Annotated in this window: 94 protein-coding genes, 2 pseudogenes and 1 riboswitch (1 of these 97 running past the window's edge); of the genes and pseudogenes, 56 read left to right on the top strand and 40 right to left on the bottom strand. The window is 67.0% G+C overall.

The window, feature by feature from the left end; genetic code table 11:
- The 4 genes in view from AC5P60_RS09170 to AC5P60_RS09155 are tightly spaced (at most 30 nt apart) and all read right to left on the bottom strand, a layout consistent with a single transcriptional unit that may run on beyond the window.
- On the bottom strand, positions 1-17 hold the 5' portion of the coding sequence (locus AC5P60_RS09170) for a DUF4159 domain-containing protein (protein WP_033834596.1). 691 nt of this gene lie to the left of the window's left edge; the window shows 17 of its 708 coding nt (coding positions 1-17); the start codon lies at positions 15-17; its stop codon lies beyond the left edge, outside the window.
- Positions 17-1,351 carry a TldD/PmbA family protein gene (locus AC5P60_RS09165; protein ID WP_005407529.1) on the bottom strand — a complete coding sequence of 445 codons (1,335 nt, stop codon included), beginning with the start codon at positions 1,349-1,351 and terminating at the stop codon, positions 17-19. Before AC5P60_RS09165 ends, AC5P60_RS09170 begins: the two co-directional genes overlap by 1 nt.
- 21 nt (positions 1,352-1,372) lie before the next feature.
- On the bottom strand, positions 1,373-3,007 hold the full coding sequence (locus tag AC5P60_RS09160) for a TldD/PmbA family protein (RefSeq protein ID WP_033834597.1): 1,635 nt from the start codon (positions 3,005-3,007) through the stop codon (positions 1,373-1,375).
- 30 nt (positions 3,008-3,037) lie between these two features.
- The gene (locus AC5P60_RS09155) at positions 3,038-4,669 is read right to left on the bottom strand and encodes a TldD/PmbA family protein (RefSeq protein WP_231522466.1); all 1,632 of its coding nucleotides are present in this window, start codon (positions 4,667-4,669) and stop codon (positions 3,038-3,040) included.
- A 695-nt stretch (positions 4,670-5,364) separates the two neighbouring features.
- Here AC5P60_RS09155 and AC5P60_RS09150 point away from each other — a divergent pair.
- The gene (locus AC5P60_RS09150) at positions 5,365-5,979 is read left to right on the top strand and encodes a DUF938 domain-containing protein (protein WP_231522465.1); all 615 of its coding nucleotides are present in this window, start codon (positions 5,365-5,367) and stop codon (positions 5,977-5,979) included.
- A 73-nt stretch (positions 5,980-6,052) separates the two neighbouring features.
- Here the strand turns inward: AC5P60_RS09150 and AC5P60_RS09145 are convergent, their stop codons facing one another.
- Complete coding sequence (locus AC5P60_RS09145; RefSeq protein ID WP_483693579.1) at positions 6,053-9,739, bottom strand: indolepyruvate ferredoxin oxidoreductase family protein; 3,687 nt, start codon at positions 9,737-9,739, stop codon at positions 6,053-6,055.
- A gap of 171 nt (positions 9,740-9,910) precedes the next feature.
- Between AC5P60_RS09145 and AC5P60_RS09140 the strand changes: the two genes are divergently transcribed.
- Positions 9,911-10,546 (top strand): tetratricopeptide repeat protein, encoded by a 636-nt coding sequence (locus AC5P60_RS09140; protein WP_005407536.1) that lies wholly within the window; start codon positions 9,911-9,913, stop codon positions 10,544-10,546.
- A gap of 122 nt (positions 10,547-10,668) precedes the next feature.
- On the opposite strand, the gene AC5P60_RS09135 is transcribed toward AC5P60_RS09140, so the two are convergent.
- The gene (locus AC5P60_RS09135) at positions 10,669-12,153 is read right to left on the bottom strand and encodes an AAA family ATPase (RefSeq protein WP_033834601.1); all 1,485 of its coding nucleotides are present in this window, start codon (positions 12,151-12,153) and stop codon (positions 10,669-10,671) included.
- A gap of 122 nt (positions 12,154-12,275) precedes the next feature.
- Between AC5P60_RS09135 and AC5P60_RS09130 the strand changes: the two genes are divergently transcribed.
- The 9 genes from AC5P60_RS09130 (at position 12,276) to AC5P60_RS09090 (ending at position 21,245) form a co-directional block, all read left to right on the top strand.
- Positions 12,276-12,905, top strand: a complete 630-nt coding sequence (locus tag AC5P60_RS09130; protein WP_005407538.1) for a nucleotide-binding protein — start codon at positions 12,276-12,278, stop codon at positions 12,903-12,905.
- A gap of 49 nt (positions 12,906-12,954) precedes the next feature.
- A complete protein-coding gene (locus AC5P60_RS09125) occupies positions 12,955-13,431 on the top strand; it encodes a SixA phosphatase family protein (protein ID WP_005407539.1) in 477 nt (158 codons plus the stop codon).
- A gap of 4 nt (positions 13,432-13,435) precedes the next feature.
- On the top strand, positions 13,436-14,053 hold the full coding sequence (locus AC5P60_RS09120; protein ID WP_005407540.1) for a YceI family protein: 618 nt from the start codon (positions 13,436-13,438) through the stop codon (positions 14,051-14,053).
- Entirely contained in the window at positions 14,050-16,098 is a 2,049-nt protein-coding gene (locus AC5P60_RS09115; RefSeq protein ID WP_005407541.1) for a phospholipase D family protein, read from the top strand. The genes AC5P60_RS09120 and AC5P60_RS09115 overlap by 4 nt, the downstream gene beginning before the upstream one ends.
- 10 nt (positions 16,099-16,108) lie before the next feature.
- The gene (locus AC5P60_RS09110; protein WP_005407542.1) at positions 16,109-16,543 is read left to right on the top strand and encodes a hotdog fold thioesterase; all 435 of its coding nucleotides are present in this window, start codon (positions 16,109-16,111) and stop codon (positions 16,541-16,543) included.
- A gap of 120 nt (positions 16,544-16,663) precedes the next feature.
- Positions 16,664-17,455, top strand: coding sequence for a lysophospholipid acyltransferase family protein (locus AC5P60_RS09105; protein WP_024956258.1), 792 nt, complete (start codon positions 16,664-16,666; stop codon positions 17,453-17,455).
- Between the two features lie 52 nt (positions 17,456-17,507).
- On the top strand, positions 17,508-18,497 hold the full coding sequence (locus AC5P60_RS09100) for a YheT family hydrolase (protein ID WP_032965474.1): 990 nt from the start codon (positions 17,508-17,510) through the stop codon (positions 18,495-18,497).
- Between the two features lie 56 nt (positions 18,498-18,553).
- Positions 18,554-20,623 carry a tetratricopeptide repeat protein gene (locus AC5P60_RS09095; RefSeq protein WP_049402862.1) on the top strand — a complete coding sequence of 690 codons (2,070 nt, stop codon included), beginning with the start codon at positions 18,554-18,556 and terminating at the stop codon, positions 20,621-20,623.
- A 10-nt stretch (positions 20,624-20,633) separates the two neighbouring features.
- On the top strand, positions 20,634-21,245 hold the full coding sequence (locus tag AC5P60_RS09090) for a YbhB/YbcL family Raf kinase inhibitor-like protein (RefSeq protein ID WP_005407546.1): 612 nt from the start codon (positions 20,634-20,636) through the stop codon (positions 21,243-21,245).
- 84 nt (positions 21,246-21,329) lie between these two features.
- Here the strand turns inward: AC5P60_RS09090 and AC5P60_RS09085 are convergent, their stop codons facing one another.
- From AC5P60_RS09085 to AC5P60_RS09075, 3 genes are all read right to left on the bottom strand, one after another.
- Positions 21,330-21,797 (bottom strand): META domain-containing protein, encoded by a 468-nt coding sequence (locus tag AC5P60_RS09085; protein ID WP_414497746.1) that lies wholly within the window; start codon positions 21,795-21,797, stop codon positions 21,330-21,332.
- Positions 21,798-21,939: 142 nt separating this feature from the next.
- Positions 21,940-22,767 (bottom strand): META domain-containing protein, encoded by an 828-nt coding sequence (locus AC5P60_RS09080; protein ID WP_483693580.1) that lies wholly within the window; start codon positions 22,765-22,767, stop codon positions 21,940-21,942.
- A gap of 73 nt (positions 22,768-22,840) precedes the next feature.
- Complete coding sequence (locus AC5P60_RS09075; RefSeq protein ID WP_024956253.1) at positions 22,841-23,635, bottom strand: undecaprenyl-diphosphate phosphatase; 795 nt, start codon at positions 23,633-23,635, stop codon at positions 22,841-22,843.
- 223 nt (positions 23,636-23,858) lie between these two features.
- On the opposite strand from AC5P60_RS09075, the gene glnA reads away from it, so the two are divergent.
- The 14 genes from glnA to AC5P60_RS09005 all read left to right on the top strand — a co-directional run bounded on the left by glnA (position 23,859) and on the right by AC5P60_RS09005 (position 54,094).
- Positions 23,859-25,268 carry a type I glutamate--ammonia ligase gene (gene glnA / locus AC5P60_RS09070; RefSeq protein ID WP_005407550.1) on the top strand — a complete coding sequence of 470 codons (1,410 nt, stop codon included), beginning with the start codon at positions 23,859-23,861 and terminating at the stop codon, positions 25,266-25,268.
- Positions 25,269-25,591: 323 nt separating this feature from the next.
- The gene (locus tag AC5P60_RS09065; protein WP_004134334.1) at positions 25,592-25,930 is read left to right on the top strand and encodes a P-II family nitrogen regulator; all 339 of its coding nucleotides are present in this window, start codon (positions 25,592-25,594) and stop codon (positions 25,928-25,930) included.
- Positions 25,931-25,951: 21 nt separating this feature from the next.
- Positions 25,952-27,382, top strand: coding sequence for an ammonium transporter (gene amt / locus AC5P60_RS09060; RefSeq protein ID WP_483693581.1), 1,431 nt, complete (start codon positions 25,952-25,954; stop codon positions 27,380-27,382).
- Positions 27,383-27,686: 304 nt separating this feature from the next.
- Positions 27,687-29,411, top strand: a complete 1,725-nt coding sequence (locus tag AC5P60_RS09055) for a ShlB/FhaC/HecB family hemolysin secretion/activation protein (protein ID WP_033834606.1) — start codon at positions 27,687-27,689, stop codon at positions 29,409-29,411.
- A 106-nt stretch (positions 29,412-29,517) separates the two neighbouring features.
- A complete protein-coding gene (locus AC5P60_RS09050; RefSeq protein ID WP_483693582.1) occupies positions 29,518-44,982 on the top strand; it encodes a hemagglutinin repeat-containing protein in 15,465 nt (5,154 codons plus the stop codon).
- Positions 44,983-44,992: 10 nt separating this feature from the next.
- Positions 44,993-45,340 carry a hypothetical protein gene (locus AC5P60_RS09045; RefSeq protein WP_141097922.1) on the top strand — a complete coding sequence of 116 codons (348 nt, stop codon included), beginning with the start codon at positions 44,993-44,995 and terminating at the stop codon, positions 45,338-45,340.
- Between the two features lie 258 nt (positions 45,341-45,598).
- Positions 45,599-46,345 carry an N-acetylmuramoyl-L-alanine amidase gene (locus AC5P60_RS09040; RefSeq protein WP_049449259.1) on the top strand — a complete coding sequence of 249 codons (747 nt, stop codon included), beginning with the start codon at positions 45,599-45,601 and terminating at the stop codon, positions 46,343-46,345.
- Between the two features lie 67 nt (positions 46,346-46,412).
- Positions 46,413-47,579 (top strand): murein transglycosylase A, encoded by a 1,167-nt coding sequence (mltA, locus tag AC5P60_RS09035; protein WP_483693583.1) that lies wholly within the window; start codon positions 46,413-46,415, stop codon positions 47,577-47,579.
- A 109-nt stretch (positions 47,580-47,688) separates the two neighbouring features.
- On the top strand, positions 47,689-48,003 hold the full coding sequence (locus tag AC5P60_RS09030) for a hypothetical protein (protein ID WP_049423150.1): 315 nt from the start codon (positions 47,689-47,691) through the stop codon (positions 48,001-48,003).
- 107 nt (positions 48,004-48,110) lie between these two features.
- Positions 48,111-50,156, top strand: a complete 2,046-nt coding sequence (locus tag AC5P60_RS09025; RefSeq protein ID WP_483693584.1) for a TonB-dependent receptor — start codon at positions 48,111-48,113, stop codon at positions 50,154-50,156.
- A gap of 114 nt (positions 50,157-50,270) precedes the next feature.
- Entirely contained in the window at positions 50,271-51,332 is a 1,062-nt protein-coding gene (locus AC5P60_RS09020; RefSeq protein WP_099523406.1) for a two-component system sensor histidine kinase NtrB, read from the top strand.
- Positions 51,325-52,773, top strand: a complete 1,449-nt coding sequence (ntrC, locus tag AC5P60_RS09015) for a nitrogen regulation protein NR(I) (protein ID WP_062606390.1) — start codon at positions 51,325-51,327, stop codon at positions 52,771-52,773. Before AC5P60_RS09020 ends, ntrC begins: the two co-directional genes overlap by 8 nt.
- A gap of 93 nt (positions 52,774-52,866) precedes the next feature.
- Positions 52,867-53,436 (top strand): superoxide dismutase family protein, encoded by a 570-nt coding sequence (locus AC5P60_RS09010; protein ID WP_231522457.1) that lies wholly within the window; start codon positions 52,867-52,869, stop codon positions 53,434-53,436.
- A gap of 31 nt (positions 53,437-53,467) precedes the next feature.
- Complete coding sequence (locus AC5P60_RS09005) at positions 53,468-54,094, top strand: superoxide dismutase family protein (protein WP_005411864.1); 627 nt, start codon at positions 53,468-53,470, stop codon at positions 54,092-54,094.
- A 100-nt stretch (positions 54,095-54,194) separates the two neighbouring features.
- Here AC5P60_RS09005 and AC5P60_RS09000 read toward each other — a convergent pair whose 3' ends face one another.
- The 3 genes from AC5P60_RS09000 to AC5P60_RS08990 all read right to left on the bottom strand — a co-directional run bounded on the left by AC5P60_RS09000 (position 54,195) and on the right by AC5P60_RS08990 (position 56,169).
- Positions 54,195-54,923: an energy transducer TonB gene (locus tag AC5P60_RS09000; RefSeq protein ID WP_483693585.1), complete on the bottom strand. Its 729-nt coding sequence runs from the start codon at positions 54,921-54,923 to the stop codon at positions 54,195-54,197.
- A complete protein-coding gene (locus AC5P60_RS08995) occupies positions 54,884-55,183 on the bottom strand; it encodes a hypothetical protein (protein ID WP_483693586.1) in 300 nt (99 codons plus the stop codon). Before AC5P60_RS08995 ends, AC5P60_RS09000 begins: the two co-directional genes overlap by 40 nt.
- Before the next feature lie 98 nt (positions 55,184-55,281).
- On the bottom strand, positions 55,282-56,169 hold the full coding sequence (locus tag AC5P60_RS08990; protein ID WP_231522455.1) for a hypothetical protein: 888 nt from the start codon (positions 56,167-56,169) through the stop codon (positions 55,282-55,284).
- A 93-nt stretch (positions 56,170-56,262) separates the two neighbouring features.
- On the opposite strand from AC5P60_RS08990, the gene AC5P60_RS08985 reads away from it, so the two are divergent.
- Positions 56,263-57,558, top strand: a complete 1,296-nt coding sequence (locus AC5P60_RS08985) for an acetyl-CoA C-acetyltransferase (protein WP_242899163.1) — start codon at positions 56,263-56,265, stop codon at positions 57,556-57,558.
- A gap of 110 nt (positions 57,559-57,668) precedes the next feature.
- On the opposite strand, the gene AC5P60_RS08980 is transcribed toward AC5P60_RS08985, so the two are convergent.
- The 3 genes from AC5P60_RS08980 to AC5P60_RS08970 form a co-directional block, all read right to left on the bottom strand.
- Positions 57,669-58,964 carry a heme biosynthesis HemY N-terminal domain-containing protein gene (locus AC5P60_RS08980; RefSeq protein WP_012478739.1) on the bottom strand — a complete coding sequence of 432 codons (1,296 nt, stop codon included), beginning with the start codon at positions 58,962-58,964 and terminating at the stop codon, positions 57,669-57,671.
- 6 nt (positions 58,965-58,970) lie between these two features.
- Entirely contained in the window at positions 58,971-59,948 is a 978-nt protein-coding gene (locus AC5P60_RS08975) for a uroporphyrinogen-III C-methyltransferase (RefSeq protein WP_012478740.1), read from the bottom strand.
- 104 nt (positions 59,949-60,052) lie between these two features.
- Positions 60,053-60,862, bottom strand: a complete 810-nt coding sequence (locus AC5P60_RS08970) for a uroporphyrinogen-III synthase (RefSeq protein WP_049452643.1) — start codon at positions 60,860-60,862, stop codon at positions 60,053-60,055.
- Positions 60,863-60,897: 35 nt separating this feature from the next.
- Here AC5P60_RS08970 and AC5P60_RS08965 point away from each other — a divergent pair, with 35 nt between their 5' ends.
- From AC5P60_RS08965 to AC5P60_RS08945, 5 genes are all read left to right on the top strand, one after another.
- Positions 60,898-61,365, top strand: a complete 468-nt coding sequence (locus AC5P60_RS08965; protein ID WP_005407593.1) for a YiiD C-terminal domain-containing protein — start codon at positions 60,898-60,900, stop codon at positions 61,363-61,365.
- A gap of 32 nt (positions 61,366-61,397) precedes the next feature.
- A complete protein-coding gene (locus AC5P60_RS08960) occupies positions 61,398-61,823 on the top strand; it encodes a hypothetical protein (protein WP_005407594.1) in 426 nt (141 codons plus the stop codon).
- 57 nt (positions 61,824-61,880) lie between these two features.
- A complete protein-coding gene (locus AC5P60_RS08955) occupies positions 61,881-62,318 on the top strand; it encodes a rhodanese-like domain-containing protein (RefSeq protein ID WP_004153552.1) in 438 nt (145 codons plus the stop codon).
- A gap of 99 nt (positions 62,319-62,417) precedes the next feature.
- The gene (gene secB / locus AC5P60_RS08950) at positions 62,418-62,936 is read left to right on the top strand and encodes a protein-export chaperone SecB (RefSeq protein WP_005407596.1); all 519 of its coding nucleotides are present in this window, start codon (positions 62,418-62,420) and stop codon (positions 62,934-62,936) included.
- Positions 62,937-62,956: 20 nt separating this feature from the next.
- Positions 62,957-63,982, top strand: a complete 1,026-nt coding sequence (locus AC5P60_RS08945) for an NAD(P)H-dependent glycerol-3-phosphate dehydrogenase (protein WP_242899164.1) — start codon at positions 62,957-62,959, stop codon at positions 63,980-63,982.
- Positions 63,983-64,106: 124 nt separating this feature from the next.
- Here the strand turns inward: AC5P60_RS08945 and AC5P60_RS08940 are convergent, their stop codons facing one another.
- The gene (locus AC5P60_RS08940; RefSeq protein WP_049402854.1) at positions 64,107-64,562 is read right to left on the bottom strand and encodes a YybH family protein; all 456 of its coding nucleotides are present in this window, start codon (positions 64,560-64,562) and stop codon (positions 64,107-64,109) included.
- Between the two features lie 136 nt (positions 64,563-64,698).
- On the opposite strand from AC5P60_RS08940, the gene AC5P60_RS08935 reads away from it, so the two are divergent.
- The gene (locus tag AC5P60_RS08935) at positions 64,699-65,373 is read left to right on the top strand and encodes an Ivy family c-type lysozyme inhibitor (RefSeq protein ID WP_033834620.1); all 675 of its coding nucleotides are present in this window, start codon (positions 64,699-64,701) and stop codon (positions 65,371-65,373) included.
- A gap of 60 nt (positions 65,374-65,433) precedes the next feature.
- Here the strand turns inward: AC5P60_RS08935 and AC5P60_RS08930 are convergent.
- The 5 genes and pseudogenes from AC5P60_RS08930 to AC5P60_RS08910 form a co-directional block, all read right to left on the bottom strand.
- A pseudogene (locus tag AC5P60_RS08930) lies at positions 65,434-65,808 on the bottom strand (hypothetical protein).
- Positions 65,809-66,288: 480 nt separating this feature from the next.
- Entirely contained in the window at positions 66,289-67,320 is a 1,032-nt protein-coding gene (gene arsB, locus AC5P60_RS08925; protein WP_033834622.1) for an ACR3 family arsenite efflux transporter, read from the bottom strand.
- A gap of 8 nt (positions 67,321-67,328) precedes the next feature.
- Positions 67,329-67,832, bottom strand: a complete 504-nt coding sequence (locus AC5P60_RS08920) for an arsenate reductase ArsC (RefSeq protein WP_483693596.1) — start codon at positions 67,830-67,832, stop codon at positions 67,329-67,331.
- Between the two features lie 36 nt (positions 67,833-67,868).
- A pseudogene (gene arsN2 / locus AC5P60_RS08915) lies at positions 67,869-68,273 on the bottom strand (arsenic resistance N-acetyltransferase ArsN2); the annotation flags it as partial.
- Between the two features lie 16 nt (positions 68,274-68,289).
- Positions 68,290-68,619, bottom strand: a complete 330-nt coding sequence (locus AC5P60_RS08910) for an ArsR/SmtB family transcription factor (RefSeq protein WP_065178712.1) — start codon at positions 68,617-68,619, stop codon at positions 68,290-68,292.
- 17 nt (positions 68,620-68,636) lie between these two features.
- Here AC5P60_RS08910 and arsH point away from each other — a divergent pair, with 17 nt between their 5' ends.
- A complete protein-coding gene (gene arsH, locus AC5P60_RS08905) occupies positions 68,637-69,365 on the top strand; it encodes an arsenical resistance protein ArsH (RefSeq protein ID WP_065185559.1) in 729 nt (242 codons plus the stop codon).
- A gap of 15 nt (positions 69,366-69,380) precedes the next feature.
- On the opposite strand, the gene AC5P60_RS08900 is transcribed toward arsH, so the two are convergent.
- From AC5P60_RS08900 to AC5P60_RS08890, 3 genes are all read right to left on the bottom strand, one after another.
- On the bottom strand, positions 69,381-70,073 hold the full coding sequence (locus AC5P60_RS08900; RefSeq protein ID WP_483693588.1) for a hypothetical protein: 693 nt from the start codon (positions 70,071-70,073) through the stop codon (positions 69,381-69,383).
- Between the two features lie 157 nt (positions 70,074-70,230).
- On the bottom strand, positions 70,231-70,503 hold the full coding sequence (locus tag AC5P60_RS08895; RefSeq protein ID WP_005407606.1) for a hypothetical protein: 273 nt from the start codon (positions 70,501-70,503) through the stop codon (positions 70,231-70,233).
- Positions 70,504-70,717: 214 nt separating this feature from the next.
- Positions 70,718-71,668 (bottom strand): DUF2268 domain-containing putative Zn-dependent protease, encoded by a 951-nt coding sequence (locus AC5P60_RS08890; RefSeq protein ID WP_483693589.1) that lies wholly within the window; start codon positions 71,666-71,668, stop codon positions 70,718-70,720.
- Positions 71,669-71,874: 206 nt separating this feature from the next.
- On the opposite strand from AC5P60_RS08890, the gene AC5P60_RS08885 reads away from it, so the two are divergent.
- The 5 genes from AC5P60_RS08885 (at position 71,875) to AC5P60_RS08865 (ending at position 75,435) form a co-directional block, all read left to right on the top strand.
- Complete coding sequence (locus AC5P60_RS08885; RefSeq protein ID WP_005411880.1) at positions 71,875-72,450, top strand: OmpO family porin; 576 nt, start codon at positions 71,875-71,877, stop codon at positions 72,448-72,450.
- A gap of 121 nt (positions 72,451-72,571) precedes the next feature.
- Entirely contained in the window at positions 72,572-73,339 is a 768-nt protein-coding gene (locus tag AC5P60_RS08880; RefSeq protein ID WP_033835098.1) for a helix-turn-helix transcriptional regulator, read from the top strand.
- Positions 73,340-73,406: 67 nt separating this feature from the next.
- Entirely contained in the window at positions 73,407-73,775 is a 369-nt protein-coding gene (locus AC5P60_RS08875; RefSeq protein WP_483693590.1) for a VOC family protein, read from the top strand.
- Positions 73,776-73,898: 123 nt separating this feature from the next.
- Positions 73,899-74,873: a Dyp-type peroxidase gene (locus tag AC5P60_RS08870; protein ID WP_012478755.1), complete on the top strand. Its 975-nt coding sequence runs from the start codon at positions 73,899-73,901 to the stop codon at positions 74,871-74,873.
- 145 nt (positions 74,874-75,018) lie between these two features.
- Positions 75,019-75,435, top strand: coding sequence for a hypothetical protein (locus AC5P60_RS08865; protein WP_033835100.1), 417 nt, complete (start codon positions 75,019-75,021; stop codon positions 75,433-75,435).
- A gap of 104 nt (positions 75,436-75,539) precedes the next feature.
- On the opposite strand, the gene pnuC is transcribed toward AC5P60_RS08865, so the two are convergent.
- The 7 genes from pnuC to AC5P60_RS08830 all read right to left on the bottom strand — a co-directional run bounded on the left by pnuC (position 75,540) and on the right by AC5P60_RS08830 (position 84,311).
- Complete coding sequence (gene pnuC, locus AC5P60_RS08860) at positions 75,540-76,109, bottom strand: nicotinamide riboside transporter PnuC (protein WP_005407614.1); 570 nt, start codon at positions 76,107-76,109, stop codon at positions 75,540-75,542.
- Between the two features lie 8 nt (positions 76,110-76,117).
- Positions 76,118-78,307 carry a TonB-dependent receptor gene (locus AC5P60_RS08855; protein WP_033835101.1) on the bottom strand — a complete coding sequence of 730 codons (2,190 nt, stop codon included), beginning with the start codon at positions 78,305-78,307 and terminating at the stop codon, positions 76,118-76,120.
- Between the two features lie 70 nt (positions 78,308-78,377).
- Positions 78,378-78,473, bottom strand: a riboswitch (TPP riboswitch).
- A 43-nt stretch (positions 78,474-78,516) separates the two neighbouring features.
- Positions 78,517-79,641 carry a phosphotransferase enzyme family protein gene (locus AC5P60_RS08850; protein WP_033835102.1) on the bottom strand — a complete coding sequence of 375 codons (1,125 nt, stop codon included), beginning with the start codon at positions 79,639-79,641 and terminating at the stop codon, positions 78,517-78,519.
- A 155-nt stretch (positions 79,642-79,796) separates the two neighbouring features.
- Entirely contained in the window at positions 79,797-80,174 is a 378-nt protein-coding gene (locus AC5P60_RS08845) for a glycine zipper 2TM domain-containing protein (protein WP_495201727.1), read from the bottom strand.
- A 245-nt stretch (positions 80,175-80,419) separates the two neighbouring features.
- On the bottom strand, positions 80,420-82,411 hold the full coding sequence (locus AC5P60_RS08840; RefSeq protein ID WP_033835107.1) for a peptidoglycan-binding protein: 1,992 nt from the start codon (positions 82,409-82,411) through the stop codon (positions 80,420-80,422).
- 112 nt (positions 82,412-82,523) lie between these two features.
- Entirely contained in the window at positions 82,524-83,294 is a 771-nt protein-coding gene (locus AC5P60_RS08835; protein WP_049432616.1) for a hypothetical protein, read from the bottom strand.
- A 378-nt stretch (positions 83,295-83,672) separates the two neighbouring features.
- On the bottom strand, positions 83,673-84,311 hold the full coding sequence (locus AC5P60_RS08830) for a response regulator (RefSeq protein ID WP_005407620.1): 639 nt from the start codon (positions 84,309-84,311) through the stop codon (positions 83,673-83,675).
- A gap of 75 nt (positions 84,312-84,386) precedes the next feature.
- Between AC5P60_RS08830 and AC5P60_RS08825 the strand changes: the two genes are divergently transcribed.
- A complete protein-coding gene (locus tag AC5P60_RS08825; protein WP_483693591.1) occupies positions 84,387-87,986 on the top strand; it encodes an ATP-binding protein in 3,600 nt (1,199 codons plus the stop codon).
- Here the strand turns inward: AC5P60_RS08825 and AC5P60_RS08820 are convergent.
- Positions 87,980-88,381 (bottom strand): c-type cytochrome, encoded by a 402-nt coding sequence (locus tag AC5P60_RS08820; protein ID WP_483693592.1) that lies wholly within the window; start codon positions 88,379-88,381, stop codon positions 87,980-87,982. The two genes, AC5P60_RS08825 and AC5P60_RS08820, sit on opposite strands and share 7 nt — an antisense overlap.
- A 65-nt stretch (positions 88,382-88,446) precedes the next feature.
- Positions 88,447-90,123 (bottom strand): electron transfer flavoprotein-ubiquinone oxidoreductase, encoded by a 1,677-nt coding sequence (locus AC5P60_RS08815; RefSeq protein WP_049455009.1) that lies wholly within the window; start codon positions 90,121-90,123, stop codon positions 88,447-88,449.
- Between the two features lie 315 nt (positions 90,124-90,438).
- Here AC5P60_RS08815 and AC5P60_RS08810 point away from each other — a divergent pair, with 315 nt between their 5' ends.
- Positions 90,439-91,602 carry an acyl-CoA dehydrogenase family protein gene (locus tag AC5P60_RS08810; protein WP_033835514.1) on the top strand — a complete coding sequence of 388 codons (1,164 nt, stop codon included), beginning with the start codon at positions 90,439-90,441 and terminating at the stop codon, positions 91,600-91,602.
- Between the two features lie 329 nt (positions 91,603-91,931).
- Here AC5P60_RS08810 and AC5P60_RS08805 read toward each other — a convergent pair whose 3' ends face one another.
- Positions 91,932-92,411: a tRNA (cytidine(34)-2'-O)-methyltransferase gene (locus AC5P60_RS08805; protein ID WP_005407625.1), complete on the bottom strand. Its 480-nt coding sequence runs from the start codon at positions 92,409-92,411 to the stop codon at positions 91,932-91,934.
- Between the two features lie 69 nt (positions 92,412-92,480).
- A complete protein-coding gene (locus tag AC5P60_RS08800; protein ID WP_005407626.1) occupies positions 92,481-92,957 on the bottom strand; it encodes an XAC0231 family protein in 477 nt (158 codons plus the stop codon).
- 415 nt (positions 92,958-93,372) lie between these two features.
- On the opposite strand from AC5P60_RS08800, the gene AC5P60_RS08795 reads away from it, so the two are divergent.
- The 4 genes from AC5P60_RS08795 to AC5P60_RS08780 all read left to right on the top strand — a co-directional run bounded on the left by AC5P60_RS08795 (position 93,373) and on the right by AC5P60_RS08780 (position 98,857).
- A complete protein-coding gene (locus tag AC5P60_RS08795; protein WP_032966333.1) occupies positions 93,373-96,222 on the top strand; it encodes a M16 family metallopeptidase in 2,850 nt (949 codons plus the stop codon).
- Between the two features lie 212 nt (positions 96,223-96,434).
- Entirely contained in the window at positions 96,435-96,752 is a 318-nt protein-coding gene (locus AC5P60_RS08790; RefSeq protein WP_005407628.1) for a DUF4156 domain-containing protein, read from the top strand.
- Between the two features lie 103 nt (positions 96,753-96,855).
- Positions 96,856-97,872 (top strand): 3-oxoacyl-ACP synthase III, encoded by a 1,017-nt coding sequence (locus tag AC5P60_RS08785; protein ID WP_004135358.1) that lies wholly within the window; start codon positions 96,856-96,858, stop codon positions 97,870-97,872.
- A gap of 94 nt (positions 97,873-97,966) precedes the next feature.
- Entirely contained in the window at positions 97,967-98,857 is an 891-nt protein-coding gene (locus AC5P60_RS08780; RefSeq protein ID WP_033835519.1) for an alpha/beta fold hydrolase, read from the top strand.
- Between the two features lie 114 nt (positions 98,858-98,971).
- Here the strand turns inward: AC5P60_RS08780 and AC5P60_RS08775 are convergent, their stop codons facing one another.
- Positions 98,972-99,403, bottom strand: coding sequence for a YkgJ family cysteine cluster protein (locus AC5P60_RS08775; protein ID WP_005407630.1), 432 nt, complete (start codon positions 99,401-99,403; stop codon positions 98,972-98,974).
- 104 nt (positions 99,404-99,507) lie between these two features.
- Here AC5P60_RS08775 and oleC point away from each other — a divergent pair, with 104 nt between their 5' ends.
- The 3 genes from oleC to AC5P60_RS08760 all read left to right on the top strand — a co-directional run bounded on the left by oleC (position 99,508) and on the right by AC5P60_RS08760 (position 102,392).
- Entirely contained in the window at positions 99,508-101,166 is a 1,659-nt protein-coding gene (oleC, locus tag AC5P60_RS08770; RefSeq protein ID WP_049432631.1) for an olefin beta-lactone synthetase, read from the top strand.
- Positions 101,163-102,155, top strand: a complete 993-nt coding sequence (gene oleD, locus AC5P60_RS08765) for a 2-alkyl-3-oxoalkanoate reductase (RefSeq protein ID WP_005407632.1) — start codon at positions 101,163-101,165, stop codon at positions 102,153-102,155. The genes oleC and oleD overlap by 4 nt, the downstream gene beginning before the upstream one ends.
- 81 nt (positions 102,156-102,236) lie before the next feature.
- Positions 102,237-102,392 (top strand): DUF1328 domain-containing protein, encoded by a 156-nt coding sequence (locus AC5P60_RS08760; RefSeq protein WP_005407633.1) that lies wholly within the window; start codon positions 102,237-102,239, stop codon positions 102,390-102,392.
- Between the two features lie 76 nt (positions 102,393-102,468).
- On the opposite strand, the gene ddlA is transcribed toward AC5P60_RS08760, so the two are convergent.
- Positions 102,469-103,563: a D-alanine--D-alanine ligase gene (ddlA, locus tag AC5P60_RS08755; RefSeq protein WP_495201726.1), complete on the bottom strand. Its 1,095-nt coding sequence runs from the start codon at positions 103,561-103,563 to the stop codon at positions 102,469-102,471.
- Between the two features lie 377 nt (positions 103,564-103,940).
- On the opposite strand from ddlA, the gene AC5P60_RS08750 reads away from it, so the two are divergent.
- From AC5P60_RS08750 to AC5P60_RS08735, 4 genes are read left to right on the top strand one after another with little or no spacing between them, the layout of a single operon-like run.
- The gene (locus AC5P60_RS08750; protein WP_005411902.1) at positions 103,941-104,576 is read left to right on the top strand and encodes a ubiquinone biosynthesis accessory factor UbiJ; all 636 of its coding nucleotides are present in this window, start codon (positions 103,941-103,943) and stop codon (positions 104,574-104,576) included.
- Complete coding sequence (gene ubiB, locus AC5P60_RS08745; RefSeq protein ID WP_049404805.1) at positions 104,573-106,228, top strand: ubiquinone biosynthesis regulatory protein kinase UbiB; 1,656 nt, start codon at positions 104,573-104,575, stop codon at positions 106,226-106,228. The genes AC5P60_RS08750 and ubiB overlap by 4 nt, the downstream gene beginning before the upstream one ends.
- Positions 106,229-106,233: 5 nt before the next feature.
- The gene (locus AC5P60_RS08740) at positions 106,234-106,812 is read left to right on the top strand and encodes an O-methyltransferase (RefSeq protein ID WP_033835524.1); all 579 of its coding nucleotides are present in this window, start codon (positions 106,234-106,236) and stop codon (positions 106,810-106,812) included.
- 28 nt (positions 106,813-106,840) lie between these two features.
- On the top strand, positions 106,841-107,683 hold the full coding sequence (locus tag AC5P60_RS08735; RefSeq protein ID WP_370487260.1) for a pseudouridine synthase: 843 nt from the start codon (positions 106,841-106,843) through the stop codon (positions 107,681-107,683).
- Between the two features lie 76 nt (positions 107,684-107,759).
- On the opposite strand, the gene AC5P60_RS08730 is transcribed toward AC5P60_RS08735, so the two are convergent.
- Positions 107,760-108,287 carry a DUF2059 domain-containing protein gene (locus tag AC5P60_RS08730; RefSeq protein ID WP_483693594.1) on the bottom strand — a complete coding sequence of 176 codons (528 nt, stop codon included), beginning with the start codon at positions 108,285-108,287 and terminating at the stop codon, positions 107,760-107,762.
- Between the two features lie 133 nt (positions 108,288-108,420).
- On the opposite strand from AC5P60_RS08730, the gene arfB reads away from it, so the two are divergent.
- The 3 genes from arfB (at position 108,421) to dcp (ending at position 111,727) form a co-directional block, all read left to right on the top strand.
- Entirely contained in the window at positions 108,421-108,852 is a 432-nt protein-coding gene (gene arfB, locus AC5P60_RS08725) for an alternative ribosome rescue aminoacyl-tRNA hydrolase ArfB (RefSeq protein WP_005407644.1), read from the top strand.
- Positions 108,853-108,856: 4 nt separating this feature from the next.
- Positions 108,857-109,459: a lysophospholipid acyltransferase family protein gene (locus AC5P60_RS08720; RefSeq protein WP_033835525.1), complete on the top strand. Its 603-nt coding sequence runs from the start codon at positions 108,857-108,859 to the stop codon at positions 109,457-109,459.
- A gap of 111 nt (positions 109,460-109,570) precedes the next feature.
- A complete protein-coding gene (gene dcp / locus AC5P60_RS08715) occupies positions 109,571-111,727 on the top strand; it encodes a peptidyl-dipeptidase Dcp (RefSeq protein WP_483693595.1) in 2,157 nt (718 codons plus the stop codon).
- Positions 111,728-112,108: 381 nt separating this feature from the next.
- Here dcp and AC5P60_RS08710 read toward each other — a convergent pair whose 3' ends face one another.
- Together AC5P60_RS08710 and AC5P60_RS08705 are read right to left on the bottom strand one after the other, a co-directional pair.
- Positions 112,109-112,555 carry a 3-dehydroquinate dehydratase gene (locus AC5P60_RS08710; RefSeq protein ID WP_004153636.1) on the bottom strand — a complete coding sequence of 149 codons (447 nt, stop codon included), beginning with the start codon at positions 112,553-112,555 and terminating at the stop codon, positions 112,109-112,111.
- 3 nt (positions 112,556-112,558) lie between these two features.
- Positions 112,559-112,960 (bottom strand): hypothetical protein, encoded by a 402-nt coding sequence (locus tag AC5P60_RS08705; RefSeq protein ID WP_033835527.1) that lies wholly within the window; start codon positions 112,958-112,960, stop codon positions 112,559-112,561.
- Between the two features lie 175 nt (positions 112,961-113,135).
- On the opposite strand from AC5P60_RS08705, the gene lepB reads away from it, so the two are divergent.
- Together lepB and AC5P60_RS08695 are read left to right on the top strand one after the other, a co-directional pair.
- Entirely contained in the window at positions 113,136-113,762 is a 627-nt protein-coding gene (gene lepB / locus AC5P60_RS08700) for a signal peptidase I (protein WP_005407648.1), read from the top strand.
- A gap of 125 nt (positions 113,763-113,887) precedes the next feature.
- Positions 113,888-115,144: an MFS transporter gene (locus AC5P60_RS08695; RefSeq protein ID WP_049454208.1), complete on the top strand. Its 1,257-nt coding sequence runs from the start codon at positions 113,888-113,890 to the stop codon at positions 115,142-115,144.
- Positions 115,145-115,343: the final 199 nt, after the last annotated feature.

Below are 115,343 nucleotides of genomic sequence, written 5' to 3'. Positions count from 1 at the left end.
CAGGCCCGGCGATCCATCAGACCGCGTCGGACAGCGAAGTGAAGGTGAAATCGCGCAGCTTCATCGGCGGGATCATCATCACGTAGCTGGATTCATCACCGGCCACGCGCACCGGCTTGCCCAGCTCTTCGATGTTGTTGAGCATGATCACCGGCGATTCGTTGAAGCGGAAGTTCTTCACCGGATGCTTGATCTGGCCGTTCTCGATGTAGAAGGTGCCGTCGCGGGTCAGGCCGGTCAGCAGCACGGTCTGCGGATCGACCATGCGGATGTACCAGGTGCGGGTGACCAGGATGCCCTTCTGGGTGCCGCGAACCAGTTCGGCGGTGCTCTTGTCGCCACCGCTCATCAGCAAGTTGCCCGGCGACGCCTTGGCGGTCTTGCCCTGCTTCTGCGCCCAGAAGCGCGAGTAGTCCAGGTTGGCGATCCTGCCGTTCTCGATGATGGCCATGCGCTCGCGGGGCAGGCCCTCGTTGTCCCACGGCAGCACCGGTGCGTCCGGGTGCCATGGGTCGGCGATCATGGTCACGCGCGGGTCGTAGACCTGCTCGCCCAGCTTGTTGCCGCCGCCCTTCTTGGACAGGAAGCTGCGGCCTTCATCGGCCGAGCGTGCGCTGAAGAAGTTCATCATGAAGCTGATCAGGCCGGCCGCCGCAGCCGGCTCCAGGATCACCGTGTACTTGCCCGGTTCCAGCGCTTTGGCTTCGGCCGATTCGGTGGCCTTGCGCATGGCGATGCGGATGTCCTGGTCCGCCTTGAAGTCAGCCGCATCCTTCAGGTTGCGGCCGACCCAGCCCGAACCACGGCCATCCTCGGTGCGCACGGTGCAGGTGTAATTGAAGTTGGTGGTGCGCTGGTAGGCGAAGTTGCCGTTGCTGTTGGCAGTGGCCTGGAAGCCCTGGCCGTCTTCGAGGAAGCCGGCGGCGATCAGGCCATGGCCACGGCAGGGCGCGATTGAATCTGCGGCAACCTTGGCACGGAACGCCGGATCGATCGCGGCAGTGGATTCGCTGAAGGTGGGGCTGGCGCGGTAGGTCTGCTTGCCGATGGCCGGCATGAACTCCGGGTTTTCCGGGGCCAGGCGGGCCAGGTCTTCGGCACGGCGCACCACGCGTTCCAGCGCGGCATCGTCGAACTCGTTGATCGAGGCCGTGCCGACGCGCTTGCCGAAGGCAACGGTGACCGCCAGTTCGGTGTTGTCGACGATGCCGCTGGTGGAGACATTGTTCAGTGCGAAACGGATGTTGCCGTCGATCGCGCCGGCCAGCACGGCGGTGCATTCGTCGGCCTTGGACAGGGCGATGACCTTGTCGAGGATGGCCTTGGCCTGGGCTTCGGTGAAGATACTCATGGTGTAAGGGCTCCTGACCGATCAGCCGAGGCTGCGTGCGGTGTTGATGACGTTGATGCCGTTGAAGCGCGCGGTGGACGAACCGTGCGAGACCGCCGAGACCTGGCCCGGCTGGCCCTTGCCGTCGAAGAACGAACCGCCCAGGCGGTAGTCACGCTCGTCGGCCACGGCGGTGCAGGCGTTCCAGAACTCCGGCGTGCGGATCTGGTAGGCCACGTCTTCCAGCATGCGGGTGATCTGGCCGTTCTTGATCTCGTAGAACAGCTGGCCGCCGAACTGCGCGTTGTAGCGCTGCTGGTCGATCGAGAACGAACCATCACCGATGATGTAGATGCCGTTCTCCACGTCCTTGATCAGGTCCGGCACGCTCAATGGCTTCTTGCCCGGTGCCATCGACACGTTGGCCATGCGCTGGAACTGCACGCTGGACCACGAGTCGGCATAGCAGCAGCCGTCGGACTCGGTCTTGCCGAGGATGTGGGCCTGGTCGCGGATGGTCTGGTAGTCCACCAGCTTGCCGTTGCTGATCAGGTCCCAGCGCTTGCACTTCACGCCTTCATCGTCGTACGCCACTGCGCCGAGGCTGCCCGGCTGGGTCTTGTCGGCGAAGATGTTGACCAGTTCGCTGCCGTACTGGAAATGCTGTTCGCGCTTGTCCAGGGTGGCGAAGCTGGTGCCGGCGTAGTTGGCCTCGTAGCCAAGCACGCGGTCCAGCTCCAGCGGATGGCCGATCGACTCGTGGATGGTCAGCCAGGTGTGCGACGGGTCGAGCACCAGGTCGTACTTGCCCGGCTTCACCGACGGTGCCTTCAGCTTTTCCTGCGCCTGCCTGGCAGCGGCGATGGCGTCTTCCTTCATGTCGTAGGAAGAACTGTAGTTGACCACGCCATTGGGGCCGACCACCTTGCCCGCGGCGGCGCCATCCAGGTACTCGTAGCCCAGGCCCATCGGCGAGGACAGGCCCGAACGGGTGCGGAACTTGCCGCTGGACTTGTCGATGGCGGTGACCGTCATCGGCGCCCAGATACGGTGCACGTCCTGGTCGATGTAGGAGCCGTCGGTGGAGGCGAAGTACTTCTGCTCGTTGACCAGGAACAGCATCGAGTTGACGAAGCTGGCACCGGCGCCCATTGCGGCGGCGTTGACGTCCAGCAGCAGGCCGACCTTGTCCTTGATCGGCACGTCCATCGCATTCTTGCGGATCGGCGTGCGCCAGCTCACCTCACCGACGCCCGGCGCCTTGGCCAGCTGCACCGGCGCGGTCTGCACGCCGGCATTGGCCTTGGCGATCGCCGCCGCCTGCTGCGCGGCCTTGGCCACATCGGCCGTACCCAGCGCATTGGTGGCGGCAAAGCCCCAGGCACCGTTGACGATCACGCGGATGCCCACGCCGGTGGACTCGGTGTTCACCACGTTCTGCACCTTGTCCTCGCGGGTGATCACGAACTGCCGCAGGTAGCGGCCGATGCGCACGTCGCAGTAGGTGGCGCCGGCCTGGCGGGCGGCGGCCAGCGCCGCATCGGCCAGGCGCTTCTTCAGCCCCAGGTCCAGCGAGCTCTGCAGCTGTTCGGCGGCGATCACCTTGCCGAAGAAGGAGGGCACGATCAGCCCGCCCGCGGTAAGCCCGGTCAGGGCCAGGAAGTCACGTCTTTGCAAGGCTGCTCTCCATGTCGAAGGATGGGTGGCTCAAGCGCCGAGACTGCGCGCGGTGTTGATGATGTTGATGCCGTTGAAGCGGGTGGTGGACGAACCGTGCGAGACCGCCGAGACCTGGCCGGGCTGGCCCTTGCCGTCGAAGAACGAACCGCCCAGGCGGAAGTCGCGTTCATCGCAGATGGCGGTGCAGGCATTCCAGAACTCCGGCGTTCGGATCTGGTAGGCCGCATCCTCGACCATGCCGGCGATCTTTCCGTCCTTGATCTGGTAGTACAGCTGGCCGCCGAACTGCGCGTTGTAGCGCTGCTGGTCGATCGAATACGAACCGCGGCCGTGGATCCAGATGCCGTTCTCCACGTCCTTGATCATGTCCTCGACGCTGAGCGGCTGCTTGCCCGGCGCCAGGGAGACATTGGCCATGCGCTGGAACTGCACGCTGGACCAGGAATCGGCATAGCTGCAGCCATGCGATGCATCGCGGCCGAGGATATGGGCCTCGTCGCGGGTGGCCTGGTAGTCAACCAGGATGCCGTCGCGCACCAGGTCCCAACGCTGCGTCTTCACCCCTTCATCGTCGTAGCCGACGGCGCCGAGGCTACCCGGCTGGGTCTTGTCGGCGAAGAAGGTGACGATGTCGCTGCCCCAGCGGAAACCCGCATCGCGCTTGTCCAGGGTGGCGAAGCTGGTGCCGGCGTAGTTGGCTTCGTAGCCGAGCACGCGGTCCAGCTCCAGCGGGTGGCCGACGTTCTCGTGGATGGTCAGGAACAGGTTGGACGGGTCCAGCACCAGGTCGTACTTGCCGGGCTTTACCGACGGCGCCTTCAGCTTCTCGCGGGCGTGGCGGGCGGCCGCGATGGCGTCCTCGACCGGGTCGTAGGAATCGCGGTAGGCGGTGATGCCGCCGGGCAGCTGCACCTTGCCACTCGCATCGCCATCGAGGAACTCGTAGCCCATGCCCATCGGCGAGGACAGGCCAGCGCGGGTACGGAACCTGCCGCTGGCCTTGTCGATGGCGGTGGCGGTGAACGGCAGCCAGATGCGGTGGATGTCCTGGTCGATGAACGAGCCGTCGCTGGAGGCGAAGTACTTCTGTTCGTTGACCAGGAACAGGGTGGAATTGATGTAGTCGGCACCCGCATTCAGCGCGGCGGCGTTGAGCGCCAGAAGCAGTTCGACCTTGTCCTGGATCGGCACCGCCATTGCGTTCCTGCGGACGGGCGTCTGCCAGCGCACCTCACCGACCGAGGGTGTCGGCGCCAGCTGCACCGGCCGGGTCTGGATGCTGGCGTTGGCACGGGCGATCGCCGCAGCCTGCTCGACCGCAGCGCGTACGGCGGCCTCGGTCTGCTGATGGGTCGCGGCGAAGCCCCAGGCGCCGTTGACGATCACGCGCACGCCCACGCCGGACGACTCGCGGTTGGTCACATTGCCGACCTGGTGTTCGCGGGTGATGACCGACTGGTTGAGATAGCGGCCGATGCGGACATCGCAGTAGCTGGCCTTGGCGGTGCGTGCGGCGGCCAGCGCCACGTCCGCCAGGCGCCTGCGCTGGGCGGTATCGACCGGGGCAAGCAGCTGCTCGGCGGCGATGGCACGGGAATGCGGCAGCAGCAGGCCCGCCAGGCCCAGACCGGAAAAAGCCAGGAACTCACGTCGTTGCACAGCGTTTCTCTCTCTCGCTTGCGTGCGGTTGGCAATGGGCCGGACCGATCACGTCAACTCCTCGACTTTCGCCAGCGCGGGGCGTGGGGACAAGTGACTGCAGTCATGGTTGGGAGGGTTTCGGCAGGGCTTGCAGCCCTGCACCTGCTCAATGCAACGGCCAGAGCCAGAGCCAGAGCCAGAGCCAGAGCGGCATTCCGTGGGATGGCGGGGCGATGTCGGATTGCGGGGACGCCGCAAGTACGTCCGTGTAGGCTTGGCAGCCGCATCCATGCGGCTGACACCCCGCAATCCGACACCGCCCCACCTTCGACAGGTTCACTCGGCTGTTGGTAGGTGTCGACCTTGGTCGACACGTCTGTCAGATATCGAAATGTATCCGGGGTCAGATCCGTTTTCCTGCGGAAAACGGATCTGAACCCAGGAGCCGTTCCAACAGATCGCAGAAAACTGTCGAAGGAGGGGTGGGTCCGGTTGCGGGGGTGACCGCGGCATGGATGCCGCGGCCAAGCCCCCACGGACGGGTTTACGGCGTCCCCCGCAACCGGACCCACCCCGCCATCCCACAGGAAGCCCGCTGTTGCTGTTGCTTTGGCTGTTGCCGTTGTTCCGGCTTCTGCGGGTGCAGGGCGCAGCCCTGCCGAGCAACACCCCCTCGTGCACAATGGAGCCGACCCCGCCTGGACCCCGTCCTGATGTCGAGCAAGCCGTATTCAGAAGCCTGCGAGCGCAACCGCGAACCCATCGCCACCGCACTCGACCCGTGGATGGGCGACCGCCGTCGGGTGCTGGAGATCGGCAGTGGCACCGGCCAGCATGCGGCCTTCTTCGCCGAGCGCTGGCCGTGGCTGCGCTGGCAGCCCAGTGATCATCCGGACCATCTGCCCGGCATCGAGGCCTGGCGTGCGGAGACCGCGCTGCTGAACCTGTTGCCGCCGCTGGCGTTGCAGGTGGAACTGCCACCGGCGCCTGGGCTCAGCCTGCCACAGGGCAGCACGTTCGACGCCGCATTCAGCGCCAACACGCTGCACATCATGAGCTGGGAACACGTGCAGGCACTGTTCGTCGCGCTGCCACCGGCGCTGCGTCATGGTGCGCTGCTGGCGGTGTATGGCCCGCTCAACTACGGCGGCCGCTACACCAGCGACAGCAACGCGCAGTTCGATGCCTGGCTGAAGGCACGTGATCCGCGCAGCGGCATCCGCGATAGCGAAGCGGTGCAGGCGCTGGCCGCCGACCACGGATTCACCCGACTGGGGGATGTGGCGATGCCGGCCAACAACCGCCTGCTGCTGTGGCGGCTGGGCTGAACCGCCGGTAGTACCGGCCGCTGGCCGGCAACCGATTGCCAGGAGGGATGCCGGCCAGCAGCCGGCACGACCATCAGGCCACCTGCACGATGTGCAGTGCCTTCGGATTCCGCCACTGCGCCAGCAGCGTGGCTTCCCGCGCCTTGGCCTGCGCGAAGTGGGCTTCCTTGACGTGGCCGAAGCCGCGGATGTGTTCGGGGATGCTGGCAATCTCCACCGCCAGCGCCAGGCGGTCGTCATCCAGGCCATCCAGCAGCACCTGCACGGTCGCCTCGTAGTCACCGATCAGCTTGCGCTCCATGCGACGTTCCTCGGTGCGGCCGAACACGTCGAGTCGGCCGCCACGCAGGAACTTCAGTTTCGCCAGCAGGCCGAACGCCTTGAACATCCACGGGCCGTATTCCTTCTTCAGCAACCGGCCCTGCTCGTCCTTCTTCGCGAACAGCGGCGGCGCCAGGTGGAAGCGCAGCTGGTAATCGCCCTCGAACTGCTGCTGCAGGCGGCGCTGGAAGTCACCGCTGGTGTACAGGCGGGCCACTTCGTACTCGTCCTTGTAGGCCATCAGCTTGAACAGGTAGCGGGCTACCGTCTCGGTCAACGCAGTGGAACCGCCGATGCGCTCGGCTTCGGCGGCGCGCACGCGCTCGACCAGGCTGCGGTAGCGGTTGGCATAGGCAGCATCCTGGTAATCGACCAGGAAGGCGGCGCGACGCTCGATCATTTCGTCCAGCGAACGCGACAGGCGTGCGTCGTCCAGCGGCAGGAATGCCACGTCGCCACCGTGCGAGGGCAGGCCACGCAGCTCGCGTTCGTCGCCGGTGTTGCGCGGTGCCGCGGTCGCACCCCATTCATTGCCTTCCCACTCGCCCGGCGGCAGCGGGTGCAACGGGCCGGGGGTGGACTCGGTATCGGTGTGGCGGTTGCGCACCAGGCCGGCGGCCTGCTGCACGGCCTGCGGGTCGACCACCGCCAGGCGGCCCCAGGCAAAGGTCTGCTGGTTCATCGCCACGGCGGCGCCATTGAGTTCGATGGCGCGCATCAGCGACTCGAACGACAGCGGCACCAGGCCCTGCTGCCAGGCGTAGCCGAGGATGAACAGGTTGGCGGCGATGGCATCGCCCAGCAGCGCGGTGGCCAGCTGGGTGGCATCGAGCAGCAGCGGCTCCTGGCCGCCCAGGGCTACGCGCACACCGGCGATGATGTCGGCGGCGGGGAACTGCATGTCCGGACGGGTGGTGAACGTGCCCGGCATCGCTTCGTAGGTGTTCAGCACCACCTGCGAACGGCCGGCGCGCACCTTCGAAAGCGCCCAGTAGTCGTTGACCACCACCATGTCGCAGCCCAGCACCAGGTCGGCTTCACCGGCGGCGATGCGCACGGCGTGGATGTCATCCGGGCGGCGTGCGATGCGGATGTGCGTGGTCACCGCGCCACCCTTCTGCGCCAGGCCGGTCTGGTCGAGCACGGTCGCGCCCTTGCCTTCCAGGTGGCCGGCCATGCCCAGCAGTGCACCGATGGTCACCACGCCGGTACCGCCGACGCCGGTGATCAGGATGTTCCAGGGTTGTTCCAGCGTGCCGCGGATGGTTGGTGCCGGCAGATTGTCCAGCAGCGTGGAGGCATCGCGCTTGCTGCCCTTGCGCGGCTGGCCACCGTGTACGGTGACGAAGCTCGGGCAGAAGCCGTTCACGCACGAATAGTCCTTGTTGCAGTTGGACTGGTCGATCTCGCGCTTGCGCCCGAACTCGGTTTCCTTCGGCAGCACCGACACGCAGAAACTCTTCTTGCCGCAGTCGCCGCAACCTTCGCAGACCAGCGAATTGATCAGCACCCGCTTCTGCGGATCTTCCAGCTTGCCGCGCTTGCGGCGGCGACGCTTCTCGGTGGCGCAGGTCTGTTCGTAGATCAGGATCGAAACACCCTTCACTTCGCGCAGGCGCTTCTGCACCTCCTCCAGTTCGCTGCGGTCGTGGAACTCCACGTCGCTGGGGAAGTGCTCGCGCTGGCCGGTCCACTTGCCGATGTTGTCCGACAGCACCACGATGGTGTGGATGCCTTCGGCGCGCATCTGCCGTGCGATGTCGGGCACGCTCAGCGGGCCGTCCACCGGCTGGCCGCCGGTCATCGCCACCGCGTCGTTGTAGAGGATCTTGTAGGTGATGTTGACGCCGGCCGCGACCGCCTGGCGGATCGCCAGCGAGCCGCTGTGGAAATAGGTGCCGTCGCCCAGGTTCTGGAACACGTGCGGGGTATCGGTGAACGGCGCCTGCCCGGCCCAGGTCACGCCTTCGCCGCCCATGTGGGTGAAGGTGTCGGTGCTGCGGTCCATCCAGGTCACCATGTAATGGCAACCGATGCCGGCCAGTGCCCGCGAGCCTTCCGGCACCTGGGTGGAGGTGTTGTGTGGGCAACCGGAGCAGTAGTGCGGCACGCGCGGGAAGCTGGCGCGCGGCAACGCAAGCTCGGCTTCCTTCTGCTGCATCCACTGCAGGCGTTGTTCAATGGATTCGTTGTTGAAGAACTTCTGGATGCGGCGGCCGATCACGCCGGCGATGGTGGCCGGGGTCAGTTCGCCGGTGGACGGCAGGATCCATTCGCCACTCTCGTCGTACTTGCCGACGATGGACGGGCGCTGGCCCCAGCTGGCCGGCCAGTTGAAGAACTGTTCCTTCATCTGGCGCTCGATGAAGGCACGCTTCTCCTCCACCACGATGATGTCTTCCAGCCCCTGCGCGAAGCGCGCGATGCCCTGCGGTTCCAGCGGCCAGGTCATGCCGACCTTGTACACGCGGATGCCGATGTCGGCGCACGCGGCTTCGTCCAGGCCCAGGTACTCCAGCGCCTGCAGCACGTCCAGGTAGCTCTTGCCGGTGGTGACGATGCCCAGCCGCGCGCGCGGCGCATCCATCACCACCTTGTCGATGCCGTTGGCGCGGGCAAAGGCCTGCGCGGCCTTCACCGCATAGCGGTGCAGGCGCATTTCCTGGTCCAGCGGCGGGTCCGGCCAGCGGATGTTGAGGCCACCCGACGGCATCTCGAAGTCTTCCGGCAGCACGATGCGGCGCGCCATCGGATCGACCTGCACCGACGCCGACGATTCCACCGTCTCGGCGATCGTCTTGAAGCCGACCCAGCGGCCGGTATAGCGGCTCATCGCCCAGCCCAGCAGGCCCATGTCGAGGATGTCCTGCACGCCGGCCGGGTTCAGCACCGGCATCATCGCGCTGACGAACTCGTCCTCGCTGCCATGCGGCAGGGTCGAACTGCGGCAGGCATGGTCATCGGCGGCCAGTGCCAGCACGCCACCATAGCGCGAGGTGCCGGCCGCATTGGCATGCTTGAACACGTCGCCGCAGCGGTCCACGCCCGGTCCCTTGCCGTACCACATGCCGAACACGCCCTGCACGTTGGCGCCGGGGAACAGGTTGGTCTGCTGGGTGCCCCATACCATGGTGGCGCCCAGGTCCTCGTTCAGGCCGGGGGTGAACTTCACCTTGGCCGCTTCCAGATGCTTGCGCGCGCGCCAAAGTTCCAGGTCGAAGCCACCCAGCGGGCTGCCACGGTAGCCACTGACGAAGCCGGCGCTGTCGATGCCTTCGGCGGCATCGCGCAGGCGCTGCATCAGCGGCAGCCGCACCAGCGCCTGCACGCCACTCAGGTAGATCCGCCCCTCGTTGCGGGTGTACTTGTGGTCGAGCGTGTAATCACGGTCGAGCAGGTCGGCGGAGGAGGGCGAAGTGAGTTGCGCGGTACTGGTCATGGCTGGCCCGGTAGGATCGGCTGGCACCGGCCGCGTGCGGGCACGCGGCGGGAAAGGCGCGAATTGTAGCAGCGGGGCCGTGGTGGGCCCGGCACTCGCGCCCGCGCCGCTGCTGGGGTTAGGATCGGGGCGAGAGAGGGAGGCTGCGGTTGTGCAGCCTGGGGAGAAGGGATGTCAGTTCCAGGAAAGATCCTGGCCAGCGTGCTGCTGGCCTCGGGAGCGGCCACGGCGTGGGCCGCGCCGGCCATGCCGGCACCACAGGAGTTCTACTTCGACAGCGACCTGGCGGCGGCACCGATGGTGGCGATGCAGGGCGAAGGCGATGAGCTGGTCACCCAGCTGGTGAGGTTGCGCGAGCGCGGCCGGCGCGCGGTGGAAGCCACCGTGCAGCTGGCTTCGGTGGCCAGCACCCAGGGCCGTGCCGAGCTGGCCGACCAGCTGTATGGCGAGGCCCTGAAGGAGGCGCCCGCACAGAGCAGCGCGGGCCGTAGCGTGCGTTGGAACTATGGCTGGGACCTGCTGCGCCAGGGCAAGCCGGAGGCGGCGCTGGAGCAATGGTTGTCGTCGGCCGGCAATGCGCGCAGCAAGCCCAGCTGGGTGCCACCCACGTACGCGCTGGCCCTATGGCGGATGGGGCAGAAGCAGGAGGCCGTGCAGTGGTATGCCGCAGCAGTGCGTACCGAGCCGTCGCAATGGAGCACCAGTGCCAATTACGCGCAGCTGCTGCCGCAGTGGCGCGAGGATGAGCGCGCGTCGTTGGCCGAAGTGCAGCAGGCCTGGGCGGCGGCCCCGCCTGCGTGGCCCTGAGGGAGGGGTTCGGCCGGGTTCACGGCGTCCCCCGCGAATCCACCCCGCCCGGCCAAGCGTGGCTTTTGATGTTCACAGCCAACCAGCCGCCACGAGGGGCTGCGCCGTTCGCTGGAAACCCCTCAATCGTCCGCGGAAACCGTCCGCCCCGATGCCCACGCCCGCAGCGCCTCGACCTGCTCGGCCATCAGTACCGACAGCGGCCGCGTCGCACGGATCTCGTTCATCAGCAGCTCGGTATCCAGTGGCCGGCCTTCGGCGTGCGCCGCATACAGCCCGGCCACGATCGCCTGCTCGATCTCCGCACCTGAGAAACCATTCGCCGCGGCCGCCAGCGCTGGCAGCGCGAAGTCGTCGGCATTGAGCTGGCGCCGACCCAGATGCAGCCGCAGCAGTTCCACGCGCACCTCCGGCGAAGGCAGGTCAACGAAGAAGATCTCGTCGAAGCGGCCCTTGCGCAGCAGCTCGGCGGGCAGCTCGTGCACCTGGTTGGCGGTGGCCACGATGAACACCGGTGCCTTGCGCTCGGCCATCCAGGTCAGCAGGTAGCCCAGCACGCGGCGTGACACGCCACCGTCCTCGCCACCGCTGGCCAGGCCCTTCTCGATTTCATCCATCCACAGCACGCAGGGCGCCAGCTGCTCGGCCGAGGCCAAGGCCTGGCGCAGGTTGGCCTCGGTCTCGCCGTGGTACTTGTTGTACAGCGCGCCCACGTCCAGGCGCAGCAGCGGTACGCCGAAACCGGCGGCGGTGGCCTTGGCCAGCATCGACTTGCCGCAACCCTGCACGCCCAGCAGCAGCATGCCGCGCGGTGGGTCCAGCCCGGCCGGTGCGGAGCCAGCGATGAACGCCACACGCCGCTGGTTGATCCAGCGCTTGAGCCGGTTGGCGCCGGCCACGTCGCCGAACCGCGCGCTGTCATGCTCGAAGAACAGGTGGCCGCTGCGGTTGAGCAGCTCGAACTTCAGCCGTGCCAGCTGCGGCAGGTCGTCGTCGCGCAGCGCGCCGTCGGCGTAGATCAGCTGCCGGGCGATGCGCCGGGCATCGACCAGGCTCAGGCCCTGCAGGTTCTTCAGGATCTTCTTCACCGCCTCGCTGTCGACTTCGACGCGGCGGCCGCCGTGTTCGCGGGCGTAGGCATCGGCCTCCTCGCGCAGCATCTTCAGCAGGGCGTTGGCATCGGGCAGGCGCGGGTTGAAGCGGACCGCCAGCGCTTCCAGCTCGGCCGGCAGTTCGACCTTGGCGCCGATCAGCACCAGCACGTGCGGTTCGCTGTGACGGCGCTGGATCAGGTCGCGCAGGGCGCGCTGGTGGCTGGCATAGCCCAGGTAGGGGTGGAAATCGAGCAGCAGGTAGACCCCGCGCTGCCCGGCCTGGCGGATCATCTGCAGGGCCGCGCTGGCGTCGGGTGGCCCAGCTGGCGGATCTTCGCTGTCCAGGTCGATGCGGCGCAGGCCCTCGGTGATCGACCACCGGTGCAGCGCCCGCCAGACGTGCATCAGCGTCTGCCGGAACAGGTCGACGATGCGACCCTCGTCCTGGGTCTCGATCACGATCAGGGGGGTGTTGGCGCGGATCAGTGCGCTCAGGTCCTGCAGCTCGCTCATGCCGGTTCGATCCTTCGGGGGCGCCACGATAGCAAAGGGATGGCCGCAGGTTCAGCGCGGTGCTACCTCCCGTCACCACCGCCGGTGTACGCTCGGGGCACGTACCCGGAAGCGAGGCTGGCATGAAGACGATCCTGGTGGCCGGTTCCAAGGGCGGGGTGGGCAAGACCACCGTCGCCACCCACCTGGCCGCGTACGCGGCATTGCAGGGCAGGGCCACGGTGATCGCCGACGCCGACCCTCAGGGCTCCAGCACCCGCTGGGCGCAACGGCGGGCCGGGCTGGAAAGCGCGGTGCTCCCCATTGATGTGTATCGGAAGAAGCAGTGGGCGCAGAAGCTGCCCGATGGCACCGAAACCGTCATCATCGACGCACCCGCGGGCGCGTTGGCCGACGATATCCCCCATTTCCTTGACGCTGCCGACGCGGTGGTGGTGCCGGTGCTGCCCTCGGCGCTCGACATCGAAGCCATCGTCGGCTTCCTCAACAGCCTGGCCCAGAACCCGCGGGTGCACAGCCGCAAGCTGCCGGTGGGGCTGGTCCTCAACCGCACCAAGCCCTGGACCCAGACCTCGCAGCAGGCGTTGCAGATGCTGGCCGAATGGCCGTACCCGGTGGTCGCGCAGCTGCGTGACAGCCAGAGCTACGTGGTCATGACCGGCCTCGGCCGCAGCCTGTTCGACTACCGCTCGGCCCAGGTGCGGGAGCATCAGGCCGACTGGGAGCCACTGCTGTCCTGGCTCAAGCTTTGATGCCTGCGTCACTCTTTCTGCTGCATCCTCTTCTTCATGGAAACCCGCGATGCGTGAACTGATCCTGCTGCGCCATGCCCATGCCGAACCGGCTACCCCCGGCCAGGCCGACCTCGACCGGCCGTTGTCGCCGGTGGGGCTCGCCGAAGCCGAAGCCGCCGGCAAGTGGCTGAAGGAGAACAACCTGCTGCCGGACTGCGTGCTGTGCTCACCGGCGCGGCGTACCCGCGAAACCCTGGAAGCCGTGCTCGGCACCATCGGTTACGTGGAAAAGCGCCTGGAAGACCGCATCTACGAAGCCACCCCCGGCACCCTGGCGGCATTGGTGGACGACCGCCGTGATCTCGACCGGGTGCTGATCGTCGGCCACAACCCGGGCCTGGAGCGGCTGGTGGCGTTGATGACCGAGGGCACCAGCAGCGACTACCGCGGCATGCCGCCGGCCGGCATCGCCGTGCTCGGCTTCCCGCGCGAGGCCTCGATCGAGCCAGGCGTGGCCAGCCTGAACGCATTCTGGTGGCCGTGATCAGATGAGCCTGGCGCGGCGCAGCCGCTATCTGCTGCCCGCGCTGCTGGCACTTGGCCCGGCCTGGGCGGCCGTGCCCACGCCGACCACCCTGCCACCGGTGGTCGCCGAAGCGCACCGGGTAATGCGCCTGGATACCCAGCGTTCGCAGATCGGCTTCGAGGTGCGCACCCGTTTCGGGCAGCGTATCGAAGGCCTGTTCCCGCACTTCGAAGGGCGCATCGAGATCCTCTCCGACGGCCGCCACCAGGTGCATCTGAAGATGTTCACGCGCTCGGTCGAGATCCCCGGCAAGGCGCGCTATACCGGATGGATGCGCGGCGAGGAGTTCTTCGATGCCGGCCGCCATCCGGTGGTCGAGTTCGACTCGCTGCCGTACTGGCCGGAAACCGTGGAGAGCGGTGGCGACATCAACGGCCGGCTGACCCTGCGCGGGATCAGCCACCCCGAGACACTGAAGGTCGAGAAGGCGGAGTGCGCCCGACCCGGCTATGATTGCGACGTCGTCAGCCGCGGTACCGTGCAGCGAGGCCGGTATGGCATGGACAGCTGGCAGCTTGCCTTGAGTGACCGAGTGACTTTCGTATTGCGTGCGCGCCTGAGCGAGGCGCCGAAACCGTGAACCTCCTGCTGCGTGTACTAGCGCTGGCAACTGTGTTGCTGGGCAGCGGTTGTGCATCGCTGTCGAATGCCGAGCGCGACCGCGCCGAGGCAATCGCCGTGCAGGCACGTTCGACCGTGGTCGACTGCCAGCGTGCAGACCGCTGTGCACAGGATTCGCCGCTGCGGGCGCTGGCCGGCCGGGCGTTCACCGAATCCACCCCGGAACGACCGCGCCACTACGCCACCCTGCTCGATGAGGGCGAGGGCGCCCTGGTCGCACGCCTGAACCTGCTGCGCAGCGCCACCCGCAGCATCGACCTGCAGACCTACATCTTCGACAAGGACGACAGCGCCCGTCTGGTCATCGACGAACTGCTGGCCGCATCGCGGCGCGGGGTGAAGGTGCGGCTGCTGATCGACCAGCTCTCGGCGATCTCCGACCTGCAGATCCTCGGCGCCCTGTCCGGCGCCCACCAGAACTTCCAGCTGCGGGTCTACAACCCGACCTTCGGCAAGGCCCGGCTGAACTACTTCGACTATGCCGGCAGCGTCCTGTGCTGCTTCCGCCGGTTCAACCAGCGCATGCACAACAAGCTGCTGGTGATCGACGATGCGATCGGCGTGGTCGGTGGCCGCAACTACCAGGACGACTATTACGATTGGGACCGCGAGTACAACTTCCGCGACCGCGATGTACTGATCGCCGGCCCGGAAGCACGTGCGATGGCGGCCAACTTCGACGCGTTCTGGCGCGCACACCGCAGCGTGCCGGCCGAGCGCCTCAACGACGTGGGCCGCACGTTGCTGCGCGAGGGCGTGCCAACGCTGCCGCCGGCCAGCTTCCGCCGCCCGGAACGGGTACAGCGGGTCAGTGCCGAAGCCAACGACACCGAGTTCGTCACCCGTTCCTTCGTGGATACCGCGCTACCGGTGGCTTCGGTGCGCTACGTGGCCGACCTGCCACGCAAGCATCGCCGCGAGAAGGCCGATGCACCGCTGGCCGGCCAGCATGTGACCGAGCCCCAGCTGGATGCGCTGATCGCCAGTGCGCAGAAGGAAGTGATCCTGCAGACGCCGTACCTGGTGCTCTCCAAGCCGGCGCAGAAGCTGTTCCGTGAACTGCGCAAGCGCCCGCAGCCACCGCGCGTGGTGGTGTCCAGCAACAGCCTGGCGGCGACTGACAACCCGATCGTGTATGCGTTGTCGTACAAGTACAAGCGGCGCAACATGCGCGAACTGGGCTTCAACATCTTCGAATACAAGCCGTTCCCGCTGGACGCGCCGGTTGACTACCGCAACCTGCTGCCCGACCCGATCGCTGCGCCCGGGGGGGAAGACGAAGGCGGTCGCAATCCGCTGATCGGTGGCAGTGCTGCCGGCAGCAACGCACGCGGTGGCAGCAGCAGTGGTTCGGATGCCGGCAGCAGGCAGGGCCCGTTGAATCGCCACAGCGATGGTGCCTACGACAACGCACGCGCACGCCGTCGCGCCGCCGGCAGCGAGGTGGAAACGCGCCTGCTGCGCACCGAGACGCGGCCGTCGTTCCTGGGCAGCAAGGCGGTCAACAAGCCGTTGCCGGTCACCCGCAAGGGCGCGCGCATGGGCCTGCACGCCAAGTCGCTGGTGGTCGACCGCCGCATCGGCGTGGTCGGCACCCACAACTTCGATCCGCGCAGCGAGAACTACAACACCGAAGGCGCGGTGATCATCGACGACCCGGTTTTTGCCGAGGAACTGGCGCAGAGCATCCTGCGTGACACCCACCCACAGAACTCCTGGACGGTGGCGCCACGGGCGAAGCCACCGGTGCTGTCGGGGCTGAATTACAGCGTCGGCAAGGCCTCCGAAGCGCTGCCCATCCTTGATTTCTGGCCCTGGCGCTACGCCACCGACTACGAGTTCAAGCCCGGCCCGGAGTGCCCGCAGCCGCTGCCGCGGCAGGATCCTGATTTCCATCGCTGCTACGTCGCCGTCGGCGACTTCCCCGAAGTCAACGTCGGCCCGAAGTGGCTGCTGGTGCGCATGCTGACCGCATTCGGCGCCGGTCTCGTTCCCATCCTCTGAAGGTACCCGCATGGCCCAGGTGTTCCGCGAAGCCGTTTCCATCGAGCAGCTCAACGCGCTCAGCCGCAACACGGCGATTGAATCCCTGGGCATCGTCTTCAGTGCCGCCGGCGAGGACTGGCTGCAGGCCACCATGCCGGTGGATGAGCGCACCCGCCAGCCCTACGGCATCCTGCACGGCGGTGCCTCGGTGGTGCTGGCCGAGACCCTGGGCAGCAGCGCCGGCAACCTGTGCGTGGATACCGGCAAGCAGGTCTGCGTGGGCCTGGAGATCAATGCCAACCACGTGCGTGCCGTGCGCTCGGGCACGGTCACCGGCACCGCCCGCGCGCTGCACGTCGGCCGCAGCACCCAGCTGTGGGAGATCCGCATCGAGGACGAGCAGGGCCGCCTGGTATGCATCTCGCGGCTGACCCTGGCGGTGGTGGCTGCCGGTCACGGCTGAGCCCCCCTGGGGCTCGTTGACGGCAGCGGAACCCAGCGTTCCCCGCCGATTGCCCCGGTCGATGGCGGTTATGGCCTAAATCGGCTGGCAGCGATGACGGCCCTCCGGTATCGTGCGCGGATGACTTCCCCCACTCCGGCCCCCCGTGGCGGCGTGGCGCGTGTGTGCCGTTACCTGTACCGCGTACCGCTGCTGTTGGTCCACATCATCGTGTTCCTGCCGCTCATCCTGATCGGCATGCTTCCGCCGTGGGGCGAACTGCGCGTGGGCGAGGCGACCTTCGGCGCCAAGGTGGTCAACTGGTGGCAGGGCGGGCTGATGTGGATCTTCGGCTTCCGCCTGGTGCAGGTCGGCGCGCCGCTGCCCGGTGCCGTGCTGTTCGTGGCCAACCATGTCAGCTGGGTCGATATCTGCATCCTGCACAGCCAGCGCATGATGGGCTTCGTCGCCAAGCGCGAGATCGCCAGCTGGCCGCTGGTGGGTTGGCTGGCCGCGCGCGGCCAGACCATCTTCCACCAGCGTGGCAACACCGAATCGCTCGGTGGCGTGATGCAGGTGATGGCCGACCGCCTGCGCGAGGGCAAGGCCGTGGGCGTGTTCCCGGAAGGGCGGACCCGCGGCGGTCACGAAGTGGGCCCGTTCCACGCCCGCATCTTCCAGGCCGCGGTCGAGACCGGCGTGCCGGTGCAGCCGGTGGCCCTGGTGTACGGGGCGAAGGGCGACGCGCAGACCATCGTCGCGTTCGGCCCGAACGAGAGCTTCTTTGCCAATTTCCTGCGCCTGCTCGGCGAGCCGGCGCGACGTGCCGAAGTGCACTTCCTGGCGCCGATCGGTGCACAGGACCTGGAAGGCCGTCGGCGCATCGCGGAAACCTCGCGCGCGCGCATCGTGGCGGCCATGAGCGCCGGGTGAGGCTACGGTGGCCCTGATCCCGCCACCTGTCCTGGACGCCGGTACGCCGACGCTGCATGCGGCTGACTATCAGCCGCCGCGCTGGCTGCGCAATCCGCACCTGCAGTCGATGCTCAGCTCCAGCCGCATGCGCCTGCAGCGCGGCCTGCTGCTGCTGGCGGCTACCGGTGCGGTCAGCGAAGAGCTGATCCTCGATGGTGGTGATGGCGTGCGCCTGCAGGGCTGGCACAGCCATGTCGAAGGCCGCGAGCCCAAGGGCATCGCGCTGCTGCTGCATGGCTGGGAAGGCAGTGCCGAATCCAGCTACATGCGCATGGCCGCCGCGCGCATGATCGAGCAGGGCTTCGACGTGGTGCGGCTGAACTTCCGCGACCACGGCAACACCCATCACCTGAACCCCGGCATCTTCCACTCCAATCTCATCGATGAAGTGGTGCACGCCGCGGGCGATATCGCCCAGCGCTGGCCGCAGCTGCCGCTGGTGGCCGCCGGTTATTCGCTGGGTGGCAACTTCGTGCTGCGCCTGGCCCTGCGCGCACCGGCTGCCGGCGTGCCGCTGCTGCGCGTCGCCTCGGTGTGCCCGGTGCTGGACCCGGCGCTGACGATGGAGAGCATCGAGAACGGCCCGGCGATGTACGACTGGTACTTCCGCCGCAAGTGGGCCGGCTCGCTGCGCCGCAAGCGCGATCTGTTCCCCGAGCTGAGCGACTGCGACGACCGCGTGCTGAAGCTGGACATCCGCGCGCTGACCGCCTGGCTGGTCGAGCGCCACACCAGCTTCGGTTCGCTGCAGGCCTATTTCGACGGCTACTCGATCGCCGGCGACCGCCTGTCGACCCTGCAGGTACCGGCCGACATCCTGATGGCGCAGGATGACCCGGTGATTCCGTACGCGACCTTCAGCAACTGGCAGCTGCCGGGCCAGGCGCGCCTGGAAACCGCCTGCTGGGGCGGCCACTGCGGGTTCATCGAAAACTGGCGCGGCGACGGCTTCTCCGAGCGCTGGGTCGCCCAGCGCCTGCAGCGGGTCCTGCAGGCCTGAACCGGCGACAGCGCGCAGCCCGCTACAATGCGGCTTTGCACTTGAACCGGACTGCCATGCAAGACCAGATCATCCAAGCGTTGCGCCAGAACCAGGCCGACCAGGCCGTGCAGCTGGCCCAGGCGTGGACCCGTGACGAACCCGGCCAGGCCAACGCCCACCGCTGGCTGGCGCTTGCGCTGCAGCAGCAGGGCAACGCCGAGGAGGCGATGGAGGCCCTGCAGCAGGCGCTGCGGCTGGCCCCGGACGACGCCCAGCTGCACCTGCAGCATGCCGGCCTGCTGCTGGCACTGCGCCAGTTCGAGGGTGCCGACGAAGCACTGGTGCGCACCACCGGCCTCGATCCGAACTCGTTCTCCGCCTATCTGATGCAGGCGCACCTGGCGATCGGCCGCAATGACTTCGACGAAGCGCAGCGCATCTCCACCCTGGCCGCGCGCGTGGAGCCGGACCATCCGGAACTGCTGACCATCGACGGCATGGTTGCACTGCGCCGCGGTGACGCCGACCGTGCACTGGCGCTGCTGTCGGCTGCCAGCAAGGCACTGCCGGACGATACCCGCGTGCTGTACGCGCTGGGCTTTGCCTACCTGGGCAAGGACATGCTGGCGTTTGCAGAGCAGTCGTTCCGCCGCGTGCTGGAACTCAATCCGTCACTGTCCTCGCTGCATGGGCTGGTGGTGCAGCTGGCACTGCGCCAGGGCAACGTACCGGCCGCCGCCGAAGCGATGCAGGTGGCCCTGCAGCAGCCGGAGATGGACGTACCGTCGATGCGACGCCTGGCGGGTGAACTGTCGCTGCGCAATGGCCAGCCGCTGCAGGCCCTGGACTACCTGCTGCCGCTGCTGGAGACGCAGCCGGAAGACCGCCAGGTGCTGCAGCTGCTGCTGATGTCATGGCAGCGCCTGGGGCGCGAGGATGAAGCGCGTGCACGCCTGGATGCGGTACTGGATACCAATGACCAGCTGCACGATGTGTGGCTGGCACGGCTGGCCATCGAGCAGGTGGGCAGCGAAAGCGCCGTGACCGTGGTCGAGCGCTGGATGGCGGCGATGCCCGCGCATCTGCCGGCCCTGGAGGCGCGCCTGCGCCTGCATGACATGGCCGGCGAACATGCTCAGGCCGAAGCGATCGCCGAACGCATCGTCAGCCTGGAACCGGGCCGCGTCAGCGGCGAGACCCGGCTGGTCGAAGGCCTGCTGCAGCGCGATCCCGCCGCCGCCGTGGCCCGCGTGCAGGCGCTGATCGAGCTGGCGCCGGAAGAGCATCGCGCCGACCTGCGGACGTGGATGGGCGAGATCCAGGACCGCGCCGGGCAGCCGCAGGACGCCCTGCGCACCTGGCTGTCGCTGCAGGCTGACCAGGCGCCGCGGCGCTTGCCACTGCCGCCACAGGCCAAGTCCCCGCCGAGCTGGCCGGACAAGGGCAGCATCGACGGCGATGCCAGCTCCGCGCCGATCTTCCTCTGGGGCCCGCCGGGTTCGGGCGTTGAGCGGGTGGCGACCGGCCTGGCTGCTGCCAGCCCGGTGCTGCGCAGCGACCGCTACACCAACACGCCGCCCGATGATGCGTTCCAGAACTACAACACATTGCAGGACCTGGCCTCAGGCGTGCTGACGCCGGAGCGGCTGGTGCAGCGCTGGCGTGAACAGCTGCCGGCACGTGGCCTGCAGAGCGACACCGTGATCGACTGGCTGCTGTGGTGGGACAACGCCCTGCTGTGGGCGCTGCGCCCGCAGCTGCCGCAGGGCCGCCTGGTGCTGGTGCTGCGCGACCCGCGCGACATGCTGCTGGACTGGGTGGCCTACGGTGCCGCCGCGCCGCTGGCGATGACGTCGCTGGCCGAAGCCAGTGAATGGCTGACCCGCGCGCTGACCCAGATCGCCACGCTGCATGAGGACGACCTGTACCCGCACGTGCTGCTGCGCATCGACCAGATCGGCAACGATCCGCAGGCGATGGCCGAACTGCTGGGCCGCCTGTTCGAGCGGCCGATGCCGCCGGCGGCACAGCTGGGAGCCCCGCGCCTGCCGGCCGGCCACTGGCGCAACTACCGCGACGTGATGAGCGCCGCCTTCGCCCAGCTCACCCCGGTTGCGGTGCGCCTGGGTTACCCGGAAGAGTGAGGAGAGTCCGATGCAGTTGACCAGCCACAGCCTGACCAACGGCGCACCGATCGATCGTGAGTTCGCCGCGGGCGACGCCAATGGTTTCGCCCCGGACCGCAACCCGCACCTGGCCTGGAGCGGGGCGCCGGCCGGCACCCGTTCGTTCCTGCTGGTATGCGTGGACCCGGACGTACCGACCGTGCCGGAGACGGTTGGCCGCAGCGACATGAGCGTGCCGCGCGACCAGCCGCGCTGCGATTTCGTGCACTGGGTGATGGCCGATATCCCGGCCACGGTGCAGGAGATCGCCGCCGGCAGCTGCAGCGACGGCTTCGTGGTGAAGGGCAAGCCCGCACCCGCCGGCCCGGCCGGCAGCCGCCAGGGCCTGAACGACTTCACCGGCTGGTTCGCGGGCAACCCGGACATGGCCGGTGATTACCTGGGCTATGACGGCCCGTATCCGCCGTTCAACGACGAGCGCATGCACCGCTATTTCTTCCGGGTATTCGCGCTGGACGTGGCGTCGCTGGACCTGCCGCAGCGCTTCACCGCCGCCGACGCGTACCGCGCCATGCACGGCCACGTGCTGGCCGAAGCCGCACTGCACGGCACCTACACGTTGAACCCGGCGCTGGGCTGAGCAGCACACAGGGTAGAGCCGGCCGCGGGCCGGCTGCTGCAGGCAACGGCGGCAACACAGGAAGATGCCGGCCAGCGGCCGGCTTTACCTTCCATCCGCTTGCAGCGCCGCCGGTTCGAACATTGCGGTGTCGCCCCTCGCGTTGCGCAGCACCAGCGCGCCGCGGTCGTCAAGCGCAAGCGTCGGTGCCGAGCCTTCGCCGTGCATCAGCTTTCCGGCGAGCTTCTGCTGCGTGGGCAGTCTCTGATCGACGCATAGCGCTGTGGTCTGCACGCCGTTGCGCAGGATCAGCAGGTTGCCCTGCAGCCGGTACTCGTTGCTGACGTGGTTGCACAGGTTCAACTCGCTCATGAAACCGGACTGGAAGCGCAGTGTGTAGGGCGCGCGACCGCGGACGAACAACGCGTCGATGCGCTTTCCTTGCGCGTTGGTGGCACGCACCAGTTGCCACAGGTGTGCTTCAAGCTGATCGGTGCTGGGCGTGCTGGCAGCGGCCACATTCGCGGACATGAGGAGCAGCGCAGCAATGATGAGGACGGGGACGTGCTTCATGCCGATCTCCCGATGCATCCGGGTAGTGCCGGCCGCTGGCCGGCAGCATCCGTGTGTTGGCAGTGCCGCGCAGGGCAGCCGGCCAGCGGCCGGCCCTACCGACCATGAAGAAGGGCGGCCTCGCGGCCGCCCTTCCATCGTTTTATTTCTTCTCGATGGCCGACTCGACCACCATGTCCAGCACGTACGCCTGCGACGGCGCATCGGCCGGCGGGTTCTTCACCTCGTAGCGCTTCACGCGCACCACGTTGCGCACGCCGTCTTCGTGGGTGTAACCCTCGATGTTGCCGTAGAAGTTCTCGAACTTGCCCGGCTCGCCCTGCTTCAGGCCCTTGTCGTCGAACTTCACTTCGCGCACCTGCAGGCACTGGTAGTCCGGGATCAGCGGGTGCGAGCACTTCTCGGTCTTCGCAGCCACTTCCAGGAACACGGTTTCGCCGGCGCCGCCGTAGCGGGTTTCAGCGGTCGGTTCCGGGTTGAACACCAGCACGTCGCCCTTGGCGGTGGTCAGGGTCAGCTTGCCATCGGCATCCTGCTCGGCCTTCAGCTCGCCCTGCAGGCGGCTCGACACGGCCTCGTCCAGCGCCATCAGCGCCTTGTCGGTGCAGGCCATCATGGTCGAGGCCATCGCACTGACCGTCAGCTTGCCGTCGGCCAGGGTGTAGCCGCCACCCATGTGGTTGCAGGCGTTGCTGACCGACAGGCGGCCATCAGCGAAGTCCAGGGTGACCGGCTTGTCTTCGCGGGCGAACAGCACGTCGATGCGCTTGCCGTCGGCGCCGGTGGCCTGCTGCAGCAGCCAGTGCTGGCTCTGCAGGCGCTGCGCATCCAGGTGCGCCAGCGTCTGCTGGTCTGCTGCCTTGGCCGCGGCCGGGGCCACGTCGTCGCCGCCTGTGCCGGCCGGTGCCGGGGTCTGGCTGCAGGCGGCCATCAGGGCCAGCGGGAGGAGCAGGGTGAGCTTGCGGTTCATGGTGATTCTCCTTGGGGAACCGTGGGGGAAACGGGGTAGGGCCGGCAACGGGGTTGCCGTGCCCCGGTGCTGTTCAGCTGCCGGACGGCAGCCACAGCAGCAGCGCCGCGCCCAGCGCGATGCGGTAGATGGCGAAGGCGGTGAACCTGTGCGACTTGATGTAGCCCATCAGCCACTTCACTACGACGAAGCCGGTGACGGCCGCGGCAAGGAAGGCCACGCCCACGTCGGTCCAGTTCTCGCTGCCCAGCTGCCCAGCCTTGGCCATTTCCAGGAAGGTGTAGGCGCTGGCGGCGAACATGGTGGGAATGCCGACCAGGAACACGAACTCGGCGGCGGCCGCGCGGCGGCTCAGGCCCAGCAGCATGGCCAGGAAGATGGCCGAGGCCGAGCGCGAGGTGCCGGGGAACACGCCGGCCACGACCTGCGCCAGGCCGACACCGATCGCCACCGTCCAGGTCACCTGGTCGCGGTCGGGCAGGCGCGCAGTGTAGGCCTCCACCAGCAGCATCCAGACGCCACCGATGATCAGCGCCCAGGCCACCGGGCTGACCGTTTCCGGCAGCGACCAGCCGGCCTTGCGTACCACCAGGCCGACCACCGCGGTGACTAGGAACGCCGCGCCCAGCTTGAACACGTACTCGCGGTTCCCGCGCTGGTTGAAGCCGGTGGCCAGCTGCAGCAGGCGCTGGCGGAACACCAGTACCACGGCCACGATGGCGCCGGCTTGGATGACGATGTTGAAGAAGTCCGAACGGGCACCCAGCCAGTGCTGGGCGATGAGCAGGTGGCCGGTGCTGGAGATCGGCAGGAACTCGGTCAAGCCTTCGAGGATGCCCAGCAGCAGGGCGGAGAGCAGGTCGGACATGGACGGTGCGTGCACGCGCGGCGGAAGGAGGAAGGGCGAGAGGATAGACGATCCGCGCTGCACCAAACGGGTGCGTCTGGTGGTCGGTGCACTCGTTTGGTGCGCCGCGTTCTGCACCCGCACGGGGCGGCCCTCATGAAATCAATGACTTGCGGCATCTGAAAAGTTGGCACGGTCGTTGCTCTACCTCAGCAGGCATTCATCCCCATCCGAGGTCGTACCGATGTCCGTGGAAAACGTTGAGAAGCTGATCAAGGACAACCAGATCGAATTCGTCGATCTGCGCTTTGTCGACATGCGTGGTGTCGAGCAGCACGTGACCTTCCCGGTCAGCATCGTCGAACCGTCGCTGTTCGAAGAAGGCAAGATGTTCGATGGCAGCTCGATCGCCGGCTGGAAGGGCATCAACGAGTCGGACATGGTGCTGCTGCCGGATACCGCCAGCGCCTACGTCGACCCGTTCTACGCCGATCCGACCATCGTGATCAGCTGCGACATCCTCGACCCGGCCACCATGCAGCCGTATGGCCGTTGCCCGCGCGGCATCGCCAAGCGCGCCGAGGCCTACCTGAAGTCCTCCGGCATTGCCGAAACCGCGTTCTTCGGCCCGGAGCCGGAATTCTTCATCTTCGACTCGGTCCGTTTCGCCAATGAAATGGGCAACACTTTCTTCAAGGTCGATTCCGAAGAAGCTGCCTGGAACAGCGGCGCCAAGTACGACGGCGCCAACAGCGGTTACCGTCCAGGCGTGAAGGGTGGCTATTTCCCCGTTCCGCCGACCGACACCCTGCACGACCTGCGCGCCGAGATGTGCAAGACCCTGGAACAGGTCGGCATCGAAGTGGAAGTGCAGCACCACGAAGTGGCCACCGCCGGCCAGTGCGAGATCGGCACCAAATTCAGCACCCTGGTGCAGAAGGCCGACGAACTGCTGCGCATGAAGTACGTGATCAAGAACGTCGCGCACCGCAACGGCAAGACCGTCACCTTCATGCCCAAGCCGATCGTCGGCGACAACGGCAGCGGCATGCACGTGCACCAGTCGCTGTCCAAGGGCGGCACCAACCTGTTCTCCGGTGACGGCTACGGCGGCCTGAGCCAGCTGGCGCTGTGGTACATCGGCGGCATCTTCAAGCACGCCAAGGCCATCAATGCCTTCGCCAACTCGGGCACCAACAGCTACAAGCGCCTGGTGCCGGGCTTCGAAGCGCCGGTGATGCTGGCCTATTCGGCCCGCAACCGTTCTGCATCGTGCCGCATTCCGTGGGTGTCCAACCCGAAGGCGCGCCGTATCGAAATGCGCTTCCCGGACCCGATCCAGTCCGGCTACCTCACCTTCACCGCGCTGATGATGGCTGGCCTGGACGGCATCAAGAACCAGATCGACCCGGGCGCACCGAGCGACAAGGACCTGTACGACCTGCCGCCGGAAGAAGAGAAGCTGATCCCGCAGGTCTGCTCCTCGCTGGACCAGGCGCTGGAAGCGCTGGACAAGGACCGCGAGTTCCTGAAGGCCGGTGGCGTGATGAGCGATGACTTCATCGACGGCTACATCGCGCTGAAGATGCAGGAAGTGACCAAGTTCCGCGCGGCCACCCACCCGCTGGAATACCAGCTGTACTACGCCAGCTGACCGGATGCGATGGCGGTGGGTTTCCCCCTCCCACCCGCCGCCATCGCTTCCGTTTTCGCGGCTGGGGAGCCGCGGTCAGGTCGGGGTCGGATCCCGTTCGTTTACGAATGGGCTCTGACCCCTGATCCAGGGGCAAGAGAGAGACCGGATACGCGACCAAGGCCGCCCTCCCTCCCGCGTCGGTCGTGCAAGGAGAGAGGCACGGCCGTCCCGGCCCTGTACGTGTCCGGTGCAACAGCCACGGTCATCATCCTGATGACCCGTGGTTGCCTGATGCCAACGCGCGCTGGCGCGCTGGCCCCATCCACCATCGGGACATGCGCATGAAACTGATCTCCGCCATCATCCGGCCGTTCAAGCTCGACGAGGTCCGCGAGGCCTTGTCCGACGCAGGCGTGTCGGGCATTACCGTGACCGAAGTGAAAGGCTTCGGCCGCCAGAAGGGCCACACCGAGCTGTATCGCGGCGCCGAGTACGTCGTCGATTTCCTGCCCAAGATCAAGATCGAAACCGTAGTCACCGACGAGCGTGCCGATGCGGTGATCGAAGCGATCCAATCGTCGGCAGGCACCGGCAAGATCGGTGACGGCAAGATCTTCGTCACCGCCGTTGAACAGGTCATCCGCATCCGCACCGGCGAAATCGGTGCCGACGCGCTGTAACCCCTTTCCGGAGACTCCCCCATGAAGATGCGCCTTCTCACCGGGTGGCAAGCCCGGTTCCATGTCGTGTGGCTGTTGATGCTGCTGAATGCGCTGGCTGCGGGTGCTTGGCCGGGCAATGCCCACGCCCAGGCGCAGGTGTCGCCGCTGCCGAGCGAAAGCGTGGCCGTTGAACCGCTGCAGGACCCTGCAGCTGCAGCCGCTGCGCCGGCCGTGGCCGAAGTGGCCGCCGCCTATGATCATGGCGACGTGGCCTGGATGCTCACCTCCACCCTGCTGGTGCTGCTGATGGTCGTGCCGGGCCTGGCCCTGTTCTACGGTGGCCTGGTGCGTTCGAAGAACGTGCTGTCGGTACTCAGCCAGATCCTGGTGGTGTTCTCGCTGGTGCTGCTGCTGTGGGTGGCCTACGGCTACAGCGCGGTGTTCAGCGCGGGCAATCCCTTCTTCGGGTCGTTCACCGAGTTCGCCTTCCTCAAGGGCTTCACCCCCGAGTCGGTCGGCAACACACCGATCAAGGGCCTGCCGGACTATCTGTTCGTCGCGTTCCAGTCGACCTTTGCCGGCATCACCACCGCGCTGATCGTCGGTGCCTTCGCCGAGCGCATCAAGTTCCGCGCGGTGCTGATGTTCTCGGCGCTGTGGTTCACCCTCAGCTACATCCCGATGGCACATATCGTCTGGGGTGGCGGCTACCTGGGTGAGCTGGGTGCCATCGACTTCGCCGGCGGTACCGTGGTCCACATCAACGCGGGCGTCGCCGGCCTGGTCGCCGCGTGGTTCGTCGGCAAGCGCCTGGGCTACGGCCAGACCGCGCTGAAGCCGCACAACGTGCCGTTCACCTACATCGGCGCGATGCTGCTGTGGGTGGGCTGGTTCGGCTTCAACGCAGGCTCGGCGGCAGCGGCCGATACCGTGGCCTCGCTGGCCTTCCTCAATACCGTGCTGGCTACTGCCGCAGCGGTGCTGGGCTGGACGCTGGTGGAGGCAATCAGCAAGGGCAAGCCGTCGGCACTGGGCGCTGCCTCGGGTGCGGTGGCCGGCCTGGTCGGCATCACCCCGGCCTGCGGCACCGTCGGCCCGCTCGGCGCGATCATCATCGGCTTTGTCGCCGGCGTGGTCTGCGTCTGGGGGGTGACCGGCCTCAAGCGCCTGCTGAAGGTGGACGACACGGCGGACGTGTTCGGTGTGCATGGTGTCGGCGGCATCGTCGGCGCGATTCTCACCGGCGTGTTCAGTGCACAGTCGCTGGGTGGTACCAAGGCGGATCTGGATATCGCCCATCAGGTCTGGGTGCAGGTGGTCAGCGTCGGCCTCACCGTAGTGTGGTCGGCGGTGGTGACCGCGGTCATCTTGCTGGTGGTCAAGGTCGTGGTCGGCCTGCGCGTGACCGAGGAGGCCGAACGCACCGGCCTGGATGTGACCTCGCATGGTGAATCGGCCTACGAGGCCTGACCGGTTTCACGGTTTCAAGGGCGTCCCGCCACTGCTGCGCTGCACGCAGTGGCGGGCGTCAGGTACAGGTTTTCCTTGTGCCACCGGCATCAGTGGACGCAATGACGGAGCTCTGCTGGTTCCAGTGTAGATCCAGGACTCTGCCCGCTGGCGGAATGCCCTCCGTCAGACATCACACTTTGCCTTGAAGGCTTGCGCCAGCGTGGTTCGCTGGTGCTTTTTCCTGCCACACGATTCCCTTACAGTGCTGCCTCTTCCAACCGCATCTTCGTCGGTCTGGCAGTCATCAGCAGGGAAAAGCATCGTGGAACAGGGACGTAAAGTACGCAGCCGGGTGTTGCAGTGGCGGTTGTCCGTGGGCGTGGCATTGGCCATCACTGGCCTCCAGGCGCCGGCATGGGCACAGACGGTGTCACCGGAGCAGGAACTGCTCCGGCAGCAGGAGCGCGAGCGCGTGCTGCGTGAACAGCAGGAATCCACACCGGATGTGCGCCTGCAGCCAGCCACCGAAGACCTCGGCCGCCTGCCGGTTGATGAGTCGCCCTGTTTCACCATCACCACCATCGCGCTGCAGGGCGAGCTTGCCGACCGCTTCCGCTGGGCGCTGGCGGCAGCCGATCCCCGCAGCAACCCCGCCACCGGGCGCTGCCTGGGTACGGCGGGCGTGGACATCGTGATGAAGCGCGTGCAGAACGCGATCATCGAGCGCGGCTACGTCACCACCCGCATCCTTGCCGCACCGCAGGACCTGAAGGCCGGCGTGCTGACGCTCACGGTCGTGCCAGGGCGCGTCAACGCCATCCGCTTCGCTGACGGAGAAGGCCGTACCCCCGCCCTCTGGAATGCGATGCCGGTGAAGCGTGGCGAGGTGCTGAACCTGCGTGACATCGAGCAGGCGCTGGAGAACCTGCAGCGCGTGCCGACCGCCTCAGTGGACATACAGATCGCGCCACCGGCCGATGGCGCGGCCGCCAAACCCGGCGAAAGCGACCTGGTGATCAGCTGGAAGCAGGCGCGTCCGGTACGCGTCAACCTGACCCTGGACGATGCCGGCAGCCAGAGCACGGGCAAGATGCAGGCCGGTGCCACGGTGTCGGTGGACAACCCTGCGGGCCTGAGCGATCTGTTCTACGTCAACGTGGGCAGATCGGTGTTCAACGGCAGCGAACGTGGCACCGACAGCTGGGCGGCGCACTACAGCGTACCGCTGGGCGGTTGGCTGCTGGGTGCCAACGCCAGCAAGTACGACTATGAGCAGACCGTTGCCGGTGCGTTCGAGAACTACGTCTACAGCGGCTCCAGCCGCAATGCGGAACTGCGGCTGACCCGCATGCTGTTCCGCAACGCGCATGCCAAGACCAGCATGTACGCGCGTGGCTGGTACCGCGAATCGGACAACTTCATCAACGATACCGAGATTGAAGTGCAGCGCCGGCGCATGGCTGGCTGGGAGCTGGGCCTGGGCCACCGTCACTTCATCGGCAAGGCGACACTGGATGTGAACCTGGCTTACCGCAAGGGTACCGGTGCCTTCAACGCGTTGCGTGCGCCGGAAGAGGCGTTCGGCGAAGGCACGGCGCATGGCCGCATCTATACCGCGGACGCGCAGCTGGTCCTGCCGCTGCAGTGGGGCAAGCAGAGCCTGCGCTACATCGGCAGCTGGCGTGCGCAGTGGAACCGCTCGCCATTGGTGCCGCAGGACCGGTTCTCCATTGGTGGCCGCTACACCGTGCGTGGCTTTGATGGCGAAATGTCGCTGACCGGTGAGCGTGGCTGGTTGCTGCGCAATGAAGTGGGCGTGCCCCTAGGCGGCGGTGTGGAGGCCTACGTCGCCGTTGATCACGGGCGTGTCGCCGGCCCGTCCACGGCCCGATTGCTGGGCGACCGGCTCACCGGTACGGCCCTCGGGCTTCGCGGTGGCACCCGCCACATCAACTGGGATGCGTTCGTCGGCAGCCCGCTTTCCAAGCCGCGTGGCTTCCAGACCGCCTACACCACCTTCGGAATGAACCTGGGCGTCTCGTTCTGACGCCTGCACATGACCGGCCTGCGCAGTCCCCTGCGCGGCCAACACGATGCGGTACCGCGCAGCCTGCTGCGCATACAACCCAACAGCACCGAAAGGAATCAGCGCCGTGAACAAAGTCTACCGTCTGGTCTTCAACCGTACGCTCGGCGTCATGCAGGTCGCCTCCGAGCTGGTCAACGCTGCGCACGGCGGGATAGACCACCGCGGCGGCAATACCGTCGGCACCCTGCGGCCGATCAGTTTCGCGCTCTGGCTGGTGCTGGGCTGGGTGGGATTGGTGCAGCCGCTGTCCGCGCAGCAGGCGCCGGCTGATCGCGGCCGTATTGCCGCCGACCCCGGCGCACCGGCAAACCAGCGCCCGACGGTGATCACCTCGGCCAACGGCACGCCGCAGGTGAACATCACCACGCCCAGCGCCGGCGGTGTGTCGCGCAACACCTACCAGCAGTTCGACGTCGGCCAGCAGGGTGTCATCCTCAACAACTCGCGCGGCGACGTGCAGACCCAGCTGGGTGGCTGGGTGCAGGGCAATCCGTGGCTGGCCACCGGTACCGCGCGTGTCATCCTCAACGAGGTCAACAGCAGCAACCCCAGCCACCTCAATGGCTACGTGGAGGTCGCGGGTGCGCGGGCGCAGGTGGTCATCGCCAACCCGGCCGGCATCCAGGTCAATGGCGCAGGCTTCCTCAACGCCAGCCGGGTGACCCTCACCACCGGCACGCCGATCGTCACCAATGGCGTGCTGGACGGGTATCGCGTGGAAGGCGGCAGCATCGGAGTCGGTGGTGCAGGCCTGGATACCAGTCGCGCCGACTACACCGACATCATCACCCGTTCGTTGCAGGTCAACGCCGGCATCTGGGCCAACCAGCTGCAGGCCAGCCTGGGAAGCAACGTGGTCAGTGCCGATCACAGCAGTGTCCAGGCGCAGAAGCCAGCTTCGGCGGCGCCCGTCTTCGCGCTGGACGTGGGCGCACTGGGCGGCATGTACGCCAATCGGATCTGGCTGGTCGGCAACGAACACGGCGTGGGCGTGCGCAACGCCGGCAAGATCGGCGCGCAGGCCGGTGAACTGGTAGTCACCGCCGATGGCCGGCTGGAGAATGTCGGCGCGATGCATGCGCAGCAGGACACCCGCATCGACGCCAGCGGCGGGATTGCCAATGCCGGCACGCTCAGTGCCGAGCGTGAGCTGCGCGTGCAGACCCCGGTAGACGTCGACAATAGTGGTGGCACGCTCAATGCGCGCCGCATCGAAGTGAACGCCGATGCGCTGCGCAATCGTGGCGGCAGCATTGAACAGCTCGGAACGCAGGCGCTGCAGCTGCAGGCGGCCGATGTCAGCAATCTGCAGGGCCGCATCGGCAACGTGGCCAGCGTCTCGCCGGGTACCGGCACCGGTACCCCGCCTGGCACCGGTACGCCCGGTACGGGCAATCCGGGCACCGGCACGCCCGGCACGGGTACCCCAGGCAGCGGCTCTCCGGGCACCGGCACCCCGCCGGTCACGCCGCTCCCGCCCCTGGCAACCGGCATGCTCAACATCGCCGGAACCCTGAGCAACGACGGTGGCCGCATTGAAGCCAGCGGTGACCTGCAGCTCAGCGCCCGCAACAGCCTCGACAACAGCGACGGTACGCTGGGCGCCAGTACCCTGCAGGTACAGGGACAGGCGCTGCGCAACATGCGCGGCACCCTGCAGGTCCAGGGTGCGGCCAGCGCGCAGGTGCAGCAGCTGGACAACAGCGCCGGCCGCATGACCTTCGCCCGTGGCTTCGAGTTGAAGGCGCAGTCGGCGATCAATCGTGGCGGCAGCCTTGCCCACGGTGGCAGCGCGGCGACGACCTGGACGATCGGTCAGCTCGACAACGGCGAGGGCAGCATCTCCAGCAATGCCACGCGCCTGGGTCTGGACATCGGCACCCTGGTCAACACGAAGGGCAACATCAACCACGCCGGCAGCGAAGGGCTACTGCTGCGAGCGGAGGTACTGGAGGGTGTACAGGGCAGCATCGCTACCGCAGGCGCGGCAGACCTGCTGCTGGGCCGTGCCGACCACCGCGGCGCGCAGCTGGTCGCCCGCCAGCTCGAGCTGACGGCACAGGACTTCGACAACCGTGGCGGCCGCGTGCTGTCCACCGGCCAGCAGGCCAGTACGCTCAGCGTGCGCAATCATCTGGACAACAGCGACGGTGGCCTGCTGGCCAGCAATGCCGACCTGCAGATCGACGCAGCATCCTTTGGTAATGCCGCAGGTACCGTGCAGCAGGCGGGTACCGGCAACCTGCGCATCACCACCAACCTGCAGGGCCAGGGCGGCACCGTCCTCAGCAACGGTATCCTGCAGCTGCACGGCGATACCCTCAACCTGCGCAATGGCACCACCGCTGCACAGCGCATCGATGTACGTGCCGGCGACCTGACCACCGCGGGCGGCACGCTGACCTCGACGGGTAGTGATGCATTGCGCCTGCAGGTCGCGCGCACCCTGGACAACAGCGGCGGCACCGTGGGTGCCAATGGTGCGCTGGACATCAACGGCGGCACCGTCATCAACGATGGCGGCAAGCTGATCGCCGCAGGCACCGGCACCAGCCGCATCCATGCCAGCCAGCGGCTGCAGAACCAGCGCGGCCTGCTGTCCGGCAATGGCGACCTGGACATCACGGCCGATGGCCTGCTGAACGAGGGCGGCAGCATCGACCACGCCGGCACCGGCACGCTGAAGATCGACGCGACCTCGGTGAAGGGGACCGGTGGCAGCATTGCCAGCAACGGTCAGCTGCAGTTGAGTGGGCAGCAGCTGGACCTGCAGAAGGGCAGCACCCGCGCCCGTGACGTGAAGATCGACGCTGCCGGGCTGGACACCAGTGGCGGCAGCCTGCTGTCACTGGGCGAAAATGCGATGCAGCTGCAGGTGCAGGGCCTGCTGCGCAACGACGGCGGCAGCATCAGTGCCAACGGCGCCCAGCAGATCCACGCGGGCGCGCTGTCCAACCGCGGCGGCGCGCTCAACTCGGCCGGTACCGCGGCGTCGCAGATCCGGGTCGACGGCACCCTCGACAACAGCGGCGGCAGCATTGCCAGCAATGCGGGCAACCTGAAGTTGCAGAGCGGCGCCCTGATGAACGCAGGTGGCACGCTCAGCCATGCAGGTACCGCCGGTCTGGTCATCGACACCGGGCGCCTGGACGGCGCGAAGGGACAGATCGCCACCGCCGGCGCACTGCAGCTCAACGCGGCCGAAGTCGATCACCAGGGCGCGTCGCTGACCGCCACGCAACTGGACATCACGGCAGCCGGGTGGAACAACCGGGGCGGACGCATCGTCGCCACTGGCACCGGCAGCAATACGCTGCGCGTGCAGGGCACCCTGGACAACGGCAATGGTGGCACCCTCGCCAGCAACGGCAATCTGGATATCCACGCGCGCACCTTCGGCAATGCCGGGGGAACCGTGCAGCAGGCCGGTTCCGGCAGCCTGGCCATCACCACGCAGGACCTGACCGGTGCCGGTGGCACCCTGCTCAGCAATGGTTCGCTGGACCTGCAGGGCGACAGCCTCGATCTGCGCGACGGCACCACGACGGCGCAACGCATCAGCATCGATGGTGACAGCGTGATCACGGCAGGTGGTCAGTTGAGCGCGCTGGGCGCCCAGCCCCTTCAGCTGCAGGCCCGCAGCCTGCTCGACAATACCGGCGGAACGCTGGGCAGCAATGGCGCCATCGACGTACGCGCAGGGCGCTTCGTCAACGACCATGGCAAGCTGATTGCGGCCGGTGAAGCGGCCTCTGCGATCCGGGCTGCACAGCTGGAGAACCGCAGCGGATCGATCTCTGCCAACGGCAACCTGCACATCGAGGCGGAAACACTGTCGGGCCAGGGCGGCAGTATCGGTACTGCCCGCGCGCTGGATCTGCAGGGCGGGTCGCTGGACCTCCGCGGCGGTACCGTGGCGGCCGAGCAGCTCGACATCGTGGCCGACAGCCTGGACAACAGTGCGGGTGCGCTGCGCGCTACGGGCAGTGGAACGCTGGCGATGCAGATCAGCGGTCGCTTGGCCAACGACGCCGGCACCATTGCCAGCAACGGTGCCCAGCACATCGAAGCCAGTGAGCTCTCCAACCGTGGCGGCACGCTCAGTTCGGCCGGCAGCGCGTCCACTGAGCTCCGCATCGACGGCCTGTTCGACAACAGCAACGGCATGCTGGCCAGCAATGGCGCGGCGCTGAAGATCGACGCCGGCAGCATGGCCAGCGTCAAGGGCACGCTCAGCCATGCCGGCAGCCAGGGCCTGCTGCTGCGCACCAGGCAACTGGATGGCCAGGGCGGCACCATCGCCAGCGCGGGCGCCATCACCCTGCAGGCGGGCAGCGTGGACCATCGCGGCGCTACCCTGCAGGCCGAGCGCATCGCGCTGGACGCACAGTCATTCGACAACCGCGCCGGCAAGGTCATGGCGACTGGCGCGGAGGGCAGCCGGATCGACGTGGTCGGCAGCCTGGACAACGGTGAGGGAGGCCTGCTGGCCAGCAATGGCGACCTGGGCATCCAGGCGGCGGTGTTCGGCAATGCCGGCGGTACCGTGCAGCACGCTGGCGAAGGCGTGCTTTCGATCAATACTGGAACGCTCAACGGTACGGGCGGCACGCTGGTCAGCAATGGCAGCCTGCTGCTCAAGGGCACCACCACCGACCTGCGGGCGGGTGTCACCTCGGCCAAGCGGATCGAGATGGATACCGGCACCCTGATCACCGCCGGCGGCACGCTCACCGCGACCGGCGGCGACATGCTGCGGCTGAGCGCGCGCGAACGCATCGACAACAGCGGCGGCACCGTATCCAGCAACGGTGGGCTGGACCTGCGCAGCGCCGAGCTGGTCAATGCTGGCGGTACGCTGCAGTCCGCCGGTACAGCGGCCAGCCAGCTGAACATCGGCCAGAACCTCAACAACCGTGGCGGTCGCATCCTGGCCAACGGCGAGCTCGGCATCACCGCCGGCAGCATCGACAACCAGGGCGGCACGCTGCACAGCGCTGCACGCCTGGTGGCAAAGGCCGATGGCCTGCTCGACAACAGCAACAAGGGTGTCATCGCCAGCGGTGCGGGCATGCGCGTGTCAGCGGCTTCGCTGGACAACCGCACCGGCAGCATCGAGCAGGCGGGCGACAGCCTGTTGCAGATCGATGCCGACACGCTGCAGGGTCATGCCGGCCGCATCGTCAGCAATGGCGAGCTGCAACTGAAGGGCGAGACCATCGATCTCAGTGCGGGCACCACGGCCGCGCAGCAGGTCAGCGTCGAGGCCGGCCAGCTGGACAACACGGCGGGCACGCTGACCGCTACCGGCAACCAGGCGATGTCGCTGCAGGTACGCGGCGCGCTGGGCAATGACGGCGGCACCATCGCTGCCAACGGTGCGCAGCAGATCAGCGCCGGTTCGCTGTCGAATGCGGGCGGTACCTTAAGTTCGGCAGGTACGTCCGACAGCCGGATCACCGTCACCGGCCGTTTCAACAACGGCGGCGGCACCCTCGCCAGCAATGCCGGCAACCTGCGTGTCGATGCCGGGCAACTGGTCAATGCCGCGGGCAGCATCGTCCATGCAGGGAAGGGCGTATTGACCGTACAGGCCACCCAGCTGGACGGCGCCGGCGGCAGCATCGCCACGGCAGGCGGATTGCAGCTGGATGCAGTGACCGTGGACCATCGCGGCGCCACCCTCACTGCCGATCACTTCGCCCTCAACGTCGACCGCTTCGACAACCAGAACGGCAAGCTGCTGGCGACGGGCGCGCAGGCCAGTACCGTGCAGGCCACCACGTCACTGGACAACGGTGGCAACGGCCTGATCGCCAGCAATGGCGACCTGACACTGACCAGTGCAGTGTTCGGCAATGCCGGCGGCACCGTGCAGCAAGCTGGCACCGGCATGCTGGCCATCAACACACACACCTTGAATGGCCAGGGCGGCAAGCTGCTCAGCAATGGCGCCCTGCAGTTGACCGGCGAAACCACCGACCTGCGTGACGGCACGCTGTCGGCTACCCGCATCGCCGTGGATACAGGCACGCTGCTCAACGCGGGCGGTTCGATCATCGCCTCTGGCAGCGATGCATTGAAGGTGTCCGCGCGCGACAGGCTGGACAACAGCGGTGGCACGCTTGCCGGCAATGGCACGCTGGATCTGCGCAGCGCGCAGCTGCTCAACAACCGGGGCACGATCCAGGCTGCCGGCGGCGGTATCACCACCCTGGCGATCACCCACGCGCTGGAGAATCGCGGTGGCCGCATCGTGACCACAGGAGACGCCACCCTCACCGCAGGCGCGTTCGACAATCGCGGCGGCATCGTGCACAGCGATGGCAGCAGCGCATTGACTGTGCGCGTCGACGGCATGCTCGACAACAGCGACAAGGGCACCCTGTCTGCCGGTGGCGCACTGCTGGCCGAGGCACAGTCCATCAACAACGATGGTGGTACCGTGGCTGCTGGTCAGGACATGCAGCTGACCAGCGCCGATGCGCTGCGCAACCAGGGCGGCCTGGTCCAGGCCGGCAAGCACCTGCAGGTCTCGGCCAGCGGCCTGAACAACAACAGTGGCCGGATCATCGCCAACGACCTGCAGCTGGATACCCGCGGCCAGGCGCTGGACAACCGCAGCGGCATCATTGCCAGCCTTTCCGGAAACGCAGAGCTGCGCAGCGGTGCCCTGGACAACACCGGCGGCCTGCTGCAGTCGGCGGCAGCCCTCAGCATCAACACCGCCGGACAGCGGCTGACCAATGCCGGTTCCAACGGCAACGGCATCGTCAGCAATGGCACGCTGCAGATCCGCAGCGGCGATCTGGACAACCGTGGTGGCGCGGTGTCCGCCAAGGCCGGCGCCGACGTGCAGGCCACCAACATCGACAACAGTGGCGGCGGCTCGCTGGTGAGCGCGGCCGACCTGCTGCTGCGCGCGCAGCAGCTGGCCAACACCGGTGGCAGCGTGACCGCCGGTGGCAATGCCGACATCAGCTTGCAGGGCGCGCTGCTCAACAGTGGCGGCCTGGTGGCCGCGACCGGCCGCCTCGACCTGCAGGCCGGCCGTGTCGACAACCGCAATACGCTCAGCCCGGGCAATGGTCCTGCACTGGGGTTGCAGGGCAAGACCCTGCAGGTGACCACGAGCAACCTGGACAACCAGAACGGCCAGGTGATTGCCGACAACCTCGTGCTGCAGGTGAACCAGCGCCTGGACAACAGCGGTGGCCTGGTGTCGGCGGCGCTGGGCTCCGATGTCCGCGCCGATACCCTGGTCAACAGCGGCGGCACCCTGGTGGCCGGCAGGCAGCAGACCCTCCGCACCCGCGAGATCATCGGTGATGGCCGGTTGATGTCGCAGGGTGACATGACTCTGGAGCTGGGCCAAAGCCACACCAACCGTGGCGAGATGGTGGCCAACGGCACGCTGAGCCTGTCCATCCAGGGCAACCTGGACAACACCGGCAAACTGGCCGGCGCCAACGTCAACATCAATGCGGGCAACATCACCAACGCCTCCACCGGCGAGATCAGCAGCATCGGCCTGACCCGCCTTGCAGCGGGCGGCGCGCTGGTCAACTACGGCCTGCTGGACGGCAACGTCACCCATATCACCGCTGCGACCGTCGACAACATCGGCAGCGGCCGCATCTACGGTGACCGCGTCGCCATCCAGGCGAGCTCGCTCAACAACGTGGCAGCCAACATCGGTGGTGTGGACCGTGCAGGTACCATCGCTGCGCGCCAGCGCCTGGACCTCGGCGTCGGCACGCTGACCAACAGCGGCAAGAGCCTGATCTTCAGCGATGGCGACGCCGCCATCGGCGGTGCCCTGAACGGTCTGGGCGCGGTAGGCAGCGCGCAGAAGGTCGACAACATCGGCTCCACCATCGAGGTCAGCGGCAACCTGGACCTGTCCGCGCTAGCGGTGAACAACATCCGCGAGAACGTGGTCGTGGAGAAGGTCACCACCGTGCATGCACCGGTGCGGCTGGAACAACCCGGCTGGTTCAAGAACGCCAACAACAACAACCGGGATTTCCGCGCTACCTCGAATTACCAGCCGTATGAGATCTACTACCTCAACCCGGCGGACATCCTCGAAGACACCCCCTATGTCACTCCGGATGGCCAGCAGATCCGCAAGGCGGTGATCCGGCTGTCCAGCAACACCAGCGCCTATGCGTTCGCCCGCGGTGGCGTGCATGGCGCACGCGCGTCACGTGAGCGCCTGAGCGTGCAGGACGGCACGGTCACGATCTACTACGTCAGCCGCGCCGACAACCGCAACAATCCCGATCAGCTCGGCGCAGGCGCGGAAGATCCCTTCCGCGATCTGTCCACCCGTGGTCCGGGGTCGCCGCCGATCGAGTACGTGACCGATACCCTCCGGTACAACAACGCCTATGGCACCTGCACCACGACCTGCGTGCAGATCATCACCTATCCGGACTATGACAATCCGGACGCGACGCTGATCAACATGCAGCGTCACCCGCAGGAGACCAGCGGCAACGAGAAGACCCGCATTGCCACCCGCACCACCGTGGAAGACGTGGTGGTTTCGGCAGGCAACAACGCCGTGATCAACGCGGGCGGCAACATGCGGATCAGCACCGATCGGCTGGAGAACCGTTTCGCCAACATCGCCGCGGGTCGCGACCTGGCCATCGTCGGCCTGAACCGCGATCAGTCCGAGGTGATCAATGCTGCCGAGCAGCTGACCCGTACCAGCACTTTCGACAACCAGTCCATCACCTACGGTGGCTCCTCCAGCCGCTGGAAGGCGGCACCGATCACCGAGAAGACCGGCGCGCTGGGTTCGTCGATAACCGCCGGTGGCAAGCTCACCATCGATGTCGGCAACCTGCGCAACGACAACAACGGGGGCAGCAACCCCAACGCCGGTGGTGGCAAGGGCACCGCGCAGCTGGATACCAACGGCCGCGGTGCAGGTGCGGTCGGCCCCGGCGCGGGCAGCGTGCAGGGGCCCGGCCAGAGCACAGGACAGGGTGCCGGCAGCGTGGACGCACAGGGGCCGGGCACCGCTGGCGCGGCGCAGGGCGCCAACGGTGGCCATCAGCAGGCGGTCGCCCAGACCGACGGCGTGCGCGCGGACGCGGCGGGTGCCCAGGGCCCCGGCCAGGCCGGCAACGCCGGGGCGGGTGCTGGCACGGCGCAGGGCATCAGTGCCGCCCAGGCCGGGCAGGCCAATGCCAACGGCCCGGCGGCAGTGCGCGCCGGAGAGCATGCCGGCAGCGGTGGCAATGCCGCAGTGGATGGCAAGCAGGCCACGACGACAACCGGTGCTGATCCGCGCGTGGTGGTCACCACCAGCCCGAATGCCAGTGCACCCACCGCCAGCCTGTTCAATGTAGATGCCAACCGTGGCAACCACATCGTGGAAACCGACCCGCGCTTTGCCAGCTATCGCGATTGGCTCAGCTCGGATTACCTGCTGCAGCGCGCAGGCTTCGAGCCCTCGCAGACGCAGAAACGCCTGGGCGACGGCTTCTACGAGCAGAAGCTGGTGCGCGAGCAGATCGGCGAACTCACCGGCCGCCGCTTCCTTACCGGTCATGCCAGCGACGAGGAGCAGTACCGCGCACTGCTGGAGGCCGGTGCCACGGTCGCCAGCGAATGGGGCCTGCGCCCCGGCGTGGCGCTGACCGCCGAGCAGATGGCACGCCTGACCAGCGACATCGTCTGGCTGGTGGAAAAGGACGTCACCCTGGCCGATGGCTCGGTGGTGCGCGCGCTGGTGCCGCAGGTCTACCTGCGGGTGATGCCGGGCGACCTCGGCAACGACGGCGCCCTGCTGGCCGGTGCGGAGGTGGACGTCAAGCTGCGCGGCGACCTGGTCAACAGCGGCACGGTTGCCGGCCGGCAGCTGGTCAGCATCGATGCCGGCAACATCCGCAACCTGTCCGGCGGCCAGATCAGCGGTGCGCAGGTGGGCCTGTCGGCGCGCCAGGACATCGACATCATCGGCAGTACCGTCAAGGCCACCGATGCCATTGCATTGAAGGCCGGTGGCAACATCACCGTGGCCTCGACCACCTCGGAATGGAAGGACCAGGGCGACCGCCTGTCGCAGCAGAAGACCACGCTGGATCGCGTGGCCGGCCTGTATGTCACCAACCCCGGTGGCGATGGCGTGCTGTCGGTGGTGGCCGGCGGTGATATCGGCCTCAAGGCAGCGGAGATCCGCAATGCTGGTACCCACGGCATCACCCAGCTGGTTGCCGGTGGCAACCTGGAACTGGTTGCGCAGACGCTGGGCCAGAGCAGTGCGCTGAACCACGACAGCCGCAACCACACCAGCAACAGCCAGACCACGCATGCGGTGACGTCGATTGAGGGCGCTGGCGATGTGGTGCTGGCGGCGGGCAAGGACATCAACCTGGCCGCAACCCGCATCAAGACCGATGGCGGCATGGCCCTGCAGGCCGGTGGTGACATCAACAGCCAGGTGCTGATAGACAGCCGCAGCAGTGATTTCAGTGCCGGTGGCAAGCGCAGTTCGCTGCAGATCAGCCAGAGTGACGAGACCGCGCGTGGCAGCCAGTTGCAGGCTGGCGACAATGTAGTGCTGAGAGCGAACCGCGATATCAACCTGACTGCCACCCAGGTTGCCAGCTCGGATGGCACGCTGAGTGTGGCGGCCGGTCGCGACGTCAACCTGCTTTCGGCCAACGAAACGCATGACTTCAGCCTGGACAGCTACGACAAGAAAAAGAAGACCCTGTCGAGCACCACCACCACCCGCCACGCCGAGAGCAGCGACAGCTACGCCATTGGCACCGGCCTGATGGGCGAGAGCGTGAGCGTCACCGCCGGCCGCGATCTGACCGCCGTAGGCGCGGTGGTTGATGCCACCGGCACAGTGGTCCTCGGTGCGGGCAACAATGTGCTGATCACTTCTGCGGAAGACCATCACAGCAGTGAGTCCAGCGAGAGCAGGAAGAAGTCCGGCTTCACCGGTGGCTTCTCCAATGGAACTGCTTCGATCGGCTACGGCAGCTCGAAGAACAGCAGCAGTTCTGCCGAGAAGTCGACCACTCAGGTCGGCTCCGCCATCGCCTCGCGCGAAGGCAGCGTGCTGATCAACGCCGGCAACCAGCTGACGATCGCCGCGTCCGACGTGGCCGCAGGCAAGGACCTGACCCTGGTCGGCAAGGACATCAACCTGCTCGCCCGCCAGGATACGGTGGATACGCAGGCCAGCCAGTCGAGCAAGTCCAGCGGGTTCTCGGTGGGCGTCACCTACGACCCGGCCAAGGCGTACCGCACTGCACGCGACAACGCCACCGAAGGCATGGCCGACAGTGGCACGATGATGGGCCGGATCACGCGTACCGCTGAAGGCGTAGCGGCCGGCGTGTCGGCGGCCGTGCTGCCGGCGATCACGGCCGGCAGCCAGCGCTCGAACAGCAACCAGAGCCACTCCACCAGTGACGCCCGGGTCAGCAACCTCAATGCTGGCGGCAATCTCTCGCTGATCGCCAATGGCGGCTCGATCACCAGCCAGGGTGCGCAGATGACGGCCGAGGGCAATGCTGTCCTGCTGGCCACCAAGGACATCGTGTTCGATGTCGCGCACAACACCGAGCGCAGTGACAGCGACAGCCGGGGCAAGGGTTGGGGTATCGCCACCAACTCCGCCGGTCTGCCGTTTGGCACCAACAATTCGCGCAGCGAGGGCGCCGGCCAGAGCGATACCATCACCGGCACACAGCTGTCGGTGGGTGGTGGTGTACGCATGGCCACCACCGAGGGCGATATCAGCCTGACCGCCGCCAGCATCGCGGCGGAAAAGGACGTCAGCATCCGCGCTGCGGGCGACCTGACGATCCGTAGTGGGCAGGACACGGTCAGCAATGCCAACCGCTCGGACAGCAAGGCGATCGGCACTGTGCAGATCTCCGATACCGAGAAGTTCTCCGGCTGGCATCGCGAGAATCATCGCGATGACAACGCGCAGGTCTCACAGGTGGCCAGCACCGTCGGCAGCCTCGGCGGCAACGTCAACCTCACCGCAGGTGGCAAGTACACGCAGAGCGCCAGCAATGTGGTGGCAGCGAAGGACGTGGACATCACCGCTGCCGAGATCGAGCTGCTGACCGCTGACGAAAGTGGTCACTACTCGCAGAGCGACAAGGACCTGAAGATCGGTGCCTTCGCGCGGGTGAAGTCGCCATTGATCGATTTGCTCAACAATGTCGACGCCGCCCGCAAGTCCGACGACCGCCTGCAGAAGATGCAGGGCCTTGCCGCTGGTGCCAATGCCTATCAGGCCGCCAGTGCCATCTCCAGCATGGCCGGCAAAGGCGGAGGCGGGGCATTGCTCAGTGCCGAGGCCGGCGTCGGGTTCAAGACCTCCAGCAGCAATGCCGACGGCAACAGCCAAGTCTCGCGCGGCTCCACCATCCAGGGGGGTGGCAACGTCAACCTGACCAGCACCCAGGGCGACATCCACGTGGTGCAGGGCAATCTGAGCGCGGGCAACACGCTCAGCCTGGATTCGGCTGGTGACATCCTGCTGGAAGCAGGCAAGGCGCATGTAGCCGACCGCAGCAAGAGCAGCAACGCCGGCGCCGAGGTCGGCGTGGGCGTTGCAGTGGGCGCGCAGACCGGCGTGTACGTTTACGCCGAAGCCAGCGTCGGCAGCAGCAAGTCCAACGCCGAGAGCAGCACCTGGCAGAACACCACGCTGACCGGCAAGAACATCTCGATGAAGGCCGAGGGCGATACCACTCTCCGTGGCGCGACCGGCACCGCCGACCGCATCGACGTGAAGACCGGTGGCACGCTGACCATCGAATCGCTGCAGGACATCGCCGAGAGCATGTCCAAGAACAGCCAAGTGGGCGGTCGCGTGCAGGTGTCGTTCGGTACCGCATGGAATGCTGACGGGTATGCCAGTGCGGGCAAGGCCAACGGCAGCTATCAGGGTGTTGGCCAGCAGAGCGGCCTGTTTGCCGGCAATGGCGGGTACCACGTCGATGCAGGTCACGTGAACCTGTTGGGCGGCGCGATTGCCAGCACCAATGCGGGCAACAGTGAACTGACTGCGGGCTCGTTGACGTTCACCGACCTGCAGAACCACATGGACTACAAGGCCACGTCGGGCAGCATCAGTGGTGGCTTCGGCAGCAGCGGCAAGGGCCCGACGGACAAGGGTGTGGGAGCGGTTGAGCAGCTGCAGGGTATCGGCAGCAACATCAAATCCGGAACGTTCGGCAGCGTGGATGGTGTCGCGTTCGGCGGTGGACTGCCGATGCATGAAAGTGGCAGCGACAGCTCAAGCACGCGTGCAACACTGACCGAGGGCAATATCACCATTGGCGGCAGGAAGACCACGGCGGCCGAACTTGGTGTCAATACCGATGCTGCAGCGGCACACCGTGCGCTGGAGGCGATGCCGGATGCCAACAAGATGCTGGCCGACCAGCAGGCGCTGGCGAACGCAGCAAGCACGGTTCTTGCCACCAGTAAGCAGATCGCATCGGACATTGGCAGCTACGGGATCAACAAGATCACCGATGCCTACCTGGAGGGTAAGAGCGCCGCAGAGAAGGAGACCTTTGCCAACCTCAGTCCCAAGGACCAGTACACCGCCCTTGCAGGCTTTGACAGCTCTTACCCTGATGCGCTGGTCACGCAGCAGAAGTGGGCACCCGACGGTACCTATGGCCGTGCGCTCAACGCGGTCTCCAACGCGCTGGTCGGCGGCGTGGCAGGGCAGGCAGGTGGTCAGGTCATCTCGAACACACTCGCGCCCTACGCCGCTGAGCTGATTGGAAAGACATTCGATCCCAACAAGCAGAGCGCCGTCCCCAGTGAGGCGATGCAGATGCTCTCGCATGCGCTTCTGGGCGCGCTGCTTGCGGAGGCGAATGGGGGTTCCGCGGGTGCCGGAGCCGCTGCTGCCGGAGGGGGTGAACTGGCAGCCAAATTCCTGGGTGACTACTACGCGCGGCAGAATGGCGGGCAGCTGACTCCGGAGCAGGAACAGCAGATCAAGGCATTGGGCCAGGCGGTCGGCGCGATGGCAGGGGGGATTGGTGGAGACGGAGCCATGGGTGCGGCGTTGGGAGCCACCATCGCCAGGAACTCCGTCGAGAACAACTACCTGAATCATGCCGAGCGCATGCAATTCCTCGACGCCATGCTGAGCTGCATGAAGAGCGGGGAGCGTTGCGGCGAACAGAAGGAGCTGGCAGCACTGTCGGACGCGCGCAATGCGGCACTGATTGCTGCATGTACCGCGGCTCCCGATTCGCCTGCCTGCCGCGCAGAGCAGACGAAGCTGGGTGACGCCTATTGGTCACTTACCCAGAATGACTCCACCTATCTGCGATGGATCAAGGACAATGGCCTTGATCTGGCCCAGGCGGCACTGACGAAGGGCAATGGTGGCCAGGTCGCCTCCGATCTGCTGACGCATACGTCCTCGCTGGATGCACGTTACAAGATCACCTGTGCAGCGGCAGGGCGCTGCGATCCATTCACCGCCGGCATGCTCGCGTTGAATGGGAAGACACAGGAGGCGGCAGCCAACGCGGCACTGAATCTGCTGTTCGACAAGGTGGGCTCGGGAGCTGGCGTGGTGACCAACGCGGGTGGAATGGTCATGGACATGGCGAAGATGAATGCCATCTACATGTCCATTGAAAGCACCAAGCAGGCCTTGAACGACTTCCAGCGCATCGGCGAAATTGGCGGCTGGGGTGTCGTGAAGGAAAAGGGTGCCGGCGCCTGGTCGTCCATTTCAGGCTACTTCGGGAACGGCTGGGATGCGGCGACCTACGAGCTGGGCCTGAACCAGAAATGGAACCTGGCCGATGTGGCCGCAAACGGCTTCACCAAGGGTGACATGGGGCTGGACGTCGCATTGGCCGTGGTCAGCTTGGGTGATGTCACCGCGATGCGTGCGGCCGCGAAGGCCAGGAAGCTGGCGGCGTTGGAGAGGGAGGTCGCAACGAATGGCGTGGAAGGTGCGAAGCCAGCAGTCGGCGTCAAAGATGGAACGCCTCATTCAGATGCACCATCAGGCGATGTCATCGGCAAACTTGAGCCGGGCAACCCAAGTAGTTCAAGTCTCCCGCGTTTCGGGGATAGGCTGCTTATTGACCAGGGACAGCTTCCCACCTGTGGGCCGACTTCTTGTGCAATGGTGCTGGATACCGCCGGTAAAAAGGTGGACCTGGGCGCCATTATCATACAGTCCAATGTAAGAGCTGAAGGGACCACTATGCCTGCCTTGGCCCAAGTCCTAAGAAACAACGGACTTTCTTCAACCAGAAGGGCGTCGGTCACTATTGAAGAGCTCGCGAAAGCAACAGCGAAGGGTGATCCTGCAATCGTTAGAATGAGCTTGGATCGAGGAGGTCATGCTGTTGTCGTGGACGGTGTTACGATGAGGAACGGGCAATATGTAGTTGCCATACGTGACCCTGCAATGGGCAGGCAGTATTTCACGCCCATTGATGAGTTTAAAAGAAAATTCTCTGGCGAAGCAATTATTACTAGTAAATAGGTGATATTTAATGTCTGATGGTTTCAAAAAATTCTCTTGTATTGATTTTCCGGCTCTGTATGGAAGCGTTGTATCGTTGAGGGCTTTTCTGGTTGTTCGTGGTAGGGAATGCTTTCTGGTAGATAGTCGTGATCATCAATTTTCTGATCTTAGGGTGGAGGTGAGTTCACCTGGTCTCGAAAGATTGCTTGATGAGGCCGTGGGAGGATGGGTTGGTGGTGTTGCCTCATACTTTGATGAGATCCTCATTTCGGGAGTAGTTCGCGAAGGGACGACCCGGAGAGACCTTGCGTCCATTGCGGAAATTTCAAGGCTTACGCTTTTTAGGGATGAATTGGTATTTGAAGTGATAGTTTAATGTCAGCTGTTTGCGGGTACTAATTGGTACTTTAGGGTCTGATTGAAATTATGGATTTTTTATTATTTTGGTTGTTATTGGGGGCGGGGCTGTGGCTGGTGTCGGGCAGGCTTTTCTGCGTGCAATTGTTCCTCTGGACTCGTGCAGGTCATTAGGCGAATTTTGACTGTCGAATATCCGGTTTCAGGGCCAAGGGGTGTCTGGACGATCGGCGCGCTGCGCCGAACCACGGCTGCGGTCCATGGTTACAATCTGCCCATGATCAGCCCCCGCCTTCTGGCTTCCACACTGCTGGCACTGGCCCTGGCGGCCTGCACCGCCACCGCGCCCGTGCAGCACAACCCGCTCGCCACCTGGGTGCCATCACCCAACCAGAACGCGCGCACGCCGGTCATCATCGTCATCCACCACACCGAGCAGAAGTCGGTGCAGCAGAGCCTGCATACGCTGCGCACGGCCAACAGCGGTGGACCGGTCAGTGCACATTACCTGGTCGGCGCCGATGGCCATCGCTACCAGCTGGTCGCCGATGAGCGCCGCGCCTGGCACGCGGGCGCGGGGCGCTGGGGCACCATCACCGATCTCAACTCGGCCTCGATCGGCATCGAGCTCGACAACGATGGCCGCAGCCCGTTCAGTGCGGCGCAGATCGAATCGCTGATCGTGCTGCTGCGCGATCTCACCACGCGTCTGAACATTCCGCCGCGACAGGTGATCGGCCATGCCGACCTGGCGCCGACGCGCAAGCAGGATCCGAGCCGCTTCTTCCCTTGGCAACAGCTGGCCGAGGCTGGCTTCGGGGTATGGCCGCGCGCCGCCGACGGCGCGGCACCGGAAGGCTTCGACGCGTGGAATGCGCTGGCCCGCTTCGGCTATCCACTGGACAACCGCGAAGCCACCGTCGCCGCCTTCCACCGCCGTTTCCGTGGCCGCGACGACCTGCCGAAGACGCTGGATGCCGAAGACGCGCGCATCCTGTACTCGCTGCTGCTGCAGACGCCGTGACCCCGCGCATGAACGCTTGACCCCGCGCCGGGTTGCCGCCCAGCGGCCGGCCCGCCACCATGGCGGCATGATCGATTCCGCCACCTTCTTCAAGCGCAGGCACTGCATCCTGCTGGCAGCGGCCGTGCTCGCCGGTTGCGCCACCACCGCCCCCCGCACCGGATCTGAAGTGCCGACGCCGGTCACGCCGCCCGCGGCCACCTATGCCAAGGCTGCATGGAGCGCATTGCCCCCGGTCTCCGATACCGATCTGCAGGCCGGCTTCGTTGCCTGGCGCAGCAGCTGCACCCGCCTGAAGAACGATGCGGTCTGGGCCAAACCCTGCGCCACCGCCGTAGCGGTGTCAGACAAGGACCCGGCCGCGATCCGCCAGTTCCTGCAGCGCGACCTTGATGTCTATGCGCTGCGTGCCGGTGGCCACCAGGCCGACGGACTGATTACCGGCTACTACGAGCCGATCTATGCCGGCAGCCTGACCCGCACCGACAAGGCGACGGTGCCGGTCTACGGCACTCCCGATGATCTGGTGGTGGTGCAGCTGGAGAGCCTCTACCCGGAACTGAAGGGCAAGCGCCTGCGCGGTCGCGTCGAAGGCAAGGTGCTCAAGCCCTATGACGACGCCGGCACCATCGCGTCCAAGGGCGCCAACGCCCCGGTGCTGGCCTGGCTGACCGACCCGATGGACCTGCAGCTGCTGCAGATCCAGGGATCCGGCCGCGTGCGCCTGGCCGATGGCAAGCAGGTGCGTCTGGCCTATGCGGAACAGAATGGCCACCCCTACCGCGCCATCGGGCGCTGGCTGGTGGACCAGGGCCAGCTGAAGAAGGAAGACGTCACCATGGACGCGATCCGCGCCTGGGCACGGGCCAATCCCGCGCGCGTGCCGGAACTGCTGCGCAGCAACCCCAGCTACGTGTTCTTCGTGCGCAACCCGGACAGCCCGGAAGGCCCGCGTGGTTCGCTGAACGTGCCGCTTACCGCCGGCTACAGCGTGGCGGTGGACCGCAGCGTGGTGCCGCTGGGCAGCCTGCTGTGGCTCTCCACCACGCGCCCGGACGGCACCCCGGTGGTGCGCCCGGTGGCCGCGCAGGACACCGGCGGCGCCATCGCCGGTGAGGTGCGCGCCGACCTGTACTGGGGCAGCGGGGATGCCGCCGGCAAGCTGGCCGGCGACATGAAGCAGAAGGGCAATATCTGGATGCTGTGGCCGAAGGGCGCGCCCCTGCCGAACTGAACCAGCAGGGGGTCGGATCCCTTTCCAAAGGGAAGGGCTCTCACCCCGGATGCCTGATAATGGCGCCATTCCGAACTTTCCGGCCGCGCCTGCGGCCAGGACCCCTGCAATGACCTACGCAAAGCACAACGCAAAACCCGGCGCGAAGTCCGCCGCAAAGAAGTACTACAAGCACTGGGCCGAATCGGGCCTGGGCAAGGGCAACGTGCTGATGGAAGCCCGTGGCGAGAAGATCGTGCGCCAGGTGGAAATCTACGGCACCAGGATGGTCTGGGCCGACGAGCACGCCCACAGCGATGACCGCTTCCTGCTGGCCGACCAGCCAGTGTCGTTCCTGGATTTCGACGAAGATGACGAGATCAGTGCGCGCGAGTTCGAAAGCGCCTGGAAGAAGGCGCGGGAAGCCACCGGCTACCCGGTGTAATCCCAGCCCCCGGCACCCGCCCTTGTAGCGCCGAGCCTTGCTCGACGCTGCAAAAGCGGGCATGTGAAATGTTATATGATTACATTTCACCGCAGCCGCCCCTTCCCATGAAGACTCCCACCCTTGTGGCCGCCCTGGCGGCCGCGCCGCTCGCCCCTGAAGCTTTCGCACAGTCCGCCGATGCCGCGCTCACCCTCGGCAAGGTGCAGGTGCACCAGCACGGCGAAGGCCAGCTCAGTGCGCACCAGGTGCTGACCTCGGTGGACGTCCTGGGTGCAGACCAGATCGAAAACCGCAACGTCTCGCACAGCTGGGAACTGCTCGGGCAGATGCCCGGCATCCAGCTCACCGAAACCCGGCAGGGCGCCGAATCGGGCAAGGTCAGCTTCCGCGCCTTCAACGGCGAGGGCTACCTCAACGCCATCAAGACCCTCATCGACGGCATCCCCAGCAACGTCAACAGCGGCAACCAGCGCTTCATCGACATGCTGTTCCCGCTGGACATCAGCTACATCGAAGTGGTGCGCGGGACCAACGACCCGCGCTATGGGCTGCACAACATCGGTGGCAACGTGAACTTCGGTACGCGCCAAGGCGGCAGCTACACCGATGCGCGCCTCGCCTACGGCAGCTACAACACCCGTGATGCACAGCTGGCGGTTGGCCGCGAAGCCAATGGCTTCGCGCAGAACTATTTCGTCGGCACCCAGGCCAGCGATGGTTATCGCGACCACGACACCTCCAGGAAGTACTCGCTGGGCGGCAAGTGGTTCTTCGGCACGCTGGACGAAGGGCTGCGCGTGGGCCTGACCGCGCGCGCCTATCACCATGAGGCCGACGAACCCGGCTTCATGACCGCCGAGGAACTGCGCACGCACCGCCGTGGCAGCGAGCTGCGCAACGGCAACGACGGTGATGACCGCGACATGCGCCAGCTTGCCGCGCACCTGGATATGAAGCTGTCCGACGCACTCACCTTCGGCACGCGGCTCTACTACAACCGCTATGAAGACGACCGCCGCGTGACCTTCAGCGACCTGCCCACCGGCAACCTGCCGCGTCAGCGCCGCGTGTGGGATGAGCGCCAGACTGGCCTGCTCAGCACGCTGACCTGGCAGGCCAGCCCAGCGCTTACCCTCGAAGGCGGCTTGAACTACGAGCAGCAGGACAACGGCTATATCCGCGAGCGCTACGCCTACGCCGAACCGACGGATTACAGCCAGCCGCCGGTGCGCGTGCAGAACGACGACCGCCACAGCTTCGACAACTGGGGCGCCTACGTGCAGGCCATCTACCGGCCCGCCGAGGCGTGGAAGATCGTGCCGGCCTATCGTATCGATCGCTTCAGTGGCAGCACGCACCTGATGAACGGCGTCCGCGGACGCCTGCAGGACTACGGCACCATCGGTCAGCCCAAGCTGAGCGTCATCCACAGCCTGGGCCAGACCACCCACGTCTACGCGAACTGGGGCCGCACCTTCCAGGTACTGACCGGGTCCACCGCGCCGGCCTACCTCACCCCCGGGCAGGCACCGATGCAGCCGTCCACCAACACCGGCATGGAGCTGGGCCTGAAATTCCAGCCGTTTGCCGGCAGCCAGGCACGCCTGGCGGTGTGGCAGCAGGACGCGGAAAACGAGGTATCCAACATGCCGGCCACCGGCACCACGGTCACCCTGGGCAAGACCCGCCGACGCGGCGTGGATGCGCAGCTGAGCCTGCAACTGGGCGACGACTGGACGGTATGGGCCTCGCACGCCTACCAGGAAGCGAAGATCACCCGCGACGACCGCGATGCCGGCATTTCCCTGCAGGGCCGCGAAGTGGCTGCCACCCCGCGCCATATCAGCAATCTGGGTGTGGATTACCGCGCCGCTGATGCGCTGCGGCTGGGCCTGCAGGCGCGTGCACAGGGCGATTACTACCTGGAAGAACGCAACGTGGCCGGCAAGTTCGGTGGCTTCGCCGTGCTCGACCTCAGTGCGGCCTATCAGCTCACCCCGCGTTTCAGCGTGGACCTGCAGCTGAAGAACGTCACCGGCCGCCAGTACGCCTACGCCTGGTACGACAGCTTCTTCTGGGACAGCGCCCGCCCGATGTTCTCGCCGGCCCCGGGCCGCAGCGTGTTCGTCGGCCTGAACATGAAGCTGTAACCGGCCACGCATCTGGTAGTGGTCGAGCTTGCTCGACCTGCGGCAGGGGTCAGAGCCCTTTCCTGACGGAATGGGATCCGACCCCGGACCCCCGTTTTGCACTACATTGGTGCAATGTCCGACCCCGCACCCCCGCCGTCCCTCGATGCCCTGGGCACGCCGCTGGCCTGGGCCGGGGCCGATGGCTGCATTGCCGGCTGCAATCCGGCCTTCGCCCGCTGGCTGGGCGTCAGCGTCCGGCGCCTGCTGGGTCGGCCATTGGTCGCCTTGGAAGTGCAGGGCGAGGCGTTGGCCCATTTCCTGGCCCGCGACGAGCGCGACAGCCTGCGCCTGAACCGGCTGGCGCTGGCGGTGCCCGGCGAGGCGCCGCGCTTCGCCGAGGGCTGGATGAGCCGGCGCGACGATGGCGGCTGGCTGCTGGAGGCGCATCCGGTCGATGAGTTCCCAGGACTCGATCCCACCCAGGCGCTGCCCAGCGCGCTCAGCGCGGCGCTGAAGGGGCTGGCCCACGAGCTGCGCAACCCGCTGGCCGGGCTGAAGGGCGCGGCCCAGCTGCTGGCCCGCCGCGCGGCGCAGCGCGACGCCAGCGAACGTGAGCTGATCGAACTGATCGGCTCGGAGATCGAGCGCCTCAACGGCCTGCTCGACCAGCTGCTGTCGCCGGCCCCGGCGGCGCCCCACGCCGAACTGAACATCCATGCCGCGCTGGAGCGCGTGCTGCGCCTGGCCGAGAGCGAAGCCGGCTGGGCGGTGCGCCTGCAGCGCGACTACGACCCCAGCATTCCCGAATTCCATGGTGACGCCGACCGCCTCACCCAGGCGGTCTGGAACCTGGTGCGCAACGCGATCCAGGCCGGCGCCGGCAACATCACCCTGCGTACCCGCGTGGAGCATGGCGTGCGCATTGCCGAACAGCTGCACACGCTGGCGTTGCGCCTGGAAATCGCCGACGACGGCCGTGGCGTTCCCGAGGAACTGGCTGAACACCTGTTCCTGCCCTTGGTCAGTGGCCGTGCCGAAGGCACTGGCCTGGGTCTGGCGCTGGCCCAGCAGGTGGCGCGCGAGCATCGCGGCACGCTGACCTACCGCTCGCGCCCGGGCCATACCGTGTTCACCCTGCTGCTGCCGATCGTCAGCGGCGCCGCCCCGGCCGAGGAGGCCCCGCGCGATGTCTGAGTCCTCTTCGTCCCCGCAGTGCATCTGGGTGGTCGATGACGATCGGGCCGTGCGCTTCGTGCTGTGCACCGCGCTACGCGAGGCGGGCTACCAGGTCGTCGATTTCGACAGCGCCGCACCCGCCCTGCAGGCGTTGAGCGAAGGCCCGCCACCGGCGCTGCTGTTCACCGATGTGCGCATGCCCGGCGACGATGGCCTGGTGTTGCTGGACAAGCTCAAGGCCGCGCTGCCGCAGCTGCCGGTGGTGGTGATGTCGGCCTATACCGATGTAGCCAGCACGGCCGGCGCGTTCCGCGGTGGCGCGCATGAATTCCTGTCCAAGCCGTTCGATCTGGACGATGCGGTGGCACTGGCGCAACGGGTGCTGCCGGCCGTCGCACCGGCATTGGCGGCGGCCACACCTGCGGCCGAAGCGCATAGCGACCAACCGCCGCAACTGGTGGGCGATACCCCGCCGATGCGCGCGCTGTTCCGCGCCATCGGTCGCCTGGCGCAGGCACCGCTGGCGGTGCTGATCACCGGCGAGACCGGCACCGGCAAGGAGCTGGTGGCCAATGCGCTGCATCGCGAATCACCGCGCGCGCAGGGGCCCTTCGTCGCGCTCAATACCGCTGCAATCCCGTCCGAGCTGCTGGAAAGCGAGTTGTTCGGCCACGAAGCCGGCGCCTTCACCGGCGCACAGCGCCGCCATATCGGCCGCTTCGAGCAGGCCGATGGCGGCACGCTGTTCCTGGATGAGATCGGCGACATGCCGCTGCCGTTGCAGACCCGGCTGCTGCGCGTGCTGGCGCAGGGCGAGTTCTTCCGCGTCGGTGGCCGTGAACTGATCCGCGTCGACGTGCGCGTGGTCGCCGCCACCCACCAGGACCTGGAAGGGCTGGTTGCACAAGGAAAGTTCCGCGCCGACCTGCTGCACCGCCTCGACGTGGTGCGCCTGCAGCTGCCACCGCTGCGCGAGCGCCGCGAGGACATCGCACAGCTGGCCAGTACGTTCCTGGCCGCCGCCGCGCGCAAGCTGGATACGCCGCCGAAGCGGCTGACCGCGGCCGCACTGCAGGCGCTGCGCGAACACGACTGGCCGGGCAACGTGCGCGAACTGGAAAACGTGTGCTGGCGGATGGCGGCGTTGGCGGCCGCCGACACCATCGGCGTGGCCGACGTCGATACCGCGCTCAACCGTACGCGCGGTCGTCGCAGCAGCACCACCAGCGCCGATCCAGGGCAGTGGGAAGCGCTGCTGGCCGAATGGGCACGCCGTCAGCTGGCCGAAGGCGTGGAAGGGCTGCACGCGCAGGTGCGCGAGCGGGTCGACCATGCCCTGCTGGAGGCCGCGCTGCAGATCACCCACGGCCGCCGTGCCGAAGCCGCGGCCCGCCTGGGCCTTGGCCGCAATACCCTTACCCGCAAGCTGGGCGCCGGACGCCGCCGCGGGGGCCATTGAACGGCCCCTGCACGCGATCCTCGCGCCCGCTTGCCGAACTGTTGATCGTTCATGGACGATGCAACGCTTAGTGTCATCTGCAAGGAGTCTTTGATGCGTCTGTCCTTTGCCATCCTGCCGTTGTCCGCCGCCGTGCTGCTGTCTGCCTGCGGCAGCGCGCCGAAAAAGACCGAACCTGCTCCGCCGCCGCCGACCGTGGTCAGCGCAGCGAAGCAGGGCGAGGCCAATCTTGCGCCGGCCTCGGCCAGCATTGTCAGTGGCCGCATCGCACTGATGGTGGAGCCCGGCGGTATCCACATCACCGGCCTGATCGGTGGCCTGCAGCCGATGCAGCAGGCCGGCTTCCACATCCACGAGCGCGGCGACTGCAGTGCGGTGGATGCCAGCAGTGCCGGCAATCACTTCAATCCCGGTGGCGCTGCGCATGGCCGCGCCGGCACCGGCAAGCACCATCTGGGCGACATGGACAATCTGCGTGCCGACGCCCAGGGCCGCGCCAACGTCGATATCCACCTCAAGGGCGTTACCCTTGGCGGAGGCGCCGCCACCGATATCGCCGGACGTGCACTGGTCGTGCATGCCAACGCCGACGACTATCGCAGCCAGCCCGCCGGCAATGCCGGCGTCCGCATCGCCTGTGGCGTGATCCGGGTTGTCCGCTGATCACTGCAGGCATCATCCAGGGAGAGATTCCATGCGCTTGATCCACACTTCGCTGTTCGCAGCTATTGCTGCGCTGGGCCTGGCGGCCTGCAACCAGCAGCCGGCCGCGCCGCAGGCTGAAACCCCTCCGGCCGCGCCGGCCGACGGTGCCACCACCGAACCGGCTGCAACGCCGGCCCCGGCGGCTGCACCGGCTGCCGATGCTACGGCCAGCGCCGAGCTGGCACCGACCCAGGGCAACGAGACCAAGGGCAGCGTCACCTTCAAGGTGGTCGATGGCAAGGTCCACGTGACCGGCCAGATCAGCGGCCTGAAGCCGGGCAGCGAGCACGGCTTCCACATCCACGAGAAGGGCGACTGCAGCGCCCCGGATGGCATGAGCGCCGGTGGCCACTTCAACCCGGGCAAGCAGGATCACGGCAATGTCGCCACCGATCCGCACCACGGCGGCGACATGCCCAACATCAAGGCCGACGACAAGGGCGTGGCCACCATCGACGGCCCGGTGTCGAGCAACGTCAACATCGGCAAGGGTGATGACTTCGACATCATCGGCCGTGGCCTGATCGTCCACGCCGATGCGGATGACTACAAGACCCAGCCGACCGGCAATGCCGGCGCGCGCCTGGCGTGTGCGGTGATCCAGAAGGCGCCGTAAGCGCGCTCCTGCTGGAAATGGAAAACGCCGGCGCAAGCCGGCGTTTTTCTTGTATCCCTTCCTGTAGAGCCGAGCCGATGCTCGGCTGCCTTTGCTGCGGTCAGGGGGATCGCAGCAATGTGTCGCGTCGCTGCCGCAGTTCAGCGCATTCGGCAGGGCCGCTTTCACACAGTATCGAGATATCGGTCTGCATGTGGGCCTTGCCCGTCTTGGCATCGATCACTTCGCGCTTGAAGGTGCGCACCACGGCCGGTGCCGTGCGGTGGGGCGGCACCATCACCAGCCAGTGGGTCATGGTCACCGGCTTCAACCGTCCCTCGGTCATCTCGATTTCCCGCATGATCGCGCCAAGACTGGTGTTGTAGAGCGTCATCCCCGGCTGACTCGACTGATCCGGCGCAAGATCTACACCCTTCATCTTCGGCAGCGCTTCGACGAAGCCGGCGACGGTGCCGAATTCCAGCAGGGCATCATTTGCAATCACCACATCATCTGGCTCCGGCTCTGATGCCTCCGTGGCCGCTGGCTGGCGCCGCGGTTCGAAGTTGAATGACTGGGTGAAGCTGATCCAGGGGTGCTTCACGGGCGCGTCCGGCGGGCAGGTCAGCCGCCAGTTCCGTGCGGCGTTGAGCAGCGTGTCATCAATGCGTGCATCCCCGCTGCTCCGGCCGATCTTCACCTCCGTTTTTGCCGGATCGCCGGCCACCGGGCGCAACCAGACTTCCGCCGAGCCGCGCAAACCGCTGGACCGCACTGCGCTGGAGAACCTGGGTTCGTTGTCCGCCCAGCTCAGGCGGTCCAGCCGGCAAGCCGGTTCCGGAACAGGCACGACCGGTTGCGGGAGCCGTTCAGCACGCGCGCATCGTGGGCGCGGCCCTGCGCATCGACGTTGACCTGCACCTTGACCGTGTTGCTGAAGCTGATATGGCTGTCATAGACCTCGGGCTCCGCCACGGCAGCAGCGAAGGCCGGCGCAACTGTGCAGGTGGGTGTCGCGGCAACCGGTGCCGCTGCCTGGGCCATGATCGGAAGGCCACAGACGGCTGTGGCAAGCAGGGTCAGCCCTGCGCATTGAAGTGTATACAGCATGCAGTTCGTCCTTGATCGCGCATGAGTATCCATGCACAAGCCCGCAATGGTGGCACATCGCGCCGCCGAACCGGTTGGCGGCGCGTGGTGCGGCTTGATCAGCGCGCCAGCAGTTCGCGCGCGTCCTGGCCGGCCTCGCAGTGCACGAACAGTACCGGCACGCCATGTGCTTCCAGCACCGCGGCCATCTGTCGCTGGCGCATCAGGAACTGCTCGTAGATGCCCTTCAGGCGGTCGCAATCGTTCTTGCCGTAATCGTAGTGCGCGCACCAGCCGGCCGGATCGAACAGCGCCATGCGTGCTTCGCCATGCGTGTAACGCAGCAGCGGCTCGGGCGCGGCGTTGAGCCATTCGTCTTCACCGGGGGCCATGATCGCGGTCTCGATCAGCGGCCACAGCGCAGCCAGGCCCTGGTTGTCGTACTGCATCGACATCATCGCGGCCAGATCATTCACGGTGAAATAGCGCGCGTGCTCGATGCGGGCACCGAAGGTGTTCTGCGCCATCAACGCAGTGTCGGCATGGGCCATGCCGTTGGCCAGCAGCGTGTCTTCCAGCGCCCCGGCCACCGCATTGGTCGTCGCCACGTCGCTGCCAGTCAGCAGGAACGGCACCACGCGCAGGCCGCCGCCCACCAGGCTGGCGTCGGCCTGGAACGGTAGCGGCACGTCGCCCTGGGCGTCGGTACCAAAGGCCAGCAGGCGCGGGCCCTGGTTGCGGCCCGGCGCACGCATCTGCAGTTCTTCCAGGCGGCGATGGATCGGCCAGCCCGGGCGCAGCACCTCGGCCGGGTCGAAATGGGCGGCGGCGAACACCAGGTCCAGCTCGGCCACCTGCGGCACCAGCTTGGACAGGTCGCGGCCGACGCGATCGGCCAGTTCACCGGCCTGTTCGGCGCTGAGTACCGCCTGGCGGGGGATTTCACCGCCGGCCAGTTCCAGGGCCAGCACGCCAAGGGCATTCATCGCGGGGTCGGGTTTGCTCATGGTTCCACGGTTGGCCCATCACAGGGCGGCAGCTACACTTGGCTCCATTATGCCTGCTCCGCCGTGCAGGCCATGTTGCAGACACCCTCATCCATGCCAGGTATCTCCATGCCCAACGCTCGTCCCGTCGCCATCCTCGGTGGCGTCCGCATTCCGTTCTGCCGCCAGAACACCGCGTATTCGGATGTCGGCAACCTCGGCATGTCGGTCCGTACGCTGGGCGCGCTGGTCGAACGGTTCGGCCTGCACGGCCAGCAGCTGGGTGAAGTGGCGATGGGTGCGGTGATCAAGCACTCCAGCGACTGGAATCTGGGCCGTGAAGCCACGCTCTCGTCCGGCCTGTCGCCGCTGACCCCGGGCATCACCCTGCAGCGCGCCTGTGGCACCTCGTTGGACAGCATCATCACCGTCGCCAACAAGATCGCGCTGGGCCAGATCGAATCGGGCATCGGCGGCGGTTCGGACACCACCTCCGACGTGCCGATCGTCTACGGCAAGAAGCTGCGCGCGCGCCTGCTGGCCGCCAACCGTGCCAAGAGCACTGGCGCCAAGATCCGCGCGCTCACTTCCGGCTTCAAGTTCTCCGAGCTCAAGCCCGAGTTCCCGGGCGTGGCCGAGCCGCGCACCGGCAAGAGCATGGGCGACCACTGCGAGGACATGGCCAAGGAATGGAACATCTCGCGCGACTCGCAGGACGAGTGGGCGGTGTCCTCGCACAAGAAGTTGGCCGCTGCCTATGAGCGCGGTTTCTTCAACGATCTGATCGCACCGTTCCGTGGCGTCGAGCGCGACAACATCCTGCGTCCGGATACCTCGCTGGAAAAGCTGGCCACGCTGAAGCCGGCCTTCGACAAGGTCTCCGGCCGTGGCACCCTGACCGCCGCCAACTCCACGCCGCTGACCGATGGCGCCGCCGCGGTGCTGCTGGCCAGTGAAGAGTGGGCGCGTGCGCACGGCCATGAGCCGCAGGCGTACCTGCGCGATGCGCACGTCTCTGCGGTGGACTTCGTGCATGGCGAAGGCCTGCTGATGGCACCGACCGTGGCCGTGCCGGAGATGCTCAAGCGCAACGGCCTGACCCTGCAGGACTTCGACATCTACGAGATCCACGAGGCCTTCGCTGCACAGGTGCTGTGCACCCTGCGTGCGTGGGAGAGCGAGGATTACTGCCGCAACCGCCTGGGCCTGGATGCACCGATGGGCCGCATCGACCCGGACAAGATCAACCTGCTGGGCTCGTCGCTGGCCACCGGCCATCCGTTCGCCGCCACCGGTGCACGTGTGATTGCTACCGCAGCCAAGCAGCTGGCCGAACGCGGCGGTGGCCGCGCGCTGGTGTCGATCTGCACCGCCGGCGGCATGGGCGTGGTGGCGATCGTCGAACGCTGAGCATCACGGTAGTGCCGGCCGCTGGCCGGCAGCGCTGGTACGAAAACGCCGCCCAATGGGCGGCGTTTTTTTTGTTGCTCCGGTGGGTGCCGACCGTTGGTCGGCACGCCTCACGGCAACCGCGGGTTGCCGAACTCGTCGCGCTCTTCATTGGCGTCATACACCGGCGGCTGCACCGCGATCGGCTGCTCTTCCACCGTGGCACGTAGCGGCGCCTCGCTGCCGCGCACCAGCGCCACGCTGTCCTCGCCGCGCTGCAGTCGCAGCGCATTGGCCAGGCACTGCGCGGCCAGCGCGTGCTCGCCACGCTGCGCGAACAGTTCGCCCAGCGCTTCCCACGCCGGGGCACCGGCGCCGGCGGCGATGGCCTCGTGCAGGAACGTATCGGCGGCATCCCACTGCTGCTGGGCCAGGGCCACGCGGCCCTGCGCCAGATGCAGTGCGGCCGAGCCATCATGCACATTGCGCCAGCGCGCCAGGTTGGCCTGGCGGGTGGCCAGGCGCTCGGCCGGCAGGCGGCCGTACAGCGCCACCAGTTCGTCGTCCCAGCGCTGGTCCAGCGCCTGTTCCAGCGCCAGCAGCGCCGGCTCATCCCAGTTCAGGGCCACCGCGCGGCTGGCATAGGCGCCCACCACGTCCGGGGTCGGCCGCAGCGCCTTCGGCGTGGCTTCCCACTGTGCGGCCAATGCGTTGACGTCGGCCGCTTCCAGCAGCGCCTGTGCGGCCAGGCGGGCTTCCAGTTCGCTGTTTGATTCGGCCGGCAGTACCTTGCTCTGGCGCAGCGCACCCAGCTGGCCATAGGCCTCGTGTGCGCGGCCGGCACGCGCCAGCGCTTCGGTACGCAGCCACAGGCCGCGCGGCGGCAGCGGCTGGATCGCCGCCACGTCCAATGCATTGATCGCATCCACCGGCAGATCGCGCGCCAGCAGCTGTTCGGCGCGCAGCAGTGCCTGCAGGGTGGCATCGCTCTCGCCAAGACGCTGCAGCAGCGCTTCACCGGCGGGGCCGTCGGCACGTGCCTGTGCGCTGCGCACGGCATTGGCCAGCGCCACCGCGCTCACTTCCGGGTCCTTGGCAGCGCCATCCAGCAGCTTCTCGGCACGCTGCCACTGGCCGTGCTCGTAGGCCTGCAGGCCGTCGATCAGGCGCACCCGGCCCTGCTTGCGGCGGTAGCGGCCCCAGGCGCGGAACGGTGCGGCAATCAGGCTCCACAGCAGCCACAGCACCAGCACTGCGATCACCGACAGCAGCGCCACCTTCGGCAGGTTGCTGTGGTAGTCGTAACCGCCGTAGCGCAGGGTCACTTCACCGAAACGGTTGAGGTCATCGGCGCCGAGCCATTGCGCGGCCACCACGCCGATGGCCACCGCCAGCAACAGCACAACCAGGGATTGCAGGGGTTTCATGCGGGATTACCTCCGGTCGGTCTGGGTGCGCAGTTGCTGCAGGGTGCTGCCAAGCACGGTGTTGCTGGCCTGCAGCGGAAGCTCGCGCAAGGCCTTCAGTTCAGCACGTTGCGCGCGCAGGGCCGGTGAATCCGGCCAGCGCCGCTGTGCCCAGTGCTCCACGCGTTCCAGTGCGGTATCGCGGCCCGTGCGGTCGCCGCGTTCGATCGCGGCGCGCGCCAGGGTCAGTTCCAGCTGCAGGGCGTCGTCGGCATTGCGACGTTCGGCGGCGGTCAGCGGGCCATTCTGGCGGCTCGGGGTGATGTCCACGAACGGGGCCAGCGTCGATTGCCACCACGGTTTTGCGGTGTCGGTCGCAGCGTTGCCGGTCACCTGCGACGGCAGCCCCTGCAGTGCCCTGGCCAAGGCATCCAGCCGCTGCAGCGACTGCACGCGCGGGCCGGCGCCCAGCGCATCGAGTGCATCGCGCTCCTGCACCAATGCCTGGCGCAGGTTCAGGCCATCGCTGTCGGGCAGATCGGCCAGCGCGGTGGCGGCCTGTGCATACAGGCGGCGCGCGCCTTCCACGTCGTCGGCATAATTCAGCCGTTGCGCCGCCTGGGTCAGCAGCAGTTCGGCCTCATCGCGCTGTACCGCCTGGCGGCCCTGGTTGGCGCTGTCGGCCAGCTTGGCCAGGTTCTCTTCCAGCAGCGCACTGCGCTGCGAAAGGCCCAGCATCTCGTCGCGCAGCACGCGGTTGGTGGTCGCCGCATCCTGCAGGCGCTGGCTGGTCGCGCGCTGGTCGCGGCGCAGTGCATCCAGCGTCGCCTCCAGGCCCTGCAGCTGCACGGCCATGGTCTGTGCCTGCGCTTCCTGTTCGTGCTGTTGCTGCTGCCAGACGTACCAGCCGGCATAGCCGCCCACGCCAAGCACGACCACCCCGGCCAGCGGCAGCAGCCAGCGCACGGGTCGACGGGGCGGGGAAACGGGCGGAGTCTCGTTCATGGGGCTTCCTTGTCGGCAACGTCGCCGGTCAGGATCCGGCAGGCCGCGTTGTGCACAGCATCACTGTTGCCGACCACAGCGGCAAGCGTGACCCACGTCCCTGTTCAGGTCGCTGCCGGGACGGTGAGCATGGCGTGTGCAGCGGCCACCAGCTGTGCCGTGGTGGGCCCGGCCGCGCGCACCACGCGCTGCAGCCCCAGTGCATGCGCCTGATCGCCCAGCCGTTCGCTGGCCACGACGACGGTGGCCTGGGCCTGCAGGCGTTGCTGCAATGCCGGCGGAAGCTGCTGCCAGAAATGCAGCAACGCCTCACCACTGCTCACCGCCAGCACCCACGGCTGCGCTGAATGCGCCAATCGAGCCAGCGTGCGGGGCGACAGGCGCAGCAGGCGGCGCTGGTAGACATCGGCACGTTCGATCGTGGCGCCTGCGGCCTGCAGGTGGGCAGCAATCAGGCCGCGTCCGCCGGGGGCGGTGACCAGTCCGATGCGCAGGCCCTGCACCTCGGCCAGCACCGGCAGCGCCAGCAGGCCCTCGCTGTCCATCCGCTGCGGTGCATGCACCTCGCCGACGCCCTGCGCCCGCAGTGCGCGCGCGGTGCCTTCGCCCACGGTCAGCCACGGGCTGCGTTGCGCCTCGGCCAGTGGCAGCAGGGACGCGGCTGCGGCAACGGCGGCCGGGCTGGTGAACACCACCCGATCGCAGTTCAGCGCGCGTTGCAGCTGGCGCACCACTGGCGTGCCCTTCAGGCGCTGCAGGCGCCACGGCGAAAGGGCCAGCACATGCCCGCCCAGCCCAGCAACGGCGCGGCGCAGCGCCACATGCTGGCCCTGCGGGCGCAGTGAAACCAGGGTCCAGCCCGCGTCGGAACCGGCGGCGCCAGTGGGTATCGTATGGTCGGCCATTGCCTGCATTATGCGGGCCCTTCGTTGTCGTGGTCTCTGCTCCGATGTCCGTTGATGCTCTGACTTCCTCGCTGGCCGCCCTGCAGGACGTGCTGGACTGCATGCCGGCGGTGCGCGCCATGCAGATCCAGCTCGACGGCTATGCCGACGGCGTGCTGCGCATCACCGCGCCGTTGGCCGCCAACGTCAACGACAAGGGCAACGCCTTCGGTGGCAGCCTGGCCTCGGTGCTGACCCTGTCCGGCTGGGCGCTGGTCAGCCTGCGCCTGCGCCTGGCCGGCCACGATGCCGAGGTCTACGTGGCCGACAGCAACCTGCGCTACCTGGCCCCGGTCTACGAAGACCTGCACGCCCACGCCGAAGCGGCCGAGGCCACCGGCTGGGACGCCTTCCTGAACACCTTCCGCCAGCGCCGCAAGGCCCGCATCAGCATCATCGCCACCCAGCCCGGTGCCGATGGCAAGCCTGCCGCCGAGTTCAGCGGTCGCTTTGTTGCCTTCGCCAAAGGGTAGGATGGCAGGCTGACGTTCTGGGGAAACCACCGATGCGCCGCCTCATCCAGTTCCTGATGTGTTCCCTGCTGCTGGTCAGCGCCGTGGCTTCGGCAGACGACCTGAGCCGCAAGCAGCGCAAGCTGCTGGAAGAGACCCAGATCGCCTACGGCGCCACCATCCGCTGGGGCAGCATGGACGATGCCATCGGCTATCTGGACCCCAAGCTGCGCAAGGAAAAGCCGCCCACCGAGTTCGAGCTCAACCGCTACGCGCAGCTGCGCGTGTCGTCCTACCGCGAGCGCAGCAGCGCGGCGCTGGAAGGCGGCCTGGTCGAGCGCCGGGTCGAAATCGGGGTGATCAACCAGAACACCCAGGCCGAACGCACCGTGATGGTGGTCGAGCGCTGGCGCTGGGATCCGGAGGCCAAGCGCTGGTGGCAGACCGCCGGCCTGCCGGACCTGTGGAAGGGGCAGTGACGGGCCGCGTCCGGCTTGTGCGACAATCGGCGCCCGCTTAATCGACCCGTGACCTGAGTGAATTACGAAGAGTTGCTGGCCTTTGCAGGCCGAAACCCGATGCTGTCCGCGGCCCTGGTCGGCCTGACCGTGGCCATCATCGTCACCGAGATCCGCCGCCTGTTCCGGGGCTTCAAGGGCATCAAGCCCGCCGAACTGACCCAGCTGATGAACGCGGGCGGCACGGTGGTGGTCGACCTGTCGGCCAGCGGTGACTTCGAGAAGGGCCACATTGCCGGCAGCCGCAACGCCCAGGCCAGTGCCTTCGGCCCGGACAACAAGCTGGTGGCCAACGCCAAGCAGTCGCCGGTGGTGCTGGTGTGCCGCAGCGGCAACGCCTCGGAAACCGCCGCCAAGGCGCTGAAGAAGGCCGGCTTCGAGAAGGTCTACGTGCTCGACGGCGGCATTCCCGCCTGGCAGCAGGCCGAGCTGCCGCTGGTCAAGGGCCGCAACTGATTGCCGCAGGTGGCGGATCCGGCCTTGTATGGGCCTGATCCCGCCCCCATCGCAGTAATTCGACCATCGTTTTCATTGCATTCATTGGAGTTACTGGAAATGTCCGAAGAGATCACCAACGGCGCTGCTGCGCCGGTCGATGCCGCCACCGGCCCCGCTTTCACCGTCGAGAAGATCTACGTCAAGGACGTCTCCTTCGAGTCGCCGAACGCCCCGACCATCTTCAATGACCAGGTGCAGCCGGAGCTGCAGCTGAACCTGAACCAGCAGGTGCAGCGCCTGGGTGAGAACGCCTTCGAAGTCGTGCTGGCCGTGACCCTGACCTGCCAGGCCGGTGAGCGCACCGCCTACGTGGCCGAAGTGAAGCAGGCCGGCGTGTTCGGCCTGGTCGGCCTGGACCCGCAGTCGATCGACGTGCTGCTCGGCACCCAGTGCCCGAACATCCTGTTCCCGTACGTGCGCCAGCTGATCAGCGACCTGATCCAGGCCGGCGGCTTCCCGCCGTTCTTCCTGCAGCCGATCAACTTCGAAGGCCTGTACGCAGAAACCCTGCGCCAGCGCCAGGAGCAGGGCGACGCACCGTCGCTGGCTGACTCCGAGCCGGCTGGCAACGCCTGATTCCTGCCGCGACGTCACGGATGAGCGCTACCGCTGACAAGATCGCCGTGCTTGGCGCCGGTTCCTGGGGAACCGCGCTGGCCAGCCTGCTCGCACGGCACGGTCACCCGACCGTGCTGTGGGGGCGCGACGCTGCCGTGGTCGAAGCCATCGACCAGCGCCACGAGAATCCGCGTTACCTGCCGGGCATCCCGCTGCCGGACAGCCTGCGTGCCACCACCGACCTGGCGTCGGCGGTGGAGGGCGCGGCCTGGATCCTGGTGGTGACCCCCTCGCATGCCTTCGGCGAAACCGTGCGTGCGCTGGCGCCGCTGCGTCCTGCCGGTGCCGGCGTAGCCTGGGCCACCAAGGGCTTCGAACCCGGTTCGGGCCGCTTCCTGCATGAAGTGGCGCGCGAAGTGCTGGGTGAGGACGTGCCGCTGGCCGTCGTCACCGGGCCGTCGTTCGCCAAGGAAGTCACCCAGGGCCTGCCGACCGCGATCACCGTGCACGGCGACGTGCCCGAGTTCGCGCAGACGGTGGCCGAGGCGATGCATGGCCCGGCGTTCCGCGCCTATACCGGCGACGACATGGTCGGTGCCGAGCTGGGCGGCGCGATGAAGAACGTGCTGGCCGTGGCCACCGGCGTGGCCGATGGCATGCAGTTGGGCCTCAACGCCCGTGCCGGCCTGATCACCCGCGGCCTCAACGAGATGCTGCGCCTGGCCGCTGCCATCGGTGCCAAGCCGGAAACGCTGATGGGCCTGGCGGGCCTCGGCGATCTGGTGCTGACCTGTACCGGCGACCTGTCGCGCAACCGCCGCCTGGGCCTGGCCTTGGGCCGTGGCCAGACGCTGCAGGATGCCGTGCGCGAAATCGGCCAGGTGGTCGAATCGGTGCAGACCGCCGACGAAGTGATGCGACAGGCGCGCCGCCATGGCATCGACCTGCCGATCTCCGACCGCGTGCGTGCCGTGCTGCACGGCGAGCAGACACCGGAAGAAGGCCTGCGCGCATTGCTGGCGCGGGAACAGAAACCGGAATACCCGGACACGCTGTTCAAGTGAATCGAAAAACCCCGGCTACATGCCGGGGTTTTTTTTGTGCGCGCCCCATCCACGCATGGCGTGGATCTACGACGGACCCCGCTTCTGGTAGCTGCCAACCTTGGTTGGCACCCAGCGGCAGCAATCACCGCGCTCGTGGCGGCGCGCTGGTGTTGTCCATGTCCGAAAAGATCAGCCACGGCCCATCGCCCACGCGCTTCAACGTGAGCGTGAACTTGCCGGTATCGCCCACGTTGTTGCCGTAGCTGTACGCACCGACGATGTAGCCCGTGTTGCCCTCCATCGAATACGCCAGCGCACGCAGCCGCAACGGGCTGCCGCCCTGGCCGGCATACGCGGCCTCGATCGCACTGCGGCCGCGCACCGGCGGCTGGTTGCTCTGCAGCACAAAGCCATCCTCGGCGAACAGCGCACCCAATGCCTTGACATCACCCGTGCGCCACGCCTGCTCGTAGTCGCGCAGTACACGGTCCAGTGGTGCGGGCAGCGCGATATCGGGAAGCGGCTGTGCGGGCTTCGCGCCTTCTGCATCGTGGGCAGTTGCCGGCGATGCCATCAGCAGGGCACTGCAGAAGATCATGGCGAGTCGTGTGCGGCGCATGCGTCCAGGCTCTGGCGATGACGGGAAGGCTTCAGACGCATCCTAGCGCGCCGCTGGTTAGAATCACGCGGCCGCCGATTTGGTGGATGCAGCGCAGATCAGACAAGGACACGGAATGAAGATGCGAATCACAGGGATGGCGATGATGGCCGCGCTGCTGGCAGCCTGCGGACAGGCACCGGAGAAGACTGGCGAGACTGCACCTGCTGTGGCGCCGGCACCGACCACCGAAGCACCGGCCGCTACCGCCACGGTGGTGGAGAAGAAACCATCCGCCGAAGACGGTGTGGACCCCTCGGTGTGGGATAACGAAGGCGAACCGGAAGACCCGATCGCTGGCGGGGAACTCACCTGCGCGGACAACCCGCTGGCGACGCATTTCTTCACCCTGGTCGGCGGCAATACCGTGGACGACTGCGGCCGCAAGGATCCGAAGGTGCTGGCCGCGTTCAACGCCCTGATGAAGAACACGGCCGCAGCCGAATCCGCTGACAAGGAGATTCCATCGCTGCGCGAACGCCTGTTGAGCGGGCCCAGCGGTCCTGGCGAACTGGTAGTGCTGCAGGGTGAGCCGTGGTGGTTCTACACCGCCTGCCAGGCCCACGACTGCCCCGGCACGGCGTTGGCGATGCTGTATTCGCCCGATCAGTCGAAGATGGTTGGCCGTCTTACCGCGCGCTGCCGTGTATGGTGGCTGGGCGAGCCGACGGCGGAACAACGTGCGCAGATCGAACAGCGCCAGCCACTGCAGGATGCCGCGTTGAAGGAAGACAGCGCACTCTGCGAGTGATGTGGCGCGCGCCGCAGCGCCGGGCCGTGCCCGGCGTTGCAGTGAGCGTTGTTCCCCGTATCACCCTTCCGGCCGCATGCGTGCGCTGACCTGTGCTGTCAGCGACAGACTGACCATCATCAGGCCCTCCATCAACCGGTCGCCCACGTACTCCTCGTCGGGTCCGTTCTGGCGCACGCGCTCGGCAGCCAGCAGCATTTCCAGCGCCACGCGCAGGCCGGTCAATGCGCAGTCCGCGTCGGCCAAGGCCATGCGGCGGCCGGGCATCTAATGACGTTCCGGCCAGGGCTGGCCGTGGGCGGCGGCGCCCTTGCCAATGCGGTCGAGGGTGGCGATGAAACCGAGAGGATCGTGCGGATGCGGTGCTTCCGAAGGCACGTCCGCGTTGGCGGGCACGTACTGCGTGCGTAGTCGGGAGGATTCGGGTGTGCTCATGGCAATGCTCCGTGCAGGACAGACGGCAGCCGCCACGCAAAGGTGGCGGGCGGAGACGTGGCTCGAAAACCGGGCGCTTGTTGAAACCGGCAGGCACAGGGCCTCCACGCTCCGCCCGCCATAGCCGGCAGACGGTTTGCCCGCCGGCGCCACGATGGGTGACGCCGGCGGGCAAGCGTTGTTAAACAAGCGCACGGGTTTTCGAAGCCCGGCCATCCTTTTTCGATGGCACGTCATCTGTACGCGTGCTGCTGCGCGGTGCCAATCAGAACAGTTGCATTCAACGCTTGATCAAAGACGCTTCTGGCATTTTTGCACGCTGTTAAGCTGTCGCAGACGCAGGCGCCGCAACGGCCGTAGCGGCATGGGGAATATGCGACATGGGTCGAAGTTGATGACGTGGCGTACGGGCACCCCACCAAGTCGATGACGACAGTGCGGGGCGAAGAACGTAAATCGATTCCCGCACACTTTGATCTGTCAGTGCTCTTCGCGTCTCTCGTACCAGGCTTGTGTACGGTTCACGATCCGCACCACAGACAGCATGACCGGTACCTCGATCAGCACACCCACCACGGTGGCCAGCGCCGCTCCCGAGTGCACGCCGAACAGTCCCACCGCTGTGGCCACAGCCAGTTCGAAGAAGTTGCTGGCGCCAATCAGCGCTGAAGGGCCGGCCACGCAATGCGCCACGCCCAGGCGGCGGTTGAGCAGGTAGGCCAGGCCTGAAGTGAAGTAGACCTGGATCAGGATCGGCACTGCAATCAGTGCAATCACCAGCGGTTGCTTCACGATCTGCTGGCCCTGGAACCCGAACAGCAGCACCAGCGTGAGCAGCAGCGCAGACAGCGAGACGGGCCCAAGCTTGTGAAGCACCCGCTGCAATGCTGCCTCGCCACGACGCAACAGGATTCCGCGCCGCAGCAGGGCGGCCACCAGCACCGGCGCCACGATGTAGAGGCCCACCGACAACAGCAGCGTGTCCCACGGCACAGTGATCGCCGACAGGCCGAGCAACAGCGCAACCACCGGTGCGTATGCGACCACCATGATCGCGTCGTTCAAGGCCACCTGGCTCAGGGTGAAGTTGGCATCACCGCGGCACAGGTTGCTCCACACGAACACCATGGCGGTGCAGGGCGCGGCCGCCAGCAGGATCAAACCGGCGATGTAGCTGTCGATCTGTGCTGCGGGCAGCCAGTCCGCGAAGGCATGGCGCAGGAACAGCCAGCCCAGCAGCGCCATCGAAAACGGCTTGACCGCCCAGTTGATGAACAGTGTTACCCCGATGCCCTTCCAGTGCTGCTGCAACTGGCGCATTGCGGTGAAGTCGACCTTCAGCAGCATCGGGATGATCATCAACCAGATCAGCGCGGCAACCGGCAGATTGACCTTGGCGATTTCGGCCGAAGCCAGCTCCGCGAAAACAGCGGGTAGGAAGTGGCCCAGCAGCGTGCCGACCGCAATACAAAGCCCGACCCAAAGCGTCAGGTAGCGCTCGAACAGATTCATGGGGGCTGTCACGGCATGCGATCAGTCGGCAGCAGCTGTCCGATCCGATCCAGCGTGTGCTGCAGCGCTTCGCGTTCGGACCACACCGATTCGGGCAGTGCGAGCAGCGCACGCAGGCGCGTTTTCACGATGGCATGGGCCAGCGAGAACGCCGCGGCTTTGTCGGCATCGCTGCCCGCCACGGCCGCTGGATCGGGCAGGCCCCAGTGGCTGCGGATGAAGTCACCGAACACCACCGGGCAGGCCTCCGCTGCGGCTGAGTCGCATACGGTGATGACCAGATTCATGGGCGCTGCATCCACGAACTCATCCCACGACTTGCTGCGCAGCCCTTCAATGGGCATTCCTTCGGCCTGCAACTGGGCCAGCGCGAAGGGATTGATCTGGCCAGTGGGCTGGCTGCCCGCACTGAATGCGCTGAAGTGATCGCCGCCCCAGGCGCGCAGGGTGGCTTCAGCCAGCACGCTGCGCGCGCTGTTGCCGGTGCAGAGGAACAGGACATTGCGGGTCATGTGGCTTCCGTGGTCAGTGAGTGGCTTGGACATGCACAGCGCGCTGGCCGGGCAGAGACGAGTGAACTCGGCAGAGCTGCGGATCGCCTCCGCTATCTGCGCGCGATCGCATCCGGCATAGCCGTGCCGCGCGAACCACGGGCCTGCCGACGTTGTCAGCAGCACCAGTTCCCTGACCTGCATGCGGCGGGCCATGTCCTCGGCCGCTGACAGCAACGCGCGCCCAAGGCCGGTATTGCGTCGGTCATCTGACACCACCAGTGAGCGAAGCAGGGCCGACGCGCCGAAGATCTGCAATCCAACGGCACCCACGGGAATGCCGTCGAGGTCTGCGACGAGAAACGCCACCTCGCTGCTTTCCAGATCGGCCACGGGCAACTGCGCCCGCTGCAGAAGGTCCCGGATGTAGGACAGGTCGTCGCGTGTGCCGGTACGAATCATCGGATCGTGTTTCATCTCAGCACCTGCATGCCGGTTCGTTCACCGTGCACCGCTCATCCGGGGAGCCCGCGCAGCAGTTGTGCGTCAGGTACTGGACCAAGCCGTTCATCGCATCGAAGTTGGCGCGGTAGCAGACGTGGCGGCCTTGGCTTTCGCTCTCCACCAGCCCGGCCTGCACCAGCTCCTTCAGGTGGAAGCTGAGCGTGGCTGGGGGTACCTGCAGGGCCGTGGCGATGTCGCCCGCCATGCGCCCTGCCGGGCCCGCCTCCACCAGCAGTCGGAAGGCAGCCAGGCGGGTGGCATGGCCGAGGGCGGTCAGGGCGGTGATTGCATTAGATGTTTCCATATTTCTAGAATAGTCGAATGAATGAGCCAATCACAAGCCTGGACCTGCCCAACCTGCTGGAATCGTCATTGCCCCAGCCCAATCATCACCAGCTCGCCGCGGCAGATCTGGGGCCGCCACGCATTCTCCTGCTCTACGGCTCGCTGCGGCCCCAGTCGTTCAGCCGCAAGCTTGCGCTGGAAGCCGAGCGGCTGCTGCGCCACCTGGGGTGCGAAACCCGGGTGTTCGATCCGCATGCGCTGCCGATGCTGGACAGCGTGGACAGGAATCACCCCGAAGTGCAGCGACTGCGCGAATGGTCACAGTGGTCGGAAGGGCAGGTCTGGGTCAGCCCCGAGCGGCATGGCACGGTCACCGGCGTGTTCAAGAACCAGATCGACTGGTTGCCGCTGGAAGATGGCAGCGTGCGGCCCACGCAGGGCAGGACGCTGGCGGTGATGCAGGTGAGCGGCGGCTCGCAGTCGTTCAATACCGTCAACACGTTGCGCGTGCTCGGCCGCTGGATGCGCATGCTGACCATCCCCAACCAGTCGTCGGTGGCCAAGGCCTGGCAGGAATTCGATGACGACGGCCGGATGAAACCCTCGCCGTACTACGATCGGGTGGTGGACGTGATGGAGGAACTGGTGAAGTTCACGCTGCTGACGCGGGGCCGGTCGGACTACCTGGTGGACCGCTACAGCGAGCGGAAGGGCGACGCGCACGCCGCGGCATTGGCGCGGGCTGCAGGGGCTACGGCTTCCTGAGTTCCAGCACGCGCGCTACCTGCTCGCGCGCTGCGCGCCCTTGCTGTTCTCGTCCTTTGCATCGCCACGGCTCTGCGCGAACGCCGGGAACGTCTTCGCGATCGAATCCTTGTCCGGCAGGATGTAGAACACACCGCCCTTCTGGAACGTGGATTGCACGATCTGTTCGTAGAAGCCGGGCGAAACGTTGATGCAGCCGTGGGTGACGCGGTTGTCGTCCGGCGTCGGCGTCGCCAGTCGTTCGGCGCGCTTTTCCTTCGGGCTGCCCGGTGGCAGCGGATGCATCGAGACGGCGGAATCGTAGTCCACCCACAGCACGCGCCCGGCATCGTCGGAGGGGCCATAGGCGCCAATGAAGCGGCCCGCAGGCGTGGTGCGGTCGTGGCCGGGAATCGCGCTCAGAGCAAGCTTGGCGACGCCCGGTGCGGAATGATCGCCGATGGCCGAACCGAACAGTGCCGGCGCGGCGCCGCGCAGCTTGCCGTCGCCGCCGAAGACCAGGACCTGCGCGGCGGCCTTGTCCATGATTGCGAACGGGTAGCCCTGGTTGTCCTTGCTGGCGACCACCCAGCCGGCCAGCTCGATCACTGTTTCGGACACGCTCTGGTCGGGTGGAAGTTCATCAACGGCGGCAATTCGCTGTTCAGGCGCTTCCTTGTCCTTGCCCTTGGCGCTGGCTGCGCCGCTACACGCAACGACCAGTGCCATCGCCAGTGCGGCATGGAGGACGCGGCGTTCAGGGGAGGAGGAGGTACGAATGGGACGGCTCCTTGCAATGCAATCCTGGGTGGAAGGATGCCAGTGGCCGGCGAAGGCCACTGGTTCCCGATACAGAGGTGGATCAATTCAAAGGATGAGGGAGCTATCAGCCGCGCGGCTTGCGACCGGCCGGTGCCCTTTCAAGCTGCTGTACGCGGCCTTCGATCTGGTCCAGACGCTGGTTGGCCTGCTGCGCCGACTGGTTGGCGGACTCGGCACTCTGGGCAGCGCCCTGCACCTTTACGTCGAGCTGATCGAGGCGCGAGTTGATGGTTGCGAACTCGTCCTTGTAGGTGGCGCAAGCGCCGAGGCTTACGGTGGCCACGATGGCGACGGTGATGGCGCGTGCTGCGTTGATGTGCTGCTTGGTCAGTTTCATTTCCAACTCCCTCCTTCGTCTGGGGAAGCTGGAATATAGCGGCGTTTGTTCCCGGCGCTAGCCCGTGCTTTCAGCTGGAATTTGAGTACGTGGATGGGCTGTGAAGGCCTGTAGATCAACAAACCTTAACAAGCGGGATCAAGCGAACTGATCTGCATCGGCGAAGCGCCTTGTGCCTGTTAAACGTTACCCATTCACCTGCATGAAGCCGGCATCACGGCATGCGCGTCTGCGTGCTTCCGCCTGCTCCGCACGCAGGTTGCCATCCACTTGCTTCCAGCAGCGCTGCAGCGTTCCCAGGCTGGACATCCAGCAGTTCGGCGACGCCGCTGCGCGTGTCGGCCGCGCGCGCAACATAGGCATGGGCGATGCGATAGCCGATCCAGTAGCCGAGATCTCCGCGGCGCGCATCGTCGCCGGGACCGTTGTACAGCCACCCCGAAAGATCGGTACCCATGCTGTCCTGCAGGAACGCGCGCTCCAGCGCACACTCGCGACCCTGCGTCCAACGCTGCAGATGCGCGTTGGCCGGTTGCCCGGAGATCCGTTCGGCCACGTATTCGGCGCCCCCTTCCAGCAGCGTCTGATAGAGCAGGGTGGGCTGCTCGACGTCCACGCGTGCACCGGGCTGTTGCACGTGCACATACTCATGCGCGATCAGATGCACGAAGCGGTCACCTACATCGGCCTGCATCCAGTCGGCGTTGCACAGTGCTTCCAGTCCGACGACCACACCTGCTTCGGTAGTCACGCCACCACTGTTGCCGCGGCCCACCAGTACGGTGACCGGAGGAAAGCGCGCAGACGGCAACAGGGCGCCAAGTCGATCGACAGCAGCGGCGACGCGCGTGCGGATCGATGGCAATGCGGTCGCGCAGGTTCTCGCTTTCGCAAACAATGCCGGCTTGTCCTGGATGGCCCTGGCCAGCCGCTCCATCGAGCCGATACGGCGGTCGGTGAAGCTGCGCAGGGCATCCGTACCCGCATCCAGATAGCCGTGTTGCAGATCATCGGCGCTTGGGCGCCCTTGGTTGGCGTCCAGCACCTTGAAGAAGCGCGTGACATCGTCTGTCTGTACGACGATGTGCCTGGCAGAAACGATGCGCTCAGCGGCCTGTGCCTGCAGTAGCGCAACCGGCGAGGCGATCAGGATCAGTGCCCGCATCAAGCATCGAGCGTGGTGCGCGTAAGAAGCCGACAGCGGTCCCATGCGGAGTTCCCTGAACGCCAGCCTTATTTATACACCAGTCAGTTCAATATTCAGGGTTGATTAGACCCCCTAACGGATAATTCACACCTGTCGACCGCCTCTTCTCTCTCCCCCTCCCGGGAGGCGGCCGACGAAACCAAAATAATTAAAGGTGTGTCCCGATGAACAAGAATTCGCTGCTTGCCCTGGGTCTTCTGGCTGCTCTGCCGTTCGCTGCATCGGCAACCGATGGCCTGTCGTACAACTACGTTGAAGGCGGCTACGTGAACACCGATGCCAAGGGCGGCGACGCCGACGGCTGGAAGGTGAAGGGTTCCGTGGCGGTGCACCCGAACTTCCACATCTTCGGCGACTACAGCGCGCAGGAGACCGACAAGTTCAAGAATGACGTCGACCAGTGGCGCATCGGCGCCGGCTACAACTACGGCATCGCACCGAACACCGACCTGGTGGCTCGCGTTGCGTACCAGAAGTTCGACATGAAGCATGGCCTGGACTTCAACGGCTACTCGACCGAAGTTGGCGTGCGCACCGCGTTCAACCCGTACGTGGAAGGCTACGTGATGGCCGGCTACGAGGACTACACCAAGAAGCACGGCATCAACCCGGACGGCGAGTTCTATGGCCGTGTCGGCGCCACCGCCAAGTTCAACCAGAACTGGGGCCTGAGTGGCGAAGTGAAGCTGGCCAAGGCCGGCGACCGCGAGTGGTTCGTGGGCCCGCGCTTCACCTGGTAACAAACGCCTGTCGTTAGTGCGTGTTGTGCTGGCGTGTGACTCTCTCTCTCCCACACGCCAACCGAAGCCCGGCCTCGCGCCGGGCTTCACTTTTATGGGCCCCGTGGCGCCACAATGCGGCATGGGCGACCCTTCCTCTCTTGCAGGCACCGGCACGATCTACCAGGAGCATCTGGCGCCTGCGCCGCTGCGCGGCCACTTTGGCCAGCTGTGGCAGAGCCAGCTTCCTGCCGATGCCGATGGGCACATCACCGTATTGCCCGATGGCTGCGTGGATATCCTCTGGCGCGACGGTGCGCTGTTCGTCGTCGGCCCGGACCGCGTGGCCGCGCACCCGGCGCTGGCACCCGGTGCGCAGGTGCTGGGCGCGCGCTTCCGTCCCGGCCAGGCATTGGCCGCGCTGGGCCTGCCCTTGGCCGGGATCATCGGCCAGGCCGTGCCACTGGCCGACCTGAAGGGCGCGTGGGCGAACAAGGCGGCGGCCTCCATCGGCGACACCGCGCCTGCACAGCGCCTGCAGCGAATGGCGCACTGCCTGCAACAGCACATGGGTGCGGCCGCGCTCGATACGCCGGCGCAGCGCGCCCATGTCCTGTTCCAGGCGCTCGCCGCGGGTAATGCCACGCTGGATACGCTGGCGGCGCACCTGGGCCTGAGCCCGCGCAGCCTGCGGCGTTTCAGCCAGGCGCAGTTCGGCTACGGCGCCAAGACGCTGGAGCGGATCCTGCGGCTGCAACGTTTCCTGCGCCAGAGTCGCGCGCTGCCACTGCATTCGTTGGCGATGCTGGCCGCTGATGCCGGCTATGCCGACCAGGCCCATCTCAGCCGCGAGGCGCGTGAACTGGCGGGCATGACCGCCAGCGAGCTGCGCCTGGAGTGGGGACAATGATGGCCGTTTTGTTCAAGACCACTGTGCTGCATTGATCGATGCTGGGCTCCCACCACGGAGCCTCGCCATGAATCCTGCCGCGCCCCACGATGCCGAACGCCGCATCGACAACATCGAATTCAACGTCGCCGACATTGACCGTAGCAAGCGCTTCTACGGCGAGGTGTTCGGCTGGCGCTTCACGGACTACGGCACGGCCTACACCGAGTTCGACGACGGCCGTCTGGAAGGTGGCTTCGTGGCCGACGCGGCGGTGCGTGCCCACGGGGGGCCGCTGGTGATCCTCTACTGCGCGGACCTGGCCGATGCACAGCAACGCGTGATCGCCGCCGGTGGCGAGGTGGTGCAGGCGGTGTTCGCCTTCCCGGGTGGTCGCCGCTTCCACTTCCGCGATCTGGATGGCTACGAACTGGCGGTCTGGAGTGATGTGGATTGAGGCCTTCGTAGCTTCGCCGGTGGACGGAACGAGAACCGCTCCGTCCCCGGTCAGGCGGTTCCGCTATGATCGCCCGCACATCGCCACACGCGATGCGCCCGCCTCAAGCCAGCAGGAACCGCCGTGAACTCCCAGCCCGCACCGATCACCGCCGTCAACCACACGCTCGACAACGAGCCGCAGCAGATCACCGCGCCACTGACCCATTCGGCGGCGTTCTTGGTGCTGAAGGTGAAGGATGACGAGGCGTCGATCGCCAAGGCACGCGAGGTGCTGGCCAGCACCGACGACCTGATCAAGAACACCGCCATCCGCGAGATCGAACGCACCTTCACCTGCAACGTGGCCATCGGCCACCGCGTGTGGCAGCCGCTGGTGGGCACCACGCCGCCGCGCGAGTTGCAGCCGTTCCGCGAGATCAAGGGCGCGACCCATACCGCTGTGTCCACGCCGGGCGACCTGCTGTACCACATCCGTGCACGTACCATGGACCTGATCGTGGCGTTCGAGCGCAACCTGCTGATGGCCTTTGGCGATGCGGTGGAGACGGTCGATGACGTGGCCGGCTTCCGCTATTTCGATGGCCGCGACCTGCTCGATTTCGTTGACGGCACCGCCAACCCGGAAGGGCTGTCGCTGCCGGAAGCCACCATCGTGGGCGAGGAAGACCCGGAGCATGCCGGCGGCAGTTACGTGGTGGTGCAGAAGTACCTGCACAATCTTGATGCCTGGCGCGCGCAGAAGACCGAAGCGCAGGAAGCGATCATCGGCCGCACCAAGCACGACAACATCGAGCTGGACGATGCGCCGGCCGATGCGCAGAAGTCGCACAAGACGCTGTGCACCATCGAGGATGCCGACGGCGAGCACGAGATCCTGCGCGACAACATGCCGTTCGCCAACCCGGGTCGCGGCGAGTACGGCACCTACTTCATCGGCTACACGCGCCGCCTGTGGGTGATCGAGAAGATGCTCGAGCGCATGTTCATCGGCAATCCCGCACCGCTGCATGACCGCATCCTTGATTTCTCCACCGCCACCACCGGCGTGACCTTCTTCGCGCCCTCGCGCAAGGTGCTGGCCGACCTGGGCGACTGATCACGGCTCTCGTCCTTGCGCATGCTACTGGCCGCTCTGTTCCAGTAGATCCACGCCATGCATGGCGTGGCTCTACTGTGCCGCCATCTGCCTGTCATCTACCGCGCCGACCATCAGCGGTTGGATGGGAGCGCAGGGGCGGGCGATGGCGATGGCAAGGAACACAACCGGTGCACGCCGCTGGTGGCGGCCACTGGCCGCGTTGTTCGGCGCGTTGGCACTGGGGAGTGCCAGCGTTTCCGCGCAGGAAGCCCCTGCACACTGGATGGCCTATGCCGCCGCCGTGGGGGGGCAGCTGCAGCAGCGCCTGCAGCAGGAGCAGGATCCGCAGGCGCAGCGTGTGCTGGAATGGCTGCAGGCACATCCGGATGCGCCGACGCCGTTGCCGGTGAGCGTGTGGATCGCGGCGGATGGCCGCATTTCGAAGCTGGAATTCGACAGCCTGGGTGATGCCCAGGTCGACGCCGACCTGCGCGCGACCCTGCAGAGTGCATCCCTGCAGGCCGCGCCACCGGCCGACATGCGCCAGCCGCTGCGGCTGGGTTTGGTGCTGACCCAGTAGATCCACGCCATGCGTGGATGTTCTGGGTAGATGCCGACCTTGGTCGGCACGCACGCCAACCAAGGTTGGCGACTACCGGTAGCCCAGCCACGCATGACGTGGCCCTACCGGGTTGCCACCTGTGGCTCGCGAGCGGCGGCGCTCCATGCGCGCAGGCCGAACACGGCCAGGCCGAGGAAGAACACGTACAGCGCGGCGGTCACGTGCAGCGACTTGAACAGGTACGCACCCACATAGACCACGTCCACTGCGATCCATACCCACCAGCAGGCCACGTGGCGGCGGGCCTGCCACCATTGCCCGACCAGGCTCAGACCGGTCAGCAGCGCATCCAACCACGGCAGGGCAGCGTCGGTGAAGCTGTGCATGGCTGCACCCAGCGCCACGCCACCGCACAGGCCGATGGCCAGGTCGCGCAGCAGCGTGCCGCGTGCCAGCGGCACGATGCGGATGCTGCCCTCATCGGCGGCATGCTGTCGCCAGTTGAGCCAGCCATAGACCAGGAAACCACCGAAGGCGATCTGCAGCAGGGTGTCCGAGTACAGCTTGGCCTCGGCGAACACCAGGCCATACAGCGCCACCGACAGCAGGCCCACCGGCCACGCCGCCAGCCGGCGCCGGGCCATCAGCCAGACGCCGAGGATGCTGCATAGTGCGGCGGTCCACTCGAGCATCACGCCGCTCACAGCGCGAACGTCACCGACAGGCGGGCCTGTCGCGGTGCGCCGGGGAACAGGTAGTAGTCACCGCCGCTGCTGCCGGTATCGCGCCAGTAGAAGCGGTTGAACACGTTGTCCACCGACAGGTTCCAGGTCACTGTGCGCTCGCGCAGGCGATGCTGGAAACGCAGGCCAGCGTCGAACACTGAATAGTCGGGTGCGCGCACGCCACCGTCGGCGCGGGCCACGTTGGCACCGGCATAGCGCCAGCCGCCGGTCACGTCCAGGCCTTGCACGAACGGCAGCGCATAGGCCAGGTGCACGCTGGCGCGCACCTTCGGCACGTTCACCAGCTGATGGCCTTCATAGGACGGCGTGCCGGTGTCGCGCGCGCGCGCCTGCAGCACGCTGGCGCTGGCCACGATCTGCAGCGCATCGGTCAGCTGGCCGTTGGCGGTCAGCTCCAGGCCGGTGTGGGTCTGCGTGCCTTCCTCGACGAAGGTGTAGCCGACGTCGCTGCTGTCCGGCTTGGCGTACTGGTACGGCTGCGAAATGCGGAACACGGCCGCGCCCAGGGTCAGCGCTTCGACCGGCACGTACTTCACGCCCACTTCCAGCTGCCGCGACTGCACCGACGGCAGGAAGGTGTCGGCGTTGCTGGTCCAGAACGGCGCTTCCTGGCCCAGCGAAATGCCGCGCACGTAGCTGGCATAGGCATTGAGCTGGTCGGTGGCCTTCCACACCACCGCGGTCTGCGGCAGGAAGCGCGACAGGCGGCTGTGCCGCTGCAGGGTGCCACGCTTGTCGTAGGCGCGCTCATCGAGGCGCACGAAGCGGCCACCGGCCAGCCACTGCCAGTCGTCACCGAAGCTCACCCGGTCCAGCGCGAAGAACGCGGTCTGGCGGCTGTCCAGGCGACGTGCGGATGGGCCCGGCATCTTCGGCGATGGCGCGAACACCGGCACCGGTGCCTCGTGGATGTTGCTGGTACCGACGTACTCGTTGACGCTCGGGCGCTTGTCCACGGTGCGGCGGAAGTAGTCGGCGCCGACGGTCAGCTGGTGACCGACGCTGCCGGTCTCGAAGCGGCCGCGCAGTTCGGCACGGGCCTGCTGGTTGCGGCGGGTGTCGTCCGGGCTGCGGTAGTCGTAGATGTCATAGTCGCCGTTGGGTGCGAAGTAGTTGCCTGGCACGCTGCCATCGGCACATTGCGCGGCGTAGTAGCAGCCGTAGGCGAAGGCGACGTTGTCATCGATCACCGAACGGCTGTGGCCGACCGATACACGTGATTGCCAGGCGTCGTTGAAGTCGTAGGTATGCAGCGCGGTGATGTTGGTGCTGGCGATATCCACCGGGCGCTGCCACGGCTGGTAGCCGAGCAGATGCTCGCGGTCGACACCGCGCGGCAGGTCACGCGCGCCCAGCAGCTGGTAGCCGGACACCGAGCGCTGCGAGCTGGTCTGGTAGTTGGCATCCACTTCCAGCTTGCCGCGCTCGCCGATCAGCCAGTCGGCGGCCAGCGAGTAGAAGTTGCGGCGGCCATCGGCGTGCTCGACGTAGGAATTGCTGGAATCCCATGCGGCATTCAGGCGGACGCCGAAGCGCGGGGTGATCCAGTGGCCGACATCGACGGCAACGTAGCGCGAGCCTTCCGAATCGGTGCCGAGCGTGGCGGTGCGCACTTCCGCCGGGCGCTTGCCGATGTAATTGATGATTCCGCCCGGCGCCATCACGCCTGCCGCCAGGCCGGCTTCACCCTTGAGGATCTCCACCGACTGCACGTTCTCCAGCGCCAGGCGTTGTTCGCCGGCGATGGACAGCCCGTTGAAGCGGTAGCCGGTGGCCGCGTCCAGTGCGAAGCCTCGGATGGCGATGTTCTGGTAGTAGCCCACCGGCGCGTAGGCATCACCCAGCGAGGCATCGTTGCTGGCCAGCTCGGACAGCGAACGTACCTGGCGACCGTCGAGGTAATCGCGCTCGAGCACGTTCATCGACGCGGGCGTGTCCTTCCAGCTGCCGCCACCGAAGGCATTCACGCGCGAGGTATCGGCCTTCGGTTTGCCGGCCTGCACGCGCACCGCCGCCAGTTCGGTCGGCGAGCGCTCGGCGCCGGTGGCAGCCGCATCGGGGGACGTTTCGGCCTCGCTGGCGTGCAGCGGCAGCGCGGCGCAGAGGGCGAGGCAGAGCAGGGTGGGGCGCAGGCAGCGGTTCATTCGGTTCGTCTTCGGACAACAAGGGAGACGAAGCGACGGCGCGCAGGTGCACCGGCCCATGACGGGGGTGTGGCTGCGGCTCAAAGCTCCCTACGCCGGTGCAAACCGGATCAGGTTCCAAGGGACTCTCTCAGCCTGGCAGATCCAGGCACCCCCGCTTCAGGTGACCATTTCACTACAAATGGTACGGATTTGCGAGCCGGCGTCCTTCAGGCTGCCGCGTGCAGCGCGTTGAGCAGTGCCTGCCCCGGGGCGGTATGGAACCACGCCGGATGGCCGAGCATGAAGGGCTGCCACGCCACATCGGCATTGGCGGTCGAGCCGGTGACGCCCTCGAAATACTCCACTTCGGACAGTGCGAAGTCGAAATGGACCATCGGCAGCAGGTCGGCCAGCAGGTGCACGCGTGCCGCCGACAGCGGCAGCACCTGGCGGTAGCCGTCGAGCAGGGCCAGCGCAATATCGATGCGCACCGCCTCCATGCCGCGCTCCAGTTCCAGCCACGCCACCGCGTTGCGCTCGATCGCCGTGGCGAGGTCGAACAGCGCACTGGTGGGCGAGGCCAGGCCGAAATCCAGCACGGTACTGATCTGCCCATCGCGCCACAGCAGGTTGGAAACGTGCCAGTCGTTGTGCGCCCACAACCGTGGCTCATCGCGCAGGCGCTCGGCCAGGCCGGCATGCCACGGCAGCACGTCGCGCTGCAACTGCGCTTCCCATGGAATGCGCGCGAGATAGCGGGCCAGCCCGGGACGCTCGTGCAGCCCTGCCTTGATGGCCGCGATCGGATCGTCAGCACGGATCAGATCGTCGCGCGCGACCAGCACATGGGTGCTGCGTTGGGGCGCGTGGTAGCTGGCGGCGGCCCGGTGCAGCTGCGCGAGTGTGCGCCCGGCTTCGCGGGCCTGCGCGACATCGGTCAGCAGCGACCACGACACGGCGTCGCGGTACAGGTCCTCGCCGACGCCGATCGCATGCAGCTCGAACGTCCATTCGCCATGTTCGGCCGCAGTGTGGCCATCGGCCGCTGGCAGCACCTGCACCACCGGTACGCCCGCTGCGGCGAGATGGGCGATGAAGCGATGCTCTTCTTCCAGGCAGGCCGTGCTGCGCACGCTGTGGTGGTGGCGCTTGATGAACACCGCGCCTTCCACGCCGTTGACGATGGCGGCAGCCGACAGCGGCCGCGGGCTGTGCCAGCGCGGTTCGCTGCGCTCGTCCAGCTGCGGGTAGTGCTGGCGCAGCCACGCGATGTCCGCCGCGCTGATCGGTGGCCAGTCGGCAGCGACCTCGTCGTTGTTGAGGCCCTGCACGCGGTGGGAGGAAGAAGTCATGCCGCAGCCCCAGTGGGGAAAGTCACATCCAAGGCTGCGCATTCAACGCCATGCACGCGGCCAACGCAAACGGGCGGGTCATCGACCCGCCCGTCCGTGCATCGGCATGGGAGATGCCGCGCTGCTTACCAGCCGCGATGGCGACCGCGGTCGTGTTAGTAGCGGTTGTCGTAGTAGCGCTCGCGCTGCCAGCGACGGTCATCACCGCGGTCGTAGTAGCCGCTGCGGTAGTAGCCACGGTCGTAACGGCGATCGTAGCGGTCGTCGTAACGGCGATTGTCGTAGTAACGGCGGTCGCGGCGGTCGGAGGTGGTCAGGTTGCCGATCGCGCCGCCGGCCACGGCGCCGCCGACGGTGGCAGCGGGATCGCCGTTGGAGAGCAGGTTGCCGGCCACGCCACCGACCACGGCGCCGACCAGGGTGCGCTTGTCCTTCCTCGACATCGCGCTGGCATCGCTGACCACGGCGACACCGGCAACCAGTGCCAGGGCCATCGCCAGACCACGGAAGCTGAGTGTGGAAGTACTGAGCATGTTCGTTCTCCTGTGAGGTGCATGCCACGCTGGGCAGGGAGGGCGCGGGCGCCCCGGCTACCGTGGAGACCACGCTGACGTTCCAACATTGCCGGAACATTGCCTGGTCCACCGTGCGGCTTGCGCATTCATCTAGCGGCAGGCGGCATGAAGCAAGGCTGAAAGCGGCCTCGGCCGCTCAGCTGGCAGAAAGGGAAAAGGCCACGCGGACGTGGCCCTCCCTTCTCTGCCAAGGCGTTGCGGGCTTAGATGCCCATCGCCTTCTGTGCCTGCCGGGCCTGCTCCTGCTGGGCGTCCTGCTGCTGGTGCAGCACGTTAGGCGCGCCCTGCACGGCACCGCTGCTGAGCGCGATGCTCTGCTCGCTGGCGGCTCGGGCCTCCACCGCCACGCGGCTGGCCGCCGGGTCACCGATCGTGCCCTGCACGGCAAACAGGCGTTCACCGTTCGGGCTGGGCACCACCGTGTCGATGCGCTGCAGGCCGGCGGCATGCGCCTCCTTGGTCAGGGCCGCCGCGGCGCTTTCCAGCGCGTGGCGATCCTTGAAGGTGCCGGCCGGCAACAGTTCCAGACCCTTGCTGGCCTGGATGAAGAGCGGATTGCGCGGGTGCCGTTCGTCGTTCAGCAGCGGGCGCTCGCGGGCTTCCTTGATGGCCTCCAGCGTCTTCGCCCCGACAATGCCGTCGGCCACCAGGCCGTTGTCCTTCTGCAGCTGGCGCACCGCCGCGTCGGTGTTGCGGCCGAAGCGGCCATCCTCGACCAGCGGCTTGCCGTCGGCACCGACGTAGCCGAGGTGGCCCAGCTGCTCCTGCACCTTGCGCACGCCCTCGCTGTGCGCGCCCTGCTTGTACAGTTCGGCGTGCGGCGTGGCAGCGGCTTTGTGCTCGGCGGCAGGCTTGCCCTGGGCCTGCTCGTGCGACGGGGTGCGGTTTTCCAGCAGGTCGCGCGCCTTGGACAGCGGATCGGAGGCGTACAGCTTCCAGTTCGGGTGGTCCTTCACCTGCTTGAGGTAGTCCTCGACCGGCATGGTGTGCACGCCCTTGCTGCCGGTGGACTGGCTGATCAGCAGCTTGTCGGTGGTGGGGTCGCGCACCACCATCACGATGTGGTCGATGCCGTTCCAGTGCTCGTGGCGGGTCCTGGCCGTATCCAGGCCGATGATCATGCCTTCCTTCAGCGCACCGGGCTTGAGGATCGCGTCGCGGTCAAGCAGCACGCCGGACTGGTCGAATGCCTTGCGCACGATGCCGCCGGAACCCAGGTTGCCCAGGTCGATGCGATCGGCCTTGCTGAAGACCGCATGCCCGGCCTTCTGGTTGATCTCGTCCATGGTGCGGTTCTGCAGCGTGCCGACCCAGCCGGAGCAGTCGATGTAACCCTGCTCCACGTTCTTGCCGGTCTTGCCCGGTACGTACAGCGCGTGACCCGGAATGTTGATGGCGTACTTCACGTGGTCGTACTTCACGCCGGCCTCGTAGGCGGCCTGCAGTTCGATGCCCGGCTTCGGTGTGGCAGCCGCCGCTGCGGTTGCCGCCAGCGTGGCTGCACCCGCCGCCACGGCTGCGCTGGCCTGTGCAGGCGCGGCCGGGGCCTGGCCCTGGCCCTGCGCCACCGCCTGCGGTTCGATGTTCTTTTCCGGAATGCTGATCGCCGCGTACTTGTGGATGTAGTAGCTGGAGAACGTCCGCGCCAGGTCGCCATCGTTCATGCCGCGCATCTCGGCCAGGGTGTGGCCGGTCAGCGCCTTCGCGTCGGAACCGATCTGGTTCAGCACGTTGCGGCGCATGTTGATCTCTTCGCCGTGGCCGTTGCGGACCACGCCGAAGGTGCCGGTGGCAATCGCGGTCTGCACCGAGCCATAGCCGGCGCTGCCCTGCTGGTGGGCCAGGTACAGGTCCAGGCCGGTCGGCGTACTGCCTCCGGACAGGTACGGGTGGCCGGTGCGCTCGTTGCGGCGTGCCATCGAGTCCAGGTTGTCCTGGTACATCTTTGCGGCCGCTTCGGTGTTGCGGGTCGGGTCGAACTCGTGGCCGGTCAGGTGGTACTGGCGCGCGGAGCCGGGCACGAACTGGAACAGGCCCTTGGCGCCGGACGAGGTATTGTGGGCGCGCTCGTTGAAGGTGCCGCCGGTCTCGATGTGCGCGAAGCGCATGAAGTCATCGACCGGAAGGCCTTTCTGCCGGGCGACCTGCTCGACGATGTCCAGAACTTCCTTTCTGCTGTAGTCATGCTGTGCCATGACGTTTTCCTCGGGGTTGATGGAGCGGCGCATGCCGCGAATCGCCAACCGGACTCATCCGTGAGTCAAGAACATGTCGGTCAACAGGAAACCCGCGCGTGGGCGGGTGCTATCAGGGCGCGACGTACTGCTGGGTCGCGCTGTCGAAGGTGTAGTGCACGGCGTCGCCGGCGCCCAGCGCACGGGTCTTGCCGGGGCCTTCGATGGTGGTGCCCTTGAAGGTCACGGTCAGTCGCGGCAGGCCGCTGCCGTCGGCAGCGAAGGCCAGTTCGCCATCGCTGTCGGTGCAGGGCATCACGTTGCCTTCGTCGCAGGCGGCGCTGTTGTCCTCGCCCGTACGCACCGAGCCGACATAGCGCCAGACCTTGCTGTCCACGTCGTCTTCGCTGCGCTTGGGGTTGAACAGCAGCAGCGCATAGCCGGTGCTGCTGATGCCGCGGTCGAAGCTGCTGGTCGGCACCGCCAGCAGCAGGCGACCGTCGGCGGTGCGATGTTCAAGCGGCTTGCGCCGGGTATCGACATCGTCGGCCTTGTCGTACGCGCCCAGCGCGCCGATGGTCCATTCCTGGCCACGGAACTTCCATGGCTTCTTGGCGTCGGCGCCGGCCAGCACGAAAGTGGCCTCGGCGAGGTTGGCGCGATCATCCGGGCCAGCCGGCGACTGCTCGCCCGGCTTGCCGTAGTGCTCGCGGGTATCCCAGGAGAAACCCGTGTAATACGTGGTGCCATCGAGGGTGAAGGTGTGGCCGAACCAGAAGGTCGCCACGCTGCCGTTCTGGACCTCGTAGGAGGTCGCGCCATCACCGTCCACCTGGTAGGTGAAATACATCACGGTCGGCGCGTCGGGCGGGGTGACGGCGGTGTCGGGAGAGGTGTTCTGCATCGGGGCAACATCCTGTCGGGGCGCATCGGCAGCCTGCACGGGGGCGCCAGGCTGGGAGGACGAGGGGGCCGGATCGGCGGCGCTGCAGGCCGCAGCGGAAAGAGAGACGAGCAGGCACGCCGCGAATGCGCGCAGGGGCCGCAACGGCAGGGTCCAACATGGCTCGGGGGGGTGATGCATGCGCCTCTCCATGGTCAGCGTTGCCGGGCCAGACGGCCGGCAGGAAACCGCACCCCATCCACCTGGGACGGGAGCGAGGACATGAGCCGGCCGATTCCTTCGACCTCGCATTGAAAACCCATGCCGGGTCATCTTGGCACAGAACGGCGGCCGGTCAAAGAGGGCGGTGACAGATGCCCTCACAGTGTGATCTGGTTCTCAGATCTTGCCGTCGCGCAGGTAGTCGAACAGTTCGGCGTCGCCCTTCAGGCCCAATTTGAGCATGGCGTCGCCTTTCTGCCGGCTGATGGTGCTGACGCTCTTGTGCAGCTGCAGCGAGATCTCCTTCACCGTCATGCCGGTGCCGAGCAGCCGCAGCACTTCCACCTCGCGTGGCGACAAAGGCTTGCCGTCGCCCTCGCGCATGCGCCAGCTGCCCGCAGCCTCGACCCGCTCACGCAGGCTCCGGCTGATGTAGGGCTGGCCCCGATAGACCGCCTGGATGGCCTGCGGCAGTTCGTCCATCGACGAGCTCTTGTCGACCAGGCCGAGCACGCCGCTGTCGAGCACCATGCGCAGGATCGCCAGGTTGTTGGAGACGCTGAGCATCAGCACCGGCAGGTCGGGGAAGCGGCGGCGGATCATGCCGATCATGGCGAAGCCGTCGGCCTGTGGGCTGCCCGGCATGGAATAGTCGGTCACCAGCAGGTCGCAGGGTTGGCTGCCGAGCAGGGCCATCAGCGCCTGCGCGCTGTCAGCCTCGCCGACCACGCGGCCGACCCCGCTCGATTCGATGACGGCGCGGGTACCGATACGGACCACAGGGTGGTCGTCTGCGATGATGATGCGCAAGCTCATTGCTCTAGTATGGCCACCGGGCAAGCCGGGCCGCGACCATCGCGGCCCTGTCAGGATTCTAGGAGATCGACGCCGATGCGTAGCTGGGCTGTTCGCGGGCTGGTCCTGCTGCTGGCCGTGCTGGTGCTGCCCGTGGCGCTGGCACAGGCAGTGCCTGGGCTGTTGCCGCTCAGTCCCCTGCAGCGCGAGTACCTCGCCGCCCATCCAAGCATCGTCGTGGGGCAGTATGACAGCGGCTGGCCACCATTCGAGTCACTCCGTGATGGCCAGCAGGTGGGTCTGGGTCCGGATTATCTGTCGCTTCTTGCCCGTCAGTTGGGTGTGAAGGTCGAGGCCCGTCGTTTTCCGGATTGGACCTCCGTGCTGGATGCGGCATGTCGTGGCGAGATCGATGTGGTGATGAATGTCGGTCTGAGTGCCGACCGCACCCGCTGCATGGTCTATACCGCCGCCTATGGCGAGGCACCGCTGGCCCTGGTGGGCCGCCCCGACGACCTGCGTGCCTCGGACAATCCCGATCTGGATGGACTGCGGGTGGTGATCGAGCAGGATTTCCTGACCGGCCCGCAGGTGCGCGCGCGTTTTCCACAGGCCCGTCAGCTTGTCGCAAACAGCTCGTTGGCGGCACTCGAGATGGTCAGAGACGACAAAGCTGATGTCTATATCGGCAATGCCTATGTCGCCACCGAACTGATCGCCACCCAGCGCCTGCAGGGCGTGGTGCTGCTGCGGCCGAGCGATCTGCCTCCCGAACGCCTGCACTTCGGTGTACCCAACAGCAAGCAGCCGCTGGCAGAAGCGTTGGATCTGGCCCTGGCTGCGACCAGCCAGGCCCAGCGCGATGCCCTGGTGCAGCGCTGGCTGCCGCCACCGCAGTGGTCGGCATCGGCGCAGATGGCGCTGAGCCGGGCCGAGAAGCGGGTGCTGGAACAGCCGTTGAAGATCGGTTTCGCACCGAACGCGGCGCCGCTGTCGTTCACCGACGAGCAGGGCAAGCCCAGCGGCCTGGCCAGTGAGTACCTGCGCCGTCTGATGCAGGCCGGCGCCAACCTGCAGCCGAAGAGCAGCCACGACTGGTATGAGGTGCGCGAGAAGGCCCGCCGTGGCGAGCTGCAGGCGGTGATGGGAATTCCGGCCGATTCGCGCTACCTGGGGCCGGATTGGGTGTTCAGCCAGCCCTTCATCAGTGTGCCGAACGTGATCGTCAGCCGCGTCGACAGCCCAGCCCTGCTGGGCATGTCGGACCTGCAGGGCAAGCGCGTGCTGCTGTCCGATCCCGAGCGTGTGCGGGGCTACGTGCTGCAGCAGGCACCGCAGGCCCGGATCATGGCGGCACGCAGTGCGGAACAGGCGATGCAGCGGCTGCTTGATGGCGAGGCCGATGCCTACGTGGGCAATCTGGCGGTGGTCGACTACCTGCTGCGCAGTCGTTTCCCCGGCCGCCTGCAGGTCGCTGCACCGGCGGGCTTCAACGATCAGCTGGTGCTGGCGGTGGAGCGGCGGCATGCCGCACTGGCGACCACCTTCAATCGCCTGCTGCTGCAGATTACGCCGCGCAAGCATGAGGCGCTGCGTGGCGACTGGCTGGCGGTGGAGTATCGCAATGGCGTTGACTGGAAAAGCGCACTGCACTGGGGCCTGCCACTGCTGGTGGTGCTGCTGACCGCGTTGTTGGTGCATGGCATCGGCTACTGGCGCCTGCGCCGCGAAGTGACCAGTCGGCGTCATCTGGAACAGCGACTGGCCGAGGTCACCGACAACCTGCCTGCGGTGGTCTACCAGGCACGCCGCGACGCCGATGGCGTGCTCAGCTTCCCGTTCATCGCCGGTGATCTGCAGGCGTTGTTCGGAATCAGCCGGCAGCAGGCCGAGCAGGACGCCAGGACGCTGCTGGAACGCATTGAGGAAGACGATCGCGCACACATCCTGCAGGCCGTCGAACAGGCCGCGCGCCAGTTCGCGCCGCTGATCCTCGAGTTCCGCCTGCGCGCCGAGGGCGAAGGCGCGCGCTGGGTGCGCAGCCAGGCCCATCCGTATGCCGCAGAAGCCGGTGCGGTGACCTGGAGTGGCTACTGGGTGGATGTGAGCGAAGCGCGTGCACAGGCCGACGCCCTGGTCACGGCCAAGGCCGAGGCCGAGCAGGCGGCGGAAGCGAAGTCGCGCTTCCTGGCGACCATGAGCCATGAAATCCGCACGCCGATGAGTGGCGTGCTGGGCATGCTGGAAGTGCTGGCGCATTCGCCGCTGGACATCGAACAGCAGCGCATCCTGGGGGTGATCGAGGACTCGGCGCAGATGCTGCGGCAGATCCTGGACGACATCCTCGACTACTCACGGCTGGAGGCTGGCGCACTGCGCCTTGAGCCGGTGCCGCAGCCGCTGCGGCCGTTGCTGGAGAGCGTGTGCCGCCTGCTCTCCGCACAGGCCAGTGCACGTGGGTTGGCGCTGCACGTGCAGATTGACCCGCAGCTGGCGCCGGCCCACGAAGTGGATGGCGTACGCCTGCGCCAGATCGTGTTCAACCTGCTCAGCAACGCCATCAAGTTCACCGCGCAGGGCGAGGTTCGCCTGCAGCTGGAGGTGCTGGGGCCGACCAGCGAGGAGGGGGCTCAGCCGCTGTGCCTGAGTGTCACCGATACCGGCATCGGCATTGCACCGGAACAACTGCAGCACCTGTTCGCGCCGTTCACCCAGGCCGGTGCCTACATCCAGCGAGACCACGGTGGCACCGGGTTGGGCTTGAGCATCTGCCAGCGTCTGGTGCAGATGATGGACGGCGAGCTGGCGTTGCACAGTACGCTGGGCGAGGGCACCCGCGCCGAGGTGCGGCTGTCGCTGGTGGAGGCCGGTAGTGGCGATGTCGAGGCCCTGGTGGCCGAGCAGGATCAGGTGGCGCTGCTGCCTGCGCCGCTGCGCGAGGCACGGGTGCTGGTGATCGAGGACCATCCGACCAACCAGGCGATGATGGCCTGGCGCCTGCAGCAGCTGGGCGTGCCGCACGTGATTGTCGGTGACGGCCAGCAGGGACTGGATCGGCTGTCGTCGGAGAGCTTCGATCTGGTGATCACTGACTGCCGGATGCCGGTGCTGGATGGCTTTGGCTTCACCCGGCTGCTGCGCGAACGCGAGGGACGCACCGGGCAACCCCGGCTGGCCGTGCTGGCGCTGACCGCCAGCGTGCTGGACGACGATGCGCGTCGTTGCCGTGAAGCCGGCATGGATGAGGTGCTGGCCAAGCCATTGTCATTGGCGACGCTGCGCGCGGCACTGCTGCGCTGGTTGCCGCAGGCGCAGGGGCAACGGTTCGAGGAGCCCCTGGCCGAGTCCGCTGCCGTCGATGACAGGACGCTGCCCGATCTGGACAGCCTGCAGCGGCGCTTCGGCTCACGTGCGGTGGCCGAGCGGTTGCGCGACAGCCTGCTGCAGGCCAGTGCAGGTGACCTGGCCGCTGTGCAGCGCGCGCTGGAGGCCGGCGACCGTGAGGCTGCCGCGCTGCACCTGCATCGCCAGGCCGGTGGCTTGGGCGCGGTGGGAGCGACGGTGCTGGCTGCGCAGGCCAATGCCCTGGTCGAACGCCTGCAGGATGCGGCCGAGACCGATCCGGAGCCGTTGTTCACCGCGGTGGCGGCATTCGTGGCGCGGCTGCAACAGCAGTTGCAGCGCCTGGCTCACTGAGCCGACTGCTGATGCAGGTAGGCGATCACCAGCGCACGGCGTTCGGCGCTGGGGAAGGCGTTGTACATGCGTGTGCCCGGTACAACATGGGTGGGTGACTGCAGGAACGCATCCAGGGTCTGCGCGGTCCAGGTGATGTCGGCGCGGCGCATGCCATCGGAGTAGCCGTAGTCGGGCAGGCTGCCGGCGCGCCGGCCGATCACGCCGTGCAGGTTCGGCCCGAAGCGGTGGATGCCCCCGGGCTGCACGGTGTGGCAGCCGGCACACAACTCGAACGCGCGTTGCATGGCCTGCTGCTGCGCCTGTTCCGGCGTGGCGGGCGCTGCAGGCGGGCGCTGGCAGGCCGTGGCCGCCAGGGCCACGGCAACAGCGATGAGCAGGAATGATGCACGCATGGGCGGGCAGGATAGCGGTGCGCGGCAAGCGACGGGCTGCGACGCTCGGTCGCAGCCCGTGGCGTTCACATGCCCGAGTAGTTCGGGCCGCCGCCGCCCTGCGGGGTCACCCACACGATGTTCTGGGTGGGGTCCTTGATGTCGCAGGTCTTGCAGTGCACGCAGTTCTGCGCGTTGATCTGCAGGCGCGCGCTGTCGGCTTCGCCGACGAACTCGTACACGCCGGCCGGGCAGTAGCGCGCTTCCGGGCCTGCGTACTCGGCCAGGTTCACCTTCACCGGAATGCTCGGGTCCTTCAGCGTCAGGTGGCTGGGCTGGTTCTCGTCGTGGTTGGTGCTGCTCAGGAACACCGAGCTGAGCCGATCGAAGGTCAGCACGCCATCCGGCTTCGGGTAGGCGATGCGGGTGTGCTTGGCCGCCGGTTCCAGGCAGGCGTGGTCGGGTTGGGTGCGGTGCAGGGTCCACGGCGGGTTGCGCACGCCCAGCTTGGGAAGCAGCCACTGCTCCACGCCGGTCATCAGCGTGGCCACGGTCTGGCCCTTCTTGAACCACTGCTTGAAGTTCTTGGCCTGCTGCAGTTCGGTGAACAGCCAGCTGGCTTCGAACGCCGTCGGATAGGCACTCAGTTCATCGTGCTGGCGGTCGGCGGCCAGTGCATCGAACGCGGCGTCGGCGCACAGCATGCCGGTCTTGATCGCGGCGTGGCTGCCCTTGATGCGGCTGGCGTTGAGGTAGCCGGCCTCGCAGCCGACCAGCGCGCCACCGGGGAACACCGTCTTCGGCAGCGACAACAGGCCACCGGCGGTGATCGCACGCGCGCCGTAACCGATGCGGGTGCCACCCTCCAGGTGCTTGCGGATGGAAGGATGGGTCTTGAAACGCTGGAACTCTTCAAACGGGCTCAGCCACGGGTTCCTGTAGTCCAGGCCGACCACGTAGCCGATGGCGACCTTGCCGCCGTCGGCGTGGTACAGGAACGCGCCGCCGTAGGTGTCGCTGTCCAGCGGCCAGCCGGCGGCATGCACCACCAGGCCCGGCTCATGCTTGGCCGGGTCGATCTGCCACAGTTCCTTGATGCCGATGCCGTAGGCCTGCGGGTCCTTGCCTTCGTCCAGCTTGTAGCGGGCGATCAGCTGGCGACCGAGGTGGCCGCGTGCGCCTTCGGCGAAGATCGTGTACCTGGCGTGCAGCGCCATGCCGCGCTCGAAGGCCGGGCCGATGCTGCCGTCCTTCTCGATGCCCATGTCGCCGGTCGCTACGCCGATCACTTCACCGTTGTCGCCATACAGCACTTCGGCGGCGGCAAAGCCCGGGAAGATCGCCACTTCCAGCGCCTCGGCCTGCTGCGCCAGCCAGCGGGTCACTTCGCCCAAGCTGATGATGTAGTTGCCTTCGTTGTGGAAGCACTCCGGCAGCAGCGCGTTGGGCGTGCTGCGTGCGCCGGTTTCGCTGAGGAACAGGAATTCGTCGCGGGTGACCTTCTGCTTCAGCGGTGCGCCACGCTCGGCCCAGTCCGGGAACAGTTCGGCCAGCGCGCGCGGATCCATCACCGCGCCGGACAGCACGTGCGCGCCTGGTTCGGACCCCTTCTCCAGCACGCACACCGACAACTCGCGGCCGGCTTCGATCGCGCGCTGGCGCAGGCGGATCGCGGTGGCCAGGCCGGCGGGGCCGGCGCCGACGATCACCACGTCGAATTCCATTACTTCACGCGGGGGCAGGGCGTTGGCTTCAGCGCTCATCGATTGCATGACTCGTGGGTAGGGCCGGCATCGGGGCCACCGGCGGTGCCTGGGAATCGCGCGTGCAGCCACGGGCGAAACGGTTGTTTGAATGTGTCAGGGTACCGGGACGCGCGTGATCGAGCTAGATCGCCGATGTTTACGTCATGATTGCTGCGGTGCAGCGTAATGCTCGCGGCCGGGTAGGTGCCAACCTTGGTTGGCACATTGTTTCACCGCCCGGACCCGCATCCGTGTGGACCAAGGTCCACACCTACCAGACGCGATGCTCGCGGATGACCGACAATAGCCCGGTCCTGACTGCGCGTGAGTGCCATGGCTTTGCATCCGTACGATCTGTTCGATGTCCGTTCCCTGCTCAACGAGGAAGAGCGCGCGGTGCAGGAGAGCGTCGCCCGCTTCACCAACGAGCGCGTGCTGCCGATCATCGGCGATGCCTTCGACCAGGCCCGTTTCCCCGCCGAGCTGGTGCCGGAGATCGCGTCTCTGGGCCTGCTCGGCGCGACACTGCCGGCCGAATACGGTGGCGGTGGCCTCGGCGCGGTCAGCTACGGCCTGATCTGCCAGGAGCTGGAGCGCGGCGATTCGGGCCTGCGCAGCTTCGTCTCGGTGCAGAGCTCGCTGTGCATGTACCCGATCTACGCCTATGGCAGCGAGGAGCAGCGCCAGCAGTGGCTGCCGGCGATGGCGCGCGGCGAACTGATCGGTTGCTTCGGCCTGACCGAGGCGCATGGGGGTTCCGATCCGGCCAGCATGAAGACCCGAGCGGTGCGCGACGGCAGCGACTGGCGCATCAGCGGCAGCAAGATGTGGATCACCAGCGGCCCGGTGGCCGACCTGGCCATCGTCTGGGCGCAGACCGAGGACGGCATCCAGGGCTTCGTGCTGGAAAAAGGCATGGCCGGCTTCACCACGCAGGAAATCAAGCACAAGATGAGCCTGCGCGCATCGCTGACCGGTGCGCTGTTCTTCGATGACGTGCGCGTGCCTGACAGCCACCGGCTGCCGAACGTGAAGGGCCTGAAGGGGCCGCTGGGCTGCCTGACCCAGGCCCGCTATGGCATCAGCTGGGGCCCGATCGGTGCGGCGATTGCCTGCCTGGATGAAGCGCTGGGTTATGCCAAGGAGCGCGTGCTGTTCGGTCGCCCGCTGGCGGCCACGCAGAGCGCGCAGATCAAGCTGGCCGAGATGGCCCGCCGCATCACCACCGCGCAGCTGCTGGCCCTGCAGCTGGGCCGCCTGAAGGAAGCCGGTCAGCTGCAGCCGCAGCAGGTCAGCCTGGCCAAGTGGAACAACTGCCGCATGGCGATCGACATCGCCCGCGAATGCCGTGACCTGCTGGGTGGCGCCGGCATCACCACCGAACACGTGGCGATCCGGCACGCGCTGAACCTGGAATCGGTGATCACCTATGAAGGCACCGAGACCGTGCACCAGCTGGTGATCGGCCGCGAACTGACCGGCATCAACGCGTTCTGAGTGCACCGGTAGTGCCGGCCGCTGGCCGGCATTGAGTTGGTAGTGCCGGCCGCTGGCCGGCATTGCCCAGTAGCGTACTCGCAGGCGAGCGATCGGTGTATCGAACCGCGCACTGTACCGAGATGGGTTCAAGGACAGCCTGTACCGCGCGGCTGTTGGGTCCGCCTTGAAGCGGGCCGAGGAGCGCAGGGCACCGGTGCGCAGCACCGGCTCGCGGATGGCGGCGCGTTTCTTTTGGTTACTTTTCTTTCCGCGCGGAAAGAAAAGTAACGCCCATGAACGCATGCGCCCGCCACAGCAACGACCAGGCAGAAGAGAGACGCGTGGCGTTACGCGCCGCCGGCAAACCCATGCTGCCGCCACGCTTCGTACATCACCACGGCAACGGTGTTGGAAAGGTTGAGGCTGCGATTGTCCGGCCGCATCGGCAGGCGCAGGCGGCGGCCATCGGGCAAGGCATCGAGCACGTCCTGCGGCAGGCCGCGGCTTTCCGGGCCGAACAGGAAGGCATCACCGTCTTCGAACGCCACGCTGTCATAGCGGACGCTGGCACGCGTACTGAGGGCGAACAACCGCTTCGGTGCGATCCGCGCCAGCGCGGTGTCCAGGTCGGGGTGCACCTGCAGGCGCGAATACTCGTGGTAGTCCAGGCCGGCGCGCTTGAGCTGCTTGTCTTCCAGTGCGAAGCCGAGCGGCTCGACCAGGTGCAGCTGCGCGCCGGTGTTGGCGCAGAGCCGGATCACATTGCCCGTGTTGGGCGGGATTTCCGGTTGGAACAGGATCACGTGGAACTGGGGCGCGGCATTCATCCGCGCAGTGTACCTGCGACGACCGCCGCCTTTACGGCGCACGCCCTGCGCGAGGCAGGGCGGCACCGCTTACGGGCGCAGCAGGACCTGGGCGGTTTCGGTGGCCAGGGCCTGCAGGTCGGCGGCGCTCGGACGCACCTGCAGGGCCGGCAGGTTGACGATCACCTGGTTGGCGACGCTGGTGGCGGCGGCAGCCAGGGTCGCGGCGTAGCGCTGGGCTTCCAGTTCGGCGGCCAGGGCGACGCGCTGCTCCAGGCTCGGGCGCACTTCCACCGAGGCCAGGGTGGTGATCGGCATCGCGGCGGCGACCGGGGCGGCGACGTAGCCGCTGCGCTCGGCCAGCTGGTCGGCACTTGGGCGCACTTCCACGGTGGCCAGGGTCGGGATGCCGCTGGCCTGTTCCCAGGCCTGCTGGGCCAGCTGGTCGGCGGCCGGACGAACCTGCACGGTGGACAGGGTCTTGATGGATTCGGAGGCCTGCACCGACGAAACAACCGCGGTGCCGGCGATCAGGGCGATGGCGATGGCAATGGTCTTGGCGTTCATGACGGGGCCTGTTTAGTGTTGGTGATCAGTGGTGTGGTAGTAAGGTAGTACACCAACTCTGGGCTTGCAAGGAAAATTTTCGATTTCCTGCGTTTGTTCATCCTTCAGTCAGCTTTTGTCTGAAGCCCTTCCTGGTGCAGGAACTACCAAGCAATCCCCGTGCCAACTTTTAATTATTGATTTGCAAGGGTTTTATGGTCATCGAAAAGTGTCCGGCGGGCGGACACCTGTCCATTCGATGTGCTGCGGACACTGTCCGGACGTTGCTGGCGGGTGTTTGTGACGGCTCGGACAGGGCAGATCGGCGCTGCGGATGGCGCACAGGGGCAAACACCCCCAGTGACTGGCGACCGATTCCTGCCGTTGCGCGCGCACGCTAGGATCGGGGTTCACCTATGTGACCAAGGATCCGGATATGTCTCTCGCCCTTCGCCCGCGCACTGCGCTGCTGGCCGTTGCCCTCAGCACCGCCCTGGGCACGCTTGTGCCTTCCCATGCGTTGGCGGCAAAGCCGGCCGCACCGGCCAAGGTCGATATCCCGTATGAGCAGTTCACCCTGCCCAACGGCCTGCGCGTGATCGTGCACACCGATCGCAAGGCGCCGATCGTCGCGGTCAACGTCTGGTATCACGTCGGCAGCAAGGACGAACCGGCCGGCCGCACCGGCTTCGCGCACCTGTTCGAACACCTGATGTTCCAGGGCAGCGAAAACCACGACGGCGAGTTCTTCGAGCCGTTCAAGCAGGTCGGCGCCACCAACCAGAACGGCACCACCAATACCGACCGCACCAACTACTTCGAGAACGTGCCCACCACTGCGCTGGACATGGCGCTGTGGATGGAATCGGACCGCATGGGCCATCTGGTCGGTGCGATCGACCAGGCGGCGCTGGACGAGCAGCGTGGCGTGGTGCAGAACGAGAAGCGCCAGGGCGAGAACCAGCCCTACGGCCAGGCCTGGGACCAGCTCAACAAGGCGCTGTATCCAGTTGGCCACCCGTACCACCACGGCGTGATCGGTTCGATGAACGATCTGAACGCGGCGTCGCTGGATGACGTGAAGACCTGGTTCCGCACCTGGTACGGCCCGAACAACGCCGTGCTGGTGCTGGCTGGCGACATCGACCTGGCCACCGCCAAGGAAAAGGTTGGCAAGTACTTCGGCAGCATCCCGGCCGGCCCGACCATGGCGCAGCCGGCGGTGAACGTGGCCAAGCGCAGCGCCGACACGCGCGAGACGATGACCGACAAGGTGCCGCAGGCGCGTATCTACCGCGCCTGGAACGTGCCGCAGGTCGGTACCACCGAGGTCGATCAGCTGCAGCTGTTCGCGCAGGTACTGGGCGGTGCCAAGTCCTCGCGGCTGAGCCAGCGCCTGCAGCACCAGGACAAGCTGGTGGACAGCATCGCGGCAGGCCTGTCGACGTCGCAGCTGGGTTCGAACTTCGTGATCATGGCGACGGTCAAGCAGGGCCAGGACCCTGCCAAGGTCGAGAAGATCATCGACGAGGAACTGGACCGGCTGATCAAGCAGGGCCCGACCGCGGCCGAGCTGGAACGCGCCAAGACCGGTGCCCGCGCCGGTTTCATCCGCGGCATCGAACGCATCGGCGGCTTCGGCGGCAAGGCCGACGCACTGGCCGAGTGCGCGGTGTTCACCGGCGACCCGGGCTGCTTCCGCACCTCGCTGGCCAACATCGAGAAGGCCAGTGCTGCTGATCTGAGCCGTCTGGGCGCGCAGTGGCTGGACAAGGGCAGCCACACCCTGGTGATTGCACCGGGTGAGCGCGTGGCGCTGAAGGAAGACCCGAGCCAGGCGCCGAAGCCGTTCAGCGTGCCGGCGGTGGACCCCAAATACAGCACGCTGCCCGAGCAGGTCGACCGCAAGGCCGGCGTACCGCAGACCCGCGAGTTCCCGCAGCTGAAGTTCCCGGCGCTGCAGCGCGCCACGCTGAAGAACGGCACCCAGGTGATCCTGGCCGAGCGCCACGAGATTCCGGTGGTGCAGTTCAGCTACCAGTTCCCGGGTGGCTTCAGCGCCGACCAGGGCCGCAAGCCGGGCACCGCCAACTTCACCATGAGCCTGATGACCGAAGGCGCCGGCAAGCTCGGCTCGCTGGCCTTCGCCGATGCTGCTGACGCACTGGGCGCCAGCCTGGATGCCTCGGCCGGCCTGGACTCCATGAGCGTGGACCTGTCGGCGCTGAAGGAAAACCTGGCACCGTCGCTGGCGCTGTATCGGGACCTGCTGCGCGAACCGCGCTTCGAGCAGGGTGAGATCGACCGGGTCAAGGCGAGCTGGATTGCCGGCATCCAGCAGGAGAAGGTCAACCCGGGTGCGGTGGCGATGCGCGTGCTGCCGCCGCTGCTGTACGGCAAGGGCCACCCGTATGCCATTCCGTTCACCGGCAGCGGTGACGAAGCAGCGATCAACGGCCTGACCCGCGAAGACCTGGTCGACTTCCACCGCGACTGGCTGCGCCCGCAGAACGGAACCCTGATCGTGGTCGGTGACACCACCCTGGCCGAGATCGTGCCGCTGCTGGACAAGCAGCTGGGCGACTGGAAGGCTGCGGGCGACGCCCCGCAGGTGAAGGCCGCCACCGACGTGGCATTGCCGAAGGGCCCGCGCGTGTTCCTGATCGACCAGCCGGGTGCGGTGCAGGCCAACCTGTTCGCCGGCCAGGTGGTGGCGCCGTCCAGCGCCGCCAGTTCGACCCGCTTCGATATCGCCAACGGCGTGATCGGCGGCGACTTCACCTCGCGCCTGAACATGAACCTGCGTGAGGACAAGCACTGGTCGTACGGTGCGCGCAGCAGCGCGATCAACTCGGTGGGCCAGCGCCCGTGGATGGCCAGCGCGCCGGTGCAGATCGACAAGACCGGCCCGGCGATGGCGGAAATGCGCAAGGAAATCGCCGCGTTCGCCGATGGCAGCAAGCCGGCCACCGCCGCCGAGGTCAACCGCATCCGCAACATCCAGACCCTGAGCCTGCCCGGTGCCTACGAGACCGCCAGCGCGGTCGCCTCGACCATCGGTTCGATCGTGCAGTTCAAGCGTCCGGACGACTACGTGCTGCGTCGCAAGGCCGAGATCGAGGCGATGACCCCGGCGCAGGTGCAGCAGGCCGCCGCCGAGATCAAGCCACAGGCGCTGACCTGGGTGGTGGTGGGTGATCTCAAGCAGACCGAAGCGGCCGTGCGTGCGCTGAACCTGGGCGAGGTGACGGTGATCGACGCCGAAGGCAACCCGGTCAAGAAATAAGGGATGCGCCTGCCCGCCCCCGCGGGCAGGCCTCCCCAGGTAGTGCCGGCCGCTGGCCGGCAACCTTGCCGTGGTAGTGCCGGCCGCTGGCCGGCAACGCCGTGACCCGAAGGCGGGGTCAGAGCCCGCTGCGGGGGATCCGTCCCCCCACCGGCTACCCCCGATTCAGGCGGTTCAGGCAGAATCCCTCCATACCCTTCCAGGATCTGCCCATGCGCGTTCTGCTGCTTTCCTCCCTGCTGCTCACCGTCACCGCCTGTACCTGGGTGCCGATCGAACCGGCCGGCAAGGCGACCCGCGTGCTGCCGGCAGGCCCGGTTCCCGCTGGCTGCATTGCCAAGGGCGAGGTGGTGGTGACCGTGAAGAGCAAGGTCGGCTTCTACAACCGCAACCCGCTGCGCGTGCAGGAAGAGCTGGAAACCCTGGCCCGCAACGAGGCCCCGAGCGCCGGCGCCAATGCCGTGCAGGCCGCCGCGGCCCCGGCCGATGGCAGCCAGCGCTTCGCCGCATTCCAGTGCCCGCCGCGCTGAACGCTTCACCATACGGCCAAGGCTGAATTCGTAAAGATGCGGTGAAGGCCCCGGGGGTTATAGAATAGCGCCCCCTTTTGCCTGAGCCTTGGCGCTAACCTCGATGCTCTTCAAGAATGTCTCGATCGCCGGCCTGGCACACGTCGACGCGCCGCATACGCTGACCACCAAGGAAATCAACGAACGCCTGCAGCCGACGTTGGATCGCCTGGGTATCCGCACCGACGTGCTCGGCGACATCGCCGGCATCCACGCGCGCCGCCTGTGGGACAACGGCGTGCTGGCGTCCGACGCTGCCACCATGGCAGGCCGCAAGGCACTGGAAGACGCAGGCATCAATGCGACGCAGGTTGGCCTGCTGGTCAACACCTCGGTCAGCCGCGACTACCTGGAGCCGTCCACGGCCTCCATCGTCTCGGGCAACCTCGGCGTCAGCGACGAGTGCATGACCTTCGACGTCGCCAATGCCTGCCTGGCCTTCATCAACGGCATGGACATCGCCGCGCGCATGATCGAGCGCGGTGACATCGACTACGCGCTGGTGGTGGACGGCGAGACCGCCAACCTGGTGTACGAGAAGACCCTGGAGCGCATGACCGCCCCGGACGTCACCGCCGACGATTTCCGCAACGAGCTGGCCGCCCTGACCACCGGTTCGGGTGCCGCGGCGATGGTGATGGCGCGCTCGGAGCTGGTGCCGGACGCGCCGCGCTACAAGGGCGGCGTGACGCGCTCGGCCACCGAGTGGAACCAGCTGTGCCTGGGCAACCTGGACCGCATGGTCACCGACACCCGCCTGCTGCTGATCGAAGGCATCAAGCTGGCACAGAAGACCTTCACCGCTGCCAAGATCGCCTTGGGCTGGGCCGTGGAAGAGCTGGACCAGTTCGTGATCCACCAGGTCAGCCAGCCGCACACCGCGGCGTTCATCAAGAACTTCGGCATCGACCCGAAGAAGGTGATGACCATCTTCGGCGAGCACGGCAACATCGGCCCGGCCTCGGTGCCGATCGTGCTGAGCAAGCTCAAGCAGCTGGGCAAGCTGAAGAAGGGCGATCGCATCGCGCTTCTGGGTATCGGCTCGGGCCTGAACTGCTCGATGGCTGAAGTGGTCTGGTAAAAGAGTCACCGCTGACCTGCTGCACGACGGGCAGCGATGATTTTTCCAAGTGTTCAAGGGCCGGTTTACCGGCCCTTTCTACAGGTGCGATCCGATGTCCCAGCTTCCCGGTTACCCCGCCCACCCGCAGCGCTTCGAGGTACGCCCCGGCCTGTCGATGAACTATCTCGACGAAGGCCCGCGCGACGGCGAGGTGGTGGTGATGGTGCATGGCAACCCGTCGTGGAGCTATTACTGGCGCACGCTGGTCGCCGGCCTGTCGGACACGTACCGCTGCATCGTGCCGGACCACATCGGCATGGGCCTGTCGGACAAGCCCGATGACAGCCGCTACGAGTACACGCTGCAGTCGCGCGTTGACGACCTCGATGCGCTGCTCAAGCACCTGGGCATCACCGGTCCGGTGACCCTGGCGGTGCACGACTGGGGCGGCATGATCGGTTTCGGCTGGGCGCTGTCGCATCACGACCAGGTGAAGCGCCTGGTGGTGCTCAACACCGCCGCGTTCCCGATGCCGGCGGCGAAGAAGATGCCGTGGCAGATCGCGCTGGGCCGCCACTGGAAGATCGGCGAGTGGATCATCCGCACCTTCAACGCGTTCTCGTCAGGTGCCTCGTGGCTGGGCGTGGAGCGGAAGATGCCGGCCGACGTGCGCCGCGCCTACGTGTCGCCGTACAACAGCTACGCCAACCGCATCAGCACCATCCGCTTCATGCAGGACATCCCGCTGTCGCCGGCCGACAAGGCGTGGTCGCTGCTGGAACGTGCCGGCAAGGCGCTGCCGTCGTTCGCCGACCGGCCGGCCTTCCTCGGCTGGGGCCTGCGCGACTTCGTGTTCGACCACCACTTCCTGAAGGGCTTCCAGGCCGCGCTGCCGCAGGCCCAGGTACATGCGTTCGAGGACGCCGGCCACTACGTGCTGGAAGACAAGCACGAAGTGCTGGTGCCGGAGATCCGCGCCTTTCTGGACAAGAACCCGATCTGATCGGTGTGCCGACCAACGGTCGGCATCCACCCCTTCCTCTTCCGGTGGGTGCCGACCGTTGGTCGGCACACCCGAAGGGTTGATGAGGTTGCCGGCCAGCGGCCGGCACTACCATTACGCGGCGACCGGCGCCTGCGGCGGCGAGGAAGGGCTGTTGCCGTTGTCGTCCGGATGGTCGTCGTCGTTGTCGGCGTCATCGCGCCAGCGCCAGTCGGCCGGCGTCAACGGATCCAGGCCATAGGCGATGCGCGCCTTGTCGCACTGCGGGCTGGCCTTGCCATACTCCCACGATGCATCCACCTCGCGGCACACGCTGGGCCGGTTGGGATGGATGGTGCAGCGTGAATACACGCCGATCTGCGCATCCAGCGCCACGCAGCGCACCGGCTTGGAATGGGTGCCGCGCATGCACAGGCGGTGCGGGTCCAGCACCTCGGTGAGCTGGTGCGGCACGCCGCCGGGGGTGACCTCGTCTGATTCCATCCAGTGGAAGGCCACGCGGTACTGGGTGCAGCAGGCGCCGCAGGTCATGCAGGGATGTTGCATGGGCAAGCCGCCTCGGGCGGCAGTCGGAATCAGGAACGAGGGTGCGGATTTTCCACGAAGTGGGCCGCCGCGCAAGAAATTCCGTAAGCGGCGACAATGAACGGATGAACCGACCCTGCAATATTGCCGCCCGCTTGCCTGAACTGGCGCGTGAACGGCCTGATCAGATCGCCATCCGCTGCCCTGGCCGCCGTGGCGCCGGCAACGGCATGGCCGCCTACGACGTGACCCTGGATTACCGCCAGCTGGACGCCCGCAGCGACGCCATGGCGGCCGGCCTGGCCGGCTACGGGATCGGCCGTGGAGTGCGCACGGTGGTGATGGTGCGGCCGTCGCCGGAGTTCTTTCTGCTGATGTTTGCCCTGTTCAAGCTGGGCGCGGTGCCGGTGCTGGTCGACCCGGGCATCGACAGGCGCGCGCTGAAGCAGTGCCTGGACGAGGCGCAGCCGGAGGCCTTCATCGGCATTCCGCTGGCGCACTTGGCGCGGCTGGTGCTGCGCTGGGCACCCTCGGCGGCGCGCCTGGTGACCGTGGGCCGCCGCCTCGGCTGGGGCGGGGCCACGCTGGCCGCGCTGGAGCGCGCCGGCGCCAAGGGTGGGCCGATGCTGGCCGCCACCGACGGCGAGGACATGGCCGCGATCCTGTTCACCAGCGGCTCCACCGGCGTGCCCAAGGGCGTGGTCTACCGCCATCGCCACTTCGTCGGCCAGATCCAGCTGCTGGGCAGCGCCTTCGGCATGGAAGCGGGCGGGGTGGACCTGCCGACCTTCCCGCCGTTTGCCCTGTTCGATCCTGCGCTGGGCCTGACCTCGGTCATCCCGGACATGGACCCGACCCGGCCGGCACAGGCCGACCCGGCCCGCCTGCATGACGCCATCCAGCGCTTCGGCGTGACCCAGCTGTTCGGCTCGCCGGCGCTGATGCGGGTGCTGGCGAAGCATGGCCGGCCGCTGCCGACGGTGACCCGGGTGACCTCGGCGGGTGCGCCGGTGCCGCCGGACGTAGTCGCCACCATCCGCAGCCTGCTGCCGGCCGACGCGCAGTTCTGGACGCCGTATGGCGCTACCGAGTGCCTGCCGGTAGCGGTGGTCGAAGGCCGCGAGCTGGAACGCACGCGCGCCGCCACCGAGGCCGGCGCCGGCACCTGCGTGGGCAGCGTGGTGGCGCCGAACGAAGTGCGCATCATCGCCATCGATGACGCGCCGCTGGCCGACTGGTCGCAGGCGCGCGTGCTGGCGGTCGGCGAAGTGGGTGAAATCACGGTGGCTGGCCCGACCGCCACCGACAGCTACTTCAACCGCCCGCAGGCCACGGCTGCAGCGAAGATCCGCGAGACGCTGGCCGATGGCAGCACCCGCGTGGTGCATCGCATGGGCGACGTCGGTTACTTCGATGCGCAGGGTCGCCTGTGGTTCTGCGGGCGCAAGACGCAGCGCGTGGAAACCGCGCGCGGACCGCTGTACACCGAACAGGTCGAGCCGGTGTTCAACACCGTCGCAGGCGTGGCGCGCACCGCGCTGGTCGGTGTCGGCGCCGCCGGTGCGCAGGTGCCGGTGCTGTGCGTGGAACTGCTGCGCGGCCAGTCCGACAGCCCGGCGCTGCAGGAAGCGCTGCGTGCGCACGCCGCAGCGCGCACGCCTGAGGCCGGCCTGCAGCACTTCCTGGTGCATCCGGCGTTCCCCGTCGATATCCGTCACAACGCCAAGATCGGCCGCGAGAAGCTCGCCGTCTGGGCCAGCGCCGAACTGGAGAAGCGCGCATGAAGATCCTGGTCACCGGTGGTGGTGGGTTCCTTGGCCAGGCGCTGTGCCGCGGGCTGGTCGAACGTGGCCACCAGGTACTGGCGTTCAACCGCAGCCATTACCCGGAGCTGCAGGTGATGGGCGTCGGCCAGATCCGTGGCGACCTGGCCGACCCGCAGGCGGTCCTGCATGCGGTGGCCGGCGTCGATGCGGTATTCCACAACGGTGCCAAGGCCGGTGCGTGGGGCAGTTATGACAGCTACCACCAGGCCAATGTGGTCGGCACCGACAACGTCATCGCCGCCTGCCGTGCGCACGGTATCGGCCGGCTGGTCTACACCTCCACGCCCAGCGTGACGCACCGGGCCACGCACCCCGTAGAAGGCCTCGGCGCCGACGAAGTGCCGTACGGCGAAGATTTCCAGGCGCCCTATGCGGCCACCAAGGCGATTGCCGAACAGCGCGTGCTGGCAGCCAATGACGCCTCGCTGGCGACGGTGGCGCTGCGTCCGCGCCTGATCTGGGGCCCTGGCGACCAGCAGCTGGTACCGCGCCTGGCCGAACGTGCACGACAGGGCCGCCTGCGCCTGGTGGGCGATGGCAGCAACAAGGTCGATACCACCTACATCGACAACGCCGCGCTTGCCCACTTCCTCGCCTTCGAGGCACTGGCGCCCGGTGCCGCATGTGCAGGCAAGGCCTACTTCATTTCCAACGGCGAACCGCTGCCGATGCGCGAGCTGGTCAACAAGCTGCTGCAGGCGGTGGGTGCACCGACCGTGGACAAGGCGATCAGCTTCAAGACCGCGTACCGTATCGGCGCCATCTGCGAGCGGCTGTGGCCGCTGCTGCGCCTGCGCGGCGAACCGCCGTTGACCCGGTTCCTGGCCGAACAGCTGTGCACGCCGCACTGGTACAGCATGGAGCCGGCCCGCCGTGACTTCGGCTATGTGCCGCAGGTCAGCATCGAAGAAGGGCTGCGCAGGCTGAAGGCTTCATCTGCTGCTTAGATCGCCGTCACTGGTTGCACACCGCAGGATCGGGAGGATGGACCCACGCCATCCAAGGCTCGACCACCCGCGAGGAGCGCCATGCTGCATTACGCCATCATTTTCTTTGTCATCGCCATCATCGCCGCCGTTCTGGGTTTCTCCGGTATCGCCGGCGCCGCAACGAACATCGCCTGGATCCTGTTCGTGGTGTTCCTGATCCTTGCGGTGATCTCGATGTTCCGCAAGCGCGGCTAGCCGGTAGTGCCGGCCGCTGGCCGGCATCGCTTTCCGCAGAGTCGAGCCATGCTCGACTCTGCGGGCGATCACCACGTTACACAGCGCTCTGCAGCCCGCGATCAGCTTCGTGGCGTTCCAGCGCCAGCTCGATCAGGCGCGTGATCAGCGCGGTGTAGTCGACACCGCTGGCGCCCCACAACTTCGGGTACATGCTGATGCGGGTGAAGCCCGGCAGCGTGTTGACCTCGTTGATGACGATCTCGCCGTCTGCGGTGAGGAACACATCCACGCGCGCCATGCCCGCACACTCCAGCGCCTGGTAGGCCTGCCGCGCGATCTGCTGGATGCGCGTCTGGGTGGCGGCGTCGATGTCGGCCGGCACCACCACTTCAGCGCCATAGTCATTGATGTACTTGGTGTCGTAGGCGTAGAACTCGTCGTGCACCACCACCTCGCCGCATACGCTGGCCTGCGGGTGCTCGTTGCCCAGCACTGCGCATTCGATCTCGCGGCCGACCACCGCCGATTCCACCAGCACCTTGTGGTCGTAGCGCAGCGCCAATGCCAGTGCCTCGGCGAAGCCCGCCGCATCCTTGACCTTGCTCACACCCACCGACGAACCCTGGTTGGCCGGCTTCACGAACAGCGGCAGGCCGAGCTGGGCGATCACCGCGTCGGCATCGACCTCCGCGGCCTGATGGCGACGGATGCACAGCCACGGCGCCACCTGCAGCCCCGCGTCGCGCAGCAGGCGCTTGGTCACGTCCTTGTCCATCGCCACCGCCGAGCCCAGTACCGGCGAACCGACGAAGGGCAGATTGGCCATGCGCAGCAGCCCCTGCAGCGCACCGTCTTCGCCGAGTGGCCCATGCAGGATCGGCAACACCACATCGATCTGGCCCAGCGCGCTGGCCGCATCGCACGGCTGCAGCTGCGCCTGCTCGGCGCCCGGGCGCACCGCCAGCGACTGGCCCGAGCGATGCAGCGCGATGCGCGACGGATCATCGGCATTGATCAGGAAGGTATCCGGCTGGCTCAGATGCCACTGGCCCTGCTTGTCGATGCCGACCAGCACCGGCTCGAAGCGCTCGCGATCAAGCGCATCGAGGATGTTCTTCGCCGACTGCAGCGAAACTTCGTGCTCGGAGGACTTGCCCCCGAAAATGATGCCGACCCGGGTCCGTGCCATGGGGAGTGCGATGTCCTGTGCGTTGCGTGGCCCCATAGCATGAACCTTCATCGGCCATCCGCGTGAGGCACAGGTGAACCAGAAATCCATCCACGCATGGCGTGGATCTACCGTGTCGACCAAGGTCGACACCCACCAAGAGCAGCAGGAACCTGTCGAAGGCGGGGTGGGCCGGTTGCGGGGGTGTCCGCGGCATGGATGCCGCGGCCAAGCCCCCACGGACGGGTTTACGGCGTCCCCCGCAACCGGCCCCGTCCCGCCAACCCACGGAATGCCCGCTGTTGCTGTTGCTTCGGCTATTGCCGTTGCCGTTGCATCTGCGGGTGCCGGGCGGCAGCCCGGCCCAAGCCCCCCACCCACGCAGGTAGAATGCGCACATGGCTCTCTCCCTGCTCAAGTCCCTCAAGCCGGTCGCTGGCCGCGCCCTGCAGATCGCCCTGAACCGCGCGCTGGCGCTGGATCCGGATACCCGCCATGCATTGGCCAGCCTCGACGGCCGGCATATCGACCTGACCCTGGAAGCGCCGTCGCTGGCCATGCGCATCAGCGTCGACGGCGACCAGCTGCGGGTCGGCCCGGTGGATGCGCAGGAAGCCGACCTGGCCGTGCGCAGCAGCCTGGCCGGCGTGCTGGCGCAGCTGCCGCTGCTGGCCAACGCGCGGCGCGGCGACAACAACGGCAAGGGCCGTGTGCGCGTGGCCGGCGATGCCGAGCTGGCGCGCCGCCTGCAGCAGCTGGCCAAGGGCTTCGATCCGGACTGGCAGCAGCCTTTCGTCAGCGTATTCGGCGAAGTACTGGGCGTGCAGGTCGCCAACACCCTGCGCAGCGCCCTGCAGCACGCGCGCCAGGGGGCGATCGACCTGGCCCACAGCGCCGCTGAGTTCATCACCGAGGAGTCGCGCGATGTGGTGCCGCGCGCCGAGCTGGATGCCTTCCACGACGACGTGGATGTGCTGCGCGATGACGTGGAGCGCCTTGGTGCACGCGTGCAGCGCCTGCGGGGTGCCGCATGAAGGCCGTGCTGCGGGCCAGCCGCATTGGCCGGGTGATCCTGCGTTACCGCCTCGACGACCTGCTGCAGGGCACGCCGGCCGAGCGCTGGCTGCGCCTGGCCAAGCCGTTCGTGCCGCGCGCCTCGGCCAGCATCGCCTCGCAGTCGCGCGGCGCGCGCCTGCGCCTGGCGCTGCAGGACCTCGGCCCGATCTTCGTCAAGTTCGGCCAGATCCTGTCCACCCGCCGCGACCTGGTGCCGCCGGACGTGGCCAACGAACTGACCCTGCTGCAGGACCGGGTCAAGCCGTTCGATGGCGAGACCGCGCGCCGCATCGTCGAGGACGCGCTCGGCCTGCCGGTCAGCGAGGCCTTCGCCAGCTTCGACACCGAACCGCTGGCTTCGGCCTCGATCGCGCAGGTGCACGCGGCCACGCTGGCTGATGGTCGCCAGGTGGTGGTCAAGGTACTTCGACCGGGCATCGAGAAGCAGATCGACGCCGACATCGCCCTGCTCAATTCGCTGGCCGCCCTGGTCGAGCGCACCCACCCGCGCGCCGACAAGATCCGGCCGCGCGAAGTGGTGGCCGAGGTCGAGAACACCCTGGCCGCCGAGCTGGACCTGCAGCGCGAAGGCGCCAATGCCAGCGTGCTGCGCCGCTTCTGGGAAAACTCCGACGACCTGTACGTGCCGGAAGTGATCTGGAGCCACACCGCCGAGCGCGCGCTGACCCTGGAGCGGGTGTGGGGCATTCCGTCCGATGACATCGCTGCACTGGACAAGGCCGGCATCGACCGCAAGGCGCTGGCCGCCAAGGGCGTGCGGGTGTTCTATACCCAGGTATTCCGCGACAACTTCTTCCACGCCGATGCGCACGCCGGCAACATCTGGGTCGACACCGATCTGGCGCGCCGTGCCAATCCGCGCTTCATCGCGCTGGACTTCGGCATCATGGGCCAGCTCTCGCAGGAAGATCAGTACTACCTGGCCGAGAACTTCATGGCCATCTTCAACCGCGATTACCGTCGCATCGCCGAACTGCATGTACAGGCACGCTGGATGCCCGACCACGTACGCATCGACGATCTGGAAGCAGCCGTGCGTTCAGTGTGCGAGCCGTACTTCACTCGTCCGCTGTCGCAGATCTCGCTGGCCGAAGTGCTGATGAAGCTGTTCCGGGTGGCGCAGCGCTATCAGCTGACGCTGCAGCCGCAGCTGATCCTGCTGCAGAAGACCCTGCTGAACATCGAGGGCGTCGGCCGCCAGCTGGACCCGCAGATCGACATCTGGGCGGTGGCCAAGCCGGTGCTGGCGAAGATCCTGCGCGAGCGCTACAGCCCGCGCCGGGTGGTGCGCGAGCTGGGCAAGCGCCTGCCGGAAATCATGACCCATGCGCCGGACATGCCGCGGCTGGTGCACGCCTGGCTGACCCAGCAGGTGGAAGGCCGCCACGAACTGGCAATGCGTTCGCGCGATCTGGTCGCGCTCGACGCCAGCCTGCAGCGCCTGCAGAAGCGCGCCGTGGGCGCGATCACCGGCGTCGGCCTGCTCGCCATCGCTGCACTGATGTATGTGCTGCAGCCGCCGGGCTGGTACTGGGGCGACGTGCCGGCGTGGAGCTGGCTGTCCGGTGCGGTCGGTGCAGTGGCGCTGCTGCGCGCGTGGTGGAAGTAGGCCCCATGCTGCAGGCACTCAAGGACGAACTGGCCCGCTTCGGCGCCGACAACGACGCCCGCGAAAGCGCGCGTGGCCGCCGCATGCTCAACATCACGCCAGATACGGGCGAATTCCTCGCGGTGCTGGTCCGCTTCGGCACTGCGCGCCGCGTACTGGAGATCGGTACCTCCAACGGCTATTCGACGCTGTGGCTGGCCGAGGCTGCCGCCGCCATCGACGGCCACGTGACCACGCTGGAATACGCCGAGGACAAGGCGGCGATGGCGCGTGACACCTTCGCGCGCAGTGGCCTGGCCGATCGCATCACGCTGGTCCACGACGATGCCGGGCCGTGGCTGGCAGAGGCCGCCGATGCCAGCATTGACCTGCTGTTCCTCGATTCGGACCGCGGGCAATACGCCGGCTGGTGGCCGCAGCTGCGCCGCGTGCTGCGCCCGGGCGGCCTGCTGGTGGTGGACAACGCCACCTCGCATGCGGGAGAGATGGAACCGTTGCGCGTGCTGCTGGACGCTGATCCGGACTTCAGCACCAGCCTGGTGCCGGTGGGCAACGGCGAGCTGCTGGCCGTACGCAACGCCTGACCGCCGCGCTGCCCGCGCTGATCTGGTAGTGCCGGCCGCTGGCCGGCAACTCCAGCAATCAGGCGACCCTGAGGCAGCCGGCCAGCGGCCAGCTCTACCGCATTCAGTGCCCAGCCTCGATAATCCCGCCGTGAGCACCGAACCTGACACCCTCGCCGCGGTCGAGACTGAAACCGCGCCCCTGCAGCTGCTGCACCTGGATGAGCGCCTGGCCGTGGTCAACAAGCCTGCCGGGCTGATGGTCCACGACAGCAAGCTGGCCCGTGGCGAAGACGACTTCCTGACCGACCGCCTGCGCGAGCAGCTGGGCCGCCCGATCTTCCTCGTGCATCGCCTGGACCGGGCCACCAGTGGCTGCCTGCTGCTGGCCTTTGACCGCGAGACCGCCAGTGCGCTGGGCAAGGCGCTGATGGGTGGCGAGGTGCTGAAGGACTACCTGACCGTCTGCCGGGGCTGGCCGGCCGAACTCGCTTGGCAGGTCGATCATGATCTGGACGGCGGCCCGGGCAAACCGGTGAAAAAGCCGGCGGTCACCGACTTCCAGCGCCTGGCCACCGGCGAGCTGTCGGTGCCGGTCGGCGAGTTCACCCGCTCGCGCTATGCGTTGCTGCGCTGCCAGCCACAGACCGGGCGCTTCCGGCAGATCCGCCGGCACCTCAAGCACCTGTCGCATCACATGATCGGCGACACCAGCCATGGTGATGGCCGCCACAACCGCATCTTCCGCATGCAGGGTGTGCACCGCATGCTGCTGCACGCCGAGCGCCTGCGCTTCCCGCATCCTGAGGGCGGCAACGTGGATGTCAGTGCGCCGCTGGATCGTGAGTTCCAGAAGGCGCTGGACCTGTTCGGCTGGCAGGTGGACCTATAGACGGTAGTGCCGGCCGCTGGCCGGCATCTGCCTGATCCCAACCGTACGAGGTTGCCGGCCAGCGGCCGGTACGACCTCACTTCTTTTCCGGCTCGTTGACGATCGCTTCCAGGTCCTTCTGCAGGTCCGCGAACAGCGGCTGCATGCGCGCCTGGATCGCCACCATCACGTTCTGCATCAGGGCCGGGGTCTTGTCCAGCAGGCTCTGGCCGGCCGCGCTCTCGTAGAACTCGGCCATCGCCAGCACGTCTTCCTTGCTGAAAGTCTTCTTGTACAGGTCCACGTACATCGGCCGCAGCTGCTGCCAGGACAGTGCCTGCCGCAGGGTCTGGCTGGTCCGTGCCTGGATCCGCTTCAGCTGCTCCTGCTGCTGGGCATTGAGCTGGCGCTGTGCGGCTACCTGCTGGAACTGCTGCTGCTGCATCGCCTCGATCTGCGGCAGCATGGTGTCGATCATGCTCTGCGCACGTGACGCGGACAGCAGACGGTTGATGTCGCCATCGGTCGGCGGCGCGGCCAGGGCGGGGACACTGGCCACGGCCAGCGCCAGCAGCAGGGCGGCGCGGCGCAGCAGGGAGGGCAGGGCGGTTGCGGAGCGGGTCATGCGAAGCTTCCTGCGGTACATGGGACGGCCAGCATACCCGCAGCCAAGGCGAAGGCGGCGTGTTCGGTACCTGATCGGCGGCATACGGCGCGCGATGCGCACTCCGACGCGTGGCTGCCGCTACAATGCGCGGATGGGCAGTGGACCGGTCACCATCAACGCGCAGCTTGAAATCCCCGACGGCGAGATCGTCGAGCGGTTCGTGCGTGCCAGCGGTGCCGGTGGCCAGAACGTCAACAAGGTCTCCACTGCGGTGGAACTGCGTTTCGACGTGGCCAACTCGCCCTCGTTGCCCGAACCGTTGCGCACGCGCCTGCTGGCGCGGCGTGACCGGCGCATGACCGGCGAAGGCGTGCTGGTCATCGACGCGCAACGTTTCCGCACCCAGGATCGCAATCGCGAGGATGCGCGCGAGCGGCTGGCGGCCTTCATCCAGGCCGGGCTGAGCGTGCCCAAACCGCGCAAGGCCACCAAGCCGACCCTCGGGTCGAAACTGCGTCGTCTGGACGCCAAACGCGGGCGCGCGCAGATCAAGCGCGGGCGCTCATCACGTGACTGGGAGTGATTGCTTGAACAACCCGACTCCGCTGCTGCCGGCCGTGCCGCCGCAGATGCCACAGGTCAAACCCAACGCCTTCCTGCGCTGGCTGGCGCGCTGCACCCTGCGCATGGGCGGCTGGAAGGTGACCGGCACCCTGCCTGACATCCCGCGCCTGGTGTTCATCATCGCGCCGCATTCGTCCAACTGGGACGGCCTGTGGGGCATGGCGGCCAAGATCGCGCTGGGCATGAAGGTGAAGGTGCTGGGCAAGGCCTCGCTGTTCTGGTGGCCGCTGGGGCCGCTGCTGCACAAGCTGGGCGTGATCCCGCTGGACCGCAGCTCGCCGCAGGGCACGGTGGGCCAGGCGGTGGACCTGCTTCGCAACAACGAGAAGATGTGGTTCGCCATCACGCCCGAGGGCACCCGCAAGGCGGTGAAGGAGTGGAAGGCCGGCTTCCTGAAGATCGCCCGGATGGCAGACGTGCCGATCCTGACCGCCTATTTCCACTATCCGGAAAAGACCATCGGCATCGGTCCGCTGTTCACCCCGAGTGGCGACGATGTGGCCGACATGGCTGCCATCCGCGAGTTCTACCGGCCGTGGATCGGCAAGACCCGCGGCACGGTCTGAGCCGGCCGCAGGCCGTCGCATAGACGCCACGTCCGGCACATGCCGGGCGAGCGCGACAGGAGTAGGGTGGAGGGCTGGTATTCCATACCGTCTGCCCAAGGAGCGTTTTACATGTCGCGTACCGTAGTCCTGGCCGCCGCCATCAGCCTGGCGCTGGCGGCCTGTTCCGGCAAGGAGTCCACCCCCGTGTCCGATGCCCAGAAAGCCCCGGCCCAGCAGCCGGCCGAAGCCTCCACCAATCCGCTGCTGAGCGCCAGCACGCTGCCGTTCCAGGCGCCGCAGTTCGACAAGATCAAGGACAGCGACTACCTGCCGGCCTTCGAAGAAGGCATGCGCCAGCACCTGGCCGACGTTCGCAAGATCGCCGACAGCAGCGAGCCGGCCACCTTCGACAACACCATCGTGGCGATGGAGCGCAGCGGCGAGACCCTGACCCGCGTGTCGCGCATCTTCTTCGGCCTGGTCCAGGCCGATACCAACGATGCGCGCCAGAAGATCCAGGAAGAAGTGGCGCCGAAGCTGGCCGCGCACCAGGACGAGATCAACCTCGACCCGAAGCTGTTCGCGCGCGTGAAGTCGATCTATGACCAGCGCGACACGCTTGAACTGGATCCGGTGCAGAAGCGCCTGGTCGAGCACTACTACGATGGCCTGGTGCGCGCCGGTGCACAGCTGTCCGACGCCGACAAGGCATCGCTGCGCAAGCTCAACGTGGAAGAGACCACGCTCTCCACCCAGTTCCATACCCGCCTGGTGGCTGCCACCGCCGCTGCGGCCGTTGTCGTTGACGACAAGGCCAAGCTGGCCGGCCTGGACGAGGATGCGATCAACAACGCCGCCAACGCAGCGAAGGAGCGCAAGCTGGATGGCAAGTTCCTGCTGCCGCTGCAGAACACCACCCAGCAGCCGGTGCTCGGTTCGCTGAGTGATCGTGACCAGCGTGCCGCCGTGCTGAAGGCTTCGGAAACCCGTGCCGAGCGTGGCGATGCCAACGACACCCGGCAGACCGTGCAGCGTCTGGCCCAGCTGCGCGCGCAGAAGGCCAAGCTGCTCGGCTTCGATACCTTCGCCGACTACCAGCTGGGCGACCAGATGGCCAAGACCCCGGCCGCCGCGCTCAAGCTGCTGACCGACACCGTGCCGGCCGCCACCGCCAAGGCCCGCGCAGAAGCCGGCGAGATCCAGAAGGTGATCGACGCGCAAAAGGGCGGTTTCCAGGTCGCCGCCTCGGACTGGGATTTCTACGCCGAGCAGGTGCGCAAGGCCAAGTACGATCTGGACGAGTCGCAGATCAAGCCGTACTTCGAACTGGACAACGTGCTGCAGAACGGCGTCTTCTACGCCGCCACCCAGCTGTACGGCATCACCTTCAAGCCGCGTACCGACATTCCGACCTACAACCCGGACATGAAGGTGTACGAAGTCTTCGACAAGGACGGCACCTCGCTGGCCCTGTTCTACACCGACTACTTCAAGCGTGACAGCAAGTCCGGCGGCGCCTGGATGGACGTGTTCGTCGAGCAGGACGGCCTGACCGGCGCCAAGCCGGTGGTCTACAACGTCTGCAACTTCACCAAGCCGGCCGCCGGCCAGCCTGCGCTGATCAGCTTCGACGACGTCACCACCATGTTCCATGAGTTCGGCCATGCACTGCATGGCATGTTCTCGAACGTGAAGTATCCGTCGATTGCCGGCACCGCCACCTCGCGCGACTTCGTCGAGTTCCCGTCGCAGTTCAACGAGCACTGGGCACTGGACCCGAAGGTGTTCGCCAACTACGCCAAGCACTACAAGACCGGCGAGGCGATGCCGCAGGAGCTGGTCGACAAGATCCTCAAGGCACGCAGCTTCAACCAGGGCTATGCGACTACCGAGTACCTGTCGGCCGCACTGCTGGACCTGGCCTGGCACACGCAGAAGGCCGACGCGCCGCTGCAGGACGTCGGCGCCTTTGAAGCGAGCGCGCTGAAGAAGTTCAAGGTCGACCTGCCGCAGGTGCCGCCGCGTTACCGCACCACCTACTTCGACCACATCTGGGGTGGCGGTTACTCGGCCGGCTACTACGCCTACTTCTGGGCCGAAGTGCTGGATCATGACACCTACCAGTGGTTCACCGAACACGGTGGCCTGACCGCCGCCAATGGCCAGGAATTCCGCGACAAGATCCTCTCGCGCGGCAACAGCGTGGAGCTGTCGACCCTGTACCGCGATTTCCGCGGCAAGGACCCGTCGGTGGAACCGCTGCTGAAGTTCCGCGGGCTGAAGTAAGCGCGACCTGAAGTACGAAAGAAATAACGGCGGGGGAAACCCCGCCGTTTTTCGTTGAATCGATGCCATCGACAGATTCCGCAGTGTGCCGCTCATCCACGCATGGCGTGGATCCATGTATCGACCAAGGTCGACACCCACCAGAAGCAGGCCATGCTGTTCCGACAGTTCGCGGAGATCTGTCGAAGGCGGGGTGGGTCCGGTTGCGGGGGTGTCCGCGGCATGGATGCCGCGGCCAAGCTTACAGGGACGTACTTGCAGCGTCCCCCGCAACCGGACCCACCCCGCCATCCCCCAGGAAACCGGCTTTGGCTGTTGCTGTTGCTGATGAGGTTGCCGGCCAGCGGCCGGCACTACCGGGTGCCGGGCACAGCCCGGCCATCACGTCCCCACGTGTACCCGGTTGGCTTGTTCGGCCAGCCCCAGGTGATCCAGCGCGATGTCCAGCGCCAGCACATAGCTCTGCGCACCGTAGCCGGCGGCGATGCCCAGGCGCTGGCCGACACCGGCCGGCAGGCACGGCTCGGCCACCGCGCCGTCGTCATGTACTTCCACGTAGGCGTTGTGCAGGTAGGGCAGCAGGCGCTGAAGACGCAGGCTGTTGGCACACGCACCCGGGTCCAGCAGCGTCACCTCGCCACGGCTGTGGTCGGCCACGCGCAGGGCGTCCAGCAGTTCCTGTTCCGAGCCGCAGGCGCGTATCGCCACGCTGGTGCCGGCGTCGATTGCCCGGTGCACCAACGACTTCAGTACCGGTGCCGGCAGCGGCATGGCGGTACGGATCAGCGCACCGGCGGCTTCCGGGCCACGGATGATGAAGATCGACATGGCTCAGCCCTCCTGCGCCAGGCGGCGGCCGACGATGGCCAGCGACAACGGATAACCGGCCTGCTGGCTGCGCTGGTCGATGACCACCGCCGCGGGGCCATGCTGCAGTCGCAGGCGCGACTCCAGGCCGGGCTCGCTGGGTGCCTGCAACTCGATGTACTGCGCCGGCAGCCGTTCCAGCGCCGCCTGCAGCGCACCGCCCTCGGCCTGCCATTGCGCCTCGTCGGCCACGCCGACATCCAGCAGCACCCAGTCGGCCGAACGCGCCTGCGGCTGGCACAGGCACTGGCGCACTTCGGACAGGCTGGCGCAGTCGCTGCACAGTACGCGATGGCCGCTCAGCTGCGCCGGCAATTGCGGGCGCGGCGCGGACGAAGATGCGTGGCGGATCACCAGGAGGGTCATACAACACCTTGCGGAATGCGCCCTGTGGCGCGGTGGGCACACGATGCGCGCGCTGGCCGTAAAGGTGCGATGCCGGCGGCCGGTCCCGCGCGTAAAACCTGCGTAACCCGGCGCTACCGGGAACCTCTCCCCCCATGTGTGGTCTGATGCAGCTACCACCCACCCGGAGCCTGCCATGGACGCCGTTGCCCGCCCTCCCTTTTCCGATCGCGCGCTGGCCTGGCTGAAAAAGGAGGCGCTGCCGTTGCTGGTGATGCTCGGCCTGCTCGCCGCCGCCCGCGATACCCTCGCCAACCACTACGTGGTGCCCAGCGGTTCGATGCAGCCGACCCTGCAGCCCGGCGACCGGGTGGTGGTGGACATGCGCGCCTACGGCCTGCGCCTGCCATTCACCAGCAGGGAGCTGATGTCCACCGGCACGCCGCAGCGCGGCGAAGTGGCGGTATTCGATTCGCCAGCCGACGGCACCCGCCTGATCAAGCGCGTTGCCGCAGTGGCCGGTGACCATGTGCAACTGCACGAAGGGCACCTGACCATCAACGGCCAGCCGCTGCAGACTGCGGACCTGCAGGATGTGGAAGCCTTTGGTGAACGCCGTGCCAGCCTCGATCTGGACATGGGGGGCGGCCCGGACATCGCCGACCTGGTGGTGCCGGACGGCAAGGTGCTGGTGCTGGGTGACCACCGTGGCAACAGCTTCGATGGCCGCTTCTTCGGCTTCGTCGATGCCGACAAGGTCTACGGCCGTGCGGTGGCGGTGTACTACCGCCGCGGCGACGGTTTCGAGTGGCAGCGCCTGTAAGCTGAATTGATACTTCTTGAGTATCAATCCTGACTTATCAGGTTATGGATCGACTGGATGGACGGGCCTTAGTCTGAGGCCCGTTCCCTCCCACGCCCGGCCGTCCCCACCGGCCTTTCGATTCCATGACTGGCGAAACTGCGGCGGCCGTTGAAGGCCGTCCCTCCACTCTCGATACCGGCACCGACACCCGCATCCAGCAGGGCACCCCGGCCTTCCGCCGCACCGCGATGGCGCTGTTCCTGGCCGGCTTCTCCACCTTCGGCCTGCTGTACACGGTGCAGCCGCTGCTGCCCGAGTTCAGCCGTCACTTCGGCGTGTCCGCCGCCGGCAGCGCGATGTCGCTGTCGTTGACCACTGGCACGCTGGCGGTGGCGATGCTGCTGGCCGGTCTGCTGTCCGACGCGGTCGGCCGTCGCCCGTTGATGATCGTTGCGCTGTTGGCGTCGGCCATGCTGTCGCTGTGCACCGCGCTGGTGGACGACTGGACCACGCTGCTGGTGCTGCGGACCCTGCTTGGCCTGGCGCTGAGCGGCGTGCCGGCGGTGGCGATGACCTACCTGGTCGAGGAAATGGACGGCCGCGCGCTGGGCCTGGCGATGGGCCTGTACATCGGCGGCAACGCCATCGGTGGCATGAGCGGGCGCCTGCTGGCCGGCATCATCGCCGACCATTGGGGCTGGCGCTGGGGCATCGGCGTGGTCTCGATCATCGCCGTGGCCAGCACCGTGCTGCTGTGGCTGCAGCTGCCACCGTCGCGGCACTTCCATGCCCGTCGCGGCGGCCTGCGCCAATTGCCGTCGCGCTGGCGCACGCTGTTCGCCGACCCGGGCCTGCCGTGGCTGTTCGCCACCTCGTTCGTACTGATGGGCGTGTTCGTCACCCTCTACAACTACCTGGGCTATCACCTGCTGGCGCCGCCCTACCATCTCAGCCAGACCGTGGTCGGGCTGATCTTCAGCGTCTATCTGGTGGGTACCTTCAGTTCGGCGTGGATGGGCCAGCAGGCCACGCGCTACGGACGCGGCCGCATCCTGTCGATCTCGTTCGCGCTGATCGGCGCCGGCATCGCGCTGCTGGCGATGCCGTGGCTGAGCACGATGGCGCTGGGTATCGCACTGGTGACCTTCGGCTTCTTCGGTGGTCATTCCGTGGCCAGCAGCTGGGTTGGAAGCCGCGCCGGTGCGATGCGTGCGGAAGCCTCGGCGCTGTATCTGTTCGCCTACTACCTGGGGTCCAGCGTGCTGGGCGGTGTGGGTGGCCTGGCCTATGCAGCCTGGGACTGGCTTGGCGTGTGTGCGTTCGCCGCCGCGCTGACCCTGATCGGCGGTGGCATCGTCTGGACGCTGCAGCAGCGCGCGCCACAGCCGGTCACGGCGTGACCCAACGCACGGTAGTGCCGGCCGCTGGCCGGCAACCACGGTGTGGTGGGTTTGCCGAGGTAGAGTCGACTGTTAGTTGTGATCTCTCGGTAGGTTGTTCATCCGGGGCATCTTTGGAAAATGGTGGTTACCACACCTATCCAGTCCCCAAAGAGCCCGGATGAACCACCATAAAAATGCCCGTTTGACGCCGTTTAGT

Source organism: Stenotrophomonas sp. YJH_SMC_120, from assembly GCF_059368675.1.
This window is presented reverse-complemented; position numbering and strand designations above follow the sequence as displayed.

Excerpts from the sequence above, each read along its gene's own strand:
- AC5P60_RS09105 (WP_024956258.1), top strand. The coding sequence starts at position 16,664 with ATGACTTCCCCCACTCCGGCCCCCCGTGGCGGCGTGGCGCGTGTGTGC.
- AC5P60_RS08895 (WP_005407606.1), bottom strand. The coding sequence starts at position 70,503 with ATGAAACTGACCAAGCAGCACATCAACGCAGCACGCGCCATCACCGTC.
- AC5P60_RS08960 (WP_005407594.1), top strand. The coding sequence starts at position 61,398 with ATGCGCCGCCTCATCCAGTTCCTGATGTGTTCCCTGCTGCTGGTCAGC.
- AC5P60_RS09045 (WP_141097922.1), top strand. The coding sequence starts at position 44,993 with ATGTCTGATGGTTTCAAAAAATTCTCTTGTATTGATTTTCCGGCTCTG.
- pnuC (WP_005407614.1), bottom strand. The coding sequence starts at position 76,109 with ATGCTCGAGTGGACCGCCGCACTATGCAGCATCCTCGGCGTCTGGCTG.
- AC5P60_RS09120 (WP_005407540.1), top strand. The coding sequence starts at position 13,436 with ATGAGCCTGGCGCGGCGCAGCCGCTATCTGCTGCCCGCGCTGCTGGCA.
- AC5P60_RS08780 (WP_033835519.1), top strand. The coding sequence starts at position 97,967 with ATGTCCCAGCTTCCCGGTTACCCCGCCCACCCGCAGCGCTTCGAGGTA.
- oleC (WP_049432631.1), top strand. The coding sequence starts at position 99,508 with ATGAACCGACCCTGCAATATTGCCGCCCGCTTGCCTGAACTGGCGCGT.
- AC5P60_RS08875 (WP_483693590.1), top strand. The coding sequence starts at position 73,407 with ATGAATCCTGCCGCGCCCCACGATGCCGAACGCCGCATCGACAACATC.
- AC5P60_RS08835 (WP_049432616.1), bottom strand. The coding sequence starts at position 83,294 with ATGCAGAACACCTCTCCCGACACCGCCGTCACCCCGCCCGACGCGCCG.
- AC5P60_RS09140 (WP_005407536.1), top strand. The coding sequence starts at position 9,911 with ATGTCAGTTCCAGGAAAGATCCTGGCCAGCGTGCTGCTGGCCTCGGGA.
- AC5P60_RS09040 (WP_049449259.1), top strand. The coding sequence starts at position 45,599 with ATGATCAGCCCCCGCCTTCTGGCTTCCACACTGCTGGCACTGGCCCTG.
- lepB (WP_005407648.1), top strand. The coding sequence starts at position 113,136 with ATGGACGCCGTTGCCCGCCCTCCCTTTTCCGATCGCGCGCTGGCCTGG.
- AC5P60_RS08975 (WP_012478740.1), bottom strand. The coding sequence starts at position 59,948 with ATGAACGAGACTCCGCCCGTTTCCCCGCCCCGTCGACCCGTGCGCTGG.
- arfB (WP_005407644.1), top strand. The coding sequence starts at position 108,421 with ATGGGCAGTGGACCGGTCACCATCAACGCGCAGCTTGAAATCCCCGAC.
- AC5P60_RS08900 (WP_483693588.1), bottom strand. The coding sequence starts at position 70,073 with ATGGCACTGGTCGTTGCGTGTAGCGGCGCAGCCAGCGCCAAGGGCAAG.
- AC5P60_RS08945 (WP_242899164.1), top strand. The coding sequence starts at position 62,957 with ATGAGCGCTACCGCTGACAAGATCGCCGTGCTTGGCGCCGGTTCCTGG.
- AC5P60_RS09110 (WP_005407542.1), top strand. The coding sequence starts at position 16,109 with ATGGCCCAGGTGTTCCGCGAAGCCGTTTCCATCGAGCAGCTCAACGCG.
- mltA (WP_483693583.1), top strand. The coding sequence starts at position 46,413 with ATGATCGATTCCGCCACCTTCTTCAAGCGCAGGCACTGCATCCTGCTG.
- AC5P60_RS08985 (WP_242899163.1), top strand. The coding sequence starts at position 56,263 with ATGCCAGGTATCTCCATGCCCAACGCTCGTCCCGTCGCCATCCTCGGT.
- oleD (WP_005407632.1), top strand. The coding sequence starts at position 101,163 with ATGAAGATCCTGGTCACCGGTGGTGGTGGGTTCCTTGGCCAGGCGCTG.
- AC5P60_RS09150 (WP_231522465.1), top strand. The coding sequence starts at position 5,365 with ATGTCGAGCAAGCCGTATTCAGAAGCCTGCGAGCGCAACCGCGAACCC.
- AC5P60_RS08730 (WP_483693594.1), bottom strand. The coding sequence starts at position 108,287 with ATGACCCGCTCCGCAACCGCCCTGCCCTCCCTGCTGCGCCGCGCCGCC.
- AC5P60_RS08995 (WP_483693586.1), bottom strand. The coding sequence starts at position 55,183 with ATGCTGTATACACTTCAATGCGCAGGGCTGACCCTGCTTGCCACAGCC.
- dcp (WP_483693595.1), top strand. The coding sequence starts at position 109,571 with ATGTCGCGTACCGTAGTCCTGGCCGCCGCCATCAGCCTGGCGCTGGCG.
- AC5P60_RS08705 (WP_033835527.1), bottom strand. The coding sequence starts at position 112,960 with ATGACCCTCCTGGTGATCCGCCACGCATCTTCGTCCGCGCCGCGCCCG.
- AC5P60_RS09065 (WP_004134334.1), top strand. The coding sequence starts at position 25,592 with ATGAAACTGATCTCCGCCATCATCCGGCCGTTCAAGCTCGACGAGGTC.
- AC5P60_RS09080 (WP_483693580.1), bottom strand. The coding sequence starts at position 22,767 with ATGAACCGCAAGCTCACCCTGCTCCTCCCGCTGGCCCTGATGGCCGCC.
- AC5P60_RS09145 (WP_483693579.1), bottom strand. The coding sequence starts at position 9,739 with ATGACCAGTACCGCGCAACTCACTTCGCCCTCCTCCGCCGACCTGCTC.
- AC5P60_RS09025 (WP_483693584.1), top strand. The coding sequence starts at position 48,111 with ATGAAGACTCCCACCCTTGTGGCCGCCCTGGCGGCCGCGCCGCTCGCC.
- AC5P60_RS09085 (WP_414497746.1), bottom strand. The coding sequence starts at position 21,797 with ATGAAGCACGTCCCCGTCCTCATCATTGCTGCGCTGCTCCTCATGTCC.
- AC5P60_RS08965 (WP_005407593.1), top strand. The coding sequence starts at position 60,898 with ATGTCCGTTGATGCTCTGACTTCCTCGCTGGCCGCCCTGCAGGACGTG.
- arsH (WP_065185559.1), top strand. The coding sequence starts at position 68,637 with ATGAATGAGCCAATCACAAGCCTGGACCTGCCCAACCTGCTGGAATCG.
- AC5P60_RS08800 (WP_005407626.1), bottom strand. The coding sequence starts at position 92,957 with ATGAACGCCAAGACCATTGCCATCGCCATCGCCCTGATCGCCGGCACC.
- AC5P60_RS08855 (WP_033835101.1), bottom strand. The coding sequence starts at position 78,307 with ATGAACCGCTGCCTGCGCCCCACCCTGCTCTGCCTCGCCCTCTGCGCC.
- AC5P60_RS08940 (WP_049402854.1), bottom strand. The coding sequence starts at position 64,562 with ATGATCTTCTGCAGTGCCCTGCTGATGGCATCGCCGGCAACTGCCCAC.
- AC5P60_RS08850 (WP_033835102.1), bottom strand. The coding sequence starts at position 79,641 with ATGACTTCTTCCTCCCACCGCGTGCAGGGCCTCAACAACGACGAGGTC.
- AC5P60_RS08810 (WP_033835514.1), top strand. The coding sequence starts at position 90,439 with ATGGCTTTGCATCCGTACGATCTGTTCGATGTCCGTTCCCTGCTCAAC.
- AC5P60_RS09135 (WP_033834601.1), bottom strand. The coding sequence starts at position 12,153 with ATGAGCGAGCTGCAGGACCTGAGCGCACTGATCCGCGCCAACACCCCC.
- AC5P60_RS08815 (WP_049455009.1), bottom strand. The coding sequence starts at position 90,123 with ATGAGCGCTGAAGCCAACGCCCTGCCCCCGCGTGAAGTAATGGAATTC.
- AC5P60_RS09005 (WP_005411864.1), top strand. The coding sequence starts at position 53,468 with ATGCGCTTGATCCACACTTCGCTGTTCGCAGCTATTGCTGCGCTGGGC.
- secB (WP_005407596.1), top strand. The coding sequence starts at position 62,418 with ATGTCCGAAGAGATCACCAACGGCGCTGCTGCGCCGGTCGATGCCGCC.
- ntrC (WP_062606390.1), top strand. The coding sequence starts at position 51,325 with ATGTCTGAGTCCTCTTCGTCCCCGCAGTGCATCTGGGTGGTCGATGAC.
- AC5P60_RS09090 (WP_005407546.1), top strand. The coding sequence starts at position 20,634 with ATGCAGTTGACCAGCCACAGCCTGACCAACGGCGCACCGATCGATCGT.
- AC5P60_RS08885 (WP_005411880.1), top strand. The coding sequence starts at position 71,875 with ATGAACAAGAATTCGCTGCTTGCCCTGGGTCTTCTGGCTGCTCTGCCG.
- AC5P60_RS08830 (WP_005407620.1), bottom strand. The coding sequence starts at position 84,311 with ATGAGCTTGCGCATCATCATCGCAGACGACCACCCTGTGGTCCGTATC.
- AC5P60_RS08710 (WP_004153636.1), bottom strand. The coding sequence starts at position 112,555 with ATGTCGATCTTCATCATCCGTGGCCCGGAAGCCGCCGGTGCGCTGATC.
- AC5P60_RS08805 (WP_005407625.1), bottom strand. The coding sequence starts at position 92,411 with ATGAATGCCGCGCCCCAGTTCCACGTGATCCTGTTCCAACCGGAAATC.
- AC5P60_RS09165 (WP_005407529.1), bottom strand. The coding sequence starts at position 1,351 with ATGAGTATCTTCACCGAAGCCCAGGCCAAGGCCATCCTCGACAAGGTC.
- AC5P60_RS09095 (WP_049402862.1), top strand. The coding sequence starts at position 18,554 with ATGCAAGACCAGATCATCCAAGCGTTGCGCCAGAACCAGGCCGACCAG.
- AC5P60_RS08980 (WP_012478739.1), bottom strand. The coding sequence starts at position 58,964 with ATGAAACCCCTGCAATCCCTGGTTGTGCTGTTGCTGGCGGTGGCCATC.
- glnA (WP_005407550.1), top strand. The coding sequence starts at position 23,859 with ATGTCCGTGGAAAACGTTGAGAAGCTGATCAAGGACAACCAGATCGAA.
- AC5P60_RS08695 (WP_049454208.1), top strand. The coding sequence starts at position 113,888 with ATGACTGGCGAAACTGCGGCGGCCGTTGAAGGCCGTCCCTCCACTCTC.
- AC5P60_RS08880 (WP_033835098.1), top strand. The coding sequence starts at position 72,572 with ATGGGCGACCCTTCCTCTCTTGCAGGCACCGGCACGATCTACCAGGAG.
- AC5P60_RS08740 (WP_033835524.1), top strand. The coding sequence starts at position 106,234 with ATGCTGCAGGCACTCAAGGACGAACTGGCCCGCTTCGGCGCCGACAAC.
- AC5P60_RS08840 (WP_033835107.1), bottom strand. The coding sequence starts at position 82,411 with ATGGCACAGCATGACTACAGCAGAAAGGAAGTTCTGGACATCGTCGAG.
- AC5P60_RS08790 (WP_005407628.1), top strand. The coding sequence starts at position 96,435 with ATGCGCGTTCTGCTGCTTTCCTCCCTGCTGCTCACCGTCACCGCCTGT.
- AC5P60_RS08990 (WP_231522455.1), bottom strand. The coding sequence starts at position 56,169 with ATGAGCAAACCCGACCCCGCGATGAATGCCCTTGGCGTGCTGGCCCTG.
- AC5P60_RS09075 (WP_024956253.1), bottom strand. The coding sequence starts at position 23,635 with ATGTCCGACCTGCTCTCCGCCCTGCTGCTGGGCATCCTCGAAGGCTTG.
- ddlA (WP_495201726.1), bottom strand. The coding sequence starts at position 103,563 with ATGGCACGGACCCGGGTCGGCATCATTTTCGGGGGCAAGTCCTCCGAG.
- AC5P60_RS09010 (WP_231522457.1), top strand. The coding sequence starts at position 52,867 with ATGCGTCTGTCCTTTGCCATCCTGCCGTTGTCCGCCGCCGTGCTGCTG.
- AC5P60_RS08785 (WP_004135358.1), top strand. The coding sequence starts at position 96,856 with ATGCTCTTCAAGAATGTCTCGATCGCCGGCCTGGCACACGTCGACGCG.
- amt (WP_483693581.1), top strand. The coding sequence starts at position 25,952 with ATGAAGATGCGCCTTCTCACCGGGTGGCAAGCCCGGTTCCATGTCGTG.
- AC5P60_RS08750 (WP_005411902.1), top strand. The coding sequence starts at position 103,941 with ATGGCTCTCTCCCTGCTCAAGTCCCTCAAGCCGGTCGCTGGCCGCGCC.
- AC5P60_RS08795 (WP_032966333.1), top strand. The coding sequence starts at position 93,373 with ATGTCTCTCGCCCTTCGCCCGCGCACTGCGCTGCTGGCCGTTGCCCTC.
- AC5P60_RS08820 (WP_483693592.1), bottom strand. The coding sequence starts at position 88,381 with ATGCGTGCATCATTCCTGCTCATCGCTGTTGCCGTGGCCCTGGCGGCC.
- AC5P60_RS08935 (WP_033834620.1), top strand. The coding sequence starts at position 64,699 with ATGAAGATGCGAATCACAGGGATGGCGATGATGGCCGCGCTGCTGGCA.
- AC5P60_RS09030 (WP_049423150.1), top strand. The coding sequence starts at position 47,689 with ATGACCTACGCAAAGCACAACGCAAAACCCGGCGCGAAGTCCGCCGCA.
- AC5P60_RS08865 (WP_033835100.1), top strand. The coding sequence starts at position 75,019 with ATGGCGATGGCAAGGAACACAACCGGTGCACGCCGCTGGTGGCGGCCA.
- AC5P60_RS08920 (WP_483693596.1), bottom strand. The coding sequence starts at position 67,832 with ATGACCCGCAATGTCCTGTTCCTCTGCACCGGCAACAGCGCGCGCAGC.
- AC5P60_RS09125 (WP_005407539.1), top strand. The coding sequence starts at position 12,955 with ATGCGTGAACTGATCCTGCTGCGCCATGCCCATGCCGAACCGGCTACC.
- AC5P60_RS08845 (WP_495201727.1), bottom strand. The coding sequence starts at position 80,174 with ATGCTCAGTACTTCCACACTCAGCTTCCGTGGTCTGGCGATGGCCCTG.
- AC5P60_RS09020 (WP_099523406.1), top strand. The coding sequence starts at position 50,271 with ATGTCCGACCCCGCACCCCCGCCGTCCCTCGATGCCCTGGGCACGCCG.
- arsB (WP_033834622.1), bottom strand. The coding sequence starts at position 67,320 with ATGAATCTGTTCGAGCGCTACCTGACGCTTTGGGTCGGGCTTTGTATT.
- AC5P60_RS08890 (WP_483693589.1), bottom strand. The coding sequence starts at position 71,668 with ATGCGGGCACTGATCCTGATCGCCTCGCCGGTTGCGCTACTGCAGGCA.
- AC5P60_RS08760 (WP_005407633.1), top strand. The coding sequence starts at position 102,237 with ATGCTGCATTACGCCATCATTTTCTTTGTCATCGCCATCATCGCCGCC.
- AC5P60_RS08825 (WP_483693591.1), top strand. The coding sequence starts at position 84,387 with ATGCGTAGCTGGGCTGTTCGCGGGCTGGTCCTGCTGCTGGCCGTGCTG.
- AC5P60_RS08775 (WP_005407630.1), bottom strand. The coding sequence starts at position 99,403 with ATGCAACATCCCTGCATGACCTGCGGCGCCTGCTGCACCCAGTACCGC.
- AC5P60_RS08970 (WP_049452643.1), bottom strand. The coding sequence starts at position 60,862 with ATGCAGGCAATGGCCGACCATACGATACCCACTGGCGCCGCCGGTTCC.
- AC5P60_RS09130 (WP_005407538.1), top strand. The coding sequence starts at position 12,276 with ATGAAGACGATCCTGGTGGCCGGTTCCAAGGGCGGGGTGGGCAAGACC.
- AC5P60_RS08910 (WP_065178712.1), bottom strand. The coding sequence starts at position 68,619 with ATGGAAACATCTAATGCAATCACCGCCCTGACCGCCCTCGGCCATGCC.
- ubiB (WP_049404805.1), top strand. The coding sequence starts at position 104,573 with ATGAAGGCCGTGCTGCGGGCCAGCCGCATTGGCCGGGTGATCCTGCGT.